Origin of the sequence: uncultured Chitinophaga sp., assembly GCF_902168175.1 — a bacterium.
GTDB lineage: Bacteria > Bacteroidota > Bacteroidia > Chitinophagales > Chitinophagaceae > Chitinophaga.
Genome location: NZ_CABHOU010000108.1, coordinates 1 through 115343, shown reverse-complemented (window position 1 = coordinate 115343; position 115343 = coordinate 1). Strand labels below are relative to the sequence as shown.

80 protein-coding genes (1 of these 80 running past the window's edge) are annotated in these 115343 nt (G+C 48.1%); 39 read left to right on the top strand and 41 right to left on the bottom strand.

The annotated features are described in order from the left end of the window. Together QZT80_RS26235 and QZT80_RS26230 are read right to left on the bottom strand one after the other, a co-directional pair. Positions 1-921, bottom strand: partial view of an alpha-E domain-containing protein gene (locus tag QZT80_RS26235; RefSeq protein WP_295129284.1) — the 5' portion only. 24 nt of this gene lie to the left of the window's left edge; only the first 921 of its 945 coding nucleotides appear in the window; it begins with the start codon at positions 919-921; the stop codon falls past the left edge of the window. Between the two features lie 34 nt (positions 922-955). Then, positions 956-2401: a circularly permuted type 2 ATP-grasp protein gene (locus tag QZT80_RS26230; protein WP_295129282.1), complete on the bottom strand. Its 1446-nt coding sequence runs from the start codon at positions 2399-2401 to the stop codon at positions 956-958. 268 nt (positions 2402-2669) lie between these two features. Here QZT80_RS26230 and QZT80_RS26225 point away from each other — a divergent pair, with 268 nt between their 5' ends. Then, on the top strand, positions 2670-2972 hold the full coding sequence (locus tag QZT80_RS26225) for a hypothetical protein (protein WP_295129280.1): 303 nt from the start codon (positions 2670-2672) through the stop codon (positions 2970-2972). Here QZT80_RS26225 and QZT80_RS26220 read toward each other — a convergent pair. The 4 genes from QZT80_RS26220 to QZT80_RS26205 all read right to left on the bottom strand — a co-directional run bounded on the left by QZT80_RS26220 (position 2969) and on the right by QZT80_RS26205 (position 24111). After that, on the bottom strand, positions 2969-4399 hold the full coding sequence (locus QZT80_RS26220; RefSeq protein WP_295129278.1) for a tetratricopeptide repeat protein: 1431 nt from the start codon (positions 4397-4399) through the stop codon (positions 2969-2971). The two genes, QZT80_RS26225 and QZT80_RS26220, sit on opposite strands and share 4 nt — an antisense overlap. A gap of 10 nt (positions 4400-4409) precedes the next feature. Then, positions 4410-5339 (bottom strand): type IX secretion system membrane protein PorP/SprF, encoded by a 930-nt coding sequence (locus tag QZT80_RS26215; RefSeq protein WP_295129276.1) that lies wholly within the window; start codon positions 5337-5339, stop codon positions 4410-4412. Positions 5340-5343: 4 nt separating this feature from the next. Further along, the gene (locus tag QZT80_RS26210) at positions 5344-22557 is read right to left on the bottom strand and encodes an Ig-like domain-containing protein (protein ID WP_295129274.1); all 17214 of its coding nucleotides are present in this window, start codon (positions 22555-22557) and stop codon (positions 5344-5346) included. A gap of 909 nt (positions 22558-23466) precedes the next feature. Further along, entirely contained in the window at positions 23467-24111 is a 645-nt protein-coding gene (locus QZT80_RS26205) for a metalloregulator ArsR/SmtB family transcription factor (RefSeq protein WP_295129272.1), read from the bottom strand. A gap of 134 nt (positions 24112-24245) precedes the next feature. On the opposite strand from QZT80_RS26205, the gene QZT80_RS26200 reads away from it, so the two are divergent. From QZT80_RS26200 to QZT80_RS26165, 8 genes are all read left to right on the top strand, one after another. After that, on the top strand, positions 24246-24572 hold the full coding sequence (locus QZT80_RS26200) for an iron-sulfur cluster assembly accessory protein (RefSeq protein ID WP_295129270.1): 327 nt from the start codon (positions 24246-24248) through the stop codon (positions 24570-24572). A 59-nt stretch (positions 24573-24631) separates the two neighbouring features. After that, positions 24632-26077 carry a Fe-S cluster assembly protein SufB gene (gene sufB, locus QZT80_RS26195; protein WP_295129268.1) on the top strand — a complete coding sequence of 482 codons (1446 nt, stop codon included), beginning with the start codon at positions 24632-24634 and terminating at the stop codon, positions 26075-26077. A 22-nt stretch (positions 26078-26099) separates the two neighbouring features. Next, positions 26100-26861, top strand: a complete 762-nt coding sequence (gene sufC, locus QZT80_RS26190; protein WP_295129266.1) for a Fe-S cluster assembly ATPase SufC — start codon at positions 26100-26102, stop codon at positions 26859-26861. 9 nt (positions 26862-26870) lie between these two features. Then, on the top strand, positions 26871-28199 hold the full coding sequence (sufD, locus tag QZT80_RS26185) for a Fe-S cluster assembly protein SufD (protein ID WP_295129263.1): 1329 nt from the start codon (positions 26871-26873) through the stop codon (positions 28197-28199). Positions 28200-28222: 23 nt separating this feature from the next. After that, positions 28223-29470, top strand: a complete 1248-nt coding sequence (locus QZT80_RS26180; protein ID WP_295129261.1) for an aminotransferase class V-fold PLP-dependent enzyme — start codon at positions 28223-28225, stop codon at positions 29468-29470. A 3-nt stretch (positions 29471-29473) separates the two neighbouring features. After that, positions 29474-29905 (top strand): SufE family protein, encoded by a 432-nt coding sequence (locus QZT80_RS26175; protein WP_295129259.1) that lies wholly within the window; start codon positions 29474-29476, stop codon positions 29903-29905. A 3-nt stretch (positions 29906-29908) separates the two neighbouring features. Next, positions 29909-30220: an iron-sulfur cluster assembly protein gene (locus tag QZT80_RS26170; RefSeq protein WP_295129257.1), complete on the top strand. Its 312-nt coding sequence runs from the start codon at positions 29909-29911 to the stop codon at positions 30218-30220. A gap of 441 nt (positions 30221-30661) precedes the next feature. Continuing rightward, positions 30662-31273, top strand: coding sequence for a hypothetical protein (locus QZT80_RS26165; RefSeq protein ID WP_295129255.1), 612 nt, complete (start codon positions 30662-30664; stop codon positions 31271-31273). A gap of 443 nt (positions 31274-31716) precedes the next feature. Here QZT80_RS26165 and QZT80_RS26160 read toward each other — a convergent pair whose 3' ends face one another. The 4 genes from QZT80_RS26160 to QZT80_RS26145 are packed head-to-tail and all read right to left on the bottom strand — an operon-like array spanning position 31717 to position 38422. Continuing rightward, a complete protein-coding gene (locus QZT80_RS26160; protein WP_295129254.1) occupies positions 31717-32868 on the bottom strand; it encodes a cytochrome c peroxidase in 1152 nt (383 codons plus the stop codon). Positions 32869-32896: 28 nt separating this feature from the next. After that, positions 32897-34447 (bottom strand): DUF6850 family outer membrane beta-barrel protein, encoded by a 1551-nt coding sequence (locus QZT80_RS26155; RefSeq protein ID WP_295129252.1) that lies wholly within the window; start codon positions 34445-34447, stop codon positions 32897-32899. Then, entirely contained in the window at positions 34447-35757 is a 1311-nt protein-coding gene (locus tag QZT80_RS26150; protein WP_295129251.1) for a DUF4876 domain-containing protein, read from the bottom strand. The genes QZT80_RS26155 and QZT80_RS26150 overlap by 1 nt, the downstream gene beginning before the upstream one ends. A 10-nt stretch (positions 35758-35767) precedes the next feature. Next, entirely contained in the window at positions 35768-38422 is a 2655-nt protein-coding gene (locus tag QZT80_RS26145; RefSeq protein ID WP_295129249.1) for a TonB-dependent receptor, read from the bottom strand. A 332-nt stretch (positions 38423-38754) separates the two neighbouring features. Between QZT80_RS26145 and QZT80_RS26140 the strand changes: the two genes are divergently transcribed. Continuing rightward, the gene (locus QZT80_RS26140) at positions 38755-39309 is read left to right on the top strand and encodes a hypothetical protein (RefSeq protein WP_295129247.1); all 555 of its coding nucleotides are present in this window, start codon (positions 38755-38757) and stop codon (positions 39307-39309) included. Between the two features lie 61 nt (positions 39310-39370). Continuing rightward, positions 39371-41155, top strand: a complete 1785-nt coding sequence (locus tag QZT80_RS26135) for a glycoside hydrolase family 15 protein (RefSeq protein WP_295129245.1) — start codon at positions 39371-39373, stop codon at positions 41153-41155. Here the strand turns inward: QZT80_RS26135 and QZT80_RS26130 are convergent. After that, complete coding sequence (locus QZT80_RS26130; RefSeq protein ID WP_295129243.1) at positions 41142-43334, bottom strand: bifunctional alpha,alpha-trehalose-phosphate synthase (UDP-forming)/trehalose-phosphatase; 2193 nt, start codon at positions 43332-43334, stop codon at positions 41142-41144. The genes QZT80_RS26135 and QZT80_RS26130 overlap by 14 nt on opposite strands. 566 nt (positions 43335-43900) lie before the next feature. Between QZT80_RS26130 and QZT80_RS26125 the strand changes: the two genes are divergently transcribed. Beyond that, a complete protein-coding gene (locus QZT80_RS26125) occupies positions 43901-44551 on the top strand; it encodes a redoxin domain-containing protein (protein WP_295129241.1) in 651 nt (216 codons plus the stop codon). Positions 44552-44639: 88 nt separating this feature from the next. Here the strand turns inward: QZT80_RS26125 and QZT80_RS26120 are convergent, their stop codons facing one another. From QZT80_RS26120 to QZT80_RS26095, 6 genes are all read right to left on the bottom strand, one after another. Next, a complete protein-coding gene (locus QZT80_RS26120) occupies positions 44640-45350 on the bottom strand; it encodes a LytTR family DNA-binding domain-containing protein (RefSeq protein WP_295129239.1) in 711 nt (236 codons plus the stop codon). A 37-nt stretch (positions 45351-45387) separates the two neighbouring features. Beyond that, positions 45388-46581, bottom strand: coding sequence for a DUF4407 domain-containing protein (locus tag QZT80_RS26115; protein WP_295129237.1), 1194 nt, complete (start codon positions 46579-46581; stop codon positions 45388-45390). 5 nt (positions 46582-46586) lie between these two features. Continuing rightward, entirely contained in the window at positions 46587-48104 is a 1518-nt protein-coding gene (locus QZT80_RS26110) for a sensor histidine kinase (protein ID WP_295129235.1), read from the bottom strand. A 92-nt stretch (positions 48105-48196) separates the two neighbouring features. Then, entirely contained in the window at positions 48197-48772 is a 576-nt protein-coding gene (locus tag QZT80_RS26105) for an LUD domain-containing protein (RefSeq protein WP_295129233.1), read from the bottom strand. Further along, positions 48769-50136: a lactate utilization protein B gene (locus tag QZT80_RS26100; RefSeq protein WP_295129231.1), complete on the bottom strand. Its 1368-nt coding sequence runs from the start codon at positions 50134-50136 to the stop codon at positions 48769-48771. Before QZT80_RS26100 ends, QZT80_RS26105 begins: the two co-directional genes overlap by 4 nt. Further along, on the bottom strand, positions 50133-50870 hold the full coding sequence (locus tag QZT80_RS26095) for a (Fe-S)-binding protein (protein WP_295129229.1): 738 nt from the start codon (positions 50868-50870) through the stop codon (positions 50133-50135). The genes QZT80_RS26100 and QZT80_RS26095 overlap by 4 nt, the downstream gene beginning before the upstream one ends. Before the next feature lie 389 nt (positions 50871-51259). Here QZT80_RS26095 and QZT80_RS26090 point away from each other — a divergent pair, with 389 nt between their 5' ends. Next, on the top strand, positions 51260-53113 hold the full coding sequence (locus QZT80_RS26090; protein WP_295129227.1) for a PQQ-binding-like beta-propeller repeat protein: 1854 nt from the start codon (positions 51260-51262) through the stop codon (positions 53111-53113). A 30-nt stretch (positions 53114-53143) separates the two neighbouring features. Here the strand turns inward: QZT80_RS26090 and QZT80_RS26085 are convergent, their stop codons facing one another. After that, positions 53144-53893, bottom strand: coding sequence for a DeoR/GlpR family DNA-binding transcription regulator (locus tag QZT80_RS26085; RefSeq protein WP_295129225.1), 750 nt, complete (start codon positions 53891-53893; stop codon positions 53144-53146). 321 nt (positions 53894-54214) lie between these two features. On the opposite strand from QZT80_RS26085, the gene QZT80_RS26080 reads away from it, so the two are divergent. From QZT80_RS26080 to QZT80_RS26070, 3 genes are all read left to right on the top strand, one after another. Beyond that, positions 54215-57451, top strand: a complete 3237-nt coding sequence (locus tag QZT80_RS26080; RefSeq protein ID WP_295129223.1) for a TonB-dependent receptor — start codon at positions 54215-54217, stop codon at positions 57449-57451. Positions 57452-57469: 18 nt separating this feature from the next. After that, entirely contained in the window at positions 57470-59170 is a 1701-nt protein-coding gene (locus tag QZT80_RS26075; RefSeq protein WP_295129221.1) for a RagB/SusD family nutrient uptake outer membrane protein, read from the top strand. Positions 59171-59420: 250 nt separating this feature from the next. After that, entirely contained in the window at positions 59421-59750 is a 330-nt protein-coding gene (locus QZT80_RS26070; RefSeq protein WP_295129219.1) for a hypothetical protein, read from the top strand. Positions 59751-59877: 127 nt separating this feature from the next. Here the strand turns inward: QZT80_RS26070 and QZT80_RS26065 are convergent, their stop codons facing one another. Continuing rightward, positions 59878-60390, bottom strand: a complete 513-nt coding sequence (locus QZT80_RS26065; protein WP_295129217.1) for a hypothetical protein — start codon at positions 60388-60390, stop codon at positions 59878-59880. 139 nt (positions 60391-60529) lie between these two features. Between QZT80_RS26065 and QZT80_RS26060 the strand changes: the two genes are divergently transcribed. Then, on the top strand, positions 60530-61276 hold the full coding sequence (locus QZT80_RS26060) for a rhamnogalacturonan acetylesterase (protein ID WP_295129215.1): 747 nt from the start codon (positions 60530-60532) through the stop codon (positions 61274-61276). A gap of 2 nt (positions 61277-61278) precedes the next feature. On the opposite strand, the gene QZT80_RS26055 is transcribed toward QZT80_RS26060, so the two are convergent. Beyond that, positions 61279-61989, bottom strand: coding sequence for a DNA alkylation repair protein (locus tag QZT80_RS26055; protein ID WP_295129213.1), 711 nt, complete (start codon positions 61987-61989; stop codon positions 61279-61281). A gap of 494 nt (positions 61990-62483) precedes the next feature. Between QZT80_RS26055 and QZT80_RS26050 the strand changes: the two genes are divergently transcribed. Next, the gene (locus QZT80_RS26050; RefSeq protein ID WP_295129211.1) at positions 62484-63479 is read left to right on the top strand and encodes a glycosyl hydrolase; all 996 of its coding nucleotides are present in this window, start codon (positions 62484-62486) and stop codon (positions 63477-63479) included. A 393-nt stretch (positions 63480-63872) separates the two neighbouring features. Beyond that, positions 63873-64310 (top strand): response regulator, encoded by a 438-nt coding sequence (locus QZT80_RS26045; RefSeq protein ID WP_295129209.1) that lies wholly within the window; start codon positions 63873-63875, stop codon positions 64308-64310. An 81-nt stretch (positions 64311-64391) separates the two neighbouring features. Here QZT80_RS26045 and QZT80_RS26040 read toward each other — a convergent pair whose 3' ends face one another. Beyond that, the gene (locus QZT80_RS26040) at positions 64392-65672 is read right to left on the bottom strand and encodes a PepSY domain-containing protein (protein ID WP_295129207.1); all 1281 of its coding nucleotides are present in this window, start codon (positions 65670-65672) and stop codon (positions 64392-64394) included. 135 nt (positions 65673-65807) lie between these two features. Beyond that, a complete protein-coding gene (locus QZT80_RS26035; RefSeq protein WP_295129205.1) occupies positions 65808-67157 on the bottom strand; it encodes a nucleotide disphospho-sugar-binding domain-containing protein in 1350 nt (449 codons plus the stop codon). Between the two features lie 120 nt (positions 67158-67277). Here QZT80_RS26035 and QZT80_RS26030 point away from each other — a divergent pair, with 120 nt between their 5' ends. The 3 genes from QZT80_RS26030 to QZT80_RS26020 all read left to right on the top strand — a co-directional run bounded on the left by QZT80_RS26030 (position 67278) and on the right by QZT80_RS26020 (position 69459). Further along, positions 67278-67742, top strand: a complete 465-nt coding sequence (locus QZT80_RS26030; protein WP_295129203.1) for a GNAT family N-acetyltransferase — start codon at positions 67278-67280, stop codon at positions 67740-67742. A gap of 898 nt (positions 67743-68640) precedes the next feature. Next, positions 68641-68961 (top strand): hypothetical protein, encoded by a 321-nt coding sequence (locus QZT80_RS26025; protein ID WP_295129200.1) that lies wholly within the window; start codon positions 68641-68643, stop codon positions 68959-68961. An 81-nt stretch (positions 68962-69042) separates the two neighbouring features. After that, positions 69043-69459: a hypothetical protein gene (locus QZT80_RS26020; RefSeq protein WP_295129198.1), complete on the top strand. Its 417-nt coding sequence runs from the start codon at positions 69043-69045 to the stop codon at positions 69457-69459. 404 nt (positions 69460-69863) lie between these two features. Here the strand turns inward: QZT80_RS26020 and QZT80_RS26015 are convergent, their stop codons facing one another. Together QZT80_RS26015 and QZT80_RS26010 are read right to left on the bottom strand one after the other, a co-directional pair. After that, entirely contained in the window at positions 69864-71000 is a 1137-nt protein-coding gene (locus tag QZT80_RS26015; protein ID WP_295129196.1) for an FAD-dependent monooxygenase, read from the bottom strand. Positions 71001-71066: 66 nt separating this feature from the next. Continuing rightward, positions 71067-71633, bottom strand: coding sequence for a cyclic nucleotide-binding domain-containing protein (locus tag QZT80_RS26010; RefSeq protein ID WP_295129194.1), 567 nt, complete (start codon positions 71631-71633; stop codon positions 71067-71069). 126 nt (positions 71634-71759) lie between these two features. On the opposite strand from QZT80_RS26010, the gene QZT80_RS26005 reads away from it, so the two are divergent. The 7 genes from QZT80_RS26005 (at position 71760) to QZT80_RS25975 (ending at position 78996) form a co-directional block, all read left to right on the top strand. After that, the gene (locus QZT80_RS26005; protein WP_295129192.1) at positions 71760-73553 is read left to right on the top strand and encodes a long-chain fatty acid--CoA ligase; all 1794 of its coding nucleotides are present in this window, start codon (positions 71760-71762) and stop codon (positions 73551-73553) included. A 344-nt stretch (positions 73554-73897) separates the two neighbouring features. Beyond that, entirely contained in the window at positions 73898-74557 is a 660-nt protein-coding gene (locus QZT80_RS26000; protein ID WP_295129190.1) for a MarR family winged helix-turn-helix transcriptional regulator, read from the top strand. A gap of 51 nt (positions 74558-74608) precedes the next feature. After that, on the top strand, positions 74609-76120 hold the full coding sequence (locus tag QZT80_RS25995) for an NAD(P)/FAD-dependent oxidoreductase (protein ID WP_295129188.1): 1512 nt from the start codon (positions 74609-74611) through the stop codon (positions 76118-76120). Next, on the top strand, positions 76117-76962 hold the full coding sequence (locus QZT80_RS25990; RefSeq protein WP_295129186.1) for a phytoene/squalene synthase family protein: 846 nt from the start codon (positions 76117-76119) through the stop codon (positions 76960-76962). Before QZT80_RS25995 ends, QZT80_RS25990 begins: the two co-directional genes overlap by 4 nt. Positions 76963-76973: 11 nt before the next feature. Continuing rightward, entirely contained in the window at positions 76974-77453 is a 480-nt protein-coding gene (locus QZT80_RS25985; RefSeq protein ID WP_295129184.1) for a sterol desaturase family protein, read from the top strand. Next, positions 77431-78579 carry a lycopene cyclase family protein gene (locus QZT80_RS25980; protein WP_295129182.1) on the top strand — a complete coding sequence of 383 codons (1149 nt, stop codon included), beginning with the start codon at positions 77431-77433 and terminating at the stop codon, positions 78577-78579. Before QZT80_RS25985 ends, QZT80_RS25980 begins: the two co-directional genes overlap by 23 nt. Positions 78580-78609: 30 nt before the next feature. Further along, entirely contained in the window at positions 78610-78996 is a 387-nt protein-coding gene (locus QZT80_RS25975; RefSeq protein ID WP_295129180.1) for a VOC family protein, read from the top strand. On the opposite strand, the gene QZT80_RS25970 is transcribed toward QZT80_RS25975, so the two are convergent. Genes QZT80_RS25970 through QZT80_RS25955 form a run of 4 tightly spaced genes read right to left on the bottom strand, consistent with a single transcriptional unit; the run spans position 78993 to position 86011 of the window. Further along, a complete protein-coding gene (locus QZT80_RS25970) occupies positions 78993-79445 on the bottom strand; it encodes a response regulator (RefSeq protein ID WP_295129178.1) in 453 nt (150 codons plus the stop codon). The two genes, QZT80_RS25975 and QZT80_RS25970, sit on opposite strands and share 4 nt — an antisense overlap. Beyond that, a complete protein-coding gene (locus QZT80_RS25965) occupies positions 79442-83917 on the bottom strand; it encodes a chemotaxis protein CheB (RefSeq protein ID WP_295129176.1) in 4476 nt (1491 codons plus the stop codon). Before QZT80_RS25965 ends, QZT80_RS25970 begins: the two co-directional genes overlap by 4 nt. 17 nt (positions 83918-83934) lie before the next feature. Beyond that, complete coding sequence (locus QZT80_RS25960; protein WP_295129174.1) at positions 83935-85449, bottom strand: GAF domain-containing protein; 1515 nt, start codon at positions 85447-85449, stop codon at positions 83935-83937. After that, positions 85433-86011 (bottom strand): biliverdin-producing heme oxygenase, encoded by a 579-nt coding sequence (locus QZT80_RS25955; protein WP_295129172.1) that lies wholly within the window; start codon positions 86009-86011, stop codon positions 85433-85435. Before QZT80_RS25955 ends, QZT80_RS25960 begins: the two co-directional genes overlap by 17 nt. Positions 86012-86230: 219 nt before the next feature. On the opposite strand from QZT80_RS25955, the gene QZT80_RS25950 reads away from it, so the two are divergent. After that, positions 86231-87178 (top strand): nitrilase family protein, encoded by a 948-nt coding sequence (locus QZT80_RS25950; RefSeq protein WP_295129170.1) that lies wholly within the window; start codon positions 86231-86233, stop codon positions 87176-87178. A 59-nt stretch (positions 87179-87237) separates the two neighbouring features. Here QZT80_RS25950 and QZT80_RS25945 read toward each other — a convergent pair whose 3' ends face one another. Together QZT80_RS25945 and QZT80_RS25940 are read right to left on the bottom strand one after the other, a co-directional pair. Next, complete coding sequence (locus QZT80_RS25945) at positions 87238-89280, bottom strand: TonB-dependent receptor (protein WP_295129168.1); 2043 nt, start codon at positions 89278-89280, stop codon at positions 87238-87240. 119 nt (positions 89281-89399) lie between these two features. Beyond that, positions 89400-90719 carry a sorbosone dehydrogenase family protein gene (locus QZT80_RS25940; protein ID WP_295129166.1) on the bottom strand — a complete coding sequence of 440 codons (1320 nt, stop codon included), beginning with the start codon at positions 90717-90719 and terminating at the stop codon, positions 89400-89402. An 85-nt stretch (positions 90720-90804) separates the two neighbouring features. Between QZT80_RS25940 and QZT80_RS25935 the strand changes: the two genes are divergently transcribed. After that, positions 90805-91431, top strand: a complete 627-nt coding sequence (locus QZT80_RS25935) for a hypothetical protein (RefSeq protein ID WP_295129164.1) — start codon at positions 90805-90807, stop codon at positions 91429-91431. On the opposite strand, the gene QZT80_RS25930 is transcribed toward QZT80_RS25935, so the two are convergent. Next, positions 91426-92451, bottom strand: coding sequence for an MBL fold metallo-hydrolase (locus QZT80_RS25930; RefSeq protein WP_295129162.1), 1026 nt, complete (start codon positions 92449-92451; stop codon positions 91426-91428). The two genes, QZT80_RS25935 and QZT80_RS25930, sit on opposite strands and share 6 nt — an antisense overlap. A gap of 135 nt (positions 92452-92586) precedes the next feature. On the opposite strand from QZT80_RS25930, the gene QZT80_RS25925 reads away from it, so the two are divergent. Both QZT80_RS25925 and QZT80_RS25920 read left to right on the top strand, forming a co-directional pair. Beyond that, positions 92587-93093 carry a sigma-70 family RNA polymerase sigma factor gene (locus tag QZT80_RS25925; protein ID WP_295129160.1) on the top strand — a complete coding sequence of 169 codons (507 nt, stop codon included), beginning with the start codon at positions 92587-92589 and terminating at the stop codon, positions 93091-93093. A gap of 788 nt (positions 93094-93881) precedes the next feature. Then, positions 93882-94535: a hypothetical protein gene (locus QZT80_RS25920; RefSeq protein WP_295129158.1), complete on the top strand. Its 654-nt coding sequence runs from the start codon at positions 93882-93884 to the stop codon at positions 94533-94535. Between the two features lie 1538 nt (positions 94536-96073). Here QZT80_RS25920 and QZT80_RS25915 read toward each other — a convergent pair. After that, entirely contained in the window at positions 96074-96856 is a 783-nt protein-coding gene (locus QZT80_RS25915; protein ID WP_295129156.1) for a DUF4846 domain-containing protein, read from the bottom strand. Positions 96857-96948: 92 nt separating this feature from the next. Between QZT80_RS25915 and QZT80_RS25910 the strand changes: the two genes are divergently transcribed. From QZT80_RS25910 to QZT80_RS25900, 3 genes are all read left to right on the top strand, one after another. Beyond that, positions 96949-97419 (top strand): hypothetical protein, encoded by a 471-nt coding sequence (locus QZT80_RS25910; RefSeq protein WP_295129154.1) that lies wholly within the window; start codon positions 96949-96951, stop codon positions 97417-97419. Positions 97420-97564: 145 nt separating this feature from the next. Next, a complete protein-coding gene (locus tag QZT80_RS25905; protein ID WP_295129152.1) occupies positions 97565-98128 on the top strand; it encodes a Crp/Fnr family transcriptional regulator in 564 nt (187 codons plus the stop codon). An 80-nt stretch (positions 98129-98208) separates the two neighbouring features. After that, positions 98209-98598: a Rid family hydrolase gene (locus tag QZT80_RS25900; RefSeq protein WP_295129150.1), complete on the top strand. Its 390-nt coding sequence runs from the start codon at positions 98209-98211 to the stop codon at positions 98596-98598. 48 nt (positions 98599-98646) lie between these two features. On the opposite strand, the gene QZT80_RS25895 is transcribed toward QZT80_RS25900, so the two are convergent. From QZT80_RS25895 to QZT80_RS25885, 3 genes are all read right to left on the bottom strand, one after another. Further along, complete coding sequence (locus tag QZT80_RS25895; protein ID WP_295129148.1) at positions 98647-99618, bottom strand: glycoside hydrolase family 43 protein; 972 nt, start codon at positions 99616-99618, stop codon at positions 98647-98649. 148 nt (positions 99619-99766) lie between these two features. Next, complete coding sequence (locus QZT80_RS25890) at positions 99767-101551, bottom strand: hypothetical protein (RefSeq protein WP_295129146.1); 1785 nt, start codon at positions 101549-101551, stop codon at positions 99767-99769. A 215-nt stretch (positions 101552-101766) separates the two neighbouring features. Continuing rightward, positions 101767-102138: a DUF1304 domain-containing protein gene (locus QZT80_RS25885; protein ID WP_295129144.1), complete on the bottom strand. Its 372-nt coding sequence runs from the start codon at positions 102136-102138 to the stop codon at positions 101767-101769. 86 nt (positions 102139-102224) lie between these two features. Here QZT80_RS25885 and QZT80_RS25880 point away from each other — a divergent pair, with 86 nt between their 5' ends. After that, complete coding sequence (locus QZT80_RS25880) at positions 102225-102728, top strand: pyridoxamine 5'-phosphate oxidase family protein (protein WP_295129142.1); 504 nt, start codon at positions 102225-102227, stop codon at positions 102726-102728. A 58-nt stretch (positions 102729-102786) separates the two neighbouring features. Here the strand turns inward: QZT80_RS25880 and QZT80_RS25875 are convergent, their stop codons facing one another. Then, on the bottom strand, positions 102787-103779 hold the full coding sequence (locus QZT80_RS25875) for a phosphotransferase (RefSeq protein WP_295129140.1): 993 nt from the start codon (positions 103777-103779) through the stop codon (positions 102787-102789). A 107-nt stretch (positions 103780-103886) separates the two neighbouring features. Between QZT80_RS25875 and QZT80_RS25870 the strand changes: the two genes are divergently transcribed. Beyond that, the gene (locus QZT80_RS25870) at positions 103887-104195 is read left to right on the top strand and encodes a helix-turn-helix transcriptional regulator (protein WP_295129138.1); all 309 of its coding nucleotides are present in this window, start codon (positions 103887-103889) and stop codon (positions 104193-104195) included. Here the strand turns inward: QZT80_RS25870 and QZT80_RS25865 are convergent. Together QZT80_RS25865 and QZT80_RS25860 are read right to left on the bottom strand one after the other, a co-directional pair. Then, a complete protein-coding gene (locus tag QZT80_RS25865) occupies positions 104192-105217 on the bottom strand; it encodes a cytochrome d ubiquinol oxidase subunit II (protein WP_295129136.1) in 1026 nt (341 codons plus the stop codon). The genes QZT80_RS25870 and QZT80_RS25865 overlap by 4 nt on opposite strands. Before the next feature lie 4 nt (positions 105218-105221). Further along, the gene (locus QZT80_RS25860; protein WP_295129135.1) at positions 105222-106556 is read right to left on the bottom strand and encodes a cytochrome ubiquinol oxidase subunit I; all 1335 of its coding nucleotides are present in this window, start codon (positions 106554-106556) and stop codon (positions 105222-105224) included. Positions 106557-106748: 192 nt separating this feature from the next. Here QZT80_RS25860 and glgX point away from each other — a divergent pair, with 192 nt between their 5' ends. Then, entirely contained in the window at positions 106749-108878 is a 2130-nt protein-coding gene (glgX, locus tag QZT80_RS25855; RefSeq protein ID WP_295129133.1) for a glycogen debranching protein GlgX, read from the top strand. On the opposite strand, the gene treY is transcribed toward glgX, so the two are convergent. Genes treY through malQ form a run of 3 tightly spaced genes read right to left on the bottom strand, consistent with a single transcriptional unit; the run spans position 108875 to position 114899 of the window. Continuing rightward, entirely contained in the window at positions 108875-111541 is a 2667-nt protein-coding gene (gene treY, locus QZT80_RS25850) for a malto-oligosyltrehalose synthase (RefSeq protein WP_295129131.1), read from the bottom strand. The genes glgX and treY overlap by 4 nt on opposite strands. A gap of 4 nt (positions 111542-111545) precedes the next feature. After that, positions 111546-113360, bottom strand: coding sequence for a malto-oligosyltrehalose trehalohydrolase (gene treZ / locus QZT80_RS25845; RefSeq protein WP_295129129.1), 1815 nt, complete (start codon positions 113358-113360; stop codon positions 111546-111548). A 27-nt stretch (positions 113361-113387) separates the two neighbouring features. After that, positions 113388-114899: a 4-alpha-glucanotransferase gene (gene malQ / locus QZT80_RS25840; protein ID WP_295129127.1), complete on the bottom strand. Its 1512-nt coding sequence runs from the start codon at positions 114897-114899 to the stop codon at positions 113388-113390. Positions 114900-115343: the final 444 nt, after the last annotated feature.

Here is a 115343-nt window from a genome sequence, read left to right as displayed (position 1 = left end):
GCTAAACTGACCGATGAACGAAAGCAGGTCGGAGCGTAGCCCGTTCAGGTAAGGCTGAAGATTGTCGTTGTTCAGCGTTTCCAGGTCGGTGTAACGCACTTTGCTGTCCAGGCGGCCGAAGCAGCGCATCAGGGCTGCATTTTCCTCAGAGCGGGGATTACGTTTAAACGTTTCTTCCAGGTGCCTGTCTACACGCCCCAGCGAATAAACCATCGAATGCGGGAACTCCTCATTAAACAGTACCTGGTGCAGCACATTATAGTTGTAATTGGCCGTCCGGTATTGTTTCAGATGTGTTTCATAACCCGATAGCGGCTGTAGCAAATAACGCCAGTGCATAATATCCTGCGGATCGTCGATGCAGTAACCGATTTGCTCGTATTGTTTACGGGTGAGGGTAATTGTACTCAGCGACCGTTCAATGTATTTACCCAGGTTCATGAATATCCAGCCGCTGCCGCGCGACATGGTAATATCTGTTACGCCGGTATATTGTACGCAGTGTTTGATAAACAGTTCCAGCACTTCTACCACCTCGTAGCTTTGCAGCATTTTGTTCAGTGTTTGCTGGTTCATGAGGTGGTACATGGCATTTACTTCTTCCCACACTTCTTTGGTAATATGGTCCTGCACGCCGCGGGCATTTTCGCGGGCACGGCCTACCAGGTTACGGAGCGAGTTGGAATTATCGGGATCGGTGAGTAGTTTCTTCAGCGATGCGATGGTATCGTGTTCGATATTAGCGATCAGTTCGGGTGGCAGTGCCGTGTACATTTCGAGTACAGGCTTCCAGGTTAAGCTCCCGTTCACGTCTTTGTCGAGCGAAAGGATGTAATGTGTGGAAGCAACGCGGAGCAGGGAATCCGCCCTTTCCATATAACGATTGAGCCAGAATAACGAGTCGGCAATTCTACTAAGCATGCAATACTTTTCTTAATTTAATAAATGATCATCCTCAATCTACTACCCAGGTATCTTTACTGCCACCACCCTGCGATGAATTCACCACCAGCGATCCGGCTCTTAAAGCTACCCTAGTAAGGCCACCCGGCACAATCTGCACGCCCTGTGGGCCGCAAAGCGCGTATGGGCGTAAGTCCACGTGCCTTGGCTGGAATATACCATCGATAAAACAAGGCACGGTAGATAGTTTGATGATCGGCTGGGCGATGAAGCTGCGGGAATCTCTCTCGATTTCCACTTTCGCTTTTGCCCAATCTTCCTCTGTTACTGTATTTCCCATCACCATACCATAACCACCGCTCTGGTTGGTACGCTTTACCACCATATTTCCGATGTTACCAAATACATGCTCCCTCGCCTCAGCATCACTTAGCTGATAAGTAGGCACGTTATTGAGAATGGGCTCTTCGTTCAGGTAATATTTGATCATGGCCGGCACATAGGCGTACACCGCCTTATCATCTGCCACGCCATTACCTACTGCATTTACAATAGCCACGTTGCCTTTGCGGTAAGCGCTCATCAGGCCCGGTACGCCCAGCGCACTGTCCGAGCGAAATAGCAACGGGTCCAGGAACTCGTCATCGATACGGCGGTAGATAACATGCACCTGCTCAAGACCATTGGTGGTTTTCATATATACTTTATGATTATCCACCACCAAATCACGGCCTTCAACCAGCGAAATACCCATCTGGCGTGCCAGGAAGGTGTGTTCGTAGTAAGCTGCGTTGTAAATACCGGGCGTAAGCAACACCACGTTTGGATTAGATATCTGGGCCGGGGCCATCTGCTTAAGGATGTCGTGCAGCAGTAAAGGGTAGTTGCTCACACGACGCACTTTGTTGGATGCCAGCAGGTCGGGGAAAATACGTTTGGTCACTTCCCTGTTTTCCAGCATATAACTCACGCCCGACGGGGTGCGCAGGTTATCTTCCAATATATAAAACTTGCCGTCTTCCCCTCTGATAAGGTCGATACCGGAGATGTGTACATAAATATCGTGCGGCACTTTAATGCCAAATACTTCGCGGGTGTAGTGCGGACAGGAAGCTATCAGCGATGCCGGCACCACCCTGTCTTTTAATATCTGCTGATCGTTGTAAACGTCTTTCAGGAAGAGGTTCAGGGCCTTCAGGCGCTGGGTAATGCCTTTTTCCACATGCTCCCACTCCAAACCGGTAATAATACGGGGGATAATATCGAAAGGGAAAATGCGTTCGATACCGGCATCGTCGGCGTACACTGTAAAGGTAATACCCTGGTTCATAAAAAGTTCTCCGGCCAGGCGGTCTTTTTGCTGGAGCGCAGTAACATCCAGTTCTTTCAGGGAGGTAAAAACCTTGCTGTAATGGTCGCGGATCTGTCTTACATCCAACATCTCGTCCCAGATTCCGTTGGTACTGCTGTACTCATGTAATAAATTTTCCAGGCTCATTGTCGTTGGTTTAATGATTAAATATCCCGGCGGTAAGTGGACCGATAATATTCTGTTAATGAGATATACACTAAAAAAGAAGTCGAAAAACCAACAGAAACAAATCTACTACTAGTTAAATCAAATAAATAAACTCCAATTTTAATTAAGATAGACAAAAATCCAATCTTTTTAAAACATTAAAAATAAATATATTTAGACATAAATACGTATAACCCTGCTACTATTTGGCCCCAAAGTTGTGTTTATGGTAACAAAAAGGAACGGTATGTCAGTAATTCACCAGTTCCCTGCGCGTATTAACGATAAGTTATACCAGCTTACGGTTGAAGAAACGAGTATTGAGGGTTGGAAAGCGTATCATATCTTACACAATGATGCTGCTAAGTTGTTCGGAGACTTTATCCCTAATGACCTTACGCTTGTAGAAAAAGATACGGGAATCGAATTTGTGCCTGCCGTGGCTACGGAAGAGGGCAGGTACATTGCGCAGGAGATCTACATCGCTATTAAGGGCCAGCAAACTGGCCGTCAGTCGAATGTTCAGCCAGACGGCCCCGCACTGGGCTAACGGGCACTAATACTAATGCCGGTCGGGTACCCCGGTCCTGTGAAACGGAAGTGAAACAAATCGTCCGTTCCGCATCTGTTTGAACTAAAATACCCGGTGTACCCATCTTTATTAACCAACACCCCAAAGTCATCCTTTGAAGAATTAAGCGGATAACCCATATTTTCAGATTTGCCTGAAGGCATACTGTTTTGCAGTTTCATACAAAAGATGTCCATTCCGCCCAATCCTCCCCGTCCATCACTGGAAAAGTATAACGTGCCTTCTCTGCTGATGTAAGGGAACATCTCATTTCCCTTTGTATTGATGGATGGCCCCGCATTTTCGGGTTTGCTCCAGCCTTCGGGGGTTTTGTGGCAAAACCAGATATCGCTGCCGCCTCTGCCGCCCGGCATGTCCGATACGAAATACAGTATATCGCCTCCCGGATTTAAAGCCGGATGCCCTACCGAATAATCATGGCTGTTATAGGGAAATTCCCTAAAATCTTTCCAATCGCCATAACGGTAGATGGCAGCATAGATCTTCAGTTTATTCACGCCTTTTTTATCTTTCCCCACCTTTCCTTTAAAAATATTGTTCCTGCTTAGATAAATGCTGTCACCAACGGCGTTAAAAGTAACGGGGCCTTCATGGTATTTGGTTTCCAGCTGTTTATTAAAAGGCAGCACAGACTCCTTCGGTACGGGGGGTAAGTCCAGCGGCAATTTTGATTCAACAGCCGGGGCAGAAACCTTACGGTTATCATTCGCCGTTGGGCGGTACACGCCACGGTAACTGGAAATATCCACCGGCACTTCCGCTGGCGGAGGCACCGTTTTGATGATACTGGTATCATCTACATGGTAAAGGTTCAGAAACGGCGAGCGGTCCCACTCGAAGGTATGCTGTACTATGCGCGTACGCGGGCGGTTACTTACAAACAGCAGTCCGCCGTCGAACCAGGAAGGGCTGAATTCATCGTAACCTGTATTGATATTCAGGTAAGTGATAGTCCAGCGTGAAGAGTCGAGGAAGCGATCGAGGTGCATGTAAGTATCCAGGAAGGCTTTGGCTGTTTCATCGTCTCCATGTTTATCGAGGTATTTCTCGTACCATATGGCAGCTTTGGCGTATTGACCATTGGCTGCCAGTAGCTGTGCGTAAGGCAGTACCAGGCGAGGGTTGTCCGGGTCCATGGCAATGGACTTATCATACCAGGTCATCGCATTTTGATAATCCTTTATTTTATACAGGCAGTCGGCCAGTTTTTCAGTAATCTCCACATTGGCCGTATCCTTTTTAAGGGCCCGCAGGTAAACAGGGATAGCATTTCTATAACGAAGGGCTGCGTATTCTCTGTCGGCGTTCTTTACCTCCCGTTGTGCCTTTGTGCTGTAGCTGACGAGCACCAGCATCAGTCCTAATATTCCTGAAAAAAATCTCATAACCGGTCTTTTAAAAATACCTTGGTGAAAGAATGTCTCCCCTCTCCCATCCAAACTCGAAGCGCAGCATAATTTCATGCGTACCCTGGTTGTATTTAACCAGTTTTGATACACTATGATCGTAGGCATACCCCAACCTGAACTGCGGTCCCAGCTGCAATTCCAGCAGTCCCGATATCGCATCACCGGTACGGTAAGAAGCGCCTATCGCCACCACATCCTTAATCCACAGGTTCGCATTAATATCCGCCTCTATGGGGGCACCTTTAACTGCCTTCATCAGCAGGGATGGTTTCAGCTTGTAATCTTCATTCAGGTCGAATACATACCCTGTCATGAAAAACAAGTGCATGTAACGGTGGGCCACCACATCGGTCGTGTACAGGTATTGGTCCTTACGCAAATACGTGCGCACAATATTCGGGATTGAAAATCCTGCATAAAAGCGGCTATTATGATAATAGATGCCCGATCCGAAGCTGGGCATCAGTACATTTACGTTCTGCATAAACGCGGGGTCTCCCGCCTGGTCTATCAGGCTAACTTTTGTAAGATTAGCCCTGTAGTTGGTGAAGCCGCCCTGCAAACCAACAGCCAGCGAACTCTCGTCGTCGCCGAAGTTGATGCGGTAGGCGTAAGTAAGATAAAACCCGGTGGACTTAGTAATCCCAATCTTATCATTAAACGCCTGCAGCCCCAGCCCGATTTTCTTATCACGCGTGCCCATATCCAGCGATACCGTTTGTGTTTCCGGCGCGCCTTCCACTCCTATCCACTGCCGTCTGTACATAGCCGTGGCATTCAGCGTGCCCCGGCTGCCCGCATACCCGGGGTTAATGGCCAGGGTATTGAACATGTATTGCGTGTACATCGCATCCTGCTGCCCGTTTACGGTCATAACCAATAGCAGCAATCCTTGTAACAATAGCAGTTTTTTCATCGGATTAGCGCATTATAGTGATGTAACTAACAAATTTTTCTCCTGTAGTAAGATTGCGCAGGATGTAGTAGTAAGTACCATCCGGCACATCTTCGCCGTAACGAATGCCTGTATTACACTTGCCATTCCAGTTGTTCTGGTAAGCGTCACTGCGGTACACCACGTTACCCCAACGGTTGTAAACCTCCAGCGCAATCCTGTCTGTACCCGCATTACCGATCACGAAGAAATCATTCTTTCCGTCCCCGTTCGGCGAGAAGCCTTCCGGTATGCGTAGTTTGATTTCTATCAGTCCAATCGGCGTCACGTCGTTTTCTGAAGGCAGACCATCATTGTTCGTATCCGGGTTCAGGCCAACTGTAGACAAATCGCTTACCGTGCCGCCCACCGGTGTTGCACCTGTAACCGTAGCCTTGTTATTGAAGGTGCCGAATGTTTTGTTCGGGAACACCTGCAGGGTAAGGCGTAGGGTATCAGTTACGCCTGCGGCCAGCGTACTTGTAGTATTCAGCAATTCGATATTACCGCGGCCATTGAACTGCTGGTTAGCCACCAACGTGCCCATTCCCGTAACTGACACCACCCTGGCTTCCATTGGTGATGGGAAGGTGGTTGTAAGATCGTCGGTAAGCGAGATGTTGGTAAGTGCGTTGTTACCCATATTACGCAGCACAAAGGTGTAGGTGAACTGGTAAGAACCGTCTTGCAGCAATATTGGTTCAGACGCCGCTTTGGCTACACCAATCGATGATCTTGGGACATCCGCGATCACTACGAAAATTGCCGCCGTGTCGCAAAGCGCCGGTGTTCCGTTATCACATACTTTGTAATAAGCGGTATCCATTCCATAATAACCGGTATTCGCGGTATAGGTAACCGAGCCGTTGGCGTTGATCACCAGCGTACCGTTACGCGGACCTTGTACCAGACTTGTGGTAAGACCAGTATTACTGTTTGGATCACGGTCGTTGGTAAGCACATTACCCGATACAGGCGATGAGCCGGTAACGCGGAGCGTATCATCGTTTGACACAGGCGGCAGGTTAGGCGTTACCACGAAAGTAATGCGGCCCGTATCGCAAAGCGATGGCGTACCGTTGTCACATACTTTGTAGTCGGCTCCGTCTGTACCTGCAAAACCTGCGTTTGGTGTATAAGTAAACACCCCGTTGGCACCTAAGGTAATCGTACCATTCGCAGGCTGGCCAATCAGGGTAGCCGTCAGTGTATTACCATCTGGGTCGCTGTCATTGGCTAAGGCGTTAACTGTCACCGGCTGCGGACTGTTAGTGCGCACCGTATCGTCCGTTGCGAGTGGTGCCCGGTTACCCTGCCCAACGATAAATACTACCCTTGCCGTGTCGCAAAGCGGAGGCGTACCGTTATCACACACACTGTACTCGATGAATTCAGTACCCACAAATCCGGCTGCCGGCGTGTAAGTGAAGCTGCCGTTGCCATTAAGTGTTATAGTACCATTCGCAGGTGCAGTGATCATAGTCGCCGTCAGCGTCCCTCCATCAGGATCTATATCGTTCGTCAGTACATTACCAGTTACAGGAGTGAGCGTATTCGTAAGCACCGTATCGTTATTAGCCACTGGAGCGCGGTTGCCCTGGTTTACGGCGAAGAATATCCTGGCCGTATCACAAAGTGACGGTGTACCATTGTCGCACAGCCTGTAGTCGGCAAAGTCGGTTCCTGTGAAGCCGGGATCTGCAATGTACGTGAAGCTGCCATCGGCATTCAGTTCCATCGTACCGTTAGCCGGAGCCGTCAATATGGCTGGCGTAAGTACGCCGTTTTCCGGATCGCGGTCGTTCGTTAACACATTACCACTGGCAGGCTGCGTATTATTGATGATCACGGTATCGTTTATCGCTATTGGCGGAAGGTTACCCTGTGTCACCACAAATACCACGCGGGCGGTATCACAAAGCGATGGCGTACCGTTATCACAAACCTGGTAAACCAGTATATCTGTTCCGGTGAAGCTGCCGTTAGCCGTGTAAGTGAGACCTCCATCGGCATTTAACACCACTGTACCATTGGCCGGTGCAGTTACCAGTGAAGCAGTCAGCGTATTACCATCAGGATCATTGTCATTACCCAGCACATTGATAGTCGCAGGTTGCAGATTATTCACCCTCACCGTGTCATCCACCGCTATTGGTGCCCGGCTAACCTGCCCGACATTAATCAACACCTTCGCTGTGTCGCAGCGGGATGGTAAACCATTGTCACAAAGCTGGTAGTAAAGGCTATCGCGGCCCGTAAATCCAGTTGCAGGCGTATAGGTAAAGCTGCCATCCGGCAATGCTGACACTGTGCCATTCGCTGGTTGTACAATTATCAATACAGATAATGTGTTGTTATCAGGATCACGATCATTGGCCATTAAGTTTGCGTTTACCGGAGCAGACGCTATTGTATTAAGCGTGTCATCCACAGCCACAGGCGCCAGGTTACCCGGGCCTACAGTAATAAATACCCAGGCCGTATCACAGCGCGATGGCGTACCATTATCACATACCTTGTACTGTGCGCTATCCAGACCGGTGAAGCCTGCATCCGGCATATAGGTGGCACTGCCGAAGCCATTGATCACTATCTGTCCGTGTTTCGGAGCCTGGAGAACAGTTGCATTCAAAACTGTATTTCCATTAGGATCACTGTCATTAGCGAAAAGATCGCCTGTTACCATCTGCTGTTCGAGCGTCCGCAGCGTATCGTTATTTGCAACTGGGGGCTGATTAGGCACAACGAATACAATACTGGCCGTATCACAAAGAGCTGGCGTAGCATTATCGCAAACCTGGTAGCGCAGCACATGCACACCTGTGAACGTCGCATCCGGCGTATATGTATAGCTGCCGTTGCCATTTGCCTGCAGCGAGCCATTTGCCAGAGTGCCCAGGATCGTCACCGTAAGCGGATCACCATTCGGATCATTGTCGTTCGTCAGAATACTAAACATGACAGGTTGAGGTACGATCACGTTTACCGTATCGTTTACAGCAAGCGGTGCCTGATTCCGGATCGTCAACAGTACTCTTGCTGTATCACAAAGATTACCGGTATCGCACACTTTGTACACAATGCTATCCGCTCCTTTGTAGGCCACATCAGGTGTATAGGTAAAGCTGCCATCAGCGTTCAGTACAACTGTGCCATGTAACGGTGCCGTTACTAACGACGCTGAAAGGTTATCCCCGTCAGGGTCTGTATCATTATCTGTTACATTACCATTAGTTACAGTTCCTCCAGCAATAGTGAGCGAATCGTTCACCGCTACCGGCCCATCATTAACACCGGCAATAGTAAACCTCAATACAGCAGTATCGCAAAGCCCGTCCGTATTACAAGCCTGGTAGCTGATACTGTCGAGTCCATTGTAATTCGCATCAGGGGTATAGGTAAAGCTGCCGTCGGCATTCAGCACAACCGTACCATTTACAGGCGCTGTTACCAAAGATGCCGTCAGCGCATCGCCATCGGGATCGCTGTCATTGGTCAACACGTTACCTGTAGCAGGAGTATCTTCCGTCACAGCAACAACATCGTCAACAGCTACTGGCTTGTCATTTACAGCAGATACCGTAAATCTTACAACACCTGTATCACAAAGGCCTGCATCACAAACCTGGTACACAAGACTATCTGCCGCATTATAGTTAGCGTTAGGCGTATAAGTAAAGCTGCCGTCAGCATTCAGCACAACCGTACCATTTACAGGTGTAGTTACCAAAGATGCGGTCAACGCATCGCCTTCCACATCCGTATCATTAGTCAATACATTGCCTGTAGCAGGAGTATCTTCCGTCACAGCAACAGCATCATCAACAGCCACCGGGCTGTCATTTATGGCAGATACCGTAAATCTTACAACACCTGTATCACAAAGACCTGCATCACAAACCTGGTAAACAAGACTATCTGCCCCATTATAGTTAGCATTAGGCGTATAAGTAAAGCTGCCGTCGGCGTTCAGCACTACCGTACCATTTACAGGCGCGGTTACCAAAGATGCAGTCAACGCATCCCCTTCCACATCCGTATCATTAGTCAATACATTGCCCGTAGCAGGAGTATCTTCCGTCGCAGCAACAACATCGTCAACAGCCACCGGTCTGTCATTCACGGCAGATACCGTAAATCTTACAACACCTGTATCACAAAGGCCTGCATCACAAACCTGGTAAACAAGACTATCTGCCCCATTGTAGTTAGCATTAGGCGTATAAGTAAAGCTGCCGTCAGCATTCAACACAACCGTACCATTTACAGGTGCAGTCACCAAAGATGCGGTCAACGCATCGCCTTCCACATCCGTATCATTAGTCAATACATTGCCTGTAGCAGGAGTATCTTCCGTTACAGCAAAAGCATCATCAACAGCCACTGGCCTATCATTCACGGCAGATACCGTAAATCTTACAACACCTGTATCACAAAGACCTGCATCACAAACCTGGTAAACAAGACTATCTGCCCCATTATAGTTAGCATTAGGCGTGTAAGTAAAGCTGCCGTCGGCATTGAGTACCACCGTACCATTTACAGGTGCGGTTACCAAAGATGCAGTTAACGCATCCCCTTCCACATCTGTATCATTAGTCAATACATTGCCTGTAGCAGGAGTATCTTCTGTCACAGCAACAACATCGTCAACGGCTACTGGCCTGTCATTCACGGCAGATACCGTAAATCTCACAACACCTGTATCACAAAGGCCTGCATCACAAACCTGGTAAACAAGACTATCCGCCCCATTGTAGTTAGCATTAGGCGTATAAGTAAAGCTGCCGTCGGAATTGAGCACAACCGTACCATTTACAGGCGCTGTCACCAAAGATGCAGTTAACGCATCGCCTTCCACATCCGTATCATTAGTCAACACGTTACCTGTAGCAGGAGTATCCTCCGTCACAGCAACGGCATCGTCAACGGCCACTGGCCTGTCATTCACGGCAGACACAGTAAACCTTACTACCGCCGTATCACAGAGCGAAGGCGTTCCATTATCACAAACCTGGTAAACAAGACTATCTGCCCCATTATAGTTAGCATTAGGCGTGTAAGTAAAGCTGCCGTCGGCATTCAGCACCACCGTACCATTTACAGGTGCGGTCACCAAAGATGCGGTCAACGCATCCCCTTCCACATCCGTATCATTAGTCAATACGTTACCTGTAGCAGGAGTATCCTCCGTCACAGCAACAGCATCGTCAACGGCCACTGGCCTGTCATTCACGGCAGACACAGTAAACCTTACTACCGCCGTATCGCAGAGCGAGGGCGTTCCATTATCACAAACCTGGTAAACAAGACTATCTGCCCCATTGTAGTTAGCATTAGGCGTATAAGTAAAGCTGCCGTCGGCATTGAGTACCACTGTACCATTTACAGGTGCGGTTACCAAAGATGCAGTCAACGCATCGCCATCGGGATCGCTGTCATTGGTCAATACGTTACCGGTGGCCGGGGTGTCTTCTACCAGGTTCAGCGTATCGTCCACGGCTACTGGCTGGTCATTAACCGGTGCTACTGTAAATATTACTACGGCGGTGTCGCAAAGCACAGGGACTCCGTTGTCGCAAATCCCGTATACAAGGCTGTCCAAACCGTTGTAATTGGCGTTTGGCGTATAGGTAAAGCTGCCGTCGGCGTTGAATACCAGTGTACCGTTGATAGTTCCGGTCAGCAGGGTTGCTGTGAAGGCATCGCCATCGGGATCACTGTCGTTAGTTAGTGCATTGCCGGTAGCAGGTGTATCTTCTGTTACACTCACATTGTCGTTTGCGGCTATCGGCTGGTCGTTCACGTTTTGCACGTTGAAGGTGACAACAGCGGTATCACAAAGTCCGCCCGGATCGCAAACCATATACGTGATGGCATCTATCCCTATAAAAGTGGAATTGGGAGAATAGGTGAAGGTGCCGTTTGCATTGAAATTGATGTTGCCATTGGCCGGAGGAGTGATCATAGTGGCGGTCAGCGGATCGTTATCAGGGTCGCTGTCGTTGGTTAACATGTTATCGCTGACTGTTGTACGCTCATCCAGCGTATAAACGTTATCTGCGGCAATTGGTGCATCATTCACGGAATTGACGGTTATAAGTACTGTACCGGTATCGCGCAGGCCTGCGGCATCGTATACCACGTACAGGAAGGTATCTACTCCATTATAGTTACGATCGGGCGTATAAAGGAATGAATTATTACTGTTCACCTGCAATATACCGTGCGAAGGATTACGCAAAATGGTCACATTCAACAGGTCATTGTCGTCCACATCGGTATCATTGGCCAGCACACCGGGACCCGGCACACTGAGTGCAATATCCTCATCTGTTGCGTAGGCATCATCCACGGCTACCGGCGTGTCGTTGCGTGGCACTATGATCAAACGGATAAGACCGGTGTCACAAAGTCCTCCCGGATCGCATACTTCGTACTGAATACTATCTACGCCATTGAAGTTCGGGAGCGGACTGTAAGTATAGGTACCATCAGGATTGGCAGTAAAGGTACCTTTGGTGAGGGAACCGAACGGATGCCCTGTCAATACATCCCCATCCACATCAATATCATTGATCAGCACCACGCTCGGCGGGAAGGTGATTACGGTATCTTCTGCACGGGTAAACAGATCGTCTACCGCAACAGGCCTGTCGTTAACAGGGGTTATGGTAATATAGATTTTCGCGGTGTCGCAAAGACCGTTTGCTTTACAGAGGCGGTACACGGCACTATCGGCGCCATTGTAGTTGAGGGCCGGACGATAAACGAGATTACCACCACCATCAAGCGTCAGCTGACCATGAAGCGGGTCCGTTACGATACTGGCAGTAAGTACGTCGCCATCCATATTGACATCGTTAGCCAGGATACCGGGAGCTGGTACATTCAGTACGATGTCCTCAGCTGTGGCAAGGGAGTCGCTGTTGGCAACAGGCGTATCGTCTACAGCAGTAATATTCAGTGTAACAGTGATAGGCACACAGGATTGCGGAGTGCCGTTGTCGCATACGTTCACCGTAAAGGCATCCTGACCATTATAGTTGTCATCCGGTGTATATGTGAAACTGCCATCTGCATTCAAGGTAAGGGTACCATGTAAAGGTGCATCTATAAGCGTGGCAGTGAGCGCATCGCCGTCCGGATCGCTGCTGTTCACCATTACACCGGGAGCTGCAATCGTGAGCGGCGTATCTTCCGCAGCAGTGTAAGTAACGCCCGACACTACCGGAAGATCGTTCACAGGCGTGACAACAAAGTATATATATGCCGTATCGCAGGCACCCTGTATATCGCAGAGTGAATAGACAAGGCTATCCCGCCCATTATAGTTTCGATCAGGCACATAGGTGAAACCACCGTCGGCATTAAGAGAAATTGTGCCATGCAGCGGAGCAGTTACGATAGTGGCTACGATATCCTCCCCATCCGGGTCTTTATCATCCCCTATTATACCAGGAGCACTTTCACTTAACGGTGTATCTTCGGTTACCGTATAGGTAACCGGGTTAGCTACCGGCGCATCATTAACCGGGGTAATGGTCAGTTTGATCAGACCTGTATCACACAATCCGCCCGGATCGCAGACTACATAATAAATACTATCTATCCCGTTAAAATCTTTCAGCGGTGCGTACGTATAAGTACCATCCGGATTGGTGGTAAAGGTACCTTTAGTCAGATTTCCCAGCGGATAACCTGTCAGCACGTCCCCATCCACATCAATATCATTCACCAGTATCACAGATGCCGGGAAGGTAATCACGGTATCCTCGGAGCGGGTAAATGCATCGTCTACTGCTATCGGGGCATCGTTCACCGGCGCTACATTGATTTTCACTATGGCCGTATCGCATACGCCGGCTACGTCGCAGGCACGGTAGGTGAAGGAATCTACCCCGTTGAAGTTTAAATTCGGTCGAAACGCAAACGAGCCATTGGTATTTAAGGTAAGCGCACCATTGCTGGTATTCACAATAACTGACGTCAGCGCTTCTCCATCAGGGTCAGTATCATTTTTGAGTACACCATTGGCTGCATCCATATTCAGCAAACCGTCCTCGTCCATCGAATAAACGTCGCCAAGCGCTACAGGTGCGTCGTTCCTCGATTGTATGATCAGTACGATATGGCCTGTATCACAAAGCGAAGGATTGCCATTATCGCATACAACGTAATCGATATAGTCGGTACCATTAAAGTTCGGCGCAGGTGTATAGGTATATGTTCCATCCGGGTTGGCCACGAAGGAGCCATTACTGAGCGAACCTATCGGGTAACCGGAAAGTAGATCTCCATCCACATCTACATCATTGATCAACACCACAGCGGGCGGAAAGGTGACTACGGTATCTTCCGCACGATAGAAGGTATCTGTTACTGCTACAGGCGCATCGTTCACTGGCAATACGGTAATATAGGCCCGGCCCGGCGCACAGGCATTACTAACATCGCAAACCCTGTAAGTAAAACTGTCGATGCCGTTAAAATTAAGCCTTGGCGTGTAGGTAAAGGTGCCATCCAGGTTCAGGCTCAGCTGACCCAATGGTGGAACTGTTACGACTGCCACTGTCGGCTCGCCATCTTTATCAGCGTCATTGCTAAGCACACCGGTATTTTGTACTACCAGCGTATTGTCTTCATTTACAGTATAGTTTTCATTCTCTACTACCGGCACGTCGTTCACCGGCGTTACAGTGATGTTTAACCTCCCGGTATCACAAAGTGATGGTGTTCCGTTATCGCAGACACTATACACCAGCTGATCTGTACCATTGAAGTCCGCATTAGGGGTGTAAGTATAAGTGCCATTGGGATTTAGGGTGATGGTGCCGAACGTAGGTGGTGTTACCACAGCGTAAGCAAGCGTATTACCTTCAATATCTGTATCGCCGGTAATGGTGGCACTAAGTGGTGTATCCTCGGCAGTCGTAGCGCTGCTAACACCAGCTACAGGCACATCGTTCACAGACCTCACCGTAATCGTTACCAAACCGACATCGCAAAGATTACCTGCATCGCACACATTATAGGTAAACTGGTCGGTGCCATTAAAGTCAGCATTGGGAATATAGGTAAATGAGCCATCGGCATTGAGTGTAACCGTACCATTAGCAGGCGGTGTTGCGAGCGATGCTGAAACCGTCACGTTATCAGGATCGGTATCGTTGGCAAGCACCCCTATAGAAGCTGGAATGTTCAGGATACTATCTTCTCCTACTGCGTATTCCGGACGACTATCGTCTACTGCCACCGGCGGATCGTTCTCCTCACCCACATTGATAATGATGTTGGCCGTATCACAGGCACCATTAGATTCGCATACACGGTATTCCACCGTAACCGTACCATTATAATCCAGCGCTGGCGTGAACGTAAAGCCTCCGTTGGTGCCGAATGCCGTAAATGTTCCCTGGGCAGGCGATACAGCGCCTATCAGGGTGGCGGTGAGGGCATCCCCCTCTTTGTCAATATCGTTTTGTAAAACGCCGGGAGCCGCTATCACCAGCACCACATCTTCGTCTGTATTGTATTCGTCATCACGCGCCTGTACCGTATCGTTCACCGGTGTAATATTGAGTACCACTGTTCCGATGGCGCAGGCACCGCCTGGGTCGCATATGTTGTATTTAAAGCTATCAACCCCGTTTACATCAGCATTAGGGATGTAAATGAAACTGCCGTTGGCATTGAGTGTAAGTTCTCCTTTAGTCGGCTGCGTATTCACAGACACGGTCAGTGAGTCTGCATCCACATCGGTATCGTTTGCTATTACACCGGGAGCAGCTATGTTAAGCGGCGTATCTTCCAATAGGGTGTAACTGTCGTTCACTGCCACAGGCACATCGTTCCCCGGACTAACGACTATCCTCACCTTGCCCGGCGTACAGTTACCAGAGGCATCGCAGGCGCGGTAGCTGAAACTATCAAGACCATTGAAGTTAGGATCAGGCGTATAAGTAAATCCACCATCGGCTGCCACTACTACTGTACCGTGTGTTGCCTGTGTAAGCAGCAAGGCCGTCATTGTTTCTCCATCTGCCTCAAAATCATTTAATAACACACCACTGGCCGGAACGGTTAATACTGCATCTTCTTCTGCAGTATAGTTATCATCACGTATTACCGGCGCATCGTTTACGGCGGTTACCGTAATCGTTACGGTAGCGGTATCGCAAAGTGAAGGAGCACCGTTATCGCAAACCCGGTACACGAAACGATCGGTACCATTGAAGTTCGCATTGGGCGTGTATACAAAGTTCCCAGCGCCATTTACGCTGAGCGTACCATTGGCCGGCTGGGCGTAAATACTAACAGTGAGCGTTTGACCCACATCCGCATCTGTATCGTTGGCCAGCAGGCTTTGTGGTGTGATGGTCAGTGGCACATCCTCATTGGTGGCCAGATTGTCGTCGCCTGCTATCGGTGCATCTGCCTCTGGTGTTACGGTAAGTACAACAATGGCGGTATCGCAAAGCGAAGGTGTTCCGTTGTCGCAGGCACGGTAAATAAAGGTATCGAGGCCGTTGTAGTTGGCATTAGGGGTATAAGTAAAGCTGCCGTTTGTATTCAACGCTAGCGTGCCATACAGCGGCAAACGCACTACGCTGGCTGTCATAGGGTCATTATCGATATCCACATCATTGAACAGTACACCGGGCGTGGCGATAGTCAGCACCCTATCCTCTCCTACGGTATAGGCATCGTCGCCCGATAATGGAGCATCATTGGCGGCCGTTACGGTAAGGTTCACCGTACCGGTTACGCAGGCGCCTGAAGCATCGCAGACCTGGTAAGTAAATACGTCAGGACCATTATAGTTCGAAGCCGGTGTATATACGAAGCTGCCATTGCCGTTAATCACGATCGTACCCTGCTGTGGTGCGGTGAGCAGACTGGCATTCAGTACATCACCATCGGCATCTGTATCGTTTGCCAGCAAACCAGGAGCCGCTATGGTAAGTGGTATATCCTCTGTTACGGTGTAGGTGTCGTTAGCGGCCACTGGCACGTCGTTCACTGCTGTTACGGTGATGGTAGCGGTATTGGTATCGCAAAGCGCTCCACCGTCGCACACGCGGTAAACAAAACTGGTAACACCGTTGTAGTTGGCATTCGGTACAAAGCTGAGACTGCCGTTCGCATTTAAGGTAAGTGTTCCATTGGCCGCCGTGCTAACCAGGCTCACCGTCAGCGCATCACCGTCTACGTCCCTGTCGTTAAACATCACACCCGGCGCGGCTACCGTCAGGGTATTATCCTCACTGGTCGTATAGCTGTCCGGTGCCGAAAGCGGCCGATCGTTTACGGCGGTCACTGTAATATTCGCGGTGGCTGTATCGCAGGCTCCGCCGTTATCGCATACACGGTAGATAAACAGATCGGTACCGTTATAGTTAGCCGCAGGAACATACCTGAAACTACCGTCGGCATTCAGGGTAAGCGTACCATTCAGCGGACCGGTAATTACGGAGGCCGTCAGAACATTGCCATCGGGATCGGTATCGTTGACCAATACTCCGGCTGCAGTCACGTTCAGCGTGCCGTCTTCAGCCATGGTATAAGTATCGTCAGTGGCGACAGGTACATCGTTCACCGGATTTACCGTGAGGGTAACCAGACCTGTATCGCATAACTGCGGTGTACCATTATCACAAACACGGTAGCTGAACTGGTCGGTACCGTTATAGTTGGAATTAGGCACGTAGGTGAAGCTACCATTGGCATTTAATGTAAGTGTACCATGCAGCGGCGCTACCGCAACGGTTACAGTAAGGGCATTACCGTCGATATCTGTATCATTACTCAACACACCGGGTGCTGCAATCGTTAAGGTAACGTCCTCATTTAAGGTGTAACTGTCGTCTATGCCTACCGGCGCGTCGTTTACGGCTGTAACGGTAATGTTGACCGTACCAACCCTGCATGCACCAGCCCCATCGCAGGCGCGGTAGGTGTAGCTGTCGGCCCCATTATAGTTAGCGGCGGGCGTGTATACAAAACTGCCGTTCGCATTAAAGGTAAGCGTACCACGAGCTGGCTGCGTTACCACGGTAGCGGTTAACGCATCGCCATCCGGATCAACATCGTTGCCCAGTACACCGGGCGCTCCCACACTAAGTGCCACGTCTTCAGCGGTGGTATAAGTATCGTTCGTAATAATTACCGTATCGTTTACCGGGCTAACTGTAATAGTTACCAGGCCCGTATCGCACAATTGCGGCGTTCCATTGTCGCACAGGCGGTAAGTAAAGTTATCGATGCCATTGTAGTTGGCAGCCGGAGTATACACAAAATTACCTGCAGCGTTAAGGGTAACAGTACCATGAGCCGGCGCGGTAATTATTGTGGCTGTCAGTACATCATTATCCGGATCGGAATCGTTGGTGATCACACCTGCGCCGCCTACCGTGAGCGCCACGTCTTCATTGGTATTGTACGCATCGTCTACTGCGAGCGGTTTATCGTTTACCGCGGTAATATTGATGGTAACGGTCGCGGATGAGCAGGCACCACTCGCATCGCAGGCGTTGTAGGTAAAGCTGTCGGGACCATTCGCATTGGCATTGGGTGTATATACGAACGAGCCATTGCTGTTAAGTGTAAGTGTTCCTTTTGCGGGGGCCGTAATTACTGTTGCCGATAACTGATCTCCATCGGCATCTGTATCGTTGCCTAACACGCCAGCCGCTGCTACGGTCAGCACGTTATCTTCCAATACGGTGTAAGTATCTGCATTGGCAACGGGCACATCGTTCACATTACCAATATCTATCGTTACCGTACCCGTATCGCAGGTGTTGGAGGCATCACACACTTTGTAGCTAAATACGTCCTGGCCAACATAACCGGCCCTTGGTGTATAGGTAAGTGAACCGTCTGAGTTGATAACAAGCGTACCGTTTGCAGGGAAAGTCACTACGCTGGCCGACAACTGCTCTCCATCGGGATCTACATCATTGGCGAGCAGGCCGGGAGGAGGAAGATTCAGTACCTGGTCCTGCAGGTCGTTAATTTTATCATCTCCTGCTACCGGTACATCATTTACAGGTGTTACTGTGATGGTTACGGTCGCGGTGTTGGAAACGGTATTGAGATTATCTTTTATGGTGTAACTGAAATTATCGCTGCCATTATAATTTGGTGCGGGCACATATGTAACGGTGTTATTGCTGTTCACCGTAAGTGTACCATATGTTGGCTGGGTAACGATAACTACACTACCTGCCAGCAGCGTACCATCTGCATCATTGTCGTTCGCGGCTACGTTAATCGCCACCTGTGTATCTTCATTGGTGGTAGCTACATCATTCTGGGCCACAGGCGCGGCGTTACGGATAATCGTCACATCGTCGGCCGAAGCCGCACAGGGTGAATTACTGATAGTCCAACGGAATACATACGTACCTGCAGCCAAACCGCTAACGCTGGTACCTGGTAATGAAGGGTTTTGAATATTAGCGGTATTAGGGCCTGATACTTGCGTCCAGGAACCGGTTCCGACTGTTGGCGTGTTACCGGCAAGTGTAACGGAAGTTGCGTTCAGCGGCCCCTGGTCCGGACCCGCATTAGCTGTAGTAGGCGCCGCGGTAACAGATATTTGTATAATATTACTGGCTACTTCGCCACAGGCAGCTGAACTAACGATCCTCCTGTAAATAGTGGCCTGTGTAAGGGCGCCGGGCGTATAATTCTGTGTTGTAGCAGTACCGCTGGCAGTAACAAAACCAGCAGCGCCGGTGGTGCTGCTTTCCCAACGGTACGTGTAAGTTCCGCTGCCACCTGTTGGCAACGTGCCGCTAAGCGCGGCAGGCGTACTGCCCGAACAGATGGTCTGGTTAACTGCGACGCTATTATTGCTGATAGCTGGATTGATGGTCACTGTAAGTACATTACTAATCCCTTCTGCACAGGCGTCTGAACGAACGATCCGCCGGAAGTAAGTAGTCACCGATAAGGAAGGCGCGTCGTAGGTGGCGGCAGTTGCCCCGCTTATGTCGGCAAATCCGCTACTGGCACTTGTAACAGAACTCTGCCACTGATAACTGTAAACGCCGTTACCGCCAGTGGGGGCCGTAGTTTGGGTAAAAACGGCAGGATCACCGCTGGCACAGAACGACTGTGAAGCCGCTACTGCTCCCGGGGTAAGCCCTGGCGTTACTACTACGGTAATAACCGCACTGGTAGCATCACTACAACCAACGGAACTCACCACCCGGCGATAATAACTCGTTACAGAAATAACCGGGGCATCATAAGTAGCCGCCGTAGCGCCACTGATATCGGCAAAACCAGCGGAACTGCTGGTGGTGGAAACCTGCCACTGGTAAGTATAGGTGCCATTCCCTCCTGTTGGTGCGGATGTTTGCGTAAATGCAGCAGGGTCGCCGCTTATACAGAACGTTTGATTGCTGCCCACCGAACCTGCTGTGAGCGCGGGGTTAACGGTAATGGTAATGGTATTGCTGATGCTGGCCGATGTACAGGTGCCGGAAGTAACCAAACGCCGGTAGTACACAGTTACACCAACCGATACCGGGTCATATGCTTGTGCAGTAGCTCCACTCAGGTTGCTCCAGTTGCTGTTATCAAGACTGCTTTGCCATTGGTAAGAGTAAGCACCGTTACCTCCTGTTGGTACGGTACCCGTAATAATATCTGCATTACCGCTACCACAAAATACCGTAGTGGCAGGCGCTGTAACTGTATTATTGGCCAGTGCTGGCTGTATGGTGATCGTTACGGCATTACTGTTCAATGGCGTACTGCAGCCGCCAGAAGTTACCTGCCTGCGATAAAACGTTGTAACTGTAGCACCCGGTGGATCGTAAGTGGCACCGGTAGCGCCGGAGATATTCGTGTAGGTAATGTTATCGGTGGAGCTTTGCCATTGATAGGTATATGTTCCCGTGCCTCCGGTAGGTGTACTGCCGGTAATAACAGCCGCATCGCCGGACCCGCAAAAGGTAATGGTGGCAGGCGCGGTGATGGAGTTGCCCGCAAGCGCCGGTAACACCGTCACCAGTATTTCATCTGTACTAACGGCACAAATGCCACTACTGATAGTCCACCGGAAATTGTAGGTACCGGTAGCGAGGTTACTAACAGTTGTATTAAACGTGCCGGCACTGGCGAATGTAGCGGTTGTAGGGCCGCTAACCTGCGTCCATACCCCTGTGCCCGTTGTTGGATTATTACCTGCCAGCGTGGTACTTGTCAGGGCACACAACGACTGGTCGGGCCCGGCGTTGGAGGTACTGGGTACAGGACTCACCACCAGGGAAGATATTTTTATATTGTTACAACCTACACCCGAAGGCGCGCTATCGCACTCGCCCTGCGGATCAGTAGGGGCCGCAGCATCAGGGTTAGTCGCATCCGGATCGGTGTAATCTGCTGCGCGCATAATGCTGGCTGTTACAGGCAACGTGCCCCCTGAAGGAAATGACGATACGGTACCTGTTACGGTAAACGTAACTGTACCACCGTTGTTCATTGTCATCGTTGCGTCGAGCTGGGTAGCGGTGGTAGATGATGCGGTGATAGTGGTACCAGAGGTTGACGGTGTTCCAAAACTAATATTGGTAAGGGATGCAGGAAATGTAAGCCTGCCCTGCGCACCGGTAATAGCGGCAGGACCGTTATTACGCATCAGTATGGTGTAGGTTACCGTTTGCCCAACGCATAATGCACTTGTGCTCGGCGTAATACTCACCGTTTCAAGGTCCGATTCCTGTATAACGATAGTAGCCGTATTAGTTAACGCCGAACTCTGTACGTACGCCCATGTGTCGAGTAATACTTCATTACCGAAGTCTGTACCGCTGTAGGAAGTGGAGCCCCATTTATGGCCATTAACAGCGCTGCTAATGCCGTCGATACCTGTTTTAATCGGGTTCGAAGGCGTGGTACCGGCCGTGCTGATGCCGCTATCGTCCCAGTTCACGATATTTCCGGCATTATCACCATTCGTTCGGGTAATGATTATACCGTTCACGTTATTCTCCACATCAATAAATGGAAAGTGTACTTCGCCTCCGAACAGTATTACGCGAACGTTTACACTGGCTGTACCCGAGGTGGTGGTCACTTTTGCCCCTGTGCCGTCCAGGCCGTCCCAGAATACACTGTTAACACCTGCAGACGCTGTACCGGTAAGCCTGCGGTCTACCGCGTCGGAATAAACACCGTTCCTGTTCACGTCTACATCCAACGCATAATTGGAGCCTACATTGGCCGTAAACCCGAAATAACCGCCAGCCGGATTCGTACCGGCCGTATTAGCAGTACCCTCCGCCCCTGTAAACGTGTAGGCGCTTGCAACAGGCGTGGTAGGCGTCGTTACAAGCCAGGTAGTACCCGAAGGAGTGGGCGCGGATGCTGGAAGATCCGCGGCAGGTGTGTTATAGAATATCTTATGCGTTATGTTCGTAGCATCATCTGTGCTACGGGGATCTTTTAAGTTAACAAGCGCAAGATCGTCAATGCTTTTGTAAGAAGGCGCACCGGTAGAAGTTCTGGAACCTTTATTATTCACGAAGAACGAAAAACCGAAACCGGCCTGACCATTATTATTTACAGTATAACGATATCCATCTTTGGTAAGGATATAAAATAGTGCATTGAACGGTTGATTAGCAGCGCCAAGGTTACCGGTAAACACGTCCGCATAAGTACGCCCCGTCACTACATTACCATCGGTACCGCGCACTGTTACGTCCCATGCAGCAACATATGCAGAGGAAGGCTGCGTCCAACTGCCGCTGGCGGAAATAGGGGGCGGATTAGCGGCATTACTTTGGTTGGGTGAAATGAAATCGATCTCCCATATACCCGCCTGTGCCGCAGTAACAGTATAAGTTATCGCATTGTATCCCGACAGGTTCAGCAATCCGATCGGACCATTAATTTCCTGTGTACGATTGGCGATTCTCCCCGTAGCACCGCGGTTAGCGGTATTAACGGTGGTACCGTTAGGCATCCTGATGACCATATAACCATTACCGATACCCTGGGCACTGGAGCCCAGGTAAACGGTTTCGCCTGCTTTTACAAATACATTTACGGTACCTAATGTCGGGAAAGGATTTGTTGTAGAAACAGTTGTAGTACTAAGCATGTACGCCCGGCCGCCACCGTGGGCGTTCAGTTCTTTACTACCCTCTGCACGCAATTGCCTGCATGGAAAAGTAGCCAACGTGAATAAAAAAAGTAGAGGCAATAAAAGTCCCTCCAATTTACATGCTTTGTAAAATTGAGCCATTACGTCAGGAATATGGTTATAAATCGGTCTTACTATTTGGTTTCCCTTATCCGTTCAATTAGCTAAGCTTTTAGTGGGGGCTTCGGTTGTAGAATGCTCCAGGTTATGCTTTGAGGATTAAGGTCATTCAGTTTTTAGATTGTTATTCTCTCTTGTTTCTGTATCTGTGAAATTATTTCGGTTAACTATTTAGTATATCCATTGCTGTTAAAATTATGGCAAAAATATACAGCAACAAATGAATGCGCGGTGCAACAGGTAATTGCTATTATTATTATTTTTGATACCACAATTAATTATTATAACTGCAATTACAATATCCTACACTCAACAAGCACTTCTACTGAAGAGCCGGTATCACAGGTGTTTCAGTATTATTTTACGAATTTAATTTCGCACTTTTTCAGCGCTTCAATGGGAATAAAAATGTTAACCGACTGTTATTCGGACTCCTTCCAATACTAACGGTTATGCATATGCCGGGCTGATGTATAATACCTTTCGATTCATTCATTACAAAGGTACAACCACATCATGCCGATATCGTTAGTCAAATTGTTGATTTTATATGCCTGATTGTTGACGCTATTAAATTTATTACGATATGAGGACAACAATACGCTTCCATACCTGTTCGTAAGGGCGAAGGTATATCGATCCTATATCGATCCTATACCCGCCGTGTGCACCAGCCTGCGTTTCAGCGGAAATGGATATAGGATAGGTAAAGGATCGATATAGGATCGGTACAGGTGGACGTTTTACTTATGCATGCAGGAAATTCCCAATAAATGATAACGCATTTACGGATGATGGTTTTTACAGGCAGCATTGAAGCAACAACTAACTGAAGGGAACGATCCGGTAAACGCAGCGTTGGGCACCGGAAAGCAGGTGGTCTGTTCTTTCAACCGAAGCGTGTTCGCCGAAAATGCGGTGAAAGGTTTTAAGTTCAGACTGGCAGATGCTGCCGCAAACACGGGCGGCGGAGCAGATGGGGCAATGGTGTTCTATAAACAGGAAAGCGTCGCCGTCGGCACGCCACTCGGCGAGGTAACCTTCGCGGTGACGCATTTCGGCCAGGCGGGCCAGTTTTTCAGAAAGATTAGGTAACGGTGCCAGGGCCTGGTAGTAGCGGTCGCTATTATCCTGCTCACGGGCTATTATTACATTATTAAGTGCCTCGGCGCCTAATACTTCTTCTATTTTCTGGATCAGCTGAACGGTAAGATCGGAGTGAGAATCGGGAAAACGGCGGTTACCACGTTCGGTAAGCGACCATATTTGCTGTGGTCTTCCTACTCCTTTGGGTTCGGTTACAGCCTCCACCAGCCCCTCCTCCTGGAGTTTCAGCAGGTGCAGGCGGGCCCCCTCGCCGGTTATGCTCAATTCCCTCGCCATACCGGCCGCAGTCTGCGGCCCGCCGGTTTTCAGCAGTGTTAAAAAACGGTCTGCTGCGGTAGTTATTTGAGCTTTATAATTTTCCAAGTTCTTACTTGTATTAATAGCAAATGTCGTAACTTTGACCCATATTTCAATCAATCCAGGAAATAAATTCCCGATATGATTATTGGGCACACCTTCCCGGGATGGTTCAATAAACTATTAAAATACAAGGACTTATGATAACAGTTTCCGAACAGGCAAAGACGTATATAGATCAGCTGATGGTATCAGAACACCATGCGCCAGGTACATTCGTACGCGTGGGTGTAAAAGGAGGCGGCTGTTCAGGTCTGGAGTACCAGATGAAATTCGATACAGAGGAGAAACCGCACGACCAGACATTTGAAGATAAAGGCGTGAAAATAGTAGTAGACACCAAAAGCCTGCTGTACCTTTACGGCACAGAACTGGACTATACCGGCGGGCTGAACGGTAAAGGACTGACTTTCAATAATCCGAACGCGTCGCGCACCTGCTCATGCGGGGAAAGCTTCGCGGTTTAGCTTATTTTTGCAGCTGGTCGTAAATTTTGACAAGAAGAAGAAGAATATATACACAAGGTATGAGTACGGACAACGAAATATTACAAGAGATAGCGGAACGGGAGTATGAGTTCGGCTTTGAAACGGATATCAACATGGACATTGCCCCCCCGGGCTTAAGTGAAGATATTATCCGTTTTATCTCTCAAAAGAAAAATGAACCGGAGTGGATGCTGGAGTGGAGGCTGAAAGGATATCAGACTTTCAAGAAGCTGCGTATGCCGGAGTGGCAGAACTTTGATCTTCCGGAAATAGATTTCCAGAAACTCTCTTATTACGCTGCCCCTAAAAACGTGAAGAAATATGAGAGCCTGGACGAAATAGACCCTGAACTGCTGGCTACTTTCGAGAAACTTGGTATTCCCCTCAACGAACAGAAAATCTTATCCGGCGTAGCCGTAGATGCGGTATTTGATAGCGTATCTGTTGCTACTACGTTTAAAAAACAACTGGGCGAACTCGGTATCATCTTCTGCTCTTTCAGCGAAGCCGTACAGGAACATCCTGACCTTGTAAGAAAATACGTTGGCTCTGTAGTGCCTCATTCCGATAACATATTCTCTGCGCTTAACACCGCCGTATTCTCCGACGGTTCCTTTGTATATATTCCTAAGGGAGTACGTTGCCCGATGGAACTGAGCACCTATTTCCGCATCAATGCGAAAAATACCGGTCAGTTCGAACGTACGCTCATTATTGCCGATGAAGGCAGCTACGTTAGCTACCTCGAAGGCTGTACAGCTCCTATGCGCGATGAGAACCAACTGCACGCTGCAGTAGTGGAAATCATTGTGCTGGACGATGCCGAGGTTAAGTATTCAACCGTTCAAAACTGGTATCCTGGTGATAAAGACGGTAAAGGCGGCATCTTTAATTTTGTGACTAAACGCGGCATCTGCAAAGGCAAGAACTCTAAGATCTCCTGGACACAGGTAGAAACCGGTTCGGCTATCACCTGGAAATATCCGGGTGTAATTCTGGCGGGCGACAACTCCATCGGAGAATTCTATTCTGTAGCGGTAACCTCTAAAAAACAGATTGCCGATACAGGTACCAAAATGATCCACCTGGGTAAAAACACCCGCAGCAGGATCATCTCTAAAGGTATTTCTGCCATCAACGGTCATAACACTTACCGCGGACTGGTGAAAATAGGCCCCCGTGCCGATAATGCGCGCAACTTTACGCAATGTGACTCGCTGCTCATCGGCGACCGTTGCGGTGCGCATACCTTCCCCTACATCGAAAGCAAAAACGCATCTGCGATGGTGGAGCATGAAGCTACTACCTCCAAGATCGGGGAAGACCAGGTATTTTACCTGAATGCCCGTGGCATAGACTCTGAAAAAGCAGTAGCTATGATCATTAACGGGTATGCAAAGGAAGTATTAAACCAACTGCCGATGGAATTTGCGGTAGAAGCACAGAAATTATTGTCCATCACGCTGGAAGGCAGTGTGGGCTGATTTATAAAAATTAAAGTAAGACATGCTTAACATTAAGAACCTGCAAGCAGGAGTAGAAGGCAAAGAAATTCTGAAAGGTATTGATTTGAAAGTCAACGCAGGCGAAATACATGCCATCATGGGACCTAACGGTTCAGGCAAAAGCTCCCTGGCGTCCGTACTCAGCGGCCGTCCACAATATGAAGTAACAGGTGGAGAAGTGAGCTTCGAAGGTAAAGACCTGCTGGATATGTCGCCCGAAGACCGGGCGCGTGAAGGCCTTTTCCTCGCTTTCCAGTACCCGGTAGAAATACCCGGTGTTTCTAACATCAACTTCCTGAAAACAGCGGTGAACGAAGTGCGCACTTACCACAATCAGCCACCCCTTACCGCAAAAGAGTTCCTGGCACTTACCAGGGAAAAACAGGCATTGGTTGAATTTGATGCTAAACTGATGAACCGCTCGCTGAACGAAGGTTTCTCAGGTGGCGAAAAGAAACGTAACGAGATCTTCCAACTCGCTATGCTCAACCCTAAATTGTCTATCCTCGACGAAACTGACTCCGGCCTTGATATCGACGCCCTCCGCATCGTATCTAACGGGGTTAACAAACTGCGCAGCAAAGACAACGCATTTATTATCATCACCCACTATCAACGTTTGCTCGACTATATCGTTCCTGATTTCGTTCACGTACTTTGGAATGGCCGCATTATCAAATCCGGCACCAAAGAACTGGCGCTCGAACTGGAAGAAAAAGGTTATGACTGGCTGAAAGAAGAAGCGTCTACCATTGAGATTTAATAAGCAAACATGACGACACAAGTACAAAACATACCATTATACGAAAGCCTTTCCAAAAGCTTCGAGGGCTTTATCAGCCAGCGAAGCAACGAGGAAGCGGCCGACCTTATAGAAATACGTAAAGCCGCATTTGCCCAATTCCAGGTAATGGGTTTTCCGACCACTCAATCTGAAGAGTGGAAATACACTAACGTACTTCCCTATCTGAAAGACCAGTTCGACACGAATACGGGCAATAAGTTCGATTCGGCCGATGGACTTTCACTGCCGGAAGAGGCGATCATTCCAGCCCTGGAGGCTTACCGCCTGGTGCTGTTAAATGGTCAGCTGATACCCAGCCTTTCTTCCCTGCCGCCTGCTGATCAGATGATCATCAGCCGCCTCAGCGAAGCAAGAGAGCAGGAAGCTTACAAAGAATACTTTAACACGAACGAGATACTCGGCAAACAGCACTTCGGTAACCTGAACACTGCGATGTTTTCCGATGGCCTGTTTTTCGAAGTTAAGGCAAAGGCGATGGTGGAGAAACCACTTCACATCATCCACCTTTACCACACTTCGCAAAACGCTTTTATGCAGCCCCGCCACCTGTGGGTAGGCCGCAAAAGCAGCAACGCTGTTCTTATCGAATCGGCCGTATGCCTGGATACTAAAAGCACTTTGCTGCTGAACAGTGTAACAGAAGTAGTAACAGAAGCGGCTGCCAACCTTACCCATTATCACCTGCAGAGCGGCGGCAACAAAGCCAGGCTCATAAACAACGTGGTAGTGCGCCAGGAGCGCGACAGCGTATACAGCAATTATACGCTCACCATTTCCGATGCGGACCTGGTACGTAATAACCTGCAGGTACGCCACGAAGGCCAGCACCTGGAAACAAACCTCTTCGGTTTGTACCTGGTAAGCGGCAATCAACTGGTAGATAACCACACCTTAATGGACCACCGTATTCCTAATTGTAACAGCAATGAGCATTATAAAGGCGTATTGTCGGGCAAGGGAACAGGTGTGTTCAATGGTAAAGTATATGTGCATGTAGACGCGCAAAAGACCAATGCTTTCCAGCAGAACAACAACCTGCTGCTCAGCGATGAAGCTACCGTTTACAGCAAACCACAGCTGGAAATTTTTGCAGATGATGTGAAATGCAGCCACGGTATGACCGTAGGCCAGTTCGACGAGGAATCGTTGTTCTACCTGCGTTCACGCGGTATTGGCGAAGCAGCTGCACGTACCATGCTGGTACATGCATTTGCCTACGACATTACCGAGAAAATCAAGATCCCCGCACTCCGTGCACACGTGGATGAGCTGATTGCCAGCCACCTTCCAGGTTAAGCCACGGGCAAATTGAAAGAGTTATGAAGGTAGTAGAAACGATGGTACAGATACCGCTGGATTTAGAAAAGATAAGACTGGATTTTCCCATTCTTCATACCACTGTAAACGGCAAACCGCTGGTGTATTTCGATAACGGAGCCACCACACAGAAGCCGCTGGCAGTTACACGCGCGATCGAAACTTATTATAACACCTATAATAGTAACGTACACCGCGGTGTACATACGCTTAGCCAGAAGGCGACTATCGCTTACGAGGAATCGCGTACCACCGTGGCAGGTTTCATCAATGCCAAACCTGAAGAGCTGATCTTCACCAAAGGCACCACCGATGCTATTAACCTGCTGGCTTACACCTTCGGCAAACAATTCATTAAAGAAGGCGACGAGATCATCATTTCGGCCATGGAGCATCACTCTAACATAGTGCCCTGGCAGTTATGCTGTGAAGACCGGAAGGCTGTCCTTAAAGTAGTTCCTATCAACGATAAGGGCGAACTGGAGATGGGCGAGTACGAGAAAATGCTGTCCGATAAAACCAAACTGGTAGCCATCACCTACGTGTCTAACACACTCGGTACGGTAAACCCGGTTAAAGATATCATTGCACTGGCGCATGCCCGCAACATCCCGGTAATGCTGGATGCTGCGCAGGCGGTGCAACACATCGCCATTGATGTAAAGGAACTGGACGTAGACTTTATGGCTTTTTCAGGTCATAAACTCTACGGCCCTACCGGCATCGGTGCTTTATATGGTAAAGAAAGCTGGCTCGAACAACTGCCTCCCTACCAGGGTGGCGGCGATATGATCAAGACCGTTTCTTTCGATAAAACCGTGTATGCCGATCCGCCGCTGCGTTTCGAGGCAGGTACACCTAACATTGCAGGTGCCATTGGTATGGCTGCCGGCGTGAAGTACCTGATCGGGATAGGTCTTGATAAAATAGCCACTACAGAACGTGTACTCACGGAATATGCACTGGAACAACTGTCTTCTATCGATGGTTTAAGGCTGATAGGCACTGCAGAACACCGCGGCCCTACCTTCTCTTTCATCATCGGCAATTCGCACCCTACAGATGTAGGTGAGCTGCTGGACATGCAGGGCATTGCGGTACGCACCGGCCACCATTGCACCCAGCCGCTGATGGACCTGTTCTGCATCCCTGGTACCGCCAGGGCCTCCCTCTCCTTCTACAACACTCCGGAGGAAATAGACCGCCTTGTGGACGGTATCCACAAAGCCATGAAATTGCTGAAAAAGTAAGGTATGACGATTAAGGAAAGCCAGGATAGGATCATTGAAGATTTCGCCGCATTTGAAGAGTGGACGGACAAATACGAGTACATCATCCAGTCGGGCGAAGATCTGCCCCCCATGGACCCGCAATACAAAACAGACGATAACCTGATCCGCGGCTGCCAGTCGAGGGTATGGCTGCACGCCGACTTTAAGGACGGTTTGCTGCATTTCACCGCCGACAGCGACGCGCAGATCACCAAAGGCCTTGTATCGCTTGTTACCACTGTATTATCGGGCCAGTCGCCAGCCGACATCGCCGACGCCGAGCTGTTTTTCATTGATGCCATCGGACTTCGCAGCCACCTGTCCCCCACGCGGGCCAATGGTTTGCTGGCCATGCTCAAACAGATCAAGATGTACGCGTTAGGATATAAAGTTCAACAGGCTCAAAAAAACTAAAGTATGGACGCAGCACAGATAAGAGATAAAGTGGATGAAGCGCTGAGTACCGTGTTTGACCCGGAAATACCGGTAAACATCGTGGAACTTGGCCTCGTGTATAAAACCGAGATACAGGATGGCGGCCGCGTAATGGTCATCATGACCCTCACTGCCCCCGGTTGCCCTGTAGCAGGCAGTATTATTGAAGAAGTAACGCAAAAAATAGAAGCCATCGAAGGCGTAACTACCGCCGATGTACGACTCACTTTCGACCCACCATGGTCGAAGGACATGATGTCTGAAGAGGCGAAGCTCGAGTTGGGTTTTTTGTAAGCGTTTTATAGGATATTGCGAAGAGGCTGTTCAATTTTGAGCGGCCTTTTTTATTTGGGTTTGATGCTATTTGTGATTTGCAACTCAGCACATTAACTGGCTAATATTTATAGTAACAGCGCTCAAACCGACACCATTTCGCAGTGCATAAAATCCCTCATCTCCACTAACATAAATATTTTTCACCCAGCTAAAACCCGCTATGGAACAGCCGTTGCGTCGCACTCTTCAACAGCAGTAAGGCTATCAGACGACTAAAAAATATTTGGCAGAAATGAGATATTGCCTATATTTGCATTACTAAAATAATTAGTAAAACGAATGCAAATGTTCATCATTGTTAATCCTGATTTTATGTAAAACCATTGTGTCTCCATACAACACAGTTAGCCCGTTAATCAGTTAATCACCAATTTTTTAAACCCTCATTTTAACATTAAAATGAAAACAAATTTTGTTGCCCAGGTGGCACTGGCATTGCTTATTCTAATATTAAGCAACTGCACTACTACACACAAAAAACAGCAGGTAAGCAGCAGGCCCTCTTTATCTACGTTAGCCAAAGCCGATCCATTACAGCTTGGTTACCATGAAATGAGCGCCGGGGAATTACTTGGCAGTCATTCTATCAGGCTGTTGCCTGAAGGCAGAGAAGCCGCCGTAACCGCGTCTTTCCTGCAAAACTTCATCGTATACCGGAACGATGAAAACCAGACGATTTACATCCGCCGCAGGCACCAGTCGCCTACAGAGGCGTACAGTTACCTGATGCGTTCATTTGATTACGCCGGCAACGGCACAAAGCCCCTGGCATCATCGCCAGGCCTTATTTTCGAATGCCACGAAACCCGTAACTACGGAGCCATTGGCACCACCTACCTTTCTCACGCCATAGGCGAGGCAGGCGGCACACTCATCATCCGCAACGAGGGTAAGCACAGCTACCTCGCAGGCGAAGAATTAGAGTGCGCATTAAGCCTGAGCGAGTCTGCGAACGAGGGTTTGGTACGTGCGTCGAATAGCGAGCCTACGGGGTGGTTGAGGTCATTTTAGGAGGGCTTCTGTTTCCGGCCGATCATTCGTTGTTTGTAAGGGCAGGCGGCTGTGGGTTCGATGCAACTACCAGTGAGATAATTTCGGCGGTTGTAATTGTAATAAGTTCCAGGCCCGCATCCAGGGATTATTACTTGTAACTATCTGTGGTACTGCATTTGGTGGCCATCGGCCGCAATCATCCTTCGTTATATAAACTTTCGACAGTCATTTAAAATTCAAAGTTGATAATTGGAAAGGATAGACGACAGGGCCGTGTTTTTTACACGGCCCTTATTCTTTTGAATCATGGCACATATGACGAAACAACGCTTTCATCTATCGTCCTTGCGAAGAATGACGCAATCCTCGTGCGCAGTCTTCGCCAGAGTAAAAGCGTTGTATTTCAATTAGGCAAAGTGTAACGGCACACCTCACCGCTATTGCAACCGACCAACATCCAATCACTTCGGCAAATCCGGCCTGTTAATTCGATAAGAAGTAGTCCCCAGCGTATGCAAAAAAGCCACGATCGCCTCCTTCTCTACCTCCGTTAAATCCAGCTTCTTCAGCATTGCAGAAGTAGTAGGGAACAACGGATCATTCGCCACATGCGGCCTTGGTTTAGGACGGGAACCGCCTGCATTATACAGGTTAATAATACCACCCAGGTCGTCGAACAGACCGTTGTGCATCCATGGACGGGTAATAGCAACGTCGCGTAGCGTAGGGGTTTTAAACTTGCCTACATCTTCCTTTTTATGGGTGATATTGTAACGGCCAAAGTCTTCGTATTTATCGCGGCCATAATAGTGCAGGCCGAGGTTATGAAACTCACTGTCCGTAAAATAAGGCCCGTTATGACAGTTCATGCAACGTGCCTTCGTACGGAACAAGTGCATACCCAATATCTCCTGGTCGCTCATCGCTTTATAGTTGCCCGACATGAACGCATCAAAACGTCCGCGGCGGCTGGATATGGTACGCTGAAAGTCAGCGAGTGCATCACTCACCTGTTCCATCGTAATTTCTTTGGTGTTAAATGCTTTGCGGAACAAGTCGCGGTAACCTTTGATAGCACCCAGTTTTTCAGGCAACTGGCCGGGCAGCATATGCATTTCAATATCGTTGGAGATCGGTGCCATGGCCTGTGTTTCGAGACTGTTCACACGCCCGTCCCAGAAAAAACTCTTGGCAGCCCAGGCGTTCACCAATGTAGGTACATTACGCGCCCCCACCTGATGATCGTGTCCTACAGCGGTCGACCGGCCATTACTCCAGCCCATTTCAGGCTCATGACAGGTACCACAGGATATCTGATTAGAACCGGAAAGCCTGGGATCAAAGAACAGCATTTTACCCAGTTCCACGCGGGCAGCAAACACACTGTCCGTACGCGCCCTGTCGAAATACGGCGATTCCGGCAGCATAGCGATCTCGTGGTAGGCAACAGAATCGTCTACATCGGCTTTAGGCCATAGTGAAGGATTTTGACTGTATGCTATGCGGAGCGAGTCAGCAAGGTTAGCATAATAATTATTCCCTCCCTGGTGAATAAAATATATGTTAGTGTAGGCTATCGCGATAATAGCGCCTACGATCCAGACCTTTTTCATTGCTTCCTTATTAAAAAACTGCCCTAAACTAGTAAAATAACGACACTTTCGCCTGCAGGTTAACGCGGCGACCTTCTAAATCTGCTGCTTTCTCATAACGCGCATCTGCACCAAATTTCAGCATCTGCTTCTTCCAGGGTGTTTGCCAGGCGATGCCGCCCTGGATGCTGGCGGCGTTGCGGGCGTAGTAGGCGGTATTCGGCATCAGTACGTCGGTCGTAAAAAACGTCTGCTGCGCGGTTGGCGCCGTTAAGTAATGATCTATGCCCTTACGGTATGCAGGGTGGGCATTAAACACCCAGAAGCGCTTATCTGCATTCGGCCTGGTATAATAACTGAAATCCACTCCTATAGTTGCGTAGCTGTTGCTCCAGCGATGACTGGTAGTGCCGTCAGCCTTGTACGTTTTATCGTAGTACCCTTTCAGGAACAGTTCGTACTGCGGGCGTGATTGTGTATAGTGCACGTAACCGATGTGAGCGTTGATGTTGTCGTTGTTGTAGATGTAATTATTGCCAGCCAGTTCGTTATTGTAGTCACTTCCTTCGCCGGAGTTGTAACGGATGCGCAGTTGTAACAGATCGCTTCCTTTATGCTTTTCCATGAATAAATCTATCCACTGCTGTTCCAGGTCGAAAGACGCAATAGGCATATCATTTCGGCTGTCTGCAGTTGCTGCCGCCGGCTTCACATAAGTTCTCCTGCTTGTTTGAAACTTATATAACAAAGAAGTATGAAATCCCATCCATTTACCATCGTAATAGCCACCGGCACGGTATCCTTTGTCATCCTCCCTCATCCTTCTCACATCACCACTGCGCTGGACAAGTACATTGCCGAAGCCTTTGGACAAGAAAGTCTGGTATTCCCGGTAAGCGTCGCCTGCAGCATTTAGCATCACACTGCTGTAACCCACATTAGTGGTTTCTATACCGTAAGCATACCCTGCCCAGGCACCAATAGTATGTTTCGGGGTAATGCGGTAACCTACTCCCCAGTTCAGTGCCAGCGCATATTTTGAAATCTCCGGACGGGGATCTGAATTTCGGGTGTTACTTGACAAATCGAAGTCTGCTCCGACTGATAGCAACAGCTTGTCATTCAACACCGCCGTACTAGCCTGCGCCCCTAACTCGTAATGCAGTCTGTCCCAATGTCCCTGTTTAATTGCCAGCAGGTAATAAGGCGTTGGATCTTCGGGTTTGGCACTGTGCATGTAACCAATACTGTCTTCCCAACTGCGTGTAAATCCAAAATATCCCTGTAGGGTAATCTTTTTCACCTTTCTTAATCCCTCTGACCGTAACGAAGCAACATTCACTTTATCGGCCTCCTGCCGTGCCCGAAGTCCGCCCTGAAGGTAGCTGTAACCTAAAGTTATGCTTCCAAGACGTTCTATTGGCGCATGTTGCAGCAGTAAACCCTGCTGCGTATAATACGCGTACTCGTAATCACGGAAACGATAAGACACAAGACGGGGCTCCAGTTGAGATGTGTCCGCCTGCTTCTGTGCTGCTGCAGGTTGCAGGCAGCACAGAAGCGATACGGATATCAATATTAAATAGATGATGTTCCTCATTATTTAAAGCCAAAAGGCACGGATAAATCTATATTCTCAAAATCGTTGCTGGAATTGTTGGTATCCTGCAATATCTTTCTTGTACCCACGGTTTTCGCCACTTTGCGGATTACAGCCTGGCTGGTGTAAGGGCCTTTGGGCAGATAAGTAAAGCCTGCATCCAGGTTATTATCCAGCTTTTTAGGCACCTGTCCAGTAAGGCCTGGCTGTGTTTCCACTCCGTCGATTACCTGCGCCTTAGGCATCTGTATATACATAGTAGTGCTGCCGGAAACTATAGTAGTGGAAGGGTCCGGATAGGCCGGCCAGTCCTTTGGATTCTGGCTTGTTTGAAATATAACCCAGGCATTACGGCCCGTATTATCCAATACCCAGTCGTTACCGTTAGAGGAAAGAATTTCCATGTTTGGTACGCCGGCAACATCAATATCGGATGCAAATCCTTTACCGAGGAATACTTCGAAATTAGCAGTGCTAAGGTCGATGGTGAGCGACGGATCGAGTACAGTAACCACTACACCGTTAGCGTTGGTGAACGGCGCTTTATGGTTCAGCGCATTCTGCGCAATCACAATGCTTTTGCCTGGTGCAACAGGATAGGTACGACCGTTACCTGGAACACGATACAAAGATTTTGCATAGAGGAAATCATCATTGGCTTTTGTGCCGGCAGGCATACCAATAGATTTTGTCCAGTCATACTGGCCCGCTGGAAGGTAGTACCCTTTCGACTGATCGGGAGTTGGCGATGTAGAGTTATACACATCAGCAATACATAGGCTGTCTGCATAAAGCGTATCCGAAGAGTTATTGTAGATTTCCATGAACTGATCGCGGAACAGCGCACCATTGGCACGGTGTGAACCACCATAGTTTACCTGTTTGATCACCCAGTTACCTATACGACCACTAGTAAGTTCCAACGTTACCTCACCACCTACTGCCTGGTTGATCAATTTATTTTTGATGCTCGCCTGAAACACTACATCTGCCTCTGTTTCAATACCGGTAATCTGCTCATATTGTGCAGCGGTAATAGTGATTGTTGCATCAATATCATAACTGCCGGCACTGGTTGCAGGAAAGGTATACGTACCATTTGCACTTGTTTTACCTTCTTGCACCTTACTGTTACGCAGGTTGGTTATCTTAAGCGATACATCACTCACCGGAAACGTATATGCCTGAAATTTAGCAGCGTAACTGATCGTCAAATCCAGGTCTACAGGCTGCACAGCCGGATCTGTTTCCTTACGGCAGGAAGCAAAAGCGACTACTGCCAGCAACAATAAAAAGTAATTCTTCATCATATCTTAAAAATTAAAACTTGAATGTTAGTTCCGCCCCGTATGATGGTGGCGCGTTAAATACTATTAATGAATTGCTTAGTTCGTTGAAGTAAGTCGGCCTGTAATTAAACACATTGTTGATGTTAAAGGAGAACCGGATATTACGGGTAATTTCCTTGCTCAAACGCAGGTGATAATTGGTGTACATCCGTGGACGATCTGTAAGGCTGAATTTTGAATTACGTTGCACATCGGTCAGATGCGCAAACTGGGGAGATTGTCGCTTGTCCTCCGGAATGTCGTGATACTGCATGGTTGAATCATAATATCCAACAGCATATTCGTCCTGGCCGTAGTTAACAGTTCGCTGCTGCCAGAATACTTCCATCACCATACTTGCAACCATGCCTAAGGCCTGGATATGTGTATTGGCAGACAATGTAGATTTGGTTTGCGAAGACCGCCGCGCACTCGATTCGTACACCCCAAACCATTCAGGTTTATCCCAGTTTACATTCGAGCGGTCAATAAAAGCGATGCTCCGCCCGCTGTTCCTGTAATAGGTACTATTAAATGCCGTACTCAGGTCGAATGAGGTCTGGATAAACTTTATTTTCCTGGTACTGACCATTAACTCCATCCCCATCGTATTGCTATTGAGATTATTGACGGCTTTATCATATGACAGCGGATACCTCCTCATTAACCCCGTTTCAAAATACGTAGTGGGAGCACCTGGGTTTGCTGTATAACCATACACCGGTAATGTAACCGGCGCCGCGATTACTGTAGTACCAAACCCATCCCGCACTGTTTTGTAATAACCGAACACGGAGGCACTGAACAATCGGTCGTCGTAACTGAACCCAGCCTCCCAACTGCGGCTGTGCATAGGCTTAAGATCATTGTTATTAACACGCATTACTTCTGTATGCACCAGGTATAACGCTTCCACCGCATTATCGGCGAAGCGGTTTACAAGTGGCATATCGAAGTAAACCGGACCCGGATTTCGCATAGAAAGTGAAGCCGATTTGCTAGCGGTGCCGTAAGCAAGGTTAAACTTCCATTTTTTACTCAGCTCATAGTTCATGTTAATGCGGGGAGATACACTAAAACCTCCATTCTGCCAGTCGGCGCGCACACCAGCATTCATTCGCACAAGGCGATCAAATACCTGGAACCTAAAACGATCTTCTACATACGCACCGGTATTTACTTCGGCCGGTACATACTTGAAGGTAAATGGACGCTCGCCCATTGTAAACAGGCCAGTAACACCTCCTGAGGCCTGGAATCGCGGTTTGGCGGGATCTACTATCTGCCCTTTGCCCAGGTTATCGGCGTAAGCCATGTTCACCCCTGCCACCACTTCATGCTCCAGCCTCCCCGTGTGCAGCAGCAGAGTATTCTCCTGTCTTAAGGCCGCAGATACCGGCTTGCCCAACACCCGGCGGGCAGCCGCAAAGTTGCCTGCCGTCCAATACCCCTCGTAAGTGCCGGTAGTCATACCATCAGCCACCGGGAAGGGTGCCTTGTTAACGTACCACTCGTCAAAACTGTCGTTTTCGGAGATACTGAAACTAAGATTCAATGAGCTTTGTTTAAACCAGGCGCTTTTCCACTTGGCGCTGGTACGGTTACTCATAGAGATGCCCGTATAATTAAAGCGTGACTGGCGTTTATCATCATCGTCCGGATCAACACGTTGCTTATCCAGGTTCTTGGAGAAGTCGAAAGACAAGGTATTTTTTATGAAATCTTTTTTTCCGAAGTAGCGCGACCACATCAGGCCTGCAGAAAGCCGCGTATAAGACTTCAAATTATCACGCGGATCGTCGTTGGCATTCAGAATGTTAAAACTATAGTTAATAGCACCGTTCTTTCCTTTCAGGTTAAAGCCTTGACCTGCACTGGCGTTTGTAGTAGCGCCCCTGAGCCGTACGCTCACCTGCAACGGTGTTCGACCCGCCTGCCGTAATACATTCACCATACCGTCGGTAAGATCACCATACCGTGCAGAGGGCACGCCGCTTACCACCTCTATGCTTTCCACGTTATCAACAGGTATTTGCCTCAAATCGATACCTGCATTGGCAAAATCTCCCGACCCGGCTGCCTCGGACACAATAGCGCCGGTACCTCCCAATCCCCACCTGCCGATACTGAGATGTTGCATATTCGCATTGTTGCTCATCTGGATATCATCAATAATAATCGCAGTACCAAAAGCATTATTCCTGGCGGTAGCCCCATCCCCCTCCGTCCGCAACGTCAACTGATTAGGACTCTGCAACGACGGATTCGTAATCGTCTTCCCCGGCAAAAACTTCAACACATCCGCAATGCTCGTCGCCTGCAGCTGCTCAATCAGTTCCCGGTCAAAGAAAATAGAAGAGTTGGAAACGGCGTCGGGTTTGCGGCGTACGTTCACCTCCACCATATTGAGGCGAAGGCTCAGTTCCTGCATCACAATGCGTATATTTTGATGTAAGTCAGCCCTGTTAGCCGGGATAACACGTTTGGTGGTTTGCATGCCGGCACTGGCTACCATTAACTGAATAACAGCATCGCCTGGCGTTACTTCCAGGATAAATTGTCCGGCGGAATTAGTAGTGGTGCGGTAAATACTGCCTTCGATGCCTACCATCGCAAAAGGCAGGGCTCTTCCTGCGGTATCGTTCACTGACCCTGATAAAACGATCTTCTCTAATGGCTTCGCAACTGACTGACCTACACCCCTCGCTACAAAAAACACCGATAAAAAAAATAAAATGAGGCTCTTAGTTCGCATGGAAGTGCAAAACTACCATCGCATTACAAGGTAAGGTGATCGCATCCGGAATTTGATTTACCAATTCGGGAATCTTTTTAAATAAATTGAGAAAGTGGGCCAGGCAGTAGTTCAGCTATTCCTGTCGCTGGCTCAACTGCCGCAATTCCCCCATTCACCTTAAAACCGTCGCAAAAGCTTAGCGGTTAACTTCTTATATTAGCCGCTCTAAAACACACATCCTTATGCAGGAAATGGAAGAACTGGTACTAGGCATTGGCTCCCGCGTGCAGCATACGCAGTACGGGCCCGGGGTTATTATCGGCGTAAAGTACGCCCAGTACGTTGTTACGTTTATGAACGACGGCATCAAAGAAGTAGACAAAACGGACCCGCGTTTCGAGGTATTATATGCAGAAAACAAAACCGTAGAGGTGGAAACGGTGTCGGAAGTGGAACGCTCCCTGCTGAAAATACTCCGTTTATGGGGCGGCATCACGGAAACAGTGCACCTCGGCGACCGCTGGACGGGCGGCACGATGGTATTACAACCGAAAGACACGAACCTGAAAGGCAAAGAAATACCCATCGAGGCTTTCTTTCACAAAATTGTGATGGTGCGCGACAGGCTTCGTGTGCTGGAACAACAGGTGAATGCACATAAACTGCTGAGCGACGAGGATAAAGTAAATATGCAACAATATATTACGCGCATTTATGGCTCTCTAACCACGTTCAACGTGCTTTTCCGCGATAAAGAACATTGGTTTACAGGCGAAAAGGGCGGTAAAGAAGACTAAACCACCACCAAATTGGAACATGTTTTGTTGTTGATGGCAGAGTTTAAACAAAATACGTTGCATGAGTACAAGACATACCTATCAGACTGGCATTATTGGAAACTGCGCTTTCCTGGCGCACATTAACCGAAACACGAACGTAGATTGGCTCTGCTGGCCCAGAATGGACAGCTCCTTTGTATTCGGCGGCCTTTTGGATAAGCAAAAAGGTGGCGAGTTTTCAATACTGCCGGAAGGTGACTACACCTCCAAACAATACTACCTCGATAACACCAACATCCTGTGCACGGAGGTAATACAGGGCGACAGCAGTTACCGTATTACGGACTTTGCCCCGCGTTTCCTGCAATTCGAACGGTTCTTTAAACCACTGATGTTCATACGCAAAATAGAGCCACTCACAAGTTCCGCCCGCATCAGGGTGAAATGTAAACCGGTTTGCGACTATGGCGGCCGGCAGCTAGAAATGATGCGGGGCAGTAACCACATTGAGTTCCAGGGTTGCGAAGAAAGGATCAGGGTGACCACTAATATTCCCATCAATTACCTGATAGAGGAACAATACTTTGTACTCAACGAAACCAAGTACATCGTAATGACCTATGGCAAACCGCTGGAAGCTCCGCTGAACAGCACTGCCGAACACTTCCTTCGCGAAACCACAGCTTACTGGCGCACCTGGATCAAACATTCGTCTATCGCCAGTTTCTACCAGACTTACGTAATCCGCTCGGCCTTAACCCTCAAAATCCACCAGTACGAAGATACCGGGGCGATTATAGCCGCCAGTACCACCAGCCTGCCTGAATCGCCGGGCAGCGGCCGTACCTGGGATTACCGCTACTGCTGGCTGCGCGATACGTATTACGTACTGACCGCGCTGAACCACATCGGTCACTTCGAGGAAATGGAGCATTACTTTAACTATGTAACAGATATATCACTGTCGGAAGATTTCCGTTACCAGCCATTATATGGTATTACCGGCCAAAAGGCGCTCACAGAAACCATTCTCCCCCACCTGGATGGTTATGAAGGCAACCAGCCGGTGCGCATCGGCAACCAGGCTTACGAACATATACAAAACGACATTTACGGTCAGGTACTGATCTCCATGTTACCGCTGTACACCGACCACCGTTTCATTTTTGCAGAACGGAAAGACAGTGAGCGCTGGATATCTTTTATCCTGAACAAGATCGAACGCACGATCGATGAGAAGGACGCCGGCATATGGGAGTTCCGTAACATTGCCAATATCCACTGTTACAGTAACCTGTTTCAGTGGGCAGGCTGCGCCGCAGCAGAGAAAATGGCGAAAACGATCGGTAATAAGGAACTGGAAGAAAGGGCGGTGAAGCTGAAGGACCAGGCGGCGGCACACATCGAAAGCTGTTATGACCCGGCGCGCAAAGTATACACCAATGCGGCAGGTGGGCTTAACTTAGACGCCAGCACGCTGCAGCTCATTATGATGAACTACCTCGATCCGGCATCGGAGCGGGCACGCGACCATCTGGCAGCCGTAGAAAAAGAATTAAAAGCCTCTAACGGGTTGTTTTACCGCTATCTGCATTCAGATGATTTCGGGAAACCTAAAACTACATTTTTGGTATGTGCCTTCTGGTATGTAGAAGCACTGGCTTGTGTGGGACGGGTAGAGGATGCGAAGCGGGAGTTTGAGCACTTACTGCAGTATTCTAATCACCTGCTATTGTTTAGTGAAGATGTAGATGAGGAAGACGGCAGCCAGTGGGGCAATTTCCCACAGGCTTACAGTCACGTAGGACTAATGAACGCCGCCTACCGCATCTCCATGAAGCTTGACAGGCCTATTTTTTTATAGGTACACCACCTGCTTTGGCCAACATTTTCAGTACATGACGTACTTCCTGGTGGCTGCGCAGGTAAAAACGGGCAGCACTCATATAGCTACCCACTTTAATAGTGATGGCCTCTTCCGGTAAGGCTTTGAAAATATCCTCATCGGTGAGGTCATCCCCAAGGGCCATAATATAATCGTAATCGGGCGAGCGCAGCCAATTCAGTGCTGCCTTGCCCTTATTTATTTCCACGTTCTTCACTTCTATTACCTTATCGCCTGCCAGCAATTGTAGTGCTTTATCGCTGGTGTAATAACGCAGGGTGTTCATTAACTCGTTGGCACGCAGCTCACCCAGCCCCTCTTCCACCTTGCGGTAATGCCACACCAGGGAGTAACTCTTTTCTTCGATGAACGAGCCCGGTGTACGGTCGGTAAAGGTTTCGAGGATGGGCTGGATGTCTTTTTTCCACTGGTCGTGCAGGCCAGGTTGCTGTTTCCATTCCGTATCCTTCAGTTTTACCCAGGCGCCGTGTTCCGCTATCAGGTCGATGGGCAGGCGTCCGAACCATTGTTCCATCGTTTCGTATTTACGGCCGCTGATCATTACAAGACTATTAGCAGGATCGGCCGCCAGTTCTTCCAGCAAGGCATATAATTCATCATCCGGACTTGCCTGGTCGATATTCACTTTAAAACCGACAAGGGTACCGTCGTAATCGAGGAATATGGCACGTTTATCCGAGGCGGCGTAACGCACGGTAAGCTGTTGTGCCATCTCCGTATTAATACGTTTGGCCAGCATCGACTGCTGGTTCACTTTCACATCCTTTAATGTATCCATAAATAGTTTTACCCAGTGATGAATGTTAAATTTTTCCACGATCTGCCGCATCGGCAGCATACGTTTGCGCTGTTCAATAACAGGCATGTTGATGGCTTCATCTATCGCGCGGGCAATAGCTCCGATGTTATTAGGATTCACAATGATCGCATCGATCAGTTCCTTGGACGCACCGGCCATTTCGCTTAATATCAGCACACCATCGTGATGTATACGGCTGGCCACATACTCCTTGCTTACGAGGTTCATACCATCGCGCATGGGTGACACCAGGCAGATGTCGGCCAGGTTATAGAGAGCCGATAATATTTCTAATGGGAACGAGCGATAGAAGTATTGGATAGGCGCCCAACCCATGGTACGGTACCGTGAATTGATGTTACCCACCAGCTTATCTATCTCATCGCGCAGCTGACTGTATTGCTGCACATTGTCGCGGGAGGGCACAACGATCATACACATCCCTATCTTTTCAATATACTCCGGGTGCATTTGCAGCAGTAATTCGAAAGCCTGCAGGCGTTGCAATATACCTTTACTGTAATCAAGCCTGTCGATCGTTAGCACTATATGCTGCAATTGAAACCTTTCCCGCAGGTGCCGCACCTGGTTTGCCACAGTGGGCGTACCCGCCAGCGATTCATACTTCTTATAATCAATCCCCATAGGGAATGTTTCAACCATCACCGATCGGTCGTTAATGGTAATCATATTTGATGAAGTAAGTACGGAAAGCAGGCGGCTCGTGGCCTGTAGAAAATGCCGGGCATCGTCGAATGTATGGAAGCCCAGCAGGTCGGCACCTAACATACCTTCCAGCAACTCTGTACGCCATGGAATGAGGCGGAACAGTTCGTAAGATGGGAACGGAATGTGCTGGAAGAACCCAATGGTCGCATCGGGCTGCACATCACGTATCATTTGCGGCAACAGCAGTAACTGATAATCGTGGATCCAGATGATATCACCTGGCTCCGCCACTTCCAGTATAATGTCGCGGAACTTCTGGTTCACCTTTACATAACAATCCCAGTACTGTTGTTCGTACCGGGCGTAAGTGGACATATAGTGGAACACGGGCCACAATACTTCATTGGAAAATCCTTCATAGAAGTTGTTGATTTCCTCCTGTGTAAGGAATACTGGTTTGAGGTTCTGCGATTTCAGGCTTTGTTCTATCGCCGCGTAGTTCTCCTCTCCCGTTACTAATCCGGGCCAGCCAATCCAAACGTTTTCGCCTTGCCTGTAAATTGATCCAAGCCCGGTTGCGAGGCCTCCTTCGCTGGGCATGGGAATAAACTCCCCATCTTTCTCTTTCATCTTTACCGGCAGGCGGTTCGATACTATAATTGTCTTCATAGGCCAATTGTTCGTTTTATAAGTGAGCGTCTAATCTAATTCCTATAGTCAGGTATTTATATGTTACGTAATAATGATACGAGGTTGCATACATTAACATAAGTACCGCAAAAATCGTCCCAAACTTGCCCGTATAAATTTTATAATACATACATTATCAATTATTAAACATCATATTAATAAAAAAGACCGGGTATAAGTACACTGGTATGGGGTATGATAAGTCCTCCTCTTACAGCTTCCCGACCGACCCCAGGCATTATGACAAAAGGGTATACATTTGTCATTTCTTACAAAACCCTACTATTTTTATAGACTTTATAGATTTGTATTAAAAAAGTGCCTATCTTTGAAGTGAAATCACAATCTAACCAACAGTAAAAAAAATCGCATGACGAATCAAAAACCAACCATGCTTTTTCTTCAAAGGCAACATGTACCTACAAACAAGTCGTTCTTAAGCGCTGATCCTTCGTGTTGTGTCATGCGATGCATGTAACATTTTTACAGATACCTGCAACATCTATCATCACATCCCCTTTTTTGACAATCAAAACCGATCGAACATGTCAAGCAACAATCATAAATACGGCGATTACATTACTTACGCTTTACCAGAACGTTTTGTAAGATATTATAAGAACAGCGGCGAGTTAGTACCCGCGGCTGTGGCAGGCGACAAACTGCCTCCCCTTTTCTTTCACGAGAACGAGATTATTCAGCATGCAGACCTGTCAGCAGCCAATACACAAGGCTTCGTTGCCCTGGTAGAATTGCTGGAACGTCCGCTGGTGCTCAGCTTCTTTTCCATTCACTGGAACGATTATGGCATCGGTCACCTGAAAGCATTACAGGCTTTACACCAGTCGATCCGCGAAACCGGTGGCACCCTGCTGCTGCTTACTTCCGAGGATAAGAAATTCATACAGCCATTAATCGAAGAGTACGGACTGACGTTCGACATTATTCATGACAAGGATAATGCAGTGGCGGAGAAACTGGGCCTTTACCATGAATCGGCCCCGTTGTGGGACAGGGTTTCTGGTATTAACGAAAATGTGCCGGCACCAGCCACCTATGTAGTAAACCAGGCAAAGAACGTGGTTTACGGCAGTACCGACAGTTTTTTACAACAAAGGCTTAACAGCACCGAGTTACTCGAAGCGCTGGCTTATGCTGCCGGCAGCAACAGGCTGGTAGCCAGAATACATAATTGACCTTAACAGCAGATATACATAGAGATATAAAAAGGGCGCCTTCATTTGCAGGCGCCCTTGTATTTTTATAGTGATAATGCATGAAATACTAACTAATCTTCCCTCCTGCTACCTTTTCCACAGCATCCGCATAGGCAGCGCCTATACTAATAGGGAACTGGTTTACATACAGATAGTTTCGATCGATGCGTTGCACTTTGCTGTTGGCTACTATGTAAGAGCGGTGTACTCGGGTAAACTTAGCCGGAGGCAGCAATGCCAGCGCTTCCTGCATATTAAGACGTGAGAGGACCTTACGGTCGGCGAACACGAAGTTCACATAATTGCCGGCGCTTTCCAGGTATAATATCTCATCCAGCTCCACCCGCAATTGTTCATATCCGCTTTTTATAAAGATGTAGTTGGTGGTAAAGGCCGGCTGCACTACTTTTTCCTGCTTAAACTGCGACAGTGCGTAAGCTTTGTTGCAGGCCTTCAGGAAACGTGCAAGGGAGAAGGGTTTCAACAGGTAATCGATCGCATCTAACTCAAAGCTTTGCACTGCATGTTCGGAATAAGCGGTGGTGAATATGACCATTGGCGGTTCGGGCAGGCTCGTGAGGAAGTCGATACCATTGATATCAGGCATTTTTATGTCCAGGAAAAGCAGGTCTGTTTTTTCTTTACGCAGGAAGTCTGCTGCTTCGAAGGCATTGGTAAAAAAGCCCTTCACTTCCAGGAAAGGTACCTTGGCGGCGTGGGAGCGTATCACTTCCAGCGCTACCGGTTCATCGTCTATGGCAATAGCGGTGAGCTTCATATATTGTTTTCAGCAACTCAAGTTAAGGATAAAATACTTACCAGGTACGGTGCAGCATCAGCATCTTACGGGCCCTGGTCCATAGTGCCGGGTACTTCTTACCATCCTGCTCTTTCCACTCCTGCACCAGATCTTCAGCATGCCTGCGGCGGGTTTCGCGGGTAAGGTCGAATATATGGTCCATTGTTTCCTGGTCGGCCGCGGTGGCAGCGTCGTGGTAGTGTTCCTGCAGTTCCTTACTTTTTTCCAGTCCCAGTTTGGCATCGGCGATGCTCTGAGCGGTAAGCGCGGCCAGTTTTTCATCATATTCACCTTTGGGCATCAGCAGTTTGCTTAATAACGGCATTACTTCTATCAGGGTGATGATGAATACAATGAGGCGGTAACGTTGCTTCAGCGGAGGATGTTCGGCGGTAAGGTCGTTAAGCGCTTCCGTTTGCGCGAGGAAGCCATCAGCAAGTGTTACCGCATAGGCCTGCTCTTTAATGCTATCTTCCTTCAGCATGGCTGCTATTTGCGTTTCACGCTCCAGCAGTTTAGGCCCCATTGTTTTACGGAGTTTGATCAGTTCTTCTTCCGCCTTCAGGTATTCACTTTTCTTCACCCTCGCTATGGCCGATTCCCCTATCCTTCCCGAACCGCCGGTACCGTCGGTTTCGCGGATGTACGCATCTTTATAATCTTTTACCTGCTCTTCCTTTGCTGCTACTTCCGCCTTTACCTGGTCCAGCGCGCCCTGCAACTCACTTTTACGTGCGGCATTCAACGTTACCAGCTCTTTCCGGAATGTATCCAGCTTTGTTTGTTTATTCAAAGCAATTTGTGCCTGTATATCCTTCTGGAACAACATCAGCACGACAGGCTGGGAAATAAATAAGCCGATAGTTACTGCCAGCAGCAAACGAAAAGCAACCGGTACAAATTTGTTCTTATTATCGTTCCGCGACATTGCCGCTATCAGGCTGCGGTCGATAGAAAGGACCGCGAAACCAAAGAACAGGGCCAGGCCGGCAATGATCATATCGTCATTTACCACCGTAGAAAAGAAATAGCCCCATGCCAGGGTGGCGAACATCCAGGTAACCAGTACCGCAATGCCTACAATACGGTAACGTTCTTTATCTGCTTTACAGTCTTTCAATATCTCCGCATCAGCAGCAGCCAGCCACCAGAGGAAACGGCTTAATCCGTCTACAGGTGTATCGGTCACAGGTGTTTGTTTCTCTGTCATCGGTTTTATTTTGTTACATGTATAGTAAGGTGTACAAAGAATGCGGTGGCCGTTTGCCGGATGCTCAGCTCATGTTTTTTAGGGTACATAAGTTCCAGCCGCTGTTTCACATTATTAAGCCCAATACCCAGACTATTCCGTTCGGGGTCATTATCAGGCCGTGGGTGTACGGTGTTATGCACATCAAAGTAAATCTTACTGCTATCGCAATACAAAGAGATAGAGATATGCGAGCGGTTGCGCAAGCTGATGCCATGTTTAAAAGCATTCTCCACAAAAGGGATCAGCAGCATGGGTGCTATGTAATGATCACAGTACGCTTCATCGATGTTCACTTCAATTTGTATATCGGGCGACTGCTGTACACGCAGGCTTTGCAATGAAATATAATTGTGGAGATAAGCCAGTTCTTTGCCAAGTTTTATTTCCGCCTCATTGTTCTCGTGCAACATAAACCGCATCATATCGCCCAGCTTTTGAATGCCCTCGCTGGTGCGGGAGGCATTTTCCTGCAACGCAGTACCATACAGCGTATTAAGCGCATTAAACAGGAAGTGCGGGTTGATTTGAGAACGAAGGAAACCGAGGTTGGCATCGGATTTACCCAACGCAGTTTGCAGGTTTTTTACCTTTTTATCCTGCGATAACCGGTTGTAATAGTTGACCCACACGATCGGCAGCAATATACATAGTAATAGTATGGGGGTAATAGATACTACTGTAACGGCTCTGCTACTGCTGCGCAATAAACCGGCGGCAGCCATCATCAGTACGCACAGCGAGCCTATTACTGCCGACACCAGCAAAAACTCCAGGAAGAACGGCCACTTCTTTCTGCCCCCCTCATAAAACCTTGGCAACAAGCGATATTGCAGGTGAAAGTAAGCCACTATAAAAATCGGAGACATAAAAAGGAAGTAGTTGGCTATCGGGTACCAGCTTAACTGCATGAATATGATCACGATCAACACCCAGGCTGTTACGGCCACCGCTATTTCTATTACCTTTTTCCGTAAATCCCTGTTCGTCCGCAACCTTTCCTCGAATAGCTGGAAATATGCGGTTTGCAGCAGTACATAAACAACGTACAACACACACAGGAACGATACATTCAGGAAGGCCTTTTTGGCAAAGTGCATATGAGCGCCACGCACGGTTCTGAATACACCCAGCAGCCAGCCGTCGAGATAAGAGTAGCACACCATCGTCAAAGAGAACAAAGCAATAGCAAAACCAATTGCCAGCAATATGGCTATCACATACCGGCCGGTAGCGAGGAATTTAGGCGCCACCCATTGCCCCAGGCCTACAAATACCAGGTACCGCCCTGCCAGCAGGAATAGCGTAGGTAACAGATAATGGATGTGATAGTCGAATATCATCCCCTCCTCATGAAACCGCCAGCCGTACTCGCGTTGCAGGGTAAATATTCCCCGTACCTCGCTGTTATACAACGCTATAAACAATAGCAACAACGTTAAGGCCGTGGCTACCCAAAACTCTATCTTACGGAACTTTATCATCTTACTGCGGTAATATTTACTGCAATGATAATAAACACCCCGAAGCAGGAGTACTAAATGTGATTAAACGGGATGAATGTGGGACGAAACTATCAGAGCAGGAACACCGTCATACTTTTCGAGCCATGCGCCCCCAACACCAGCGATTGTTCGATATCGGCAGTTTTGGAAGGGCCGGCGATGAAGGTGCCAAAGCCGTAAGAAGCGTTGCCGATACGGTCGTATGCGTGGTGCATAGTAGCCACCAGGTTCTCTTTCGGCAGTATAACGGCCAGGTTTTGTGTGATAAAAGGCAACACCCGCTGCTGCAACAGCTCCTCCGTAACCCATACCGCTCCGTTCTCCGCCACACCAAAATGCGCCGGCACTATCGCCAGTTCCACATTCTCAAACTGGTGCGGATCTGTTTCGCCGGCTATCTCCGCCAGGTCTTGCAAGCCAGGTACTGTAGATACGATACGGCCTTTGCCCATCCACATCTCCTTTAAATAGTGTGTTACTTCGGCCATAGTATTCACGATTACGGCAGTGCCACCGATGGCCTGCAACACCGTGCTATATTGCTGGAGCAGGTCTTCTTCCCGCTCTGGTTGTGTATAGGTTGCCATGACCTCCAGCGCGGGCTGGTTCTTTTTCACGGCGGCTAATATCTTTTCCCTGCTGCTCATTGTTTCCTGTTTTGTTTGTACCACTCTCCAAATGACTGCTGAGGTGCTTCCGGCATGTCACGCTGTTTGTACCAGGGGTTCAGCGGATTGTTGACCACGAACGGTACGTTACGTAAAAACCAGCGGCCGGCCTTGCCTGCGGTGCGGTAAACACCCGGCGACGATAAAGTGAAGTTCATCACTTTCATCGAAGCGGTTTTCATAGCGCCCCCCTGCCCGTCTTTCATTAACACCTGCCGCCATTTATACAACTGATCGTGGATATCGATTTTAACCGGGCATACGTTGGAGCAGGAGCCACAAAGCGTGGATGCGAACGGGAGGTCGGCATACTGCTTCATGTCGAGGTTAGGTGCCAGTATAGCACCAATAGGGCCGGCAATGGCAGTATGATAACTGTGCCCGCCGCTGCGGCGATATACGGGGCAGGTGTTCATACAGGCCCCGCAGCGGATGCATTTCAAAGAATTGCGGAACTCCTCGCGGCCCAGCTGGGTACTGCGCCCGTTATCTACCAGCACAATGTGCATTTGCTGGCCAGGGCGCGGACTCCGGAAGTGGCTGGAATAAGTGGTTTGTGGCTGCCCCGTAGCACTGCGGGTAAGAAGTCGCAGGTAAATGCCGAGGTGCTGCCTTAGTGGGATCAGTTTTTCGATGCCCATGCAGGCGATGTGTACGTCGGCCAGGTGAGCCCCCATATCTGCATTACCTTCATTGGTGCAAACCACGAACTCGCCCGTTTCGGCAATCGCGAAGTTCACGCCGGTAAGCGCACCACGGCGCGTCAGGAAAGTTTCACGAAGGTGTAACCTCGCAGCAGCCGTAAGTACCTGCGGATCGGCTTCGCCTTTTGCAGTGCCCAGGTGCTCATGGAACAGCTCTCCTATTTCCTCTTTCTTTTTATGGATACATGGGAGTACGATGTGGCTTGGTGGCTCGTCTGCCAACTGCACAATACGTTCGCCCAGGTCGGTATCTATTACTTCAATACCATTTTCCGCCAGGTAAGGGTTCAGGTGACATTCTTCCGTGAGCATCGATTTGCTCTTTACAATACGTTTGATGCCCTGTTCCTTTAATATCGTGCATACGATATGGTTATGTTCCGCTGCATCGGCTGCCCAGTGTACGGTAATGCCATTACGGTGCGCATTGGCTTCGAACTGTTGCAGGTATTCGCTGAGATTGGATAATGTATGATATTTAACAGCGGATGCGGCCTCGCGCAACTCTTCCCACTCAGGTAGCGTATTGGCAGCCTTGTCGCGCTTCTGGCGTATCCACCAGAGTGTTTCGTCGTGCCAGTTTACGCGCGGTTCATTAGCGTTAAAATCGGCTGATAATTGTGCGTGGTCCTTCTTCATGATCCGGCGTTGAGTATTTCTGCGATGTGCATCACTTTAACATTACTGTTCTTACGGCGTAATATGCCTTCCATGTGCATGAGGCACGACATGTCGGTGCCGGTTATGTATTCCGCGCCATGTTCGAGGTGGTCTTCCACACGGTCTTTACCCATCTTAACTGATACTGCTTCTTCCGTTACGCAAAAGGTACCGCCAAAACCGCAGCACTCATCTTCGCGTTTCAGGGGAATCAGTTCGAGCCCCTCCACCATATTTAAAAGCTGTAGCGGTTTAGAGAACTTCGGTGCTACCAGTTCGCTCATGGAAGCCAGCTTTAAGCCACGCTGTCCGTGGCAGCTTTGGTGTAAACCTACTTTATGCGGGAAACGGCCGGGCAGTTTTTCTACTTTCAGCACATCGGTAAGAAATGCGGTGATCTCCCAAACCTTACTGCGCACAACCGTGGCTTCCGCCTCACGATCGTGCAGGTGCAAGTGGTCTTTTACATGCAGCACACAACTGCCCGAAGGAGATACGATGTAATCAAAATCCCCGAACTGGTCAACGAACAGGCGGTTACAACCTTCCGTCAGGTGTTCGTAACCCGAGTTAGCCATTGGCTGTCCGCAACAGGTTTGATTAGCGGGATATACCACTTCTACCCCCAGTTTTTCGAGCAGTTGCAAGGTGGCAATGCCGGCGTTAGGATAGAATTGATCTACATAACAAGGAATAAATAATCCTACTCTCATAAGCTCGTTATCAATAGGAAGCCATACTTCCTGTTTGTAAAATTAGGCGCTTCCCGGTTGTCATTTTTACCCAAAGCTGATATTATATTGCCTCATTTAAAAACCGGAAAGTGGCTTTCATGCCATTATGTGATCAGAAATTGGCTGTTTTTTCATAACGACCGTTAAAAATAATCAAGCCACAGAGTATTGGCATCCTGTACCATCCTCCTTAATTTTTACCGTTGCTCAAACAAGATTTGGGTTTTACCCGGGTTTTTATACTTTTATGTGTCCTCCGGTGCTTTTCGTTTTTGTTTTATTATTTGTGTGATCTGCGCTTCCGTATACACGGCGGTGTTGTTATTCCTGCGCTTCTACGTTTTTCCATTCACATCATGCCAGAGATTATGAGAAAGTTGCTATCAGGTATCCTGATTTTTTTAAGCGCCGCTTCAGCACAGGCGCAAACCAGTAAAACGATCCGTTTTGCTTTTCTTACTGATATACATGTATCGCCGGGCATACCCAGCGAAAAGGCGTTAGCCGGGATTGTGCAGGAAATCAATACCCAGGATCTTGATTTCGTGGTGCTGACGGGCGATCTGACCAATACCGGCACAGATGCAGAACTGAAGGCTGTTCACGCTATTGTTAAAGACCTCAGATACCCGCTTTACGTTATTCCGGGAAACCATGAAACCAACTGGTCGGAAAGTGCTGCTCAAACTTTTATTTCCCTCTGGGGCAACGACCGGTTTTATTTTGAAAAGGACAAGTACATATTTGTGGGCTATAACAGCGGCCCCTATATGAAAATGGGCGATGGTCATATAAAGGAAGAAGATATCCACTGGCTGAAGAAAACGCTGGCACAGAAGGTAACACCTGGCAAAACCGTAATATCCCTTTGCCACTACCCGCTCGGCGACGGACTGGACAACTGGCAGGATGTTACCGGTTTTCTGAAATCAAAGAATACACGCCTGGCGCTTTGCGGCCATGGTCACCGCCTTTCTGTACATAACTTCGACGGCATTCCGGGTATTATGGGCCGCTCTTCCCTACCGTACAAAGGCACTGAGCTGCCAGGCTACAACATTGTAAACATCCGCAACGACAGTGCTTTCTTTTTCGAGAAAACGCTTACACAGGCCCCTGTGCCCTTTAAAGCCTTTAGCCTGTTAAATGCTGATATTCTGAAAGATGTGAAGTCGATGAGTCCACCAGACTATAGCATTAACAACACCTACCCGAACGTAAAACCGGGCTTTAATTTCCAGGATACCTCAGCCTCCTTTACCGGCCCGTTACCATCAGATGGTCAGATTATTCACGGCAACTCACAGGGCGAGGTGATTGCCCTTAATGCTGCTAACAAGAAAGTTAACTGGCGCAGGAAGTTTACCGGTTCTATTTACGCCACACCTGTTACGGGCAAAGGCATTGTAACCGTAGGCACGGTAGATGGATTTATCTATGGCCTCGACGTTAAAACCGGTAAAGACAAATGGAAACTTGCTGTAACCGAACCTGTTATCGCCGAAGGGTTGGTGGAAAACAACCTGCTGTATATCGGTGTGGGCAGCCACGCCTTTTACTGTATTAATATCGAAAACGGGCAGATAATATGGAAAAATACCTCTATGGACGGACAAATGCAGGGGAAACCAGCCAGTACGGCTAAAGAGATTGTATTCGGCGCCTGGGACAGGCACCTATACTGCCTCGACAAAGCTACCGGCGATCTGAAATGGAAGTGGAACAACGGCAGTATGCAGAAACTGTACTCTCCAGGCAACGTTGAACCAGCTATCGTGAATGGCAAAGTGTTCATCGTAGCGCCCGATCGATATATGACAGCCATCGACCTTACCACAGGCCAAACTGTATGGCGGAATAACCGTTACCGGGTGCGCGAGTCGATGGAGATTTCGGCGGACGGGAGTGCGATATACGCTAAACTGATGGAAGATACCGTAATAGCCGTTTCCACTACTGCACCCGACTTCCAGCTGCTTTGGTATACGGATGCTAAATATGGCTACGAACACAATCCCTGCCCGTTGTTAGAGAGCAATGGCGTGTTATATGCCGGTACAAAAAACGGGTTACTCATCGCTATTGATGTAAAAACGCACGCGCTTAAATGGGTGCATAAAGCGGGCAATTCATCCATTAATAAGATTACGGCCGATAAAGCCGGGGATATTTGGATAAGCCTGATAGAAGGGAAAGTTATGAAGGTCGGGAAAAAGGTATAAGCCTTTCCCGGCCTACATCATCATAATATATTAAAGCAACTCCAGGTCGAGGTGCTGGTAAGACGACAAGAAATGATTATCGGGCGCCAGTTCGGTAATCAGATAGTCGACCTGCGTAATATCACACACCTTCATCCGCTGGGTAGAATTCAATTTTTCGGCAATGCTCATGACCGCCATTTTTTTGGAGGCACGGAGCATTGCCTTTTTTACCTGCACTACTTCCCAGTCCGAATCCGTCATTCCCTCCTGCAGCGAAAGGCCGTTAGTGCCTACCAGGCAGAGGTCCACCTTGATATCCGCCAATTGATTAATAACGCTGGCGCCTACGTGTACATTCGAACTTTTGCTTAGCTGGCCGCCTATTGTAATTACCGTCAGATCTGCATGCTCGGCCAGTTGAATGGCCACCAGCGGACTGATGGTAAAAAATGTAGCCCGCAGGTTTTCAGGTATCTTTTTGGCAAACTCGATCATCGTGGTACCGCCACCGGTGAGAATGAACATATCATCCTTCAGGAGTTTGATCGCCTTTGCGGCTATTTGCTGTTTTGCCTCTAATGCGTATACTTCGTTATTGCCGTTAAACGGGTAATGGAACGACTTACCAATAGCACCGCCGTGTACCTTTAATACCTTACCTTCTTCGGCAAGTTCTTTCAGGTCGCGCCTAACTGTGTCCTCGGAAACGCCGAGCATAGCGCTGAGATCGGCCGACAACACTTTGTTGTGCAGGTTGATCTGACGCATGATTAATGTTTGCCTTTCTTCTTTTAGCATATTTTAAAGGAATGTGCAAAATTAAAAATTAAGTTGGATTGCTACTCTATCAGTTTCTTGCATCTTTCCTTAACCCAATTTACATTTCTTGCAGGAATTTGCGTTATTTTTCCATGAATCCTTTTTTATTTTCGATTTTATCCCTAAATTGACGCTGTAAAAACGCACAAACACGCAAATACCTTAAAAAACATCAACCAAGAAAATCACCGGCGGACTACAAACAGGCCAAGGACAGGCTTCATAGGACAAATTCAATTGTAATCAACTTAATTATCTATTCCGAGTTATTGTTTTCGCTTCGCTAAACACAAACTATTTATGAAAAAAAAGTTACTCAGCACTTTGCTGCTGTTGCTGGTTTTTGCAGCATCATGGGCGCAAAGGAAGATTACGGGAGAGGTATTGGACCAGGCCTCGCGCGAACCGGTAATCGGTGCGACCGTGCAAGCCGGCCCGTCAATTGGTACCACTACGGGCGCAGATGGTAAGTTCAGCCTCACTGTTCCAGAGGGAACAAAAACACTTACCGTTTCATTTATCGGTTACAAAAACCAACTCATTACCATTGGCACTGCAGATAACTATAAGATATCTATCGCCGTGGACGACCGTTCTTTGGAACAAGTGATAGTGGTGGGTTACGGTACCCAGAAAAGGGCGAACCTTACCGGTGCGGTAGCCACTGTAGACGTTGCCAAAACGTTGCAGGCCCGTTCGATTACAGATGCGGGTCGTGCATTACAGGGTACGGTTCCCGGCCTTACTATTACCACTACCAGTGGTGATATTGGCACCAATCCCAGCATCAGGTTGCGCGGCATGACCGGTTCCACGAATGCAAGCGGGGGCGCTCAGCCACTCATCCTGCTCGATAACGTGGAAATTCAGAGCCTGCTGATGGTGAATCCCGATGACATTGAATCTATTTCCGTATTAAAAGATGCGGCATCCACGTCAATTTATGGTAGCCGCGCTGCATTCGGCGTTGTGCTTATCACTTCCAAATCGGGTAAAAAGAACACCCAGAACAAGATCAGTTATTCCAATAACTTTTCCTGGTCTAAACCTACTACATTGCCTAGCCCGGCTGATGAAGACGGATTAAATTACTCCCTGGCCGCGGCCATCCGTACCAATCCGGCTACTAAATTCTCCAGCTCTATTGGTATGCGTTTTGACTCGGCCAGTATTGAAAAAATCAAGCAGTGGAAGAAAACATATGGCGGTCAGAACCTCGGCATGGAGATGGTGGAAGGACGCGACTTCGAAATAAAAGACGGGGCACTGTACTTCTACCGGCCATGGGATGTAAACGACCTGTTCATACGTGACTGGACTCCCCAGCAAAACCACAACCTGAACTTCACTGGCGGCAACGACAAAACGGCTTATAACCTGAGTCTGGGTTACATGGGTCAGGAAGGTTTGATGAAAGTACAAACGGACAAATTCCAGCGCCTGAACGCCAACCTCGGCATCAACTCCAGCGTTACCAAATGGCTGGATCTCCGTAGCCGTGTAATGCTTAGCCGTACCAGCCAGGAAACACCGTTCTCCTTTGCATCAGTGCAATACGATCCGCTGTACTATCTGTACCGCTGGAGCGCATTGTACCCTTATGGTACTTACCAGGACAAACCTTTCCGAAATGTAGTGTCTGAAATGCAGGCGGCGCAAATGTCTACCACCAAAGTAAACTACTCTCGTTTTGCGCTGGGCGGTACATTTAAGATACTTCCCGGTCTTACTTTAGACGCTGACTATACTTACACTAACAACCAGGCACACATCCGCGAAGTAGGTGGTCCGCTTACCGCGTGGAACAACTGGAGCGGCGCACCGCTGAAGTATGAAACTTATACTACTTCGTACGACTACGCACAGTATTACTCCAGCTGGTACGACAACCATACTTTTAAAAGTTTTGCCACCTACCAGAAAGAACTGGGGGACCACTCCCTGAAAATAATGGGTGGTATGGACGTAGAAACACAACTGAATACCAGCCAGACCACCCGCAGGAACAACGTAATAGACCCGGGTATAGGCGAGCCCAACCTGTCTACAGGCGACCAAACTGCAACCAGCAGCCGTGGCGACTGGGCTACAATGGGCTTCTTCGGCCGTATCAACTACGCTTATAAAAACAAGTACCTACTCGAAGTAAATGGCCGTTACGATGGTTCTTCTTACTTCCCTTCTAACAACCAATGGGCCTTCTTCCCTTCTGTTTCCGCAGGTTACATCCTCACAGAAGAAGAATTCATGAAGGACGTAAAACCAGTACTGTCATACTTCAAAGTACGCGGGTCCTACGGTTCAATCGGTAACACAGATGTAGGTTCCGCCACCTTCCGTCCGTCAATGAGTACCTATAACTCTGCATGGTGGATTGGCAGCACTAACCTGCTCACCGTAAACCCGCCCAGGATCGTTCCGCCATTGTTGAAATGGGAAACCATTAACAGCATCGACTTTGGCTTTGATTCAAGGTTCTGGAACGATAAGATCGGCGTTACGTTTGACTGGTACAGAAGGACCACTAAAGATATGATTACAGGTGGTATTCAATTGCCCAGCACCTTCGGTGCCGGCGCTCCGGCCCGTAACTATGGTGAGATGCAGACTACCGGTTGGGAAATCAGCCTCGATGGTAACCACACATTCGACAACGAACTTTCTATCAACGCTACCTTGTCTCTCTCCGACTTCCGTGAGAAACTTACCAAGTTCTCCGGCTCCACCATTACTGGTTTTTACCAGGGTAAATACCTCGGAGAAATATGGGGATATGAAACCGACCGTTTCTTTACAGAAAATGATTTCCAGAAAGATGCTACCGGTAAATTAATCACCGATGCTTCCGGCAAGTACATACTGAAAGAAGGTATTGCCAGCCAGAAATTCCTGGAAGGCCAAACTTCTGCATGGTTCTGGTATGGCCCCGGCGATGTGAAATTCAAAGACCTGAATGGCGATACCGCTATTAACAACGGCCGTAACACCGTTACCGACCATGGCGATATGCGCGTGATCGGCAACTCTACCCCCCGGTACCAATACGGTGTAAGACTGGGTGCTAACTGGAAAGGAGTTGACTTTAACATCTTCTTCCAGGGTGTTGGCAAACGTAACCTCTGGGCACCAAGTATGATGACCATCCCCGGCTTCAACCCAGGCGATGCCATGTACGAACACCAGATGGATTACTGGTCGCCAGCCAATACCGATGCGTTTTATCCCAGACCATCCAATACCGGCCAGGCTGCTAACCAAAACTTCTATCCACAAAGCAAATACCTGCTGGACATGTCTTACCTCCGCCTGAAAAACGTTTCCCTTGGTTATACATTACCAAAGAAACTGGTGGAAAAAGCAAGATTACAGAGCCTTCGTGTATACGTGAGCGGTGAAAATCTTTGGGAAAAAGACAACCTTTTCGTGCCGATCGATCCTGAGGTTGACTTCCGTTACTCCGGTATTGCTACCGCTACGTTCGGAAGAAACTATCCTTATCGCAGATCTTTCGCCTTCGGCTTACAGGTTTCACTCTAAACATTAAAGCGAGCTACAATGAAAAAAATACTCTATATACTTTCTCTGGCCGCCCTGGCAATTACCGGGTGTAAAAAAGACTTCATCACGCGTCCACCGCTGGATGACCTTTCTGACCTTACCTACTGGACCACGGAGCGTAACGTACGCATCTACTCATGGCGCTTCTACCCAACCTATTTTGCAGGATATGGAAGCGGCAATACCTGGGGTACTTACTTCTCGATCCAGAGCCTTAACGACGATTTTGCACCTACGACGCCAACAGCTTTCACCAAACAATCACCTAACAGCGGTGGCGGCTGGAGCTTTACAAACGTGCGCAACATCAATCTCTTTATCGACAGGATCAAACGTGTACCAATGCCTGCAGAAGCCACCAATCACTGGCTGGGTATAGCACGCTTCTTCCGCGCCATGGAATATTCCGAGCTGGTACGTCAGTTCGGTGATGTACCCTGGTACAGCGAACCGCTGACGGAAACCGATTTTGATCAACTTTACAAATCACGCGACCCACGTACAATGGTGGTAGACAGCATCCTGGCCGACCTTACCTATGCTGCGGCGAATGTGAGGATCAATGACGCTACTGGTACAGGCGAAACAGGACTGATAGTAAACAGGGCCGTAGTAAATGCCTATATGTCGCGCATTATGCTGCACGAAGGCACCTGGTATAAATACCATGGCCTCAACGCAGGCAAGTCTACCGAATACCTGAACGCTGCTAAAACTGCCGCAGAAGCAGTAATGGCAACCGGTGCTTACAACGTTAATGAAGAATATCGTTCGGTGTTTAGTTCCATGACACTCGCAGCATCTAAAGAGGTGCTGTTATTCAGGAAATACGAAACCAACCAGATTACACATGCGTTGATGAGTTATAATAACAAAGAACCACAAACCGGCGCTTCCAAGAACGCGATTGAATCTTACCTCGCCAATGATGGTTTACCAGTCGCGATTTCTCCTAAATACAAAGGCGACAAAACTGTTGCAGATGTATTTACAGACCGTGATGGCCGCCTGTCTGCTACTTTCGTAAAACAATACCGTGTTATTAAAGTTGCGTCCAACTACAGCACCAGCGGTTATTCAAGCCAAAAGTTCCTGAACGATGCCGTTAAGGACGTAGCTGAAGGCAACAACGCACTCAACCAAACTGATGCTCCTATCATCCGTTATGGCGAAGTATTGCTTAACTATGCTGAAGCTGTAATGGAACTGGGTACGCTTACACAGGCCGACCTCGATAAATCTATTAACCTGCTGCGTAAGAGAACCGGTGTGGGTATGCCTAACCTGCAAATTATAGGTGGCCTGCCTGCTGTTAACGGAGTTAATTATGACGACCCGGCACGCGACCAAACTGTATCATCCATGTTGTGGGAAATACGCCGTGAACGCCGTGTAGAGATGATGTTCGAAGGAAATCGCCTTATCGACCTGAAACGCTGGAAAAAACTGGGCTATACCGATACCCAGGTAAATACGGATATCAACCGCGGCGCATGGATCAAAAAGGCCGACTTCCCAACTACGGATGTTACGCTTACTAACGGCGCCGAAGGTTATATCATCCCCGCACCAAAGGTGGAAACTGCGAGACCATTCACGAACGACCGACTTTATCTGAACCCATTACCGCTGGACCAGATCACACTTTATAAAACAAATGGTAAAGAACTGATCCAAAATACCGGTTGGGAACAGTAAGAATAGTAATAACCTAAACCAGTTTATGAGAAAACGGTCCCCTTTTGGGGGCCGTTTTTTTATTTAATATGACTGCACCCCCAGCGCAGCCATAACGCTATCAATTACAACTACTTACCACTGCGGTAAAAACGCGCAACGTAATAACGAACCATTAGGATAAAGTCATGAACTTTTTATTTAATTATGCTGTTCTAAAGAAACAACAATCACTAACCTAACAAACGAAAGGGCGTAAATCCCGCGAGATATGACCTACACAAACGTGACGGAAAAAAAGATCTATTTAAGGTTCCCATCATCACACTTTTTGCCGGGTGCGGATTTAAGGCCGTTTTTCGTTGTATTGCAGATCCACGGAGTGAACGAGGACTTCTCCTCACTGCTGCTGGGCACACCGGACGAAGAACAATACCGCAATGAAAAGATAGCACCAACCCTGCAACGTTTTGGCATGTACCATGAACTGACGATGCTGGACGAAAAGCGCTATCCAATGCCGGTTGAACATCTGATGTACCTGATGGTAGAAACACAGGTAGTAAAAAGAGTGAGAACGAGAACTGCTGCTACTACGTAGCAAATACACAATGTGCGTATTGCGCCAACGTACACAATAACTATGTATACACGCTGAAATACACCAAAATAAATTCCCTGCAACAGCCAGGCCGCGCAGGGAACAGATAATATGGTTTTAGTTAATATCAGAAGTTCAGGCTGGCACGTAAGCCCAGGAAGCCGGAGGTACCATCTTTAAACCAGGCCTCATATTTCCCCTGGATGTCGAACATCAGCAGCCTGACACCGATACCGGGCGACAGTATAAATGCTGCGCCGTTATTATCACCTGTAAAGTTTGCGGAACCGGCTTCTAGTTTGGCATACAGCACAGATACCAGCTTGTATTTAAGCCCTACCCTTACCGGAATGGCAGAAAAGTTCGCATATTCTGCCTCAGCGCCTTCAGTGGTTTCAAAAGTCTTCCCGGAGAAGTGCATGTACCCCACCGAACCGGTGGCGGTAAATCCTGCCAGCAATTTAATGTCGGCCGTAAGGCCCGCACCGATCCCCGTTTTGTGGGTTTCGCTGAAGTCGCCCGTTGGGAAACCTGCTTCTACGTACGGACCGATACTAAAACGCTTCAACTGTGCGCTGGCCTTACTGGCCGCAAACAACAGGCATACAAAGGCCACAAGGGGCAAAATGGTTCTTTTCATCAGTAGGATATTTGTAGTCAACAATTAATGTATTAAATACCATACGCTCAAATGCAACCCTCCGGCATCGTTTGCGTAAAATTGAATGAGATAATTGCGGTAAAGCGCTAATTTGATCGCCTAATCATTCACGTTATCCATGAAAAAAAAGGTGGCCGCTTTATGGCTTTCGGGCTTAGTCCTCTTGTTCTCATCATTTATCATTCCAAAAAAGAAAATAAAAGTGTACCTGGCGGGTGATTCTACCATTTCGATAAAAGAAACGAAGTATTACCCCGAAACTGGTTGGGGTATGCCCTTTGCCTGGTTCTTTGATTCTACCGTTACAGTCGACAACCGTGCGAAGAATGGCCGCAGTACCGGCACTTTTATTACCGAGGGGTTATGGGAGAAAATTGAGAAAGAGCTTCAGGAGGGCGATTATGTATTGATACAGTTTGGTCATAACGATGAAGTTGTGACGAAAAAAAGCTTCACTACGCCCGAGCAGTACAAAGCCAATCTTTCCCGCTTTATTCGCGAAACGAGGGCTAAAAAAGCCATTCCTGTACTTTTAACACCTGTTAGCCGCAGAAGGTTCGACAGTACCGGCATTGTGCCCGAAACGCACGATTACACGCCTTATGTACTGGAAGTGGCCGCAAAGGAAAAGGTGCCGCTTATCGACCTCGATACCAAAAGCCGCGAACTGTACCGGCAAATGGGCGAAGAAACGTCTAAACTGCTGTTCCTGCAGCTTAAAGCGGGCGAACATCCTAATTACCCCGGTGGTAAGGACGATAATACACACTTCTCCGAACTGGGAGCTAGACTGGTGGCACAAATCGTATTGAAGGAAATAAAGGAATTACACCTTGAACTGGCAGACAGGGTGGTAAAGCGGTAAGGTTAACAAAACACGGTTTTCTTTTTCTTCCCCACCTTTCCCGCCGCCTCGGCCTTTTCTATATAGGGCAGGGCGCCGGGCACCTTACATTCAGTGTTGCCCATATCAACGGTTACAACGCCCATTTTAACAGCGGTAGCCTTAGCCTTTGCGAGCAATGGTGCCACATATGTTCCGGTGGCTATAACGAAGTTATTCATCGTGTACTTTACCCGCTCTTCTTCACCGTGTATTTCCTTTATGATCCGGTTAAGGAGGGATTCGATTTCTTTGATATCCAGTTCCTCATCTTTTTTCAGGGATAACACGGCAGCGTAGGTGTTCCAGCCGGTCGCCCTTAAACGGGGATCTGCGTCATCTATCCATGTTAAGGCCAGCTCTCTTCCAAAACGGCTTTCGGAAGCTGCCCAGGGCACGGTGTATTCGCTGACCATCGCCCAGGAAGCCTGATCGGCCCATTCCTGCAAATCCTCCTTAGTCATTTTCATCGGGTCAGAGATAAGACCGGCCAGGTACATGGCGTCGCCCACCCCACTGCGGTAAAGATCCAGCGATAGTAAATAATCTTTTTTAATCCTTTTCTGGATCGTTTTCATATCCTGCACCTTTACCCCGTAAATGGGTTCCCGGGCTCCGTGGTTTAGCCAGGTTTTCTTCGTTTGGGCGGTGCCCATTTTCTCCAGTTCGCTAAGGATGGAAGCAACAGCGCTCATCGGTAAAGTGGTTTGGTATGCTCAATATAATACAATCTGGTCATTTACAGACGGATACGCACCAGTAGCCGGTTTACAAGCTCCGAAAAGTTCGTTAATGAGGTGTTAACATCTGTCAAATTGCTACGTTTACCAACAAAAACAATGCGTTCACGAACTGGCAATATGCGGTGCAAAACCACCGGGGTATATTTGCATTAGGTTTTTCATAAGATATGGTTAAAATTATTTGAGGGCGGTATTCTTACCGCCCTTTTCTTTTGTCCTACCCCTCCCCCACTGGTTAAATTTCTGTTAACAACACTGTATTTCCGTCATTCACCAAGTAAAAATATGCGTTCACGAAACGGGCCTTTGCATTGTGGCATACCTGCCTATCTTTGCATCGGTTTTTCATAGGATATGGTTAAAATAACTGAGGGTGGTATTCTTACCGCCCTTTCTTTTTTCCTCCCGGTTTAAATGTTTATTTTACCCTTCCGAACAGCAACGTTATGAAAAACATCTTCTGTCTTTTAGTATTCCTGTTTCCTTTATGCCTGCACGCTCAGCAAACAGCGCCCAAACCTTTGTACCGCGATCCGGTTTATGACGGTGCAGCCGATCCCGTGGTCATTTGGAACGCAAAGGAAAAGAAGTGGTTTATGTTTTATACGAACCGCCGCGCCAGCGACGCTAACGCAAAGGGTGTAAGCTGGTGCCACGGTACACGCATCGGTATTGCCGAATCGGTTAACGGCCGCAACTGGACTTACCGCGACACGGCGAATATCAATTACCGCCCTGATAGTGGTTATACCTTCTGGGCGCCGGAGGTGACGGAACATAATGGAACGTATCATATGTACCTCACTTATGTACCTGGTATATTTAACGACTGGGGCCATCCACGTAACATCGTACACCTTACCAGTAGCGACCTGCTGAACTGGCACTACCAGTCGGTACTTAAGCTATCGTCAAACAAAGTACTCGATGCCTGTGTAAGTCGCCTGCCCGATGGCAACTGGCGCATGTGGTACAACGATGAGCCAACGGGTAAATCGATCTTTTACGCCGACAGTCCCGACCTGTACAACTGGACGGACAAAGGCAAGGCTATCAGCGACCAGCGCGGCGAAGGCCCTAAAGTATTTTACTGGAAGGGCAGGTACCGGATGATCGTAGACAATTGGGCGGGGATGAGTATTTACAGCTCCTCCGATATGGTTAACTGGACACGGCAACCCAACCGCATCCTCGAAGAACCAGGCACCGGGGCCGAAGACGCAGCGATTGGCGGGCATGCTGATGTACTGGTAAACGAAGGCCGTGCATACGTGTTTTATTTCATTCACCCAGGCCGCACCAAAACCAACGGCGCAGCCAACGATTCGTTCAACTCCCGCAGAACGCTCATACAACTAACGGAGCTGGAAGTAAAGGATGGTATCATCACCTGCGACCGTAACAAACCCGTACAGATCAATCTTAAAAAACCAAAAAGCTAACCGCATAAAACCCGAAGCTTTATGCGTGTATATTCATACCAGTAAATAAGCAATTGGCATAAATTTTTACACCTGAATGTACGCGCTGATATGTGGAACAATATCTACAGGCAACATCATTCCTTATATCATGAACCAATCACTACGCCCGCAACAAGCTATTTTTAAATAACAGATTACATATTAAAACAAGAAATATTTACCACATATTTGATAAAAAAGGCAGACTTAAATTAGCTTTAGCCATTACTGTTAATGTAATATTTAACGGGCTGTTAAAATTTAGCCGATATACCTATTCCGGCAAAGGTTTTTTCCAATTGCTTAAAATCCCATATTTTTAATTGAACGCCATTTAAGATAGTTTAAGACAGAGAAAAATAAACAGTACTTATGAACAAGCAGCACGTTAAAATATTACTGGCTGACGATGATCCGGAAGACCGCTCTATCATGCAGATCGTATTTGATGAGCTGGCACTTTCCTCTAATATCTTTTTTGTGGAAGATGGAACAGGCGTTATCGAGTATCTGCAGCAGGTGGAACCAGAGTCCATGCTGCCAGACCTTATAATACTGGACCTCAACATGCCCAAATTATCGGGTACAGAAACGCTGAAGATCCTGAAAACGCACGACCGCTACAAAAACATCCCTATCATTATTTTCTCTACATCACTTAACGAGATACAAATGCGGGAATGTATGTCGATGGGGGCTAGCTCGTACGTCATTAAACCTAATACTTTCGAAGAATGCCTTACCACAGGCAGGCGTTTTTACGAATTCAGCCGCAAGCAATACACCTTTCCGGCCCTCATGAGTTCCTGATCAAATTCATTATAAAAAAGAAACCGGCTGCACCATGTGATGCAGCCGGTTTCTTTTTTTGACGCTGATATTGCTGAAGGCTTAAATTACTGCTGGTTCCTTTACTGCGGGAATAACCCTTGCTTTAGGCATTGGCTGCGCCTTTTTGGCGATTGGCTTTTTCTTTCGCCTGCCCCACCATACCAGGAAGCCGGTTACGGGCAGCGTTGCACAAATAAGGGAGGCGAAAAATGCTATTACCTTACCGGTGAGCCCCCCAATGGCACCCACGTGAATATCGTAGTTCATACGGTACAGCTTGTCCGCGAAAGATCCTTTTTCGTACGCCTGACTGTATAGCGCCTTGCTAGGCATTTCTTTCAACGAGTAACGGTCGAAGTAATGGAACTGTCTGCGGTAATAAGTACCCGCATCCGGGTTAAAGTTAACCACTATAGGGTCGGCCTTTGCACCGGGGAATGATACAGAAAGATAAGCGTACTGCCCTGCGTAATGTTTTGCCATGTCCGAAAACACTTTATCTTCTGCCTGGGCAACATGCACGATATTGGTGGTATCCGAAAACAGTTTTTCCCGTACGATGGGCCTTGATTTACCACCGGATGTAACGAAGTAACTGCCTTTGGCAAACCATTCAAATCCCCATACGAGGCCGGTTAATGCGAGTACAAGCGCCAGCAGCATTACGTAAAAACCCAGTACGTTGTGCAGGTCGTAGTTTACGCGCTTAAAGCTGGCACCCCACTTAATTTTGAAACTCTTTTCCCTGTTCGCCTTTTTCAGGTTCTTAGGCCACCACATTACCAAACCGGTAATGAGCAGGATCACGAAAATGAGAATGGCGCTGGCCACTACCACGTGCCCGATTTCAGCAGGCAGCCAGAGGTAAAAGTGGCCTTTTAGTATAAAGGCGAAGAAGTCTTTGTTAAAATCTTTTTTGCCCAGCAATTGGCCGGTGTAAGGATTGAGGTAAAGGGCGAAGAAGCCGTCTTTACGGTTGCCGTAGTTCAGCACTGCTGCTTTACCCGGACCATAGGCCACGCCGGTAATGCGCTGTTTCTCTGTTTCACCCTTTTCACCAAAGGCATATTTGGTGGCCAGCGCCTTTAATTCAGAAGGCGCCATGTAAGGTTTATCCTGCACTTCTACGAACTGGTAGGGCTGCGTAACATTGGTGATTTCACGCTGGAAGGCGTAAATACAGCCCGTAACGCTCACGATAAATACGATGATACCGCTTACCAGCCCCAGCCAGAGGTGCAGCCAGGCATTTGCGCGACCGGCCAGCGATTTACCCTGTTTCTTCTTAACAGGTTGTTTATTAGCACCTTGTGTTATTTGATTCCCTTTTCCCAATTGCATAGTTATATCAGATTATCAAAAATACTGCGGACAATCGGCCCCGCTATGTCGGATCGGGAAATTATTTTACGAAAACGGGAAAACCGCTGCCAATATGATCGACAGCGGTTTCCGGAATATAATCAGCATATTGGTTCAGGAAAGGGAAAACTGGCCAGACAGCCTGCGTACCACGGGGCCGCGTTTTTCCAGCAATTCCATGATGTATTTTTCGCAAAGCTGGTAGGTATCGTAGTTGGCGAACTCCTCGGCCAGGCGCACCACGTTATCACGGTACTCCTCTCCTTTCAGCACCTTTTCTACGCCCTGTTTCAACTGCTGTACCGTAGGCTTTTCGGTATTGAGGTTCTCTCCCAGCCCAAAATACCCGGCTCTGGCAGTAATCTCGTTTTTACCTTCGTGCAAGCCGGCCAGCACCATTGGCAAACCATGGCTGATGGCAAGCATCACCCCGCCGTAACCACCGTTGGTTACGTATACATCGGCCAGGGGCATTACCTCGTTAAAGTTGATGAAATCTTCGATCATCAGGTTCTCATACGGGAAACGCTCACGCAGTTCCTGGGTTTTTGATCCCGCAGTGGTGGCTATTACGAGGTAACGACTGTTCTTGTAGGCCTCCAGTACCGGTACGATCAGCTTTTCAACATCACGTTCGGCGGTACCCTGCGTGACCAGTATTACTTTATTGTATTGCTTCAGTTTATGCGCCAGGCTAAAGTTGCCTGCCTTCTTCAAATGTTCGGGCAGCAAAGCCCCCACAAAACGAACGTTGGAAGGCATATCGCTACGCTGATACTCAAAACCGGGTACCCCGCTCTGCAATAACAGGTCGCCCTTCTCCATCCAGCCATCGAACAGCAGGCCTTTGTAGGGCGGAATGCCGTAACGTACATACACGTCGTTCATGAAATTGCCCACTTCTTTGAAAAGAATGTTACGTGCCACCCAGCGCAGCATACGGTGTTTGGTGCGGCCGAGTACGGAATTGGCCGGGGTAAGTCCCAGGCCGGTTGGCGCCCAGTCTTTCGAGCTGGACATTAACGGGCAAATACCGATCAGTACCACCGGTACCTTCAGCGCTTCTTTAATAAGCGGCGCGCCAACAAACAGGATGTCGGCCACCAGCACGTCAAAGTCGAATTCCTCGTAAATCTCTTTAATATCTTCCGCAAACTCCGGCCCACGTAAAATGAAGATGTTCTTCATATCGTACTTCAGTTTGGCCAGTTTGCTGGTGTTTGCTTCACGGTCGGGGAATAACTCGTCCACATTTTCGATGTTCATTTCCAGCGCTCTTTTAAAGCGGTACATGGGAATGCCCATCTTCTGTATCTTTTCTTCATACTGTTTACTGGTGTACCAGCGCACATCGTGGCCCTGTTCAAGCAGGTGGGCAGCAATACCGGTAAGCGGATTAAAGTGACCATCGGCGGCCATGTTGGCAAAGAGGATCTTTTTTTTGTTTGTGTTTTGGGGTTGCATATTAGTTAACGTTTAACGGGTACAAAATAAGCACGTAAAATCCGCCTCACACTCAGTTGTGTTGACGATTTACTGGATTACGTGTTTGTACTTAGCTTTGCTTTTATAACTTTGCTGTCCATGAATATCAGACCCGTTCAGGAAAGGGATTTCCCTGCGATCATTACCTTACTCAACGACTTTGCGGCCTTCCAGAAAGTGCCGGGGGCCGTCCACAATTCGGTGGAGCAGATGCAGCGCGAGCAGGAGCATTTTAAATGTTTCGTGGCCGAAGATGAGCAGGGCGGCATTGCAGGCATCGCCTCCTACTTCATTGCCTATTATACCTGGGCAGGTAAATCGCTGTACCTCGACGATCTTTATGTAGCCCCGGCCTTCCGCGGCCAGCACATCGGGAGCCGCCTGCTCAATGCTGTTTTCGACGTGGCCCGCCAGCAACAATGCAACCGCGTGCGCTGGCAGGTAAGTAACTGGAACCACGATGCCATCGTCTTTTACCAAAAATGTGGCGCTCATATCGAAGATGGTATCCTCAATTGCGACTCCGGCCCCGATGTAATCGCGAATTTCAATTTAACCATTTAACCAGCTTCATTTCCCCTGACCCGCCCCCCGTTGTGTCACTCCCTTCAGCGGCCGTATCACTTATGGGCGTTTTACACTATTGTCGCAAACACACCCGCAGGTACTAAAACATGCCTCACCGTCCGCTCACCGTCCGCTCACCGTCCGCTCAGGTGCCGCTCAGGTTATATCCACGTTACATCTATCCTCCATGTTAGTACCTACATAAGTAGTGGCCAAACACTGCTTTCAAACGTCATTTGCGGTGCATGAGATCCACGCGATGTACCTGCTGTTACCGTGGTGTACACGCCGTACCGCAAATCTAAAGGTCACTCCCTTCAGCAGTCAGGCTATTGAACCCGTTGCGTCCCGGTATTTTAGCCCGAACAGCCCGCATACTCTAATACCATGCGTTAATAAACCATCATAGTAGGTATAATAAAGCCGCATGCCTTGGGGTATGCTGTCGTCTTACTGTTATCATACTGTTGTAACGCTGTTATAATGCACCGGCACCAGGAGTACACCAGGAAAACATTAGGAAAACACCAGGATAACATTAGGATAAGCATGTGTCAGCAAAATACCTGCAAGCCATGTGCAAAGGATGTAGCAATGCTTTTACGAACTAAGAAAACACATCGATACATCACACTCAAGTATGTATACATACCTTTTATAAAACAATTTGTTTATTAGTATGCTGATGCTGCGTTAGTGGTAGAGACCGGGGCCACCAAAGGCTGATCAGTAGCGTGTTGCAGTTGAAGGGAGTGACACAACGGGGGCTTGTTAGTATTACTGATGCTGGTCCCTGATTACCTGTTTAAACACCTAAAAGAATTATAGACTTGCCGTTGGTATTATCATCAAATACACTAAATTAGTTGTACTAACTATTAAACCATATACAACTATGATTGCTTTCACTTCATTGCTCGTGCTCGCGATAGTATTTTTCGTGGCACACGTTGCTCTCCTTTTTACATCTTTCGGTAAAACCGGTTTTAACAGGAAAAAGTATTTCTGGTCGCACCTGACGCTTTGGATTACTGGTATTATTGCTTACCTGGTGACTGTATTGTACGCAGGTAAAGGCATGAACGAAACTGTGGACCTTTTTGATACGGGCGGCAAACAGGCGCTGTTGCTGCTGGCAACGGTGGTACTGTCTGTAGTGGCCCATACCATTGTGAAACTGTTTATTCTGCCAAAGTATGTTCCGCAAAAATCTTAGTTTTCTCACATCACCACAATCAGGGGGCGTAACTTAGGTTACGCCCTTTTTGTATACTTTTGTACCGTCATCCCTAATTGTATGCCTTTGAACAGCATTCGTAAATTCTTCTCCAAGCCTTATAACTGGCTGCTTATATGCAGCCTGATACTGGTAGCGTGGCCCTTCAGCGGAAACAATGTGGCTGTACATTTCGCAGACACTTACTTCGTACTGTCTGCAGGATATTTTTTTATACCTATCGCTATTCTCATTATTGTATTGTGGCTGATGTACAGGCTCACGAACAGGCTGATGTTCAGTAAAATACTTAGTTATGCCTCCATCTTCATGGTGTTTTGTTTCTTCGGCATACTATTTTCTGTGTGGCTGGTTGATAGTATGAGAATCCTCATCAATCCGGAACTGGCTGTACTTTTTTCGATATACCTGTTGCTGGCGGCGCAACTGGTATTTATTCTTAATCTCTTGCTTGGTGTAATAAAAGGGAAACGATAATTTATGCGAAACTTCTTGTCCAAACCGCACAATTGTTTACTGTTGACTATCCCGGTACTGCTTGTAATACAGGTGTTGGGAATATTGAAAGTCATATTATACCCTCCGCCCTCCGCGAGCATGTGGTGCATCTGTTTGTTCCTGCTGCTTTGGCTAATAGCCAGTAGAACAAGTCCGTTTATGTTCAGTCAAACACTTAGCTGGATATCGGTGGGGACGTTAGTTGTGTCTATCTTTATATTCCTTCTTCTTACATTCACATCGAATGCCGGCATGTATACGCCATTACACATTAACCTGATGTATGCAAGCATTTTTTACCTTCCTGGAGTGGCGCTGCTTATAACTATCCTGAACCTCGCCATGGGGCTTCCTGGAAGAAAAAAACATCCCGAAAAAGGAATTTAAAAATCCACCGTATATAACTTCTCAAACTGCTTCATTCTTACCGATTCGGGTAAAGAACTTAACACCATGTTGCGCATGGCGATGAGCCAACTGTTTTCCAGTTGTGCGGCACGGCCTACCTGCCTCGATTGTTTGATGATATCATTGGTACGCTGCAGCCTGCGTTTTTCGAACGCAGGGAATGCAGCTTCATAGTTCCGGTGTTTAGCCATTTCTTCGGCCAGCACTACCGCATCTTCAATGGCCTGACAGGCACCCTGGCCCATGTTTGGCGTGGTGGCATGCGCGGCATCGCCGAGCAATAACACATTACCGTAAGCAAATTGTTTTAAGGGGCGCAGGTCGTAGATGTCGTTGTGCAGTAACTGTGCATCTTTAGTTTGCGCGAGAATAGATGGAATTGGATTGTGATAATGGCGGAAATGGAAATAGATGTCCTCCACTTTAAACGCGGTGTACTTAGCATCGTCGGCGTGGGCATTAATGCAGGCGAACCAGTAAATGCGGTTGTTGCTGAGCGGGATAATACCCACGCGGCCTTTAGCGCCCCAGGTTTCAGTAGCCCCCAATGGTGCCTCGCCGGCATTGTCGATTACGGCACGCCAGCAGGTGTAACCGGAGTAACGCAGTTTAGCCCCGGGCACTATCCTGTTACGTACTACCGAGTTGATACCGTCGGCCACGATAAGGCAGGCCGTGTTGTGGTAACTGCCATCGGCAAACTGCAGGCGGATGTTTTTGCCAGTGCGTGTAATATCAATGGCCCGTTTGCCGGTGAATATACATTTCGGATCGAGTTCAGACAGTAAAGCCAGGTGCAGTTCTGCACGATGAATAGTGAAATTGTCGAGGCCATACTTATCACCGATAACGGCACTATCGTTTTTAGAAATAACTTTACCCTGCTGGTTAAGAATGCTGAAAAAGGGCCATTTAGCGCCGAGGGAGATCACTTTTTCTGCTATACCCAGTTGCTGGAAAGCTTTGATGGCATTGGGGGCTAATCCGAGGCCAGCGCCTACGGCTTTAATTTCGGGGGCGGCTTCAAATACTTCAGTGTTAAAGCCTGCTTTTTGAAGTGCGATGGCGGTGGTGAGTCCTGCTATTCCTCCGCCCAGAATCGTAATTTTCATGTTGAGGTTATTGATAACGACGCAAAGGTGACACAAACAAAACTAATTCTACTTTACATATGATAATTAATCCATCGTAGCACGCAAACGGCTTAAACTCACCGGTGTAATACCTAAATAAGATGCCACGTACTTGAGGGGAGCGCGGTTTAGCAGGCCGGGGTACTTTTTATCGAGTTCCTGGTAACGTTCTTTGGCTTCGTGGAAGCGGATAGACTGAATACGCTGCTGCCCTTCCAGGAAACCGTAAACGGCCATTTTTCGCCCGGCACGTTCTATATCGTGGTGTTCATAACTCAATCGTTCGAGTGCCTCCACTGAAATGCTATATACCTCGCTGTTTTCGAGCAGCTGGATAGCTTTTTGGGACGACTGGCCTGTGAACAGGCTTTCCACACCACCTATAAACTGCTGATCGATAGCGAAATAATCGGTAACGTCCAGTCCTTTGTGGTAATAATATACCCGGGCCAGGCCCTGCCGGATAAAATACAGGTGTCGCGATACGCTGCCAATTTCCAGCAAATGTGTTTGGCGTTGCCCACGTATTTTTACTACCTCTGCATCTAAAGCAGCAAGGGAGGCGGGTGATAGCGGGCTTATGAAATGAATGGCTGCAGTTAACGGGGTCATTGCATCATCGGTTAGGCCGCAAATATATAAAATATACCCGTGAAGGTTTAACGAGTTTTAACGTTATTACTGCACTATACAAGCAATAAAATTTATATCTTTCCGTGTAACAAATTCCCTACGTTTATGTTAAAACCGTACAGACTGTTCGACGCCGTTGCATTTCAACTGGAAAAGTTCCCTAAGCAGGAAATGATCGCTGCAAAAATTGATGGCGTTTGGAAACCTTACAGCACAGCGGCTGTAAGTGATATCACGAACAGGTTAAGTGCGGGCCTTCTGCAACTGGGCGTAAGCGGTAACGATTTTACCCCCGAAGGGGCCGATAAGATCGCGATTATTAGTAATAACCGTCCGGAGTGGCTGCTTACCGACATTGCGGTGCAGCAAACAGGCGCCATATTAGTGCCCATCTATCCTACCTGCAGCGCGCAGGAACTGGAATTTATATTTAACGATGCCAGCATAAAATACGTATTCGTAAGCAGCGAAGAGTTGTTATTAAAGGTGCGCAGCATCAGCAATAACGTGCCCAGTTTACGTAACATTTATACATTCGACGAAACGCCGCAGGCCGACCATTGGACGAAGGTGTTAGCCGCCTCCACGCCCGAACTGCTGGCGAAAGTAGAAGAAGTAAAAGCAAAAATAGACTGGGAGCACCTGGCAACCATCATCTATACCTCCGGCACCACCGGTCAGCCGAAAGGCGTAATGCTTACGCACCATAACATTATCAGCAACATCTTCTTTTCCAAAGAAAGTTTTCCGTTCGAAGATTCACCGGAGTCGAAAGTGCTTAGCTTTCTGCCGTTAAACCACATCTTCGAAAAAACAGTTACTTACATCTACCTGTTTAGCGGCATTAGTATTTATTACGCCGAAAGCATGGATAAGATAGCCGATAACCTGCGCGAGATAAAACCCGATGGCTTTACCACGGTGCCACGGCTGCTGGAAAAGGTGTTCGAAAAGATTATGAGTAAGGGCAATGAGTTAACCGGCATTAAACGCAAACTGTTTTTCTGGTCGGTATCGCTGGCCGGCAAATACGATAATAAAAAGGATTTTGGCGCCTGGTACAACTTCAAACTGAAGCTGGCCAACAAACTGGTATTTTCCAAATGGCGCGAAGCACTCGGCGGCAATATCAGCTTTATTGTAACCGGCGGAGCGGCCTGTAACGAAAAGCTGTTACGCATTTTTAACGCCGCGCAAATACCCGTGTTCGAGGGGTATGGTCCTACGGAAAACAGTCCCGTTATCAGCGTAAACCGTAAAATACCTAAAGAAGATAAGTACTTTGGCACTACGGGCCCCATTATTAACGGGCTGGCAGTAAAACTGGCCGAAGATGGGGAAATACTGGTGAAAGGGCCCACCGTCATGAAAGGCTATTACAAACGCCCCGACCTCACCGCCGAAACTGTGATTGATGGCTGGTTACATACAGGTGATATTGGTGTGTTTATAGACAACCGCTTCCTGAAAATCACCGACCGTAAAAAAGAACTGTTTAAAACCAGCGGAGGCAAATACGTAGCGCCGCAGCCCATCGAGAATAAATTAAAAGAAAGTCCTTTTGTAGAGCAGGTGATCGTAGTAGGCTCCGAACGTAAGTTCGTTGGCGCACTCATCGTTCCCTCCTTCTCCATGTTAAAACAGTGGATGCCGCAGAACGGGTTAACCTTTACCACCAACGAAGCCGCCATCCGGGAACAAAAGGTGCTGGACATGTATAAAGACCTGGTTGAAAACTTCAATAAGTACTTTAACCACGTAGAACAAATCAAAAGGTTTGAGCTGCTGCCGAGGGAATGGAGCATCGAAACCGGGGAAATGACACCAAAACTGAGCCTGAAGCGAAAAATAGTAATGGAAAAGTACCGCGACTTCATTGAGCGCATCTATAACCTTTAATCCTAATTTAATTTCCGTTAACAATTTGAAGTATCAATTTGCCATGTGGAGTCATTAACTTTCCAATGAAGTAATGAGACCCCTGGCGTACGTGTATAAAGACAAAACTGAGGTCCGCGTTGTAGAAAGTGGCAATAACCCGCTACAGCATTGTATTTGAACCACCCACACGGGCCTGGCGTTGTAGCCGGAAGCTAAGATATCAACCGTTGTTCACTTTAGTATACACCTGCCATCTGGCATGAAAACATAGTTTAAGACAATACAAACAGTATAGTACAATACTAAATAAGTAAATTTTTAGTATTTAATCATACCAATTAAAATATTAACTACCTTTAATTATGAATTATGCATTGCTTAATTCCCTGGTCGCTCAACTCGAAGCTTTCGAAAAGGAGCATCAAGCTGGCGCACAGACCGACATTGCAGATTTTGCAGCATGGCTGGGGAATAGAGTGTTGAGGGAACGGAAGGGTGTGAAGCAGGCCGACAATACCGAATTAGACGTTAGCATCGAAACCGAGATCGGCAGGAAGGTGATTAAGTTGAACAGGTACGTCAGGCTCTATTCCAGGAATGCGCTGCAGCATACACAGATCCAGAGTTCCGAGGAATTCAGTTACCTGGCTACATTGCTAAAGCATGGCCAGTTGAAGAAAACGGAACTGATCACCAAGAATATACACGAGAAGCCTACCGGCATGGAGATCATCCGCCGTCTGTTAAATGCGGAGTTGATAGACCAGCAGGACGATCCGGCTGACCAGCGTAGTAAAATACTGAAACTGACGCCCAAAGGTCGGGGTGTATTATTCCAGGTGTTTAAAAAAATGGAGAAGGTAAGCACCCTGGCATCAGGCAACCTTTCCAGGGAAGAAAAACACGACCTGTTGTACCTGCTTAGTAAACTGGACGATTTTCACGACCACTTGTTTACGACAGACCGTAAAAACATTTATGCAGACCTGAGAGGCGAAGGCCCGGGCAGTCCTGACGTATAGCGGCGGGGCTGGCGGGGGATGTTTTGCCCTGGTCGCCAACCCGATCGCATCATGCAAAAGGAAAATATAATCATTATTGGTAGCGGATTTGCCGGTTTATCGGCCGCCTGCTTTCTTGCCCGTAGCGGAGCATCCGTTACCGTGCTGGAACAGCATCATCAGCCGGGAGGAAGGGCCCGGCGACTGGAGGAAGAAGGCTTCCGGTTCGACATGGGGCCGAGCTGGTATTGGATGCCCGACGTGTTCGACCGCTTTTTTGCCGCCTTTGGTAAAAAAACATCCGATTACTACGCATTAGAACGCCTCTCTCCCTCGTACGATATTTATTGGGCCGATGGCCCCGTATCAGTTCCGGCCGACTACGCCGGTTTACGTAACTTATTCGAAAGCCTTGAAAAAGGCAGTGCAGCCAAACTGGATGCATACCTCGAAGGTGCCGCCTTTAAGTACAAAACAGGCATGCAACAGCTAGCCTATAAACCAGGCCGCTCGCTACTCGAGTTTGCAGACATGGGTATGCTGAAAGCCATGCTGGGCATGGATATGTTCAGCTCCATGAAAAGCCATATCGGCAAATACTTCCAACATCCCCGCCTCCGGCAATTGCTGGAGTTTCCCATACTCTTTTTAGGCGCACTGGCAGAACACATTCCGGCGCTTTACAGTTTCATGAACTATGCCGACATACAACTAGGCACCTGGTACCCCAAGGGCGGTATGTACAGCGTGGTGGAAGCCATGTATACACTCGCATTAGAACTGGGGGTTGATTTCCGCTTCTCAGAACAGGTGAAAGCTATTGAAATGGAGAATAACGGCCGCGCAGGAAAAGTGAGAACGGCAGCTAACTGCTACAATGCTGATGTGATAGTAGGCGCGGCCGATTATCATTTTATCGAAACGCAATTATTGCCCGAAGCTGCACGTTCCTATAGTACGTTATACTGGGAGCGAAGAGTGATGGCCCCCTCCTGCCTTATCTACTATGTAGGCATCAATAAAAAGCTGAAAAATGTCAGGCATCACTCCCTGTTTTTCGATGTACCGTTCGATGCACATGCAGCGGAAATTTATACGCAACCTCAGTGGCCGACAGACCCGTTGTTTTACCTGAGTATAACTTCGCAAACCGACAACACCGTGGCTCCGCCCGGCCATGAAAACCTGTTTTTGCTCATTCCTGTTGCGGCGGGCCTTACCGGCGATGATGAAGCCCTGCGCAAACGATACTTCGATAAAGTGATAGGCCGGCTCGAACAACAACTGGGTGAGCCCATAGCACCGCATATCGTGTACTATAAAAGTTACGCGGGTTCCAACTTTATGCAGGACTACAATGCCTTTAAAGGCAATGCTTACGGGCTGGCCAATACCATCAGGCAAACCGCGCTACTCAAACCTTCGATGCACAGCCGTAAAGTACCCAACCTGTTTTATACCGGGCAGCTTACTGTGCCCGGCCCTGGCGTTCCACCAGCTATCATATCCGGCGAAATAGTGGCCGCCGAAGTACAAAAATACCTTAGCCGCAAACCAATCGCTCAACGTAAAGCAACTGTATGAACACCGTAGCCATATACACCAACTCATCACTGGCCTGCAGCGAAATCATTACCCGGAAATACAGCACCTCGTTTTCCTGGGCTATTAAATTACTGCACCGTCAATTCCAGCCGCATATACATGCCATATATGGTTTTGTAAGACTGGCCGATGAAATTGTAGACACCTTTCACAGCTTTAACAAAACAGCCCTGCTGCACAAATTCCGCGACGATACTTTCGCCGCCATCAGCGATAATATTAGCCTGAACCCGGTGCTGCAAAGCTTTCAGAACACGGTAAACACTTACAACATCGACCATCACCTGATCACAGCATTTCTTGAAAGTATGGAAATGGACCTGGACCAGCAGGTGTATACACGTGAGCAGGAGCTTAATCACTATATCTACGGATCGGCCGAAGTAGTGGGACTCATGTGCCTGAAGATATTTTGCGAAGGCAGGCAACAGCAATACGAAGAACTGGCACCGTACGCCCGGTTATTGGGCGCCGCATTCCAGAAAGTAAACTTCCTGCGCGACCTCAACGACGACTGTGCGGGCCTTCAACGCACCTACTTCCCGGGCTTTAATTTCGAGCAGTTCGACGAGGTGACTAAAAAGGCAATAGAAGCCAGCATAGACAAGGACTTCAGGGAAGCCCTGGCCGGCATAAAAATGCTGCCGGTAAAGGCTCGTTTCGGTGTATATGTGGCGTACCGTTACTACTTATCCCTGTTTAATAAAATTAAACGCCAGCCACCCTCACTCATATTGCAGCAGCGGGTACGCGTGCATAACATGGTGAAGATTGGTATTATACTTAACGCCGGTGTACGCAACCGGCTCAATATGATTTAACTTTACGCGCAATGCAGATAGCATTTTATATATTCCTGGTGGCGGCCACCTTCTGTTTTATGGAAGGGGTGGCCTGGTTTACGCACAAGTACATTATGCACGGATGGTTGTGGTATTTGCACAAAGATCATCATCAACCCGCACCTGGCTTCTTCGAAAAGAACGATGCCTTTTTCCTGATCTTTGCACTGCCCAGCTTTTTCCTGTTCCTGTTTGGTGTAAAAGACGGGCTTAACTGGATGTTCTTTGTAGCGTTGGGCATCTTTCTGTACGGAGCAGCCTACTTTATTGTACATGATGTTATTATCCACCAGCGTTTCAAGTGGTTTACCCGCAGCAACAACAGTTATGTAAGAACCATCCGCTGGGCACACAAAATGCACCATAAACACCTGGGACCCGAAGATGGGGAATCGTTCGGCATGTTATACGTAGCACGCAAGTATTGGGAAAAAGTTAAAAAAGATAATGCAAGGCAGCACGCCATATGATTATATAGTTGCAGGCGGCGGGCTGGCCGGCCGCAGTTTGCTGTCGCACGCCATGTGGGCGGGAGCGCTGAAGGGCAAAAGGGTGTTGATGGTAGATAAAGAGGAGAAGCAGGCCAACGACCATACCTGGTGTTTCTGGGAAACAGGTGCCGGCCCTTTTGAGCCACTGGTACATCATCGCTGGGAACAGCTTCACTTTCACGATGGTAATGCAGGCTGGTTGCTGCAACTGTCCCCCCTGCAGTACAAAATGCTGAGGGCCGACGATTTTTATCAGTATACAGATACATTGCTTCGCACTTCCCGCTCAATCGAAATGGTGAAAGGCACCATCAGCGATATCACCCCTGAAGGCTGCGCGATGATAGACGGTGAGCCCGTAAAGGCCCGGTACATCTTTAGCAGTATTCCGGCCCAAACATCCCATCTGCCCAAAACCTACCATTACTTTTTACAACATTTTAAAGGCTGGATGATAGAAACGCCCATGAATTTGTTCGACACCGGTAAAGCCACCCTGATGGACTTCCGCGTATCGCAGCAACATGGCCCGGCCTTTTTTTATGTGCTGCCCGTGGCCCCTGACAAGGCCCTGGTGGAATACACACTGTTCTCTCCTTCTACCCTCAATGAAACCGATTACGACGATGCACTGCACTATTATATTACCCATCACCTGCAATGCAGCCATTACAAGGTGCTGGAGCAGGAGTTTGGTGTAATACCGATGACCGATCAGCCCTTTGCCTCTCATAATGGCAACATCATCTACATTGGTGGTGCCGCAGGGCAGATCAAAGGTTCTACCGGCTATGCTTTTCAGAACATCCAACGGCATTCGGCAGCCCTGGCATCGCTCCTGCTGAGGGAGCAGCCACCACATGTTCCCCGGTCGGGGCAGCGTTTCCGGCTGTACGACAGTGTTATGCTCCAGGTACTGGCCTCCGGCAAACTACCAGGCAGAGAGGTGTTCAGCCGGATGTTCGACCGGAATAGTACAGGCAAAGTATTCCGCTTCCTGGATAACCAAACGCGTTTTAGTGAGGAACTGGGCATTTTCGCCAGTTTGCCTAAGCGGGCATTCCTGCAGGCGGCAGCAAAAACCTTCTCCAGGCTTTACCTGTAAAGCTTATATTTGAATACAAAGTTTCGTCCTATGAGCATACGCACCCGTTTCGGCCGCGCAGTCATACTTGTGGAGGATTACGACAAGGCCTTTGAGTTTTATGAGAAAAACTTCTTCTGCCACAAAATACTGGATCATTTAACGCCGGAAGGGCAAAGGCAACTGCATGTATCGTTCCCCGGAAACGAGGAAGCAGGCATCTGTTTTTTAGATGGGAAAGCGGGTAACCAAACGGGCACGCAGCCTACGTTGTTGATTTACACAAACAATATTGAAGATTTATATACGCACGTGATAGAAAACGGGGTACGTATTATCCGGCCTCTGGAAATCAGCCGGGAGTATAGTCACTTTCATTGTGCCGACCTCTATGGCAATCAGCTGGTGCTGTTAGAACTGCCAGGCACTACCTCCTAAAGCGTATTATCTTCCAGTTCGGGAACAATTTTGAGATAACGGCTAGCCAGTTTTAAGATCATTTCCCTGAAACCCTCGAAGGAATCGGGCTTGGTGATCAGCTGTTCGGCCCCTGCTGCAATACACTCTTCAATGTTACGTGAATCGTTGTAAGTCGAATAAATGACCACGGGAATATGTTCGAACAAAGGGTTGCCTTTTACAGCTGCGAGCGTGTCTCGCCCATTCATTTTGGGCATATTCTGGTCAAGTATAATAAGGTCGGGAAGAGCTTCCACGTGTGTGTCAAGATATTGCAATACGTCAATACCGTTCTCCACCGCTTCAAAGCTAAAATCGTTGACATTGCTGAGATCATTCACTATGGCCGAAAAAATCAGCCGGTCATCTTCATCATCTTCAGCTAACAAAATCTTCCTGGATGTTATGGCGTTCGCTTTTAAAGTCATTGGTCCATGGGTAAAATGATTGTAAACTCTGCACCTTCACCTTCAATGCTATCAGCAGTGACGATTCCATTGTGCTTTTCTACTATTTTCTTCGTGATGGCAAGTCCAATTCCCGTGCCTTCAAACCTGTCCTTCGAGTTCAACCGGTGAAATAGTCCAAAAATCCGGTTTTTGTATTCAGTATCAAATCCTATTCCATTATCCTTGATAGAAATGCGGCACCAGAGGCCTTTAGGGTCCTCGGGGGCAGAAAACGACTGTTGACTTACGCGTTTGGCGGTAATGGTGATATGCGGCTGCACGTCCGGACTCGTGAATTTAAGGGCGTTACTGATGAGGTTCTGAAAAACCTGCTGTATTTGTAACTTATTCACTTTCAATGGCGGAATGGCACTTACATCGATACGCGCGTTCTTTTCGCGGATGATGACCTCGAAGTCGTCCATGACCTCGCGGATTACCTGCACCAGGTCCGTTAAACCGTAATCCACCTGGTCGGCCGAAAGTTTCGAGAAATTAAGGATATTGATTACCAGCGCCTTCATCCGGTTGGCCGACTGCATAATTTTGTCCAGATAAGTATGCGTATCGTCCGGTAATTCCCCATCATGCTTATCTTTTACCAATTTGGAGAACATGTGGATTTTGCGCAACGGTTCCTGTAAATCGTGAGAGGCTACAGAGGCGAAGAGCTGTAAATCGTTATTACTGGCCTCCAGTTCGCGGTTAATAGCGAGCAGTTGGCGGGTACGTTCCTCCACCTTCTCTTCCAGTATCGCGTTCATCACCTTCTGTTCATGAATATCGGTAGTGGTAACTACCCAGCTTATGAGGGCACCGCGCAGGTCTTTGCGGGCCTTCACCCGCATGAGGTTCCAGCGGTAGTCCGACTGCGACACCATAATGCGGATCTCACAATGGAAGTCGGCCCGTTGTTCCGTGGCCCGTTGCCAGGTTTCTTTGAGCATGGGCAGATCTTCCGCATAGATGGCCTGTTGCCAGCCATCATCCATCGCATCATCATAAAAAATACCGGTATAGAACTCAAACTGACGGTTAACGAAGTCCACATTGCCTTCCGCATCGGCCGTCCACAACATCAGGGGCATCGATTCGGCGAGAAACTGGCGGTCGGCAATATTGCTGGCCAGTTCCGTTTCTGCCTTCTTCAATGCCGTTAAGTCGAGCATAGAGCCCAGCATACGGTAAGGCACCCCAAATTCATTGTGCAACACGTATCCACGATCGAGGATATGCGCATATTCACCGTCCGCTTTGCGGAAACGGTATTCGCAGTTCCACTGGTTCTTGTTTTCGTTGATCACTGCATACAGTTCGGCCTCCGTTTGCTGCCGCTCATCGGGATGGATATTTTGTAGCCATTCCACACGGGTAAATTTGTTATTGGTGAAGCCGAACATTTTCGCAAAAGATTCGCTCCACCATATCGTATTGCTGGTAAGGTCCCAGTCCCAAAGCGTATCGTTCGTAGCACGGGCTACCAGGCGGAAACGTTCCTCGCTGAACGACAGCTCGCGGGTGCGGGCTTTCACCTTATCTTCCAGTTCGGTGTTCATTCTCTTCAGGTTCTCCTTCGCCTCGTTCAATTCACTATAACTGCGCCTTATGCGCTGTTCACCCCTTTTCTTATCTGTTATATCCGTAAAAGTGCCCACAAACCCGTCCTGCATTTTCACGGCCGTTACCTCAAACCACTTGTCTTTATCTTCAATATACAGATCGCGCTGTACGTTCCTACTATTCTCTACTACCGATATGTACTGGTCCATCATTTCCGCGTCCGCCAGTTGCGGAACGAGTATACGGAACAGTTCACCCTCGAACTTTTTGTCTACTACACCGAATAGCTTGCGTGCCATTTCATTAGCGGCGATAATCACAAAATCGGTGATCAGCCCTTTATTATCACGCTGTGCTTTAAAAGCCATTATCGCGCTGGTGCTGGAATTAAACACCCCGCGTACAATGTTGTTAAGGTCTGTGATAGTGGTAATATCCACGAAAGTGATAATAACCCCCTCATAATGTCCGTCGCGGGTTACGTAAGGCATGATACGCATCAGCAGGTGGCTGCCCTGATTCAGTTCCACCTCCTTTTCCAGCACCTCGTGGGTACGTTGCACTTGGTCTATATCCTCGAGTAACGTCTGATAACGGATGTTATTGGAGATATGAGAAATAGGCCTTCCAAGGTCACTTTCGATGAAGTTGATCATGCTTGCCGAAGCGGGATTGAACTTGCGGATGCGCAGGTTCGTGTCCAGGAATATCTGGGCAATATCAGTGCTGCGGAAGTAGTTGTTCAGGTCATCGTTCAGCTCTACCAGTTCCCTGATCTTAAGCTGGTGTTCTGTATTAAGCGTATATAATTCTTCGTTCAGCGATTGCAGTTCTTCGTTGGAGCTTTGCAATTCCTCGTTCGAAGACAGCAGTTCTTCATTAGAGCTTTGCAGCTCTTCGTTGGTAGTTTCCAGGTCTTCAACGGCTATCTGGAGGCTGTTTTTCACTTCCGCCAGTTCCGATTCGAGGTTCATGATATATTCGTGGTCCTGGCTGGTAAGCGCGGGTTGTGAAACACCGGTAGTGTTTTTATCGACCGCGAGCGCTACCGCCTTGCTCATCACCACCAGCGTGTAGTCTTCTGACACCGGCACCTGCGGATTGATGATCACGTTCATCAGCTGTGTTTCGCCGTTACGCGCAAAGGCCAGGCCTTCCAGCTTAACTTTATCACCTGTTTTCCAGGCCCTTCTTATTTCTTTATTCAGGGTGATGGAAAGGTCCTGAGGCAGCATACGTACCAGGTTAAGACTCAACGTCTTTTTCGGGAGAGAAAGCAATAGTTCATAATTGCCCATCGTTTCCCGGATCTCGAAATTCCTGTCGATATACATGGCCAGAAAACCCAGGTCGTTAGATACGACCGCCTTAACATCGTCCCATAACTCCTGTTGCCCGCGGGTTTCTCCGTCCTTAGGCCGCTTTATCTTCAAACTCTCGCCTGGCAAAGGGCCTATGCGGTAGCCATCGCTCAGGTACGGGCGCGGTTTACTTTCGCCCGTTTTACGGTAAATCTTCCATTTGGCACTCACCAGCTGCACCGTATTCTTTTCGAAGGTCGGGTTCTCACTCGGGCCAAGGAAAATGAAACCGCTTTTGTTCACCGCGAAATGCAGGATCGTAAACACGCGCTCCTGTAATACAGAGTTCATGTAAATAAGCATGTTCCGGCAGCAAACCAGGTCATTTTTTATGAAGGGTGGATCTTTAATGATATCGTGCCGCGCAAATACGATTCGCTTACGGATACGCGAATTGATCACGTAATGTTTGTTCTTCGGAACAAAGTATTTCTCCAGCAGGTCCTTACTGATATCCCGCTCAATGGAAGCAGGATAAACGCCGGCCGACGCCACTTCAAGGTTACCGGAATCAACATCTGTAGCAAATATCTTAACATCAATCCTTTTATTACTGCGGGAAATGGCTTCTTCAATAGCAATAGCTACCGAATAGGCTTCCTCGCCCGTGCTACAGGCAGGTATCCATACTTTCACCTGTTCACCATTTTCCTTTGCAGACAGGATGTTGGGCAGCACTTTTTCGTTTAATACTTCGAAGGCCTCACCATCCCTGAAAAAGCGGGTAACTCCTATCAGGAAGTCTTTGGCCAGGCTTTTAACCTCGGCGGGGTTGTGATGCAGGAAGCCCACGTAATCCTTCGCATCTTTAAAGTTCCCCATCACCACCCGGCGGCTGATGCGGCGCAGGATCGTGGGTGTTTTATAATAATGAAAATCCTGCCCGGCCTCTTTGGCGATCAGGTCAAATATCTGGATCAGCAACTCTTCATCCAGTTCTACTTTACTGAGAGAAGCGGCGGAGGGTTCGTGTATAAAAGAGAGAATGGCTTCGGGCATCTGGGCGGGCGATGTAATTACATCCGCATTTCCTGAATTGATGGCGCTATTTGGCATTCCATCGAAACGGGCGGTGTTAGGCTCCTGTACGAGTACCATACCTCCCATCTCCTTCACCTTGGATATACCTTTGGTACCATCGGTGCCTGTGCCCGATAAAATAGCCACAATAGCGCGGTCTTTTTTATCGATAGCGAGAGAAGTCAGAAAAATATCGATCGCGTTATTAGGCCCGGTATCTTTCACCTTGGTGGCCAATACCATCTTATTTTTCTTAATGGAGATAAACTTGTTATTGGGAATTACATAGATGCAGTTCTTTTGCACCGGCTGATCGTGTTCGGCCTCCAGCACTTTCATATGCGTATGCCTGCCCACCAGCTCTACCAGCAGGCTTTTAAAGTCCGGCGACAGATGCTGGATAATGACGAACGAGAGGTTTTCCGTACGGGGCATATGGTCGAAGAACTCCTGGATGGCCTCCAACCCTCCTGCGGATGCTCCCAGGGCAACTATATAATGCTGCTGCATCAAATTCAATACTTTTTTTAAGCGTAAGTAGAAGCGATATGTTCAAAGATAAAGCTTCTCATATTTTCAGCCATCAACACCTCTTCTTTCAGCCATGGCTGTGAAAAACCATTAACGTTTTCCTGCCATAGTTTAAAAGAATGCCGTGGATGGTAAATCTGTTTATTTTCCTCAAAACGGATACGATCTTCCGGGTTGCCGCCCCATTTGATCGTTTGCACGAATTCGGGACGAAACAGTAGGATATACTCGTCTTTGGAAGCGTTAATAGGTATCACCAGCAAACCGCTGCCTAAACCACTGTACTCGGCTGCAATGTCGTAATCGCGGGAAAGCGAATCAGTAGAAAAAACCTTTCTTAACTCCTTCAGATGCAACCAGAGCAACAAGTCTTCCAGCTGCACGCGGTCGGGCGTATCGCCTGCACTTTGTACTTCACTACGGAAAACCACCACTACACCCGTTGCCCCAAATAGTTCCAGTATGTTCGGCTCGCCGCTAAGCAACGTTTTTACAAGGTTGCCGTCCTGGTAGATGTTACCGATCATCTTCGTGTAGGAATCGTTGAGCCGCTGGTTGAGATCATGGAACGACTTATGTTCCAGGGCGCCCACCTTTGCCGAAATAACAGACGACATTAGTTCACATACCGAACCAATTTGCCCGCTCAGTCCCTTCGGAGTGCGGTGATGGCAGGCCATAAGCCCCCAAAGCTGATTGTCTTTAATGATGCGCACCGACATGGAGGCAGTTACCTGCATATTTTTCAGGTATTCGAGGTGAACCGCTGCTACGCCCCGCAGGTTACAATCGCTTAAGTCTACAAAAGCCCGCGTAACCGGGTTGATTACCGGGTATAACTTTACCGGTTCAAAGTCCCGGTCGGTAATAAAGCGGTATGGATTACGCAGGTACAAATCGCGGGCGGGTTTGGGAATATCTGAAGCAGGAAAAGTAAAACCCATATACGACTCCATACCAGGCTCCATTTCTTCGCCCAGTACCTTTCCATTCCAGTCTTTATCGAATGAGTAGACCATCACCTTATCGAAACCCGTAATGGTTTTCATTTCACGGGCCGTCACTTCACATAATTCCGCCACATCTTTACTGTTTTCGATAGCTGTCACCGAAGACTTCAATTGTTGGTAAATATCGGCGAACGAAGATGTTCTGGCTGGAGTTTCTTCTATCTCGATCTCTATCAGTACCAGGTCTTTTACCAGGTGTATAATTACGTGATGGTGTTTGCCATCAAGTTCCCATAAAGCAGTTGTTTCCTGTGCTGTTCCGGCGGCGAAAGCCTCCAGGTCAGTAAAAGCCTGCCTGCCTATATAGGCATCCAATGTTCCCTTTTCCACCATATCGCGTGCGGTATCGGGGAAAATGGATTGTACGTTTTCGCTGGTCTGGCTGATACGCAGATTAGCTTTTTCCAACACCAGCAGTACGCCGTAGGGTTGAATGGTATTAATAATGTGGATTGGCAGATTACCACAAAACTCAGAATCGTATTTAGAGAACTGGCTCATAAGTTCCGGCCCATTGATTAAATTTTAAGAATGTTTGTTTGGCGGTACGTACCGCCAGCTCCTGGTCGTTTGCACCAGACAGCTTATTCAGCTGGGCACGGAACACTTGCCACATTGGCATCGTGTTTTCGCCATAACCAGAAAAAAAGGAAAAACCTTTGCCGGGTTGCCGCCCAAGTTGGCTGCTGATCATCTTTGCAATAATCGAACCGCCCAATGTAGAGCCTTCCAGTACATACGAGGCACCCAGGGCTGCGGCATAGCTGTCGATCTGCGGAATATCGCCCGCCAGTGGCAAATTAGCGGTGTCTTCACCCAATACCTCCAGGTCCTGCAGGATGGCCGCCGACTTACGCCTTTCAGGAAAATCGGGCAGGCCGGGTGCCAGGTAAGCATCAAGCTGCTGCTCTATGGGATGATAAAATCCATAAAACATTTTAAGCAGAGCGGTATACCCTGCCACCGTATTTATTTTCTTAATATCAAGAACCAGCTTCTTTTCCAGTTGTGCATGCTCAGATTTAGTTCCCAGTTTAAGTTCATCAGAAAAAAGAGCACTCATTAGCAGTATCGAGGATTATTTATCACAGTTAGAAGAAATTAGACGGGCTATGGCCCTGCTTTTACAAGCCATAAACTTAAGAGAAAATAGCGAGAACGAACTGTGGCATTATTTACACACTTTTCACACTACATAGTTTGTGCCTACGGTTGATTAAGTCCATCTGTCGTACATAAATCATCAGAATTGCAGGTTATCTTTGCCTTACAAATAGCCAGCATGCAACCCATAAAAATCGCTACCGCGCAATTCGAGAACAACAGCGGTGATAAAAAATATAATCTTTCCGTGATCGATTCGATGGCTGCAAAGGCGGCCGCAGAAGGGGCCGATGTAATTGCCTTTCACGAGTGTTCGATTACAGGCTATACATTTGCCAGGAACCTGTCTAAAGCCGAAATGCTGGATGTGGCGGAATTTATTCCCGGTGGAGAAAGCTTAACAGCCTTACAGCAAACGGCGGCAGCTTATAACATCGTAGTGCTGGCCGGTTTATTTGAAAAAGACAGCGACGACCGGCTTTACAAGGCCTACGTTTGTGTTGATAAAAATGGACTGGTAGCGAAATACCGTAAAATTCACCCTTTCATCAACCCACACCTTACATCCGGTAACGAATACGTTGTGTTTGAGCTGATGGGATGGAAATGCGGCATCCTGATATGTTACGACAACAACGTGATCGAGAACGTGCGGGCAACCAAACTACTGGGAGCAGATATCATCTTTATGCCACATGTTACCATGTGTACTCCTTCTACCCGCCCGGGAGCAGGCTTTGTAGACCCGGCACTCTGGCATAATCGTGAAACCGACCCTACATCGCTTCGCCAGGAGTTTGACGGGCTTAAAGGAAGGGCATGGCTCATGAAATGGCTGCCGGCAAGAGCCTACGACAACGCGATTTACGCCATCTTCTCCAACCCTATAGGTATGGACGACGACCAGCTGAAGAACGGTTGTAGCATGATACTCGACCCCTTCGGCGACATCATAGCCGAGTGCAGGAGTTTCGGTAACGAGTTTGTAATAGCCACGCTTACTCCCGAAAAACTTACCCAGGCAGGCGGGCACCGTTACATTAAAGCCCGTAAACCAGAATTATATAAAAACATTATTGGCCAGGAGAATATATCAGAGCAAAAAGTAGTGTGGATGAAGGGCTAACATAAAACAGCTTCCTGTTAGTAAATGATTGCTAACAGGAAGCTGTATACATTTTAAGTTTACCATTTATAAGTTACGCCCGCGTAGTAGTTCCGCTCTGCAGCCGGGTTAAAGTAACGCATACCCAATGCATTAAGATCATTACCAAGACTGTAACGCTCATTCAGCAGGTTATCTACCCCAGCATATATCATCATCCTTCCCCTGCTCCAACCGGCTTTGCATTGTACCAGGTGATAAGAATCGGCAAAAGCCGTATTGGCATCGTTCAGGGGCAGACGTTCCGTATAATTGTGTTGTGCGAAAAGGTAAAAACCTTCAGGCAATAACAATTGTACACCCGTTACTACAACATGTTTCGGTACACCCGTCAATTGTTTTCCGGAGTAATCAGCTGCACCGCTTTTATAATCACGGAAATTGAAGTCGCTTAACGTAAAGGCACTGTTCAATTGCAGGCCTCTCACCCATCCCGGGGAGGAAGGCGCAACGATCCATAACATACCCTGCAACTCAATCCCTTTCTGATCTGTACCACCGGCATTGGCAAAAAACTCCGTACCATCATCGCGCAGGCGGCGAACAATAGCATCATCGAGGCGGTAATAGAAAGCGCTGGCATCGAGCCAGTATCGGTTATGGGCGTCGCCTGCGCGGAAACCCAGTTCATAGTTCCAGCCATTTTCAGCCTGCAGCGCCGTGTTAATCACGTTATCCGATGCACGAACTTCTGCAGTGGCCGGGGGTGAATAACCACGGCTTACAGAAGTTCGTACAGCCATAAAGTTAGTTATACGGTACGAGAGAGCCAGCCTTGGCATGAGCTGTGGTGAAAAGCGGCGGGTTTGCGTAGCCGTGCTATCATTCCCAAACGTGTAGCGGAAGTAATTGAGGCTCGCCGCTGCCTCCAGAGTAAGGCGGAACGGGAAGCGAAAGCTAAAGCGGGTGAAATAAAACTGTTGCCTGGCAGTGAGTTGATCTGCCGCCTGCACAGTATCACGTTTGCCAGCGTTGTTGCCGTAATTAATGATATCAGTACCTGTTTGCTGCCATTCCAGGCCCAGGTTCCAGTCGTAATAAGTACTGCCGATCGATTTATCGTGCAGTGAGAAGTAGGTACGTACAGCGCCCGTATTTTCGTCGCGTGCTTCGTAGTTCGTAATAAACGGGTTTTCGAAGTGCGTAGTAGCGCCACTTACAGACACCACGTGTTTAAGCGAAGCGGTGATATTGGCCTCATGTACAAGTCCTGCCTGGAAAGTACGATTATAAATGCCTGCCTTTTGCGTAACCGCACCAGGCAAGGTAGGTGTTGCGGGCCTTGCCGCCTTTGGATTAGCCTCGGCCTGCGCGGCGTTTAAACCACCAGGCGTACGATAACCCAGATCGCTGTAAAAGGCCAGCAGTTTCAGCGAATTACGTTCGTTGTAACGCCATTGCTGGATCGATTGCAGGTACAGTCTGCGCATACGGCTGTTATCGCGGTAGCCGTCCGACTGCTGCCAGGCCTGGTAGATATGGGAGCTTACTTTTCCAAATTGTTCATCCCAGCCCACCCGCTGTTGAAGGCTGCCGTAGGAGCCGCCCTGCAGCCCCAGCGTAACACTGCCGGTATCAGCTGTGGCAAATGGACGCAACAGCACCACCCCTCCGGAATTAGCCCCAAACAGGCTACCGTCGGGACCTTTCAGTACTTCGACACTACGTATGCTGCCCGGGTCCATGAGGTTCAGGTAACTGTTACCGCCAGCATCCGTCAGTGGCATTTCGTCCATGTAGACCTTTACATTGCGGATGCCGAATGGCGAGCGGAGCAGGCTGCCACGTATAGATAGCCGGTAACTGCCCGGCGAACGTTCTTCCATCCTGATACCCGGCACCGTGTTAAGGGCAGGCACCAGTGTATTACCAGGTTGCAACTGTAACTGCCGCTGCGTTATCACTGCCGCCGAAGCAGGAAGGCCCACCAGCGACTGACTTCCTGGGTAAGCGGTAACCACCACTTCAGGCAAACTGGTGGTATCGGTCTGCTGCCCCACAACAGGCAGGGTGTACATACCGGCAATACAAATGGCAACCGTGATGGGTCTCTTTAAAAACATAAATTTGATTGTAGAATTAGTTCCGCAGTGCTGCACAATTTACAAAAGCTGTTCGTAAATAAAACACCGTACCCCTCCACGTGGAAAGGCACGGTGTGCTCATTGTATGGTTAACAAAGTTATCTCTGATGGCTCACCCGCCAGATGGTGTTAGAGGCATCATCTGCCACGAGCAGTGCACCATCTTTTGCCACCGCTACACCAACGGGCCGGCCATATACTTCTCCTTTGTTTTCATCTGCTATAAAACCGGTCAGGAAGTCTTCCGGTTTCGCTGAAGGCTTACCGTCCGAAAAAGGCACAAATAATACTTTATATCCAACCAGTGAAGAACGGTTCCATGAGCCATGCTGACCAATGAACGCACCGCCCTGGTACTTATCGGGAAATACATCTTGTGTATAAAAAGCAAGGCCGAGCGACGCCGTATGCGAACCAAGCGGCACATCAGGCACAATCGCTTTAGCTACCAGTTCTTTTCCCTGCCCTTTCATGCGCGGGTCTTCATGCTGACCAAAATACGAGTAAGGCCAGCCATAAAAACCACCTTCTTTCACACTGGTCATATAATCAGGCACCAGTTCATCGCCCAGCTCATCACGTTCGTTTACTGCTGTCCATAACGTAGAAGTACCAGGAGCCCAGTCCATACCAACAGGGTTACGCAGGCCCGAAGCGAATATGCGTTCACCACTTCCATCCGGGTTAATTTCCAGGATAGCGGCGCGGCGCACTTCGTTTTCCATGCCATGTTCCGCTACATTACTGCCCGAACCTACGGATACGTATATATGTTTACCATCTTTGGAAGCGAGCAGGTTACGGGTCCAGTGGTTATTGTAACCACCGGCCGGCAATTCCAGTATCTTCTTCCCTTCCCCCTTTATGATATTGGCTTTATCCGTATAAGGATACACCAGTACCCCATCCGTATTAGCTACATAAAACTGTCCGTTTAACACCAGCATACCGAGTGGCTGGTTCAGGCCACTAAGAAAAGTGTTCCTCGAATCAGGCGTACCGTCGCCATTAGTATCGCGCAGTAACGTGATTCGATCGGCACTGTTACCCAGGTTTTGAGATTTAGCCTTGCCGCTAAGTACGGCTCCAACTTTCTCTTTCAGTCTGGGTTTGGTAGATGATTCAGCCACGAGTATATCGCCATTATCGAGTACATATATCCAGCGCGGGTTTTCGAAGCCATCCGCGAATTTGGTAACCGTAAAACCCTGTGGGGCTACCGGCGTTTTCCCATCTTTCCAACCTATCACTTTACTGAATTTCTTTACTGATTCTGTTGCGAAGGGCGCTGGTAATGAATCGCCGGCAGGAGTTACACCTGCAGTGCCGGAGCTGTCTGCCTGTGCCTGTTTGCTGCTGTTACCACAAGCTGTGATGATACACAGCCCCAGTATAATTCCAGGTAAATGAATTTTCATAAGATCGTATTTGTCAACCGAATGCATCAATTACTTTGCCATACATAAATATCTATCTACTTTTGCGCTCACAATCCCCTACCATATGAAGTATTACATTTACCTCGCAGGTTTCCTTTTCATGTTGATGGGCCTGGAGGCAGTGGCCCAAACCGAAGCTGCGTATAACCACGACAAAATTGCCATTTTACCCTTTCATTTTGAAGGGCTTGGTACACGCGGAAAGAAAACAGTGGAGGATGTGCAGCAGCACGATATGGAAAAAAGCCTTAATTGCCAGGAGCGCCTTTACAATGTACTTACAGAAAATAAAGACCGGTTGCTGGTAGATATCCAGGAATGGGAAACAACCAATGACTTGCTAAAGAAAGGAAATATAGACCTGCGTAAGGCCTTCGTGATGGACAAAATGAAGCTCTGCCAGTTGCTCGGAGTCGACGCCATACTGGTTGCTGAAATGAAAGAGAAGGTGGTGCCTGCTTATAACAGAACTACCTATAACCCCGGAACTAATTCGTACAGCCCCAGAAACACAACCGACCAGGTTAATTATGTGTATGTTACCTTCTTCGATGGCAAAACGGGCCATAAGATCTGGCAATGGGACGATATAAACAATCCGCTGAACTGGAGCAATACCAAAAGGCTCGACAAGGCGCTCACCAGGGTATTTAAAGAGATGAGGGCTAAATTCCCCTACACGAAGTTATAATTGCCACCACTGTTCAGCCGGGTAATATTCGTGGAGCAACACCGGCTCCCCGATCCTGGGCGTGGTTACTTTTACCTGTAGCGCTGTAGCGCGGGTAGTTACTCTTTTTACAGGCTCATCCCAGGGATGCAGTGCCAGTGCGAACTTGCCCCAGTGAACAGGCATCAGCACCCTGGCTCCCAGATCAACGGCGGCCTGCACCGTTTGTTCGGGCATCATGTGTATATATGGCCAACGTTCGTTGTATTGCCCACATTCCAGTAAAGCCAGGTCAAAGGGGCCATACTTCGCTCCTATTTTAGCAAATTGCTCATCATAACCGCTATCACCCCCGATAAAAATGCGGGTATCCGGCAACTCAAGTACGAACGATGACCAAAGTGTACCGAAGCTCGTGACTCCCCTGCCCGAGAAATGCCGGGCCGGCATGGCCGTAAGCTGCACGCCAGGTACCACCAGTTGTGTTTCATGCCAGTCGAACTCGAGGATTTTCTCAGCGGGCACGCCCCAGTATTGCAGATGCGAACCCACGCCCAGCGACGTACAGATCAGTTTCGCGCTCGGGGCCAAAGCTTTGATGGTTTTAAAGTCCATATGATCGTAGTGATCGTGTGTAACGATCAAAATATCGATAGACGGCATATCCGCTGCCTTATACACCTCAGTGCCGGGGAAGCTTTTACCGAATAGCGGCACAGGCGACGCATGCCTGCTAAAAACAGGATCTACGAGGATGTTCAGTCCGTTACTATGGATCAGGTAAGACGAGTGGCCGAACCACACCAACGAGGTTTTGCCTGCGGGCAAATTATGCAAATCTGTTTTAACAGAAGGCAGAACAGCAGCAGGCCTCGTATTAGGGGCCGTAAAGAAGTTCCAGAAGTCTTTTACAGAGAACCCGTCCTTCATCATCCTCGTTTCCAGGATGTTATGAAACTTTCCGTCCTTATAGTTAGGCGAAGATATTACACGTTGAAGAGAAGAGCCGCGGGGCTTTTGTCCGAATACTTTTATGGTCATGCCGTAGTTAATAACACCTCAAATGTATATGAATATTTATATTTGGCAGGCCCTCAAAAATATTTTCTCCGATAACTGTGATTTTTTCAACAAGCCCTCGAATAATAATGTAACAGAATCAATAACAGGGAATAGATGACAAACCAAACAGGTAACGATGCCTTCCTGCAATTAATAACTGCGAATCAGCGGATCATATTCAAGATCTGCAATTCATACTGTCACAATAAAAGTGACCGCGATGACCTCGCGCAGGACATCATATATCAGTTATGGAAGTCGTACCAGCAATTCGACGATAGTTACAAGTTTAGTACCTGGATGTACAGGGTGGCATTAAACACCGCCATTTCATTTTACAGGAAAGGTGTGCGGACGGAGCGGCCCCTGGGCCAGGAGTCAATGATCGACCTCGAAGACAGTGGCCAGCCACCCGACGAAACCGAGCAACACATTATCCAGCTGCAACAGTTTATCAACGAGCTTCCTGAGCTTGACAGAGCGCTGATGTTATTGTACCTGGAGGAGAAGACCTATAGTGAGATAGCGGAGATTTTAGGTATATCAGAAACAAATGTAGCGACAAAGATCAGCCGGGCGAAGCAGCGATTGAAAGTGAGGTTTGCGGGAGTCAGAGAGTGAAGCAGAAGGATGAAGTGAAGTGACTCAGAGCAGGAAAACTTGCGTGGAAGTAGACAATTGCGATTCAAAGTACATAGGGAAAACATGGGGGCGATGGGGCGATATAAAGGAACATTTGGCAGAAAGACTGCTTTGAGCGAAGCAGGGGAGCGAAAGCCCGATATAAAGGAATATTTGGCAGAAAGACTGCTTTGGTGAAGCATGACTGCGAAAGCGCGATATAAAGGAACATTTGGAAGAAAGACTGCTTTGGCGAAATATGAGTGCGAAAGCTCGAATTAAAGGGACTTGGAAGAAAGACTGCTTTCGTAAAGCATGAGTGCGAAGGGGCGATATAAAGGAACATTTGGAAGAAAGACTGCTTTGGTGAAGCATGACTGCGAAAGCGCGATATAAAGGAACATTTGGAAGAAAGACTGCTTTGGTGAAGCATGAGAGCGAAAGCGCGAATTAAAGGGACTTGGAAGAAAGACTGCTTTGGTAAAGCATGAGTGCGAAGGGGCGATATAAAAGAACATTTGGAAGAGAGACTTCTTTGGTAAAGCAATGAGAGCGAAAGCACGATACAAGAAACATTTTGGAAGAAAGACTGCTTTGGTGAAATTAAGAGTGAAAGGGCATTGTAGATAAACTTCGTAAGAATAGCACCATCGGGTAACAGCGGGCCGGGCTGGCTATAAATTTTCAGGCAAATCGCCAATAACGATTGCGGCAGGTTCGTAAACAGACAAACGTAGACGAGTGCCGGTGTGAACTAACCAACAAACATATTCAAAACAGTAACAAACATGGAAGACGAATTAAAACAGATATGGCAACAGTATGACCGCAAGCTGGAGAAATCGCTCGCGCTCAACATACGCCTCGTAAAGGAAGTGCAGCTACAAAAAGCCCATACCGAATTGCGTCAGCTCTCTGCCATCAAACTCGCATTCATTGTATTCGGCATTGCCTGGCTTGCATTTATTGGAGTACTCATCCGCTACTCTCTCACCTGGGATAAAATATTCTTCGTTGTCTCCGCAGGTATACACTGGATCGTCTCTGCCGTAGCCGTGGCGGTGTATATACATCACATGGTGCTTATCCGTCAGGCCAACAGTAGCGGCAACGTTGTAGATACCCAGCGCAAACTTGCAGCATTGGAAACCTCGAGCCTGCAAATCGGCCGCCTGCTTTTAGTACAGTTGCCAGTTTTCGTAAGTTTCCAGATGAACCCCGGTATGTTTGCGGCACCGCAACTGACAACAGGCATCATCTATACTGTGATTACGGCGATCTTTACCTGGGCAGGCATCTGGCTCTACCGCAACCTCGACTATAAGAACGCCGACAAACGCTGGTTCAAAACACTGGTATCAGACAGCATGGAAATGGCACCACTCAGAAAAGCCGCCACTTTCCTCAAACAGATTGATGCGTTCGAAAAAGAGCTGGCATAACAGAGAGTATTCGCCCACTATCAAACGTCACTGCAACACACGCTAATTAACCAGTCCCCTATCTCATCAGAAAAAACTTATTTCCATCTTAAAACAGTCTCTATGAAACAGGAACTGATCATCATTCTCATGTTTTTAGCAGGCCTCATTTATGCCCAAAAACATCAACTAATCACCATCTCTGACAATCAGCAGGTTATGTCGTACGCTATAAGCAAATGAACCAGCAACTCTTCATCACCAGTATAGAAATAGACATGACTGCCTTTAGCATTGACAATCAATCTATCCCCAAAAAACACTTCGGTTAAATGTTTGTTAATAGCGCAAAAACACGCGCGTTTACCAGAAAAAACAGGGCGTTCACGAAATCAAAGTTTACAGCTATCAAAGACGGGCATATCTTTGCATCGGTTTTTCATAGGATATGGTTAAAATAACTGAGGGCGGTATTCTTACCGCCCTTTATTTTTTAAGAAAACCGCCGCATAATCACGGCGCAGCTCTCCTGCCATGCCAGTGCAAACATCAAACACTGTTCAATCATAGTTCCGCACTCGTTAAATCGCCGTTAACACGCTCCCACACAATACGCTCACGAACTAAATCACTACGTTCACCAGTTCACAATTTACAATCACAACTACAAGCATATCTTTGCATCAGGTTTTTCATAGGATATGGTTAAAATAACTGAGGGCGGTATTCTTACCGCCCTTTATTTTTTTAAAAAAACACCGCATAATCACGGCACAAGTCTCCTACCATGCCAGTACAAACATCAAACACTGTTCATTCATAATTCCCCACTCGTTAAATCTCCGTTAACACGCTCTCACACACTACGCTCACGAACTAAATCACTACATTCACCAGTTCACACTTTACAATCACAACTACACACCTATCTTTGTATCAGGTTTTTCATAGGATATGGTTAAAATAATTGAGGGCGGTATTCTTACCGCCCTTTATTTTTTTTAAAAACCACCGCATAATCACGGCGCAACTCTCCTACCATGCCAGTGCAAACATCAAACACTGTTCATTCATAATTCCCCACTCGTTAAATCGCCGTTAACACGCTCCCACACAATACGCTCACGAACTAAATCACTACGTTCACCAGTTCACACTTTACAATCAAAACTACAAGCATACCTTTGTATCAGGTTTTTCATAGGATATGGTTAAAATAACTGAGGGCGGTATTCTTACCGCCCTTTATTTTTTTTAAAAAATACCGCATCATCACGGCGCAGCTCTCCTGCCATGCCAGTGAAAACATCAAACACTGTTCAATCATAGTTCCGCACTCGTTAAATCGCCGTTAACACGCTCCCACACAATACGCTCACGAACTAAATCACTACGTTCACCAGTTCACACTTTACAATCACAACTACAAGCATACCTTTGTTTCAGGTTTTTCATAGGATATGGTTAAAATAACTGAGGGCGGTATTCTTACCGCCCTTTATTTTTTTTAAAATACATCGTTCTTCTCTCCAACTGTTCAATCAAAACGATAGAATCAACTATTGCCAACGCCGCAGGCTGTTTTTAGGAAATATCCATTCAGGTGTATATAGCTGCCCGTTAACCAGGCCACTGTACCATGCACCATCTGTTTGTGGATTTTTGAGGATGTGGATGCTTTGCGCGGGCATATAACTCTGCGCCAACAGGAATCGCTTCTCACCGTTAGCGTTGATGGCTACATCCATTACAATTACGGCATGGCCGGGCGAGCCGCCCTGGATAAATACATCACCGGGCATGATGTTCTGGATGTTGGACACAGCTTTTAGTTCGCGGCTTAGTGATAAGGTGCCCGCGTAACTAAATACTACCTGAAGATATGCATCAAAGCTTTCGCGGGAAGTGGAAGCAGCGGCAGACTTCACGCGCTGTAAACGCTGCCCACGCAATACAAAGCGGTAGCCGTTACGCCAGCCGGCGTAGTCCACCAGGGTGCCGTCAGTGGCATGAAAGGCGATTTTGTCGAAACGTGACTGGCTGTACAGGTATTCTGCGTATAACCTCATCACTGCGTCTGCACATTGCTGCAGATCTTTATTTCCGATGCTGATATTAAGCACCGCAAACTGTGCCTGCTGGTTTGGCTTACGTTCGCCATTGTACAAATACACGGTTTTATCAGCTTTCAGACCTGTTTTTCGTAACCAGGCAGCAAAGGTACCGTCTGGGGCGGGAACACGGCTAAAACCGGCTGGTAATGGGATATTTCCTGTAGTCTGACTAAAGGCAGGCTGGAATATTAACAAGGTGCTGCAAAAAGCAAGGATGAAGGTTCTCATGCCAATCGGTTTGCCTATCAGATGCATCTGCCCCATTATTCCATAACTGGAATGTTTTTTGGTAATTTTATTATCTAAACATCCAGCAACATATGAAACTATGCTTTTCTATTTGGGCACTGACCGCACTTAGCCTCGCCGCCTGTAACCAGCCCGTAAAAACGGAAGGCCACGAAGACAGCGTAACGGTAACCGCCAATACGCCAGCTAAGCCCGCAGGGCCGGGTTGCTACCAGCTTATTTCCGGTCAGGACAGCTTCAGGCTGGACCTCCAACTACAGGGCGATTCTGCCTCGGGTACCCTGGTCTACAACTTTTTTGAAAAAGATGATAGCAAAGGTACTTTTAAAGGCCTGCTTACAGATAGTATACTGAAAATAGCCTACGAGTTTAGCAGCGAAGGCATTATTAGTACCCGGCCAGCTATCTTTAAACTGACTGACGGCCAGGCATTCGAAGCACGCCCGGATACTTTTACGCAGACGGGGCTGCCTGTTTTTCCCGATGACAGGTCGAAGCTGGTATTTGACACTACCCCCTGGCGGCAAAACTGCGGACTATAGCAAAGGTCAAACAAGGATAGAAAGGCCGGCAATTATCGTGCAGGTCGTTTTCATATCTAATAGGTTTCCCCAAGGATGCAACCTCAGGCGGAATTGCATAAGCAAATTCAAAAAATAATACCTTTAGGCCAGCCACACGCACTGTATGCTGGAACAATTAAGAAAACACATAGAGAAGATAATACCGCTCACGGACGAGGAATTTGCGTTTGTGTGTTCCCAGTTCACACCGGCACAGTATAAAAAACATACATTCCTTATCCGGGAGGGCGATCGTGTGCAACATTGCTACTTTGTGTTATCTGGCCTCTTAATGTTAGTACACAACGACGAATCGGGAAAGCAGCATATTGCTTCGTTTGCGATGGAAGATTGGTGGGAAACGGACTTCCTCGCTTTTCATTCAAAAACTGCCGCCACCATGTCGCTGCAGTGCCTCGAAAATACCGAGGTACTTTGTCTCTCCCTAACCGGCTACCAAAAGTTATGCAACGACCTCCCGAAAATGGAGCACTTTTTCCTCAGGAAGGCCAATGCAGGCCATATCGCTTCCCAGCAACGCATCTTATCTTTCCTTACCGCCAATGCCAAGCAGCGGTACGAACTGCTGCTTAATAAATACCCGGCCCTATTTCAAAGAGTACCCAAAACACTGCTCGCCTCCTACCTGGGCGTTTCGCGCGAAACATTAAGCAGGCTTGCCTCCTGACCATCTCCAATTTGTGATGTTTGTCACACGAAAGCTCCTGCAGGCTTCCCACCTTTGCAGTAAACTTTAATTATCACTATATGGAAAAAAGGATCATTAATCCATGGCAATGGCAGGATGCGCGTAATTATGTACAGGCGGTGGAAGTAAAAAACGTACAGGGCACACTCTATTGCGCCGGACAGGCCGCGGTATATGCCGACGGACAATCAAGCAATGCGGATATGAGATCTCAGTTATTGCTGGCTATACAGAACCTGGAGCAGGTGATTGGCGAGTCGGGTTATGAATGTCAGGGTATTGTGCGGTTAAACGTGTTCACCACTTCGTCTGCAGAACTGTTTGGATGTTTCGATGTGTTCCAGGACTGGATTACGAAGCATGGGATCAAACAGGCGACCACACTCATAGAAGTGCCGGTATTATTCGAAACATTAAAAGTGGAATTGGAAGCCACTGTGGTTAAATAACAAAGACCTGGTAAAATGACCAGGTCTTTGCAGGTAGTTATATTGATTTTACAATTTCGTGGGCTTCACACCTTCGAACGTGATCTTTACAGGCAATATCCTGCCATCGGCATCGAACTTCATTTCATCCACGCAGGTTACACGGTGATCCCTGTCTTTGTTACCCAGCGGGCGGCGGTGGTAGATGATGAACCATTTGTTGGCTTTGGGATTAAACACCACGGAGTGATGCCCCGCGCCGTTAGCCACTTTCGGATCTTCCTGCAGTATTTTTCCAATACGCTTAAAAGGTCCTGCCGGCGAGTCTGCAATAGCATAGGCCACGCTATAATCCGGGCCACCCCAACCACCTTCCGACCACATAAAATAGTATTTACCATCTTTGATAAACATAACCGGGCCTTCCACATACTTCTCGGGCGTAATTTCCCGGAACGTGCTGCCATCCTCAAAAGGCACCAGCCCTGTAAAGTCTTTATTCAGTTTGGCAATGTTACAATGGCCCCAGCCACCATAGATGATGTAATACTGACCATCTTTATCCTTAAAGATGTACTGGTCTATCGGCTGCGCTTTATTTGTGATCTCATTGATCAGTGGTTTACCAAGGTAGTCTTTGTAAGGACCTTGTGGTTTGTCGGCTACGGCTACACCAATACCGCCCAATTCCGATTCCTTCTGGATGTCGTTGGCTGCGAAGAAGAAGTAATACTTACCTTCTTTTTCCACCACCGATGGTGCCCACATGGCCCGCTTTGCCCATTTAACAGCTGCGGTATCTAACACCTGCTTATGCTTTTTCCAATGAACGAGGTCGCTGGACGAGAAGGCATCAAAGTGTACCTGCTTGCCATATGGAGCGGAGAAAGTGGGAAATATCCAGTATTTATTGCCAAACACCACGGCTTCCGGATCGGCATACCAGCCGTCGAATACGGGATTACCGGGCTTGGGTGCCTGGGCTTGCGTAGAAGCATATGCCGGCAGTAAAAACAAGAGGCAACTCAGTATTTTTTTCATCTCTTCCTTTTTGTTGAATAGTAAGAGGCTAATGTAAAAATTATCTTTAAAAGAGGCGGTTAAAATGTGATGAGTAAGGGATAAAATAAACCGGGCCCCTAAACAGGGGCCCGCATTTAAGTTTCCAATTTTTAGCTTAAAAAAAACTTTATTTCGCCCAGATGGCGCTGAACCTGCCGTTATCGGAGTAGTTCTGCACCTTCACCAGGCGAAGCCCCTGGCCGGCTAACTCATCGAACCGGGTTTGGTAACCAGCCGATGTCATACCGTAAAAAGCAGCATAATTGCTCTTTTTAGGCCTCCAAACACCACCCACGGTATTACCGTTTACATTGATGCTGGTCAACTCCCAGTTTTTATATAGTTCGTCGAACTTCTTATCGAAGTCCGTGGCGCTCATTCCGTAGTACATGTAAAAGCCATTATCGTTAGGCTTATTCACGAACACCGCCGCATGAAGGCGTTTGCCGTTCACGGTGTAATCGATATGTTCCTGTACATGCCATTTTTTAGTGGTTACATAGTCTTTCCACACTGCCAGGAAATTAGCATCGTCCCTGTTATGCACTGCATAGGTCGCCTGTCCCGCAGGCGCTTTTTCCCAAATAGCGGAAAAACGTGGGTTACCGCTGCCGTCGTTGGTTACAGAAATCTGGCGCGGACGGAATCCCTGTTTGCCATATTGGGTAAAATATTGCTGATAAGTATCGGCAGTCATGTAAAAACGGGCATACCAGGCACCAGGCAAACCCCACTGGAAGGAGCCCGCCGAGAATAATGTGCTGCCAGCTTTATCCACACTAATGGTTTGCAGGCCCATACCCATACCCGTGTAATAACCCCAGTATTTGTTCACCAGGTCCAGCGGCACGTTGTGGAAGCTGGGGTAAAAGGGGGCATAAAGGCGGGCGTAAGGACTATTCGCCTCCAGGTCGTAACAATCCACACCCGCGTGGTTATAAGCGCCGTAAGGATCTACCAGCACCCAGTCGTTGGCATGACCGGCACGGGTATCTTTCACCCTGGTTTCGTAGTGCAGGTGTACGTTAAAGGAGCGGGTGTTCTCGTGTTTTGAGGTAAAGGTACCGTCGTCATCCAGGATTACACCTATGCCACCTGAGCCGGTGTTACCTGCATAGGCGATAAACTGGCCAGCCTGTACCCAGTCATCCTTTTTAACTTTAATCTTCTGCGCATTAGTGCCCCAGCAAAGCTGGCTGGTAGTACCGTTATTCGCAAATTTCTTGTATTTGTCGCTGGGTGAGTTCTTCGCATTGGCCCGGTCGTTATCGTAACCATTACGCAGGTGCAGGTAAGTACTGCGGTATTTATAACCGTTGGGGGCAGTATGTTCAATAGTAATGATGTTACCGCCGCCATTAGACCAATACACATCAATTACCTTACCCGGTGCTATGGCATACACACCGAAGGTAGGATCTTCGTTGGCTTCCACGCCTGTTTTGCCATAATCGATAGCACCATGGCCATCTTTAGCCCCATCTTCATTTTTGTCCCAGCTGTAATAGAAGCCCTGCCAAACACCTACTTTTGAACTTTTGTAAGGCAGGAACAGCGGCATGTGCGCCTTCACAGAAGCATATACAGGCTCCAGGGCCTCATCTACTACAGGAGAAGCACAAAAGTTACCTGTCATTGCCCTCATGGCAATGGGCGCATCTGCTTCTGTAACAATAAGCTGCTGAGCAGGTGTAAGCTTTACTACCTTACGTGTAGGCGTAACTGTTTTAAATTTAACAGCACGTAACTGTGCTGGTGGCGTATCCCCATCTGGCCCTTCGGGAATAACCATGGTTGGACGTTTGGTTTTCTGGTAGAGCAATTCGGAAGAGTGTATTTCCTCCTGTTGTACCTGGGCGCTAACGTTAAATACAATCAGTAGTGCCGCTGCTGCGGAAATCAGTTTTTTCATAATTTAGCTTTTGGGTGTTAACGATTAAAGGAATTATTAAGTCGCAAATATAAATACACATCCATCGCCCTAAAAACCACCAGTTAGTATCTGGTATGAATTCTTGTTTTTTTGGCAGGAAAGCATTTATAATAGGTCTTTCGACATGCAAAAAAATAGAAACTCCCGTACATTAAATGTTAATATACGGAGCAACATTTATTTTCTCCCTGGACCTAACGGTAACGGATAATTAAAGCAATAATGATAGCGATAATGGCAGGTAACGCCTGCACGTAGAAGATCTTTTTGCTGGCGGTAAAGGCGCCGTATATACCTGCAACAGCTACACAGGCCAGGAAAAAAAGACGAACATTCATTTCCCAGTTCGCATCATCAATAAAAAAACTCCACACCAGCCCCGCCGCCAGGAAGCCATTGTACAAGCCCTGGTTTGCCGCCAGCGTTTTAGTGTCTTTAAATAATGGTTTGGGGAAGTTGGTAAATACTTTTGGTGCGCGGCTTTCCCAGGCAAACATTTCCAGCCATAGTATATAAACATGGAAGAAGGCAATGACAGAGACTAAAAAGTCGAGCAGTATTTGCATAAGGACAGATTTAATGCTAAAATAAGCGTTTGACCGCAGAATGCGGCATGGAACAATCTTTGTACCTCTACCCAAAACGGATGACCATGAGCATAGAAAATCTTTCAAATACAGAAGCAGTAAAGAAATTGCAGGACCTGGTAGAAGCCGCTAACATTTGCATATTTGTAACTAATCTTTCCCAAACCCCGCTTGCTTCGCGCCCCATGAGTACTCTTAAGGTGGATGATGAGGGCTGCCTTTGGTTCTTCAGCAAAGAAAATACAGAAAAGGAACACGAGATCAAAAACGATAACCGTGTGCAGCTCTTCTATTCCAATAAGAACAGCTCGGAATACCTCAGTGTTTATGGCGAAGCCGAATTACTGAAAAACAAGGATAAGGTGGAGGAACTGTGGAGCCCTGTAGCCAAAGCCTGGTTTACGGAGGGAAAAGACGATCCTACCATTGAGATCATCAAAGTGATACCTAAAGATGTGTATTACTGGGATACTAAGCACAATAAAGCCGTATCACTGCTAAAAATCGCTGTAGGTGCCATTACGGGCAAACGTATGGACGACGGTGTGCAGGGCAGGCTGAAAGTATAAATGTGGCCATATAGCTACAAAACGGGAGTACGGCCTCAGCTGTACTCCCGTTTTGTTATTATTGCAACATCGTTATCTGATCTCTCATATGTTTAGCGAACGTCTTTAAATGGCGCTCCCCAAAGAAGGTATTTGACCAGTCGTCGTAATTCAGGTAATGGAACTCGAGGTAGAATAAAAGAAAAGTAAAGCTCAGGTAGGGCATCGCTTTTACTTCATCCTCGCCCAGCGGCCTCACCGTCCGGTAAGCCGCCACCAGCCTGTCCAGCTGCCTTTTGGCTTCTTCCAGGGTAATGCGTTTATTAACCACATGAAAAGTGTAATGCGTATACAATGATACCAGGTCGTACACCAAATAACCCTGCCCCGCAAAGTCAAAATCGAACAGGGTGAAGCTATTATTGTCGTCAAAGAAAAAGTTCTTGGGAAAATAATCGAAGTGAACGTAACCGTAGCTGAATGCCTGCGTGTTAAAGTCTTTTAACGCCATCAACACCTCTTCTGCTGTTTCTCTCAACATCGCATAGTCCTCCGGGTATTCGGCGTAGGCTACCGCCAGGTTCTTCAGCGGGCGCATCACCGTGGTATCGGTATCGTATACCGGCCTTTCGTGCTGGAGTTGAAGGTTGGCGGTTACGTTGTGATTGAAGGCCATTTCGCGGCCTAATACATCCAGCTGCGCATCGGTAAGGTCGATGTATGATTTACCCTTTGCGAAGTGGGTAAGTACGCCGTGACGTGTGCCTTCGGCTGCCTGGAACGATTCAACGGTTTTACCGGCGCGGTTCTTTACTGCAGTGGCAATGCGGGCACCTTCCTGCTGCAGGATATCCATCAGTTCCAGCTCGCCCTGGATAGCCTCCAGCGAGCGGTGCATATCGCGGTAAACCTTAAAAATGAACTTACCTTCTTCTGCTTCGATTACATAGGTATCACTTACGCCACGCACGAGGTAACGGCAGCTGCGTACTTTGAGGCGGTAACTGTCTGCAATACGATGCTTAAGCGCAGATGCTGACAGCGTTGAATACTGGGTCGGAAAAATTTGCATATCGGAAACTAATAATAATTGAGGGGCCTCAAAAGTAGTGATAAAAATCCATATCTCATCAGCAAATGGCACATCCTGTAACCAAAAGGTATCACTACATTTGCAGTATGAGAAGAGATGTATTCCAGGCCATAGCCGATCCCACCCGGCGGGAGATCATTAATATGCTGTCGGCACAATCCCTGAACCTGAACGCCATCGCCGGCAACTTCGAGATCAGCAGGCCGGCGGTATCAAAACATATCCGTATCCTTACCGAGTGCGGATTGGTAGTGATCAAACAACAGGGCCGTGAACGTTTTTGCCATGCGGACCTGCATAAACTAAAGGAAGTGGCCGAGTGGACGGCGCAATACCGCAGTTTCTGGACCGGTAAACTGGACGCGCTGGGCAGCTTCCTCGATAATCAGCCCTAATGTGCTTCCTCTACCCCATTCCCGTTTTTCTGCTGAAAACTATAGATCAGGTAAAACAGCGCCGGCAGGATAAAAATACTTCCCAGCAATAAAGCCCAGCCGAGCGAAGCAATGGTTTTATCATGACCGTGATGCTCCATCAGCGACAGGTAACCACCGTTCGTAAACAGCACAATACGTGGAAAGTGATGCCAGGTAACCGCAAGCAGGATCATCGTAACCTGCGAACCCGCCAGTAACCGCAGTATTTTTGTTTTCCCCTTCCGCAGCAGGTACCACATCAGCACCAGTGAAAGCGTAGCAGCGATAATCGAAAATACACCTACCAGGTTGCCAAATATCCAGTGCATTAAAGGAATACCTTCAAAATGAGCTGCGGTAAATACCAGCGCACCGCAAATCACGGCCGCAATATTCGAGCTTTGTGTTTTATGGATAAACCGTCGGCGGTCCATTTCATTGTCGGTTTCACCAATAAGGTATACAGCCGCCAGGAAGGCACAAATAGCCACGGTAAATAGACCTACGGCTACCGTGAACCAGTCGAGCCAACTGAACACATACGCATCCAGGAAGTTACCGGCTGCCGGGTTAATTCGTCCGCTCACGGCACTACCTGCAATAATGCCCAGGAACAGCGGTGTTACTACGCTCGACCAGGTAAAGATGCGGTTGTACACAGTTTGCCAGTCGTCCACCACCGCATCGTGATGCCTGAAAGCAAAAGCGGTACCGCGCGCAATAATCCCCATCAACATCACTGTTAACGGGATGTGCAGGTACACCGACATGGTGGAATAGATAGCCGGGAACCCCACGAACAGGATCACAATGGCGATAATGAGCCACATATGATTAGCCTCCCAGATGGGACCTATGGCCTGGTACATGGTTTTACGGGTACGGCTGCGGTTCTTTTCGGACGTAAACAGTTCGATAATGCCTGCTCCGAAATCGGCGCCGCCCAGCAATAAGTATAACAAGATAGATGCCCAGAGGAAAGTGATCACTACGTACAACATGCCTTTAGTGCTTTACAGGGTTTTCGGAAGAAGGTACATCGTACAGCTTATCTACCATCCTTATTTGCCGGTACAGCATAAAGGTTACGATAGCGGCCAGTGATACGTATACACAGGTAAACAGGTAGAAAGAATAAGCAATACCGGGCATGGGCGTTACCGCATCGGCCGTGCGCATTACGCCATGAATGATCCAGGGCTGCCTGCCTACCTCAGTGACCGTCCAGCCGGCTTCTACGGCAATAAAGCCCATTGGTGTGGCCAGCACGAAAAATTTAAGCAGCCACTTACTTTGCAGCCAGCTTTTCTTTTTCCAGAGAGCAATGAAATAAAGGATGGCGAGCAATACCATCACCATCCCTAAACCTACCATAATCTGGAAAGCATAGTGAGTAATGGCCACCGGGGGATGCTCGTCCTCGGGTATCTGGTCGAGCCCCTTTACTTCTGCCTTAAAATCTCCGTGCGCCATGAAGCTAAGCATACCTGGCAGCTTAATAGCGTATTTAACGGTCTTATTTTTTTCATCAGGAATACCACCTATGATCAGCGGCGCGCTTTGCTGCGTTTCGAAGTGTGCTTCCATGGCCGCGAGCTTGGCGGGCTGGCGTTTGGCCACGTCTTTAGCGGAAATATCACCGCTCAGGGGCTGCAAAACTGCCGCTACGCAGGCAAAGATGGCGGCAATTCGGAAGGATTTGGTATGGAACTCTATGTTTTTACCCTTCGCGATCATCATGGCATGTATACCGGCCACGGCGAACCCGGTGGCTACAAACGCGGCCACCGACATATGCAGGGCCTGGGAGAACCAGGCATCGTTAAACATCGCGGCAATGGGATCGATATTGAGATATTCGCCATTTACATAATCAAAACCGGCCGGACTGTTCATCCACGCATTGGCGGCTACTACCAGGATGCCTGATACCAGCCCGCTTACCCCTACTACTACGCCGGTAAACCAGTGAAACCAGCGGTTAAACCTGTTCCAGCCATACATGAAAAAGCCCAAGGCAATCGCTTCTATGAAAAAGGCCGTGCCCTCCAGGGAAAAGGGCATACCGAAGATGGGGCCTGCATGTTTCATAAAAGTGGGCCACAACAGTCCCAGCTCAAACGACAACACGGTGCCCGATACAGCGCCGGTGGCAAAAAAGATAGCCACCCCCTTACTCCAGGCCTTGGTGATGTTCTTATATACCTGCTTGTTCGTTTTTAACCAGTAAAAGTGCGATACGGCCATAAAGAACGGCATCACCATCCCAATACAAGAAAAGACAATGTGAAAACCAAGCGACAGGGCCATCTGCGAACGGGCGGCGAGAAAATCGTTCATATGCGTTTGTTGATAGTAAATGCGCTTGTAAAATTATTAACAATGGACATTCGACGAACTGACAAATATCAGTTTGAAACAAATATAATCGCAAAAATCGTGTTATCACAGCCAATCGTCCATGCCTTTCTTTTACTCATGCAGCTCCCGGCATCATAGTTGTGAACTCTACCCGAACATATATCGTTGCTTATGAACATGATCGTTTACCCCGGCAATCCCTACCCGTTAGGCGCCACCTGGGATGGAAAGGGAGTTAACTTCGCCCTTTATGCGGAAAATGCCACGAATGTGGAAATCTGCTTATTTAAATCAGCCAAGGATGAAATAGAATATACTAAGATTAAAATGCCTGAACGCTCACACCACGTATGGCATGCATATATACCTGACATCAAACCCGGACAGCTTTACGGCTTTCGTGTACATGGCCCCTATGAACCCCTAAATGGCCTACGCTTCAACGCCAACAAACTGTTGATTGATCCATATGCCAAAGCGATAGCTGGCGTTATAGACTGGCATGATGCATTATTTGGGTACGAAGTAGGGCATGAAGAAGAGGACCTGAGCTTTAGTGAACTGGACAGCGCGCCTTTTATTCCGAAATCGGTGGTGATTGATCATGCTTTCGACTGGGAGGGAGATAAGCCGCTTAAAACACCGTATCGCCAAACGGTGATTTACGAAATGCATGTAAAAGGATTCACTAAACAACACCCCGATATTCCGGAGGAGATAAGAGGCTCCTACGCAGCCATCGGTCATCCTGTAACTATTCAATATCTCAAGGATCTGGGAATAACGGCTGTGGAACTGATGCCGGTGCATCACTTTATTGTCGACAGGCACCTGCGCGATAAAGGCCTTACGAACTACTGGGGCTATAATACTATCGGCTTCTTTGCCCCCGATGTCCGCTACTCTTCCAGTGGCGTTACAGGCGAACAGGTAACGGAATTCAAACAGATGGTAAAGGAACTGCACAGGGCAGGCATCGAAGTTATTCTCGATGTAGTGTACAACCACACTGGCGAAGGTAATCATATGGGCCCTACGCTCTCTTACAGGGGTATCGATAATCCGGCGTATTACAGGTTAACGGAGGAGAAACGCTATTACATGGACTATACGGGCACAGGAAATACGCTTAACGCCCGCTTGCCAAACGTACTCCGGCTGATCATGGACAGCCTGCGCTACTGGATACTGGAAATGCATGTAGATGGGTTCCGGTTCGACCTCGCGGCCACCCTGGCCCGCGAACTGCATGAAGTAGACCGCCTCAGTGCCTTTTTCGATATCATTCACCAGGACCCGGTTATATCACAGGCCAAACTGATAGCTGAGCCATGGGATATTGGTGAAGGTGGTTACCAGGTGGGGAAATTCCCCCCGGGCTGGGCAGAATGGAATGGTAAGTACCGCGACTGCATCCGCGATTACTGGCGTGGCGCCGATAGTGTGTTGGGGGAACTGGCCGAACGTTTCACCGGCAGCTCTGACCTTTACAAAGAAGACTATCGCCGACCCACTGCCAGTATTAACTTTATTACCGCGCACGATGGATTTACATTGCATGATCTCGTATCCTACAATGAAAAACATAACCACGCCAACGGGGAAGATAACAACGATGGTGAAAGCCATAACCGCAGCTGGAACTGTGGGGAAGAAGGGCCCTCGGACGACCCCGTGGTGAACGAACGCCGCGCGAGGCAGAAGCGTAACCTGCTTACCACCTTATTTCTTTCACAGGGCGTACCCATGATGGTAGCCGGCGATGAGATGGGACGTACGCAGGGAGGAAACAACAATGCATACTGCCAGGATAACGAAATATCATGGTTGCATTGGGACAAGATGGATAATGACTTGTTATCGTTTACCCAAAAACTCATTCACTTCCGGCTCGCCCATCCTTCCTTTTGCCGCAAAGGATGGTTCAGGGGCCAACCTATAAAAGGCATCGGGGTGGAAGATATCGCCTGGTTCCTGAACGATGGTGGCGAGATGACAGAAGAACACTGGAATGCACACTACGCCAAAACACTGGCCGTATTCCTGAACGGACGATCGCTGCACACCATAGGCTCCAAAGGAGAAAAGATCATAGATGATAGCTTCTATATCATCTTTAATGCTCACCATGAACCCATCGATTTCAAACTGCCTGTTGCCACATACGGCAAAGATTGGCAGGTGGAAATAGACACTGTAAATAGCAATGTGGATGAACGCCTTTATAAAGCAGAAGAGACCATCCAGGTGGACGGTCTCACTATTGTAGTATTATCACATAAAGTACTTCGCCCCGGTTAATGTACGCTTACCAGCAGGGCTGCCGGAAACTTCTGTAAAACGGATAACGGCAGCCTTGCATGGGTAATGCTCAACAACTCTCCCGTAAACACGTTCTTCCATTTAGACGGCGCTGCGTCGGCCAGTATCACATAATCCTTCTCTGTAATTTCGTTAGCCGGTGCCGCTACCAGCGGTGTTACCACTACTACCCACCCGCTCCTGTTACGGCGTGCATAGGCCAGCACATTACCTGGCCTGTTCGTACTCAGCGGAATATAATCACCGTCGGTAAACAAAGCCGGATGCTCTTTACGCAGGTGCAGTGATTTCCAGGTGAGGTACAATTTGGCTAAACCACTGTCTTTATTTTCGGCAATTAAACTTAACTGGTTATGGGTATTACTGCCTTTTTGTAACTGCGCCAGCCATTGTTTGCGCAAATCATAATCTACATCGCGCCGGTTGTCGGGATCTACGAAGGATAAATCCCATAACTCACAGCCCTGGTATATATCGGGCACACCGGGCGCGGTGAGTTTCAGTAATGTCTGCGCAAGCGAATAGTTATAAGCCAGTGGAGCGATGTGCGCGTAAAATTTTTGCAGGCTTTCCACGAACGCCGGAGCAGCGAGTATACCACGAATAAAAGTGGTGCAGGCTTCTTCGTATTTAATAGCTGGTTCTCCCCAGTTACTGGTTACCTTGCCCTCCCGCAGGGCTTTGATAATGTAGTCGCAAAGCCGGTTGGTATAGTGTTCGGTAACCTTACCGCCGGCGGGCAGACCTGCCAGTATCGACTGGTAAATGAAATATTCATCGTTCGGTTGCGGCGCTTTTTTATCTTCTTCCCCACTAAAAAAATCTGCATTCATAACATGCCACTCCTGCGACTGCTGCAGCCATAAGTCGGATACCGCTGTTAAGGTATTCAGGCGGATTCGGGCATCCTCACCTCTTTTGGTATCGTGGGTAGCCGTAGCGTTTAAAGACAGGGGGAACAGGTATTGCCGTGAAGACATCTGTTTATGAAAAGCTTCCGCAGTAAAAGGTGCTGCACCGGGCGAATCGCCTACTTCATTGCGGGAAATAAGTGCGTTATACTGATAAAACACTGTATCCTCCACACCTTTCGCCGTTAAAGGCCCTGTTACCTGCATCAAACGTTTGAACCAGTTAAGCAGGTTATCATTAAACTTTTTATTGTTGACGGGTTTGTCCCACCAGCCCTGTATGATGTCCAGTATACTCTCCAGCGAACGTTCCTTTACTTTGGCTTTTTCCATGGTTTCGTTCAGGATGGTGATATCTTCCGGCGATGGCGGCCACTCCTGCGGATACAGGCGATACACGGGCAGGTATAACATAAACGCTGCCAGGGCAGGTTTAAACTTTTTGCGGTCGATACCCTCCGCTAATTTAAGCTGATAGGCGTAGTGTACGAGGCGTTCCAGTTCGCCGCCCATATACTTTTCCAGCATTGCTTTTTTCTTACGGAATACCAGGTCGTTGTAATCGGCCAGGTCGGCAAACTGCCCGCGGTAGTAGCGCGATAGTTTTTCCATGCCGGCGTTGTCCGTTAACAGCTGGTTTACCTTTGCCAGGAATTCGTAACCACTGGTACCTTGTAAGGCCCAGCGTTCGGGCATGCTTTCGTCCTGTTCCAGTATTTTTTCAGCAATGATATAACAGTTGTTGCCAAACAGGCCACGCAGGCGGTCGATGTATTTTCCCGGCTCTTTTAGTCCATCAATATGATCGATGCGCAGGCCATGCACCAGGTTTTCGCGGTACAGGCGGTGCAGAAAGGAGTGATATTCGTCAAACACCCCCTGATCTTCCATACGCAGGCAAATCAATTCGTTTACGGTAAAGAAGCGGCGGTAATTGATCGTACTATCTGCATCTTTCCAATAGTGAAACTGGTAGTAAGCATTTTTAAGCAGGGCCTTCAGCAGCTGGCGATTACCATTCACATTTTCGGCAATACGCATCGGCAGCTCATTATCAGCTCCATTAAACAGTTTTTCTTTATAGGATAACCAATCCTTTAAGGGCAAACCAATGATATCCTCATCCCGTAAAGAAACCAGTAGTTGTTGTAAACGCAGCTGATCCTGCTGATCGCCTGCCGCCTGCATCAGCACGTCGTAGGCCTGCAACGAAAGCGGGTAATTTTGTCCGTTACATTCCAGCACAAAACCATTAGCGGTAGCGGCGAGTTTGATGTCCTCAAAGCTTTCCTCCAGTGGTTTACCAAGGAAGGGCACCATCAACTTACCGTTAAGTCCGGGTGCCGGGTGCTGCCAGTCTATATCAAAAAAGTTATAGTAGGGCGAATGCGGGCCCCGTTCCAGCACATCCGCTAACCGTTGGTTGTTCATATGAAAGGCCATATGATTGGGCACAATGTCCTGTAGCCATGTAATGCCTTTCTCTTTCAGTTTTTTACTGATGTTACGAAACTGTTCTGTAGTGCCAATAGCCGTGCTTATCTGCAACGGATCGCATACATCGTAACCATGCAAACTGCCGGGAGCAGCTTCGAATACAGGGGATGCGTAGATCGTTGTAATACCCAGCTCCGCTAAATAATCGATGATGTTTTCCAGTTGCGAGAACGTAAACCGTTCGTTAAATTGTATCCGGTAAGTTGCACCGGTTATGTTGATGTCATTTTCCATAGTTTCAGATCATTTCGTACACCACAGCTGCTAAGGGCTGTAAATTGATAATTCCTCCGGGCGCTACCTGTTCAGCGGCTTCTACCCCATTACCATTCCATTGTACCAGTGCCGAGTCGCTTATTTTTTTTAAGCGGTAGCCTGGTGCTGGCGCGCATGTTTGTTCCGTTTTACTGAAGTTCAGCAGTACCAGCAGCCTGCCGCCGCCTGATACCCTTTCAAAGGCCAATACAGCCGAATGGTACACGGGATGCACCACCATATCATCACGTGCATCGCTTCGCATGGCGGCATGCGTTTTACGGAGGCTGATGAGATGGCGATAGTATTCGTACAAAGGCGTTTGCGTATTCCAGCTTAATATGCTGCTACGAAACAACGCTTCATCCTGCGGATCGGGTGCTTCTTCTTCTCCATGAAAAGCAGCGAATTCTTTTTTTCTTCCTTCCCGTACGGCTTTGATCAGTTCTTTATCACTGTGACTGGTAAAGTAGCTGAACGCATTGGTTTCGCCGTACTCTTCTCCCATAAATAACAATGGCACATAGGGCGAAAGCAACATGGCCGCTGCCGATAGTTTCAGGGCCTCTTTGTCCACCAGGCTGCTCAACCTTTCCCCCTTCATCCTGTTGCCTGTCTGATCATGGTTTTGAATGAACACTACAAACTGCCCGCAGGCGAGTTGTTTCGGCGATGCGCCGAAACGCCTTTTGCGGTGGTTGGAGTACTGCCCGGTGTAAGCGTAACCATTTTCAAGCACGGTAGCCAGTTGCTCGGTTTCTCCAAAATCTTCATAATATCCGTTCCTTTCGCCGGTAAGTACAGAATGCAGGGCGTGATGAAACTCGTCGCTCCACTGCCCGCCCAGGCCATAACCACCTTCAGTAACCGGTGAAATATACCTGGGGTTATTCAGGTCTATTTCAGCGATCAGCACTTTCTTTCTCCCCGTACGCTGTTCCAGTTCTTTTACCACGACCGACAGTTCCTGGGTGATGTGTACGGCGCTGCAATCCCAGTAGGCATGCACTGCGTCCATACGCAATCCGTCGATATGGAATTCATCGAGCCACATTAATGCGTTCTGTATAAAATATCCCCGCACACCATCACACCAGTTATCATCGAAGTTGATGGCCGATCCCCATGGGGTTCGGTACTTCTCTGTGAAGTAAGGACCAAAGTCATTAAAGTAATTCCCTTCCGGCCCCAGGTGATTGTATACCACGTCCAGCAGTACCGCTATACCTTTTTCATGCGCGGCGTTCACAAGTTGTTTTAAACCTTTTAAGCCGCCATATGAATTTTGTACAGCAAAAGGAAATACGCCATCGTAACCCCAGTTGCGGGTACCCGGAAACTGTGCTACGGGCATTATCTCTATGGTGTTTATACCAAGATGCAGCAGCTCGTCGAGCCTGCTGATAATGCTATCGAACGTGCCTTCCGGGGTAAAGGTGCCTGTGTGTAATTCGTAAATCAGCATGTCCTTCAACGCTATCCCTTTCCAGCCATGATCGCTCCAGTTAAAGGCATCGGTGTCTGTCACTTCCGAATCACCGTGTACGCCATCGGGCTGGCTGCGGGAAGCGGGATCGGGACGGTGCAGTTCACCGTCCAGCAGATAGTGATAACGCAGGCCACTGGGGCAGCCCGGCATGGAGTATGACCAATAGCCCTCTTCTTCGGGCAACATATCTAATTGTTCTGTAACGGGAGATGAGATAACCAGTTCGACTCTTTTTCTGAAAGGCGCCCACACCCTGAACTCACATATGCCGGCATTCAACAAAATGGCTCCTGCTTTTGGATATGTCATCGTTAATTATTTCTGTTGTGTATACAATTACTGCGCCCGGTCAAAAGGATCACGATCATACACCGCCGTTAGTTCCTTTAAACTATGCGCCACCGTTTCGGTAAGCTGCTCCGTAAGCATACGCCAGCGCCAGTTGGGTCCGTCGCCGGCAGGTTTGTTCATACGCGCATCGCCGTCGAGCCCCAGGATATCCTGCATGGGCAATATAGCGGTATTAGCCACAGAGGCATAAGCCATGCGGTTTAACACCTGGTGTACATCTTTATCCGACGGCTTGCGGCCGGCGTAAATTGTAAGACGGCGGCGGTCGTTACGATCTGCGTCCTGGAAAAACCATCCCCTTGTAGTATTGTTATCGTGGGTGCCGGTGTATACGAAAAAATGCGGGGCATGCTGATGTGGAATATGGGGAGATACGGGCATATCTTCCCCAAATGCGAATTGCAATACTTTCATACCTGGCAACCGGAACCTATCGCGCAACGCATACACTTTATCATCTATCTCGCCAAGGTCTTCAGCCACGAAAGGCAATTCTTTCATTTCTTTCTGCAACAGGTGAAAAAGATCTTCCCCAGGCCCTGCCATCCATTCGCCATGCTCGGCCGTTGCTTCGCCTGCCGGTACTTCCCAGTATTCCGCAAAAGCGCGGAAGTGATCGAGCCGCAGCAAATCGAACCATTCCATGTTGCGGCGAATGCGTTGCAGCCACCAGTCATAACGTGTTTCATGCTGGTGTTTCCAATCGAAGATGGGCATGCCCCATAATTGTCCCTTATCATTGAAGTAGTCGGGCGGTACACCTGCCACTGCCAGCATTTCGCCTCCAGGTCCCAGTTTAAACAACGCTCTGCCTGCCCACACATCTGCCGAATTATGGCTTACATAAAATGGCAGATCTCCGAATAACAGCACGTTTAAACTGTGGCAATAGCCTTTTAATCCCTGCCACTGCCGGTCGAAAATGAACTGCGCCCACTTCTCCCGCCTAACGGCCTCCTCATCGGCCGGCCCTTCGCTCCTGCTCTTAAACTTTTCCGGCCACTCGTACCACGGTTTACCTTTACACCCAGCCTGTATTACTGCAAACGCAGCGTAGTCGTCGAGCCAATAAGATTGTGCTTTACAAAATGCTTCAAACGCTGCCTTTAAATGTGCAAAATCGCCTTCGATAAACTTGTCGTATGCCCGGGCGAGCAGCTTACCTTTTATCAGCCTGGCCGCCTTAAAATCAGCCTTCCTGTTTTGCGGCAGTGCATGCGCTTTCAGATCGCCCGCTTCCAGCAATCCATCTTCTACCAGGCAATCGGGACTAATTAGCAGCGTATTACCGGCAAAAGCCGACAGCGCACTATAAGGAGAAAAACTACTGTTATCGGTGGGATTAAGCGGTAATACCTGCCAGTACCGTTGTTTACTGCGATGAAGAAACCTTGCGAATTCCCGGGCACCATAGCCCAGGTCGCCCACGCCAAACTGCGAAGGCAATGAAGTAATGTGCATTAAAACGCCTGCGTTACGCTCCTGCCGATGATCCATATTCCTGTTGGTTTTAAATGGCCCTTGTTCAATTGCATAATTACGGGGCTGATATTCTACATATAACAAAATAAAATCTGTGCCAGTTGCACGGTAGAGGTGTTTATTTTGAAGACTGCGGAATTGAATGGTGTGATCGGGATAAAGTGTGGAGGTAATACAACGGGCAAATATAAAAGCCGCCGGGTGTGGCGTAACCTGTGTAGTTTATTATTGGGTTAACATACTGGGAAAGCCCATTTAAAGATATATTTTTGCCATGTGAATACCGGAATGTAAAGTATAGCATGATGAATGATCCGAAGAAGGCGCGTCTAGCCATTACACTTTTCTTTTTTATTTCTGGCTTCGGCTTTTTCTCCTGGGCTTCCAGGATACCTGACATACAGCGTAAGCTGCAACTGAACGAGGCGGAACTGGGTAGTGTGCTGTTTGCCCTGCCGC

What these genes read in the sequence shown, in the direction of transcription:
- QZT80_RS26015 (WP_295129196.1), bottom strand. Translation starts at nt 71,000, where the DNA reads ATGAAAATTACGATTCTGGGCGGAGGAATAGCAGGACTCACCACCGCC.
- QZT80_RS26160 (WP_295129254.1), bottom strand. Translation starts at nt 32,868, where the DNA reads ATGAAAAAGGTCTGGATCGTAGGCGCTATTATCGCGATAGCCTACACT.
- QZT80_RS26020 (WP_295129198.1), top strand. Translation starts at nt 69,043, where the DNA reads ATGCCTTTGAACAGCATTCGTAAATTCTTCTCCAAGCCTTATAACTGG.
- QZT80_RS26055 (WP_295129213.1), bottom strand. Translation starts at nt 61,989, where the DNA reads ATGAGCGCTGTTGCTTCCATCCTTAGCGAACTGGAGAAAATGGGCACC.
- QZT80_RS25890 (WP_295129146.1), bottom strand. Translation starts at nt 101,551, where the DNA reads ATGAAAAAACTGATTTCCGCAGCAGCGGCACTACTGATTGTATTTAAC.
- QZT80_RS26075 (WP_295129221.1), top strand. Translation starts at nt 57,470, where the DNA reads ATGAAAAAAATACTCTATATACTTTCTCTGGCCGCCCTGGCAATTACC.
- QZT80_RS26220 (WP_295129278.1), bottom strand. Translation starts at nt 4,399, where the DNA reads ATGAGATTTTTTTCAGGAATATTAGGACTGATGCTGGTGCTCGTCAGC.
- sufB (WP_295129268.1), top strand. Translation starts at nt 24,632, where the DNA reads ATGAGTACGGACAACGAAATATTACAAGAGATAGCGGAACGGGAGTAT.
- QZT80_RS26080 (WP_295129223.1), top strand. Translation starts at nt 54,215, where the DNA reads ATGAAAAAAAAGTTACTCAGCACTTTGCTGCTGTTGCTGGTTTTTGCA.
- QZT80_RS26040 (WP_295129207.1), bottom strand. Translation starts at nt 65,672, where the DNA reads ATGCAATTGGGAAAAGGGAATCAAATAACACAAGGTGCTAATAAACAA.
- QZT80_RS26045 (WP_295129209.1), top strand. Translation starts at nt 63,873, where the DNA reads ATGAACAAGCAGCACGTTAAAATATTACTGGCTGACGATGATCCGGAA.
- QZT80_RS26230 (WP_295129282.1), bottom strand. Translation starts at nt 2,401, where the DNA reads ATGAGCCTGGAAAATTTATTACATGAGTACAGCAGTACCAACGGAATC.
- QZT80_RS26150 (WP_295129251.1), bottom strand. Translation starts at nt 35,757, where the DNA reads ATGATGAAGAATTACTTTTTATTGTTGCTGGCAGTAGTCGCTTTTGCT.
- QZT80_RS26100 (WP_295129231.1), bottom strand. Translation starts at nt 50,136, where the DNA reads ATGAAGAAGGACCACGCACAATTATCAGCCGATTTTAACGCTAATGAA.
- QZT80_RS25975 (WP_295129180.1), top strand. Translation starts at nt 78,610, where the DNA reads ATGAGCATACGCACCCGTTTCGGCCGCGCAGTCATACTTGTGGAGGAT.
- QZT80_RS25915 (WP_295129156.1), bottom strand. Translation starts at nt 96,856, where the DNA reads ATGAGAACCTTCATCCTTGCTTTTTGCAGCACCTTGTTAATATTCCAG.
- QZT80_RS25960 (WP_295129174.1), bottom strand. Translation starts at nt 85,449, where the DNA reads ATGAGCCAGTTCTCTAAATACGATTCTGAGTTTTGTGGTAATCTGCCA.
- QZT80_RS26115 (WP_295129237.1), bottom strand. Translation starts at nt 46,581, where the DNA reads ATGACAGAGAAACAAACACCTGTGACCGATACACCTGTAGACGGATTA.
- QZT80_RS25930 (WP_295129162.1), bottom strand. Translation starts at nt 92,451, where the DNA reads ATGACCATAAAAGTATTCGGACAAAAGCCCCGCGGCTCTTCTCTTCAA.
- QZT80_RS25900 (WP_295129150.1), top strand. Translation starts at nt 98,209, where the DNA reads ATGGAAAAAAGGATCATTAATCCATGGCAATGGCAGGATGCGCGTAAT.
- QZT80_RS25945 (WP_295129168.1), bottom strand. Translation starts at nt 89,280, where the DNA reads ATGTTTTTAAAGAGACCCATCACGGTTGCCATTTGTATTGCCGGTATG.
- QZT80_RS25875 (WP_295129140.1), bottom strand. Translation starts at nt 103,779, where the DNA reads ATGCAAATTTTTCCGACCCAGTATTCAACGCTGTCAGCATCTGCGCTT.
- QZT80_RS26095 (WP_295129229.1), bottom strand. Translation starts at nt 50,870, where the DNA reads ATGAGAGTAGGATTATTTATTCCTTGTTATGTAGATCAATTCTATCCT.
- treY (WP_295129131.1), bottom strand. Translation starts at nt 111,541, where the DNA reads ATGGAAAATGACATCAACATAACCGGTGCAACTTACCGGATACAATTT.
- QZT80_RS25925 (WP_295129160.1), top strand. Translation starts at nt 92,587, where the DNA reads ATGACAAACCAAACAGGTAACGATGCCTTCCTGCAATTAATAACTGCG.
- QZT80_RS25940 (WP_295129166.1), bottom strand. Translation starts at nt 90,719, where the DNA reads ATGAAAATTCATTTACCTGGAATTATACTGGGGCTGTGTATCATCACA.
- treZ (WP_295129129.1), bottom strand. Translation starts at nt 113,360, where the DNA reads ATGACATATCCAAAAGCAGGAGCCATTTTGTTGAATGCCGGCATATGT.
- malQ (WP_295129127.1), bottom strand. Translation starts at nt 114,899, where the DNA reads ATGGATCATCGGCAGGAGCGTAACGCAGGCGTTTTAATGCACATTACT.
- QZT80_RS26120 (WP_295129239.1), bottom strand. Translation starts at nt 45,350, where the DNA reads ATGAAGCTCACCGCTATTGCCATAGACGATGAACCGGTAGCGCTGGAA.
- QZT80_RS26135 (WP_295129245.1), top strand. Translation starts at nt 39,371, where the DNA reads ATGAGTACAAGACATACCTATCAGACTGGCATTATTGGAAACTGCGCT.
- QZT80_RS26090 (WP_295129227.1), top strand. Translation starts at nt 51,260, where the DNA reads ATGAGAAAGTTGCTATCAGGTATCCTGATTTTTTTAAGCGCCGCTTCA.
- QZT80_RS25970 (WP_295129178.1), bottom strand. Translation starts at nt 79,445, where the DNA reads ATGACTTTAAAAGCGAACGCCATAACATCCAGGAAGATTTTGTTAGCT.
- QZT80_RS25950 (WP_295129170.1), top strand. Translation starts at nt 86,231, where the DNA reads ATGCAACCCATAAAAATCGCTACCGCGCAATTCGAGAACAACAGCGGT.
- QZT80_RS25905 (WP_295129152.1), top strand. Translation starts at nt 97,565, where the DNA reads ATGCTGGAACAATTAAGAAAACACATAGAGAAGATAATACCGCTCACG.
- QZT80_RS26050 (WP_295129211.1), top strand. Translation starts at nt 62,484, where the DNA reads ATGAAAAACATCTTCTGTCTTTTAGTATTCCTGTTTCCTTTATGCCTG.
- QZT80_RS25935 (WP_295129164.1), top strand. Translation starts at nt 90,805, where the DNA reads ATGAAGTATTACATTTACCTCGCAGGTTTCCTTTTCATGTTGATGGGC.
- glgX (WP_295129133.1), top strand. Translation starts at nt 106,749, where the DNA reads ATGAACATGATCGTTTACCCCGGCAATCCCTACCCGTTAGGCGCCACC.
- QZT80_RS26110 (WP_295129235.1), bottom strand. Translation starts at nt 48,104, where the DNA reads ATGATAAAGTTCCGTAAGATAGAGTTTTGGGTAGCCACGGCCTTAACG.
- QZT80_RS26165 (WP_295129255.1), top strand. Translation starts at nt 30,662, where the DNA reads ATGAAAACAAATTTTGTTGCCCAGGTGGCACTGGCATTGCTTATTCTA.
- QZT80_RS26175 (WP_295129259.1), top strand. Translation starts at nt 29,474, where the DNA reads ATGACGATTAAGGAAAGCCAGGATAGGATCATTGAAGATTTCGCCGCA.
- QZT80_RS25955 (WP_295129172.1), bottom strand. Translation starts at nt 86,011, where the DNA reads ATGAGTGCTCTTTTTTCTGATGAACTTAAACTGGGAACTAAATCTGAG.
- QZT80_RS25920 (WP_295129158.1), top strand. Translation starts at nt 93,882, where the DNA reads ATGGAAGACGAATTAAAACAGATATGGCAACAGTATGACCGCAAGCTG.
- QZT80_RS26225 (WP_295129280.1), top strand. Translation starts at nt 2,670, where the DNA reads ATGTCAGTAATTCACCAGTTCCCTGCGCGTATTAACGATAAGTTATAC.
- QZT80_RS25985 (WP_295129184.1), top strand. Translation starts at nt 76,974, where the DNA reads ATGCAGATAGCATTTTATATATTCCTGGTGGCGGCCACCTTCTGTTTT.
- QZT80_RS26000 (WP_295129190.1), top strand. Translation starts at nt 73,898, where the DNA reads ATGAATTATGCATTGCTTAATTCCCTGGTCGCTCAACTCGAAGCTTTC.
- QZT80_RS26060 (WP_295129215.1), top strand. Translation starts at nt 60,530, where the DNA reads ATGAAAAAAAAGGTGGCCGCTTTATGGCTTTCGGGCTTAGTCCTCTTG.
- QZT80_RS25880 (WP_295129142.1), top strand. Translation starts at nt 102,225, where the DNA reads ATGAGCATAGAAAATCTTTCAAATACAGAAGCAGTAAAGAAATTGCAG.
- QZT80_RS26085 (WP_295129225.1), bottom strand. Translation starts at nt 53,893, where the DNA reads ATGCTAAAAGAAGAAAGGCAAACATTAATCATGCGTCAGATCAACCTG.
- QZT80_RS26025 (WP_295129200.1), top strand. Translation starts at nt 68,641, where the DNA reads ATGATTGCTTTCACTTCATTGCTCGTGCTCGCGATAGTATTTTTCGTG.
- QZT80_RS26130 (WP_295129243.1), bottom strand. Translation starts at nt 43,334, where the DNA reads ATGAAGACAATTATAGTATCGAACCGCCTGCCGGTAAAGATGAAAGAG.
- QZT80_RS25910 (WP_295129154.1), top strand. Translation starts at nt 96,949, where the DNA reads ATGAAACTATGCTTTTCTATTTGGGCACTGACCGCACTTAGCCTCGCC.
- sufC (WP_295129266.1), top strand. Translation starts at nt 26,100, where the DNA reads ATGCTTAACATTAAGAACCTGCAAGCAGGAGTAGAAGGCAAAGAAATT.
- QZT80_RS25865 (WP_295129136.1), bottom strand. Translation starts at nt 105,217, where the DNA reads ATGTTGTACGTAGTGATCACTTTCCTCTGGGCATCTATCTTGTTATAC.
- QZT80_RS25990 (WP_295129186.1), top strand. Translation starts at nt 76,117, where the DNA reads ATGAACACCGTAGCCATATACACCAACTCATCACTGGCCTGCAGCGAA.
- QZT80_RS26105 (WP_295129233.1), bottom strand. Translation starts at nt 48,772, where the DNA reads ATGAGCAGCAGGGAAAAGATATTAGCCGCCGTGAAAAAGAACCAGCCC.
- QZT80_RS26125 (WP_295129241.1), top strand. Translation starts at nt 43,901, where the DNA reads ATGTCAAGCAACAATCATAAATACGGCGATTACATTACTTACGCTTTA.
- QZT80_RS26170 (WP_295129257.1), top strand. Translation starts at nt 29,909, where the DNA reads ATGGACGCAGCACAGATAAGAGATAAAGTGGATGAAGCGCTGAGTACC.
- QZT80_RS26155 (WP_295129252.1), bottom strand. Translation starts at nt 34,447, where the DNA reads ATGAGGAACATCATCTATTTAATATTGATATCCGTATCGCTTCTGTGC.
- QZT80_RS25965 (WP_295129176.1), bottom strand. Translation starts at nt 83,917, where the DNA reads ATGCAGCAGCATTATATAGTTGCCCTGGGAGCATCCGCAGGAGGGTTG.
- QZT80_RS26065 (WP_295129217.1), bottom strand. Translation starts at nt 60,390, where the DNA reads ATGAAAAGAACCATTTTGCCCCTTGTGGCCTTTGTATGCCTGTTGTTT.
- QZT80_RS26035 (WP_295129205.1), bottom strand. Translation starts at nt 67,157, where the DNA reads ATGCAACCCCAAAACACAAACAAAAAAAAGATCCTCTTTGCCAACATG.
- QZT80_RS26180 (WP_295129261.1), top strand. Translation starts at nt 28,223, where the DNA reads ATGAAGGTAGTAGAAACGATGGTACAGATACCGCTGGATTTAGAAAAG.
- QZT80_RS26215 (WP_295129276.1), bottom strand. Translation starts at nt 5,339, where the DNA reads ATGAAAAAACTGCTATTGTTACAAGGATTGCTGCTATTGGTTATGACC.
- sufD (WP_295129263.1), top strand. Translation starts at nt 26,871, where the DNA reads ATGACGACACAAGTACAAAACATACCATTATACGAAAGCCTTTCCAAA.
- QZT80_RS25980 (WP_295129182.1), top strand. Translation starts at nt 77,431, where the DNA reads ATGCAAGGCAGCACGCCATATGATTATATAGTTGCAGGCGGCGGGCTG.
- QZT80_RS25995 (WP_295129188.1), top strand. Translation starts at nt 74,609, where the DNA reads ATGCAAAAGGAAAATATAATCATTATTGGTAGCGGATTTGCCGGTTTA.
- QZT80_RS26010 (WP_295129194.1), bottom strand. Translation starts at nt 71,633, where the DNA reads ATGACCCCGTTAACTGCAGCCATTCATTTCATAAGCCCGCTATCACCC.
- QZT80_RS25860 (WP_295129135.1), bottom strand. Translation starts at nt 106,556, where the DNA reads ATGAACGATTTTCTCGCCGCCCGTTCGCAGATGGCCCTGTCGCTTGGT.
- QZT80_RS26030 (WP_295129203.1), top strand. Translation starts at nt 67,278, where the DNA reads ATGAATATCAGACCCGTTCAGGAAAGGGATTTCCCTGCGATCATTACC.
- QZT80_RS25885 (WP_295129144.1), bottom strand. Translation starts at nt 102,138, where the DNA reads ATGCAAATACTGCTCGACTTTTTAGTCTCTGTCATTGCCTTCTTCCAT.
- QZT80_RS25870 (WP_295129138.1), top strand. Translation starts at nt 103,887, where the DNA reads ATGAGAAGAGATGTATTCCAGGCCATAGCCGATCCCACCCGGCGGGAG.
- QZT80_RS26005 (WP_295129192.1), top strand. Translation starts at nt 71,760, where the DNA reads ATGTTAAAACCGTACAGACTGTTCGACGCCGTTGCATTTCAACTGGAA.
- QZT80_RS26070 (WP_295129219.1), top strand. Translation starts at nt 59,421, where the DNA reads ATGACCTACACAAACGTGACGGAAAAAAAGATCTATTTAAGGTTCCCA.
- QZT80_RS25895 (WP_295129148.1), bottom strand. Translation starts at nt 99,618, where the DNA reads ATGAAAAAAATACTGAGTTGCCTCTTGTTTTTACTGCCGGCATATGCT.
- QZT80_RS26140 (WP_295129247.1), top strand. Translation starts at nt 38,755, where the DNA reads ATGCAGGAAATGGAAGAACTGGTACTAGGCATTGGCTCCCGCGTGCAG.
- QZT80_RS26200 (WP_295129270.1), top strand. Translation starts at nt 24,246, where the DNA reads ATGATAACAGTTTCCGAACAGGCAAAGACGTATATAGATCAGCTGATG.